The organism is Nitrospirota bacterium (assembly GCA_016180645.1).
Lineage (GTDB): Bacteria > JACPQY01 > JACPQY01 > JACPQY01 > JACPQY01 > JACPAV01.
Window position 1 is genome coordinate 1 of the sequence record JACPAV010000018.1, and the last position, 115,343, is coordinate 115,343.

General features: G+C 59.5%; 101 protein-coding genes, 1 tRNA gene and 1 pseudogene (1 of these 103 running past the window's edge). 60 read left to right on the forward strand and 43 right to left on the reverse strand.

What is annotated here, in order from left to right; genetic code table 11:
* Positions 1–887: 887 nt before the first annotated feature.
* A complete protein-coding gene (locus tag HYT87_11320) occupies positions 888–1,079 on the reverse strand; it encodes a hypothetical protein (GenBank protein ID MBI2060350.1) in 192 nt (63 codons plus the stop codon).
* 359 nt (positions 1,080–1,438) lie between these two features.
* On the opposite strand from HYT87_11320, the gene HYT87_11325 reads away from it, so the two are divergent.
* Positions 1,439–1,636 carry a hypothetical protein gene (locus HYT87_11325; GenBank protein MBI2060351.1) on the forward strand — a complete coding sequence of 66 codons (198 nt, stop codon included), beginning with the start codon at positions 1,439–1,441 and terminating at the stop codon, positions 1,634–1,636.
* Positions 1,617–1,961 (forward strand): type II toxin-antitoxin system PemK/MazF family toxin, encoded by a 345-nt coding sequence (locus HYT87_11330; GenBank protein ID MBI2060352.1) that lies wholly within the window; start codon positions 1,617–1,619, stop codon positions 1,959–1,961. The genes HYT87_11325 and HYT87_11330 overlap by 20 nt, the downstream gene beginning before the upstream one ends.
* A 563-nt stretch (positions 1,962–2,524) precedes the next feature.
* Here HYT87_11330 and HYT87_11335 read toward each other — a convergent pair.
* Together HYT87_11335 and HYT87_11340 are read right to left on the reverse strand one after the other, a co-directional pair.
* A tRNA-Gly gene (locus tag HYT87_11335) sits at positions 2,525–2,596 on the reverse strand.
* 1 nt (position 2,597) lies between these two features.
* Positions 2,598–3,974: a tyrosine-type recombinase/integrase gene (locus tag HYT87_11340; GenBank protein MBI2060353.1), complete on the reverse strand. Its 1,377-nt coding sequence runs from the start codon at positions 3,972–3,974 to the stop codon at positions 2,598–2,600.
* Positions 3,975–4,120: 146 nt separating this feature from the next.
* On the opposite strand from HYT87_11340, the gene HYT87_11345 reads away from it, so the two are divergent.
* From HYT87_11345 to HYT87_11395, 11 genes and pseudogenes are all read left to right on the forward strand, one after another.
* On the forward strand, positions 4,121–4,522 hold the full coding sequence (locus tag HYT87_11345; GenBank protein ID MBI2060354.1) for a helix-turn-helix transcriptional regulator: 402 nt from the start codon (positions 4,121–4,123) through the stop codon (positions 4,520–4,522).
* Positions 4,523–4,682: 160 nt separating this feature from the next.
* Entirely contained in the window at positions 4,683–5,159 is a 477-nt protein-coding gene (locus HYT87_11350; GenBank protein ID MBI2060355.1) for a hypothetical protein, read from the forward strand.
* Positions 5,156–5,515 carry a hypothetical protein gene (locus HYT87_11355; protein ID MBI2060356.1) on the forward strand — a complete coding sequence of 120 codons (360 nt, stop codon included), beginning with the start codon at positions 5,156–5,158 and terminating at the stop codon, positions 5,513–5,515. Before HYT87_11350 ends, HYT87_11355 begins: the two co-directional genes overlap by 4 nt.
* Positions 5,512–5,790 (forward strand): annotated as a pseudogene (locus tag HYT87_11360) (hypothetical protein). Before HYT87_11355 ends, HYT87_11360 begins: the two are co-directional and overlap by 4 nt.
* Before the next feature lie 617 nt (positions 5,791–6,407).
* Positions 6,408–7,340 (forward strand): hypothetical protein, encoded by a 933-nt coding sequence (locus HYT87_11365; GenBank protein ID MBI2060357.1) that lies wholly within the window; start codon positions 6,408–6,410, stop codon positions 7,338–7,340.
* Positions 7,341–7,408: 68 nt separating this feature from the next.
* Positions 7,409–7,852, forward strand: coding sequence for an EscU/YscU/HrcU family type III secretion system export apparatus switch protein (locus tag HYT87_11370; protein ID MBI2060358.1), 444 nt, complete (start codon positions 7,409–7,411; stop codon positions 7,850–7,852).
* Positions 7,845–8,087, forward strand: coding sequence for a type II toxin-antitoxin system HicB family antitoxin (locus HYT87_11375; GenBank protein ID MBI2060359.1), 243 nt, complete (start codon positions 7,845–7,847; stop codon positions 8,085–8,087). Before HYT87_11370 ends, HYT87_11375 begins: the two co-directional genes overlap by 8 nt.
* The gene (locus HYT87_11380; protein MBI2060360.1) at positions 8,084–8,296 is read left to right on the forward strand and encodes a type II toxin-antitoxin system HicA family toxin; all 213 of its coding nucleotides are present in this window, start codon (positions 8,084–8,086) and stop codon (positions 8,294–8,296) included. The genes HYT87_11375 and HYT87_11380 overlap by 4 nt, the downstream gene beginning before the upstream one ends.
* 138 nt (positions 8,297–8,434) lie before the next feature.
* Complete coding sequence (locus tag HYT87_11385) at positions 8,435–8,677, forward strand: hypothetical protein (protein ID MBI2060361.1); 243 nt, start codon at positions 8,435–8,437, stop codon at positions 8,675–8,677.
* Positions 8,674–9,414, forward strand: coding sequence for a metallophosphoesterase family protein (locus HYT87_11390; protein ID MBI2060362.1), 741 nt, complete (start codon positions 8,674–8,676; stop codon positions 9,412–9,414). Before HYT87_11385 ends, HYT87_11390 begins: the two co-directional genes overlap by 4 nt.
* Before the next feature lie 34 nt (positions 9,415–9,448).
* On the forward strand, positions 9,449–9,730 hold the full coding sequence (locus HYT87_11395) for a type II toxin-antitoxin system HicA family toxin (protein ID MBI2060363.1): 282 nt from the start codon (positions 9,449–9,451) through the stop codon (positions 9,728–9,730).
* On the opposite strand, the gene HYT87_11400 is transcribed toward HYT87_11395, so the two are convergent.
* Positions 9,687–10,049: a helix-turn-helix transcriptional regulator gene (locus tag HYT87_11400; protein ID MBI2060364.1), complete on the reverse strand. Its 363-nt coding sequence runs from the start codon at positions 10,047–10,049 to the stop codon at positions 9,687–9,689. The two genes, HYT87_11395 and HYT87_11400, sit on opposite strands and share 44 nt — an antisense overlap.
* A 297-nt stretch (positions 10,050–10,346) precedes the next feature.
* Here HYT87_11400 and HYT87_11405 point away from each other — a divergent pair, with 297 nt between their 5' ends.
* The 4 genes from HYT87_11405 to HYT87_11420 all read left to right on the forward strand — a co-directional run bounded on the left by HYT87_11405 (position 10,347) and on the right by HYT87_11420 (position 13,583).
* Entirely contained in the window at positions 10,347–11,510 is a 1,164-nt protein-coding gene (locus tag HYT87_11405; protein ID MBI2060365.1) for a hypothetical protein, read from the forward strand.
* A gap of 100 nt (positions 11,511–11,610) precedes the next feature.
* Positions 11,611–12,375, forward strand: coding sequence for a hypothetical protein (locus HYT87_11410; protein ID MBI2060366.1), 765 nt, complete (start codon positions 11,611–11,613; stop codon positions 12,373–12,375).
* 53 nt (positions 12,376–12,428) lie between these two features.
* Positions 12,429–12,839 carry a hypothetical protein gene (locus HYT87_11415; protein MBI2060367.1) on the forward strand — a complete coding sequence of 137 codons (411 nt, stop codon included), beginning with the start codon at positions 12,429–12,431 and terminating at the stop codon, positions 12,837–12,839.
* Between the two features lie 372 nt (positions 12,840–13,211).
* Entirely contained in the window at positions 13,212–13,583 is a 372-nt protein-coding gene (locus tag HYT87_11420; GenBank protein MBI2060368.1) for a hypothetical protein, read from the forward strand.
* A 402-nt stretch (positions 13,584–13,985) separates the two neighbouring features.
* Here HYT87_11420 and HYT87_11425 read toward each other — a convergent pair whose 3' ends face one another.
* Positions 13,986–14,207, reverse strand: a complete 222-nt coding sequence (locus tag HYT87_11425; protein MBI2060369.1) for a DUF2188 domain-containing protein — start codon at positions 14,205–14,207, stop codon at positions 13,986–13,988.
* A gap of 273 nt (positions 14,208–14,480) precedes the next feature.
* On the opposite strand from HYT87_11425, the gene HYT87_11430 reads away from it, so the two are divergent.
* From HYT87_11430 to HYT87_11470, 9 genes are all read left to right on the forward strand, one after another.
* Complete coding sequence (locus tag HYT87_11430) at positions 14,481–17,855, forward strand: DUF3883 domain-containing protein (protein ID MBI2060370.1); 3,375 nt, start codon at positions 14,481–14,483, stop codon at positions 17,853–17,855.
* Positions 17,852–19,351: a putative DNA binding domain-containing protein gene (locus HYT87_11435; protein ID MBI2060371.1), complete on the forward strand. Its 1,500-nt coding sequence runs from the start codon at positions 17,852–17,854 to the stop codon at positions 19,349–19,351. The genes HYT87_11430 and HYT87_11435 overlap by 4 nt, the downstream gene beginning before the upstream one ends.
* Positions 19,348–20,832 carry a DNA recombination protein RmuC gene (gene rmuC, locus HYT87_11440; GenBank protein MBI2060372.1) on the forward strand — a complete coding sequence of 495 codons (1,485 nt, stop codon included), beginning with the start codon at positions 19,348–19,350 and terminating at the stop codon, positions 20,830–20,832. The genes HYT87_11435 and rmuC overlap by 4 nt, the downstream gene beginning before the upstream one ends.
* 77 nt (positions 20,833–20,909) lie before the next feature.
* Positions 20,910–23,792 carry an AAA family ATPase gene (locus tag HYT87_11445; protein MBI2060373.1) on the forward strand — a complete coding sequence of 961 codons (2,883 nt, stop codon included), beginning with the start codon at positions 20,910–20,912 and terminating at the stop codon, positions 23,790–23,792.
* On the forward strand, positions 23,789–26,806 hold the full coding sequence (locus tag HYT87_11450) for a DUF1156 domain-containing protein (GenBank protein ID MBI2060374.1): 3,018 nt from the start codon (positions 23,789–23,791) through the stop codon (positions 26,804–26,806). Before HYT87_11445 ends, HYT87_11450 begins: the two co-directional genes overlap by 4 nt.
* 11 nt (positions 26,807–26,817) lie before the next feature.
* Positions 26,818–27,246 carry a hypothetical protein gene (locus tag HYT87_11455; GenBank protein MBI2060375.1) on the forward strand — a complete coding sequence of 143 codons (429 nt, stop codon included), beginning with the start codon at positions 26,818–26,820 and terminating at the stop codon, positions 27,244–27,246.
* Positions 27,246–28,013, forward strand: a complete 768-nt coding sequence (locus HYT87_11460; protein ID MBI2060376.1) for a DUF1828 domain-containing protein — start codon at positions 27,246–27,248, stop codon at positions 28,011–28,013. The genes HYT87_11455 and HYT87_11460 overlap by 1 nt, the downstream gene beginning before the upstream one ends.
* A gap of 9 nt (positions 28,014–28,022) precedes the next feature.
* Positions 28,023–28,682, forward strand: coding sequence for a hypothetical protein (locus tag HYT87_11465; GenBank protein MBI2060377.1), 660 nt, complete (start codon positions 28,023–28,025; stop codon positions 28,680–28,682).
* A complete protein-coding gene (locus HYT87_11470) occupies positions 28,661–31,417 on the forward strand; it encodes an ATP-binding protein (protein ID MBI2060378.1) in 2,757 nt (918 codons plus the stop codon). Before HYT87_11465 ends, HYT87_11470 begins: the two co-directional genes overlap by 22 nt.
* Positions 31,418–31,502: 85 nt before the next feature.
* Here HYT87_11470 and HYT87_11475 read toward each other — a convergent pair whose 3' ends face one another.
* The 6 genes from HYT87_11475 to HYT87_11500 all read right to left on the reverse strand — a co-directional run bounded on the left by HYT87_11475 (position 31,503) and on the right by HYT87_11500 (position 35,516).
* Complete coding sequence (locus HYT87_11475) at positions 31,503–32,393, reverse strand: helix-turn-helix domain-containing protein (protein MBI2060379.1); 891 nt, start codon at positions 32,391–32,393, stop codon at positions 31,503–31,505.
* Between the two features lie 448 nt (positions 32,394–32,841).
* Positions 32,842–33,162, reverse strand: coding sequence for a hypothetical protein (locus tag HYT87_11480; protein MBI2060380.1), 321 nt, complete (start codon positions 33,160–33,162; stop codon positions 32,842–32,844).
* An 82-nt stretch (positions 33,163–33,244) separates the two neighbouring features.
* Entirely contained in the window at positions 33,245–33,520 is a 276-nt protein-coding gene (locus HYT87_11485) for a hypothetical protein (protein ID MBI2060381.1), read from the reverse strand.
* A gap of 163 nt (positions 33,521–33,683) precedes the next feature.
* Positions 33,684–34,922 (reverse strand): DUF3987 domain-containing protein, encoded by a 1,239-nt coding sequence (locus HYT87_11490; protein ID MBI2060382.1) that lies wholly within the window; start codon positions 34,920–34,922, stop codon positions 33,684–33,686.
* 77 nt (positions 34,923–34,999) lie between these two features.
* A complete protein-coding gene (locus tag HYT87_11495) occupies positions 35,000–35,248 on the reverse strand; it encodes a hypothetical protein (protein ID MBI2060383.1) in 249 nt (82 codons plus the stop codon).
* Between the two features lie 13 nt (positions 35,249–35,261).
* Positions 35,262–35,516 (reverse strand): helix-turn-helix domain-containing protein, encoded by a 255-nt coding sequence (locus HYT87_11500; protein MBI2060384.1) that lies wholly within the window; start codon positions 35,514–35,516, stop codon positions 35,262–35,264.
* Between HYT87_11500 and HYT87_11505 the strand changes: the two genes are divergently transcribed.
* Positions 35,515–36,459 carry a hypothetical protein gene (locus HYT87_11505; protein MBI2060385.1) on the forward strand — a complete coding sequence of 315 codons (945 nt, stop codon included), beginning with the start codon at positions 35,515–35,517 and terminating at the stop codon, positions 36,457–36,459. The two genes, HYT87_11500 and HYT87_11505, sit on opposite strands and share 2 nt — an antisense overlap.
* A 1,139-nt stretch (positions 36,460–37,598) precedes the next feature.
* Here the strand turns inward: HYT87_11505 and HYT87_11510 are convergent.
* Entirely contained in the window at positions 37,599–38,027 is a 429-nt protein-coding gene (locus tag HYT87_11510) for a hypothetical protein (protein MBI2060386.1), read from the reverse strand.
* Between the two features lie 248 nt (positions 38,028–38,275).
* Positions 38,276–39,526, reverse strand: coding sequence for a site-specific integrase (locus HYT87_11515; protein MBI2060387.1), 1,251 nt, complete (start codon positions 39,524–39,526; stop codon positions 38,276–38,278).
* A 1,154-nt stretch (positions 39,527–40,680) separates the two neighbouring features.
* Between HYT87_11515 and HYT87_11520 the strand changes: the two genes are divergently transcribed.
* Together HYT87_11520 and HYT87_11525 are read left to right on the forward strand one after the other, a co-directional pair.
* Positions 40,681–40,857, forward strand: a complete 177-nt coding sequence (locus tag HYT87_11520) for a hypothetical protein (GenBank protein MBI2060388.1) — start codon at positions 40,681–40,683, stop codon at positions 40,855–40,857.
* A gap of 18 nt (positions 40,858–40,875) precedes the next feature.
* Complete coding sequence (locus HYT87_11525; protein ID MBI2060389.1) at positions 40,876–41,157, forward strand: hypothetical protein; 282 nt, start codon at positions 40,876–40,878, stop codon at positions 41,155–41,157.
* A 107-nt stretch (positions 41,158–41,264) separates the two neighbouring features.
* On the opposite strand, the gene HYT87_11530 is transcribed toward HYT87_11525, so the two are convergent.
* The 4 genes from HYT87_11530 to HYT87_11545 all read right to left on the reverse strand — a co-directional run bounded on the left by HYT87_11530 (position 41,265) and on the right by HYT87_11545 (position 43,839).
* A complete protein-coding gene (locus HYT87_11530) occupies positions 41,265–42,710 on the reverse strand; it encodes a hypothetical protein (GenBank protein MBI2060390.1) in 1,446 nt (481 codons plus the stop codon).
* Positions 42,707–42,955, reverse strand: a complete 249-nt coding sequence (locus tag HYT87_11535; GenBank protein ID MBI2060391.1) for a hypothetical protein — start codon at positions 42,953–42,955, stop codon at positions 42,707–42,709. The genes HYT87_11530 and HYT87_11535 overlap by 4 nt, the downstream gene beginning before the upstream one ends.
* Positions 42,927–43,181 carry a hypothetical protein gene (locus tag HYT87_11540; GenBank protein MBI2060392.1) on the reverse strand — a complete coding sequence of 85 codons (255 nt, stop codon included), beginning with the start codon at positions 43,179–43,181 and terminating at the stop codon, positions 42,927–42,929. Before HYT87_11540 ends, HYT87_11535 begins: the two co-directional genes overlap by 29 nt.
* Positions 43,182–43,329: 148 nt before the next feature.
* Positions 43,330–43,839 (reverse strand): hypothetical protein, encoded by a 510-nt coding sequence (locus HYT87_11545; protein ID MBI2060393.1) that lies wholly within the window; start codon positions 43,837–43,839, stop codon positions 43,330–43,332.
* Between the two features lie 1,128 nt (positions 43,840–44,967).
* On the opposite strand from HYT87_11545, the gene HYT87_11550 reads away from it, so the two are divergent.
* Positions 44,968–45,129, forward strand: coding sequence for a helix-turn-helix transcriptional regulator (locus HYT87_11550; GenBank protein ID MBI2060394.1), 162 nt, complete (start codon positions 44,968–44,970; stop codon positions 45,127–45,129).
* Between the two features lie 179 nt (positions 45,130–45,308).
* Here HYT87_11550 and HYT87_11555 read toward each other — a convergent pair whose 3' ends face one another.
* From HYT87_11555 to HYT87_11580, 6 genes are all read right to left on the reverse strand, one after another.
* Positions 45,309–45,854, reverse strand: a complete 546-nt coding sequence (locus HYT87_11555; protein ID MBI2060395.1) for a hypothetical protein — start codon at positions 45,852–45,854, stop codon at positions 45,309–45,311.
* A gap of 220 nt (positions 45,855–46,074) precedes the next feature.
* Positions 46,075–46,335 carry a type II toxin-antitoxin system RelE/ParE family toxin gene (locus HYT87_11560; protein ID MBI2060396.1) on the reverse strand — a complete coding sequence of 87 codons (261 nt, stop codon included), beginning with the start codon at positions 46,333–46,335 and terminating at the stop codon, positions 46,075–46,077.
* Positions 46,328–46,519: a hypothetical protein gene (locus tag HYT87_11565; protein MBI2060397.1), complete on the reverse strand. Its 192-nt coding sequence runs from the start codon at positions 46,517–46,519 to the stop codon at positions 46,328–46,330. Before HYT87_11565 ends, HYT87_11560 begins: the two co-directional genes overlap by 8 nt.
* Before the next feature lie 642 nt (positions 46,520–47,161).
* Positions 47,162–48,043, reverse strand: coding sequence for an MBL fold metallo-hydrolase (locus HYT87_11570; GenBank protein ID MBI2060398.1), 882 nt, complete (start codon positions 48,041–48,043; stop codon positions 47,162–47,164).
* A gap of 215 nt (positions 48,044–48,258) precedes the next feature.
* Entirely contained in the window at positions 48,259–50,025 is a 1,767-nt protein-coding gene (locus HYT87_11575; protein MBI2060399.1) for an ABC transporter ATP-binding protein, read from the reverse strand.
* 3 nt (positions 50,026–50,028) lie between these two features.
* A complete protein-coding gene (locus tag HYT87_11580) occupies positions 50,029–51,792 on the reverse strand; it encodes an ABC transporter ATP-binding protein (protein MBI2060400.1) in 1,764 nt (587 codons plus the stop codon).
* A 45-nt stretch (positions 51,793–51,837) separates the two neighbouring features.
* Between HYT87_11580 and HYT87_11585 the strand changes: the two genes are divergently transcribed.
* The 14 genes from HYT87_11585 (at position 51,838) to HYT87_11650 (ending at position 69,579) form a co-directional block, all read left to right on the forward strand.
* Complete coding sequence (locus tag HYT87_11585; GenBank protein MBI2060401.1) at positions 51,838–52,197, forward strand: DUF2203 domain-containing protein; 360 nt, start codon at positions 51,838–51,840, stop codon at positions 52,195–52,197.
* 516 nt (positions 52,198–52,713) lie between these two features.
* The gene (locus tag HYT87_11590; GenBank protein MBI2060402.1) at positions 52,714–54,282 is read left to right on the forward strand and encodes a sigma 54-interacting transcriptional regulator; all 1,569 of its coding nucleotides are present in this window, start codon (positions 52,714–52,716) and stop codon (positions 54,280–54,282) included.
* A gap of 260 nt (positions 54,283–54,542) precedes the next feature.
* Entirely contained in the window at positions 54,543–55,778 is a 1,236-nt protein-coding gene (locus tag HYT87_11595) for a NarK/NasA family nitrate transporter (GenBank protein MBI2060403.1), read from the forward strand.
* A gap of 80 nt (positions 55,779–55,858) precedes the next feature.
* On the forward strand, positions 55,859–59,152 hold the full coding sequence (locus HYT87_11600) for an FAD-dependent oxidoreductase (protein ID MBI2060404.1): 3,294 nt from the start codon (positions 55,859–55,861) through the stop codon (positions 59,150–59,152).
* Positions 59,089–60,684 (forward strand): dimethyl sulfoxide reductase anchor subunit, encoded by a 1,596-nt coding sequence (locus HYT87_11605; protein MBI2060405.1) that lies wholly within the window; start codon positions 59,089–59,091, stop codon positions 60,682–60,684. Before HYT87_11600 ends, HYT87_11605 begins: the two co-directional genes overlap by 64 nt.
* Positions 60,685–60,752: 68 nt before the next feature.
* The gene (locus tag HYT87_11610) at positions 60,753–62,873 is read left to right on the forward strand and encodes a molybdopterin-dependent oxidoreductase (GenBank protein ID MBI2060406.1); all 2,121 of its coding nucleotides are present in this window, start codon (positions 60,753–60,755) and stop codon (positions 62,871–62,873) included.
* Positions 62,874–63,018: 145 nt separating this feature from the next.
* Entirely contained in the window at positions 63,019–64,005 is a 987-nt protein-coding gene (gene moaA, locus HYT87_11615) for a GTP 3',8-cyclase MoaA (protein ID MBI2060407.1), read from the forward strand.
* Between the two features lie 189 nt (positions 64,006–64,194).
* The gene (locus HYT87_11620; protein ID MBI2060408.1) at positions 64,195–64,854 is read left to right on the forward strand and encodes a molybdenum cofactor guanylyltransferase; all 660 of its coding nucleotides are present in this window, start codon (positions 64,195–64,197) and stop codon (positions 64,852–64,854) included.
* On the forward strand, positions 64,844–65,134 hold the full coding sequence (locus HYT87_11625) for a MoaD/ThiS family protein (protein ID MBI2060409.1): 291 nt from the start codon (positions 64,844–64,846) through the stop codon (positions 65,132–65,134). The genes HYT87_11620 and HYT87_11625 overlap by 11 nt, the downstream gene beginning before the upstream one ends.
* Positions 65,135–65,139: 5 nt before the next feature.
* Entirely contained in the window at positions 65,140–65,601 is a 462-nt protein-coding gene (locus tag HYT87_11630) for a molybdenum cofactor biosynthesis protein MoaE (protein MBI2060410.1), read from the forward strand.
* On the forward strand, positions 65,598–66,644 hold the full coding sequence (locus HYT87_11635) for a bifunctional molybdenum cofactor biosynthesis protein MoaC/MoaB (protein ID MBI2060411.1): 1,047 nt from the start codon (positions 65,598–65,600) through the stop codon (positions 66,642–66,644). The genes HYT87_11630 and HYT87_11635 overlap by 4 nt, the downstream gene beginning before the upstream one ends.
* On the forward strand, positions 66,641–67,405 hold the full coding sequence (locus tag HYT87_11640; protein MBI2060412.1) for a sulfite exporter TauE/SafE family protein: 765 nt from the start codon (positions 66,641–66,643) through the stop codon (positions 67,403–67,405). Before HYT87_11635 ends, HYT87_11640 begins: the two co-directional genes overlap by 4 nt.
* A gap of 9 nt (positions 67,406–67,414) precedes the next feature.
* The gene (locus HYT87_11645) at positions 67,415–68,737 is read left to right on the forward strand and encodes a molybdopterin molybdotransferase MoeA (protein MBI2060413.1); all 1,323 of its coding nucleotides are present in this window, start codon (positions 67,415–67,417) and stop codon (positions 68,735–68,737) included.
* Complete coding sequence (locus HYT87_11650; GenBank protein ID MBI2060414.1) at positions 68,734–69,579, forward strand: sigma 54-interacting transcriptional regulator; 846 nt, start codon at positions 68,734–68,736, stop codon at positions 69,577–69,579. Before HYT87_11645 ends, HYT87_11650 begins: the two co-directional genes overlap by 4 nt.
* Before the next feature lie 67 nt (positions 69,580–69,646).
* Here the strand turns inward: HYT87_11650 and HYT87_11655 are convergent, their stop codons facing one another.
* Both HYT87_11655 and HYT87_11660 read right to left on the reverse strand, forming a co-directional pair.
* Positions 69,647–70,204 (reverse strand): Uma2 family endonuclease, encoded by a 558-nt coding sequence (locus tag HYT87_11655; protein MBI2060415.1) that lies wholly within the window; start codon positions 70,202–70,204, stop codon positions 69,647–69,649.
* A gap of 196 nt (positions 70,205–70,400) precedes the next feature.
* Positions 70,401–72,161: a tetratricopeptide repeat protein gene (locus HYT87_11660; GenBank protein MBI2060416.1), complete on the reverse strand. Its 1,761-nt coding sequence runs from the start codon at positions 72,159–72,161 to the stop codon at positions 70,401–70,403.
* Between the two features lie 90 nt (positions 72,162–72,251).
* Between HYT87_11660 and HYT87_11665 the strand changes: the two genes are divergently transcribed.
* Entirely contained in the window at positions 72,252–72,836 is a 585-nt protein-coding gene (locus HYT87_11665; GenBank protein MBI2060417.1) for a hypothetical protein, read from the forward strand.
* Between the two features lie 158 nt (positions 72,837–72,994).
* On the opposite strand, the gene HYT87_11670 is transcribed toward HYT87_11665, so the two are convergent.
* The 3 genes from HYT87_11670 to HYT87_11680 form a co-directional block, all read right to left on the reverse strand.
* On the reverse strand, positions 72,995–75,541 hold the full coding sequence (locus HYT87_11670) for an ATP-binding protein (GenBank protein MBI2060418.1): 2,547 nt from the start codon (positions 75,539–75,541) through the stop codon (positions 72,995–72,997).
* A 2-nt stretch (positions 75,542–75,543) separates the two neighbouring features.
* Complete coding sequence (locus HYT87_11675; protein MBI2060419.1) at positions 75,544–76,797, reverse strand: ATP-binding protein; 1,254 nt, start codon at positions 76,795–76,797, stop codon at positions 75,544–75,546.
* A 317-nt stretch (positions 76,798–77,114) separates the two neighbouring features.
* Complete coding sequence (locus tag HYT87_11680; GenBank protein MBI2060420.1) at positions 77,115–77,933, reverse strand: SDR family oxidoreductase; 819 nt, start codon at positions 77,931–77,933, stop codon at positions 77,115–77,117.
* 89 nt (positions 77,934–78,022) lie between these two features.
* Here HYT87_11680 and HYT87_11685 point away from each other — a divergent pair, with 89 nt between their 5' ends.
* Positions 78,023–78,454, forward strand: coding sequence for a YaaR family protein (locus HYT87_11685; protein MBI2060421.1), 432 nt, complete (start codon positions 78,023–78,025; stop codon positions 78,452–78,454).
* Position 78,455: 1 nt separating this feature from the next.
* Positions 78,456–79,487, forward strand: coding sequence for a hypothetical protein (locus tag HYT87_11690; GenBank protein MBI2060422.1), 1,032 nt, complete (start codon positions 78,456–78,458; stop codon positions 79,485–79,487).
* 37 nt (positions 79,488–79,524) lie between these two features.
* On the opposite strand, the gene HYT87_11695 is transcribed toward HYT87_11690, so the two are convergent.
* Both HYT87_11695 and HYT87_11700 read right to left on the reverse strand, forming a co-directional pair.
* On the reverse strand, positions 79,525–80,820 hold the full coding sequence (locus tag HYT87_11695; GenBank protein MBI2060423.1) for a sodium:proton antiporter: 1,296 nt from the start codon (positions 80,818–80,820) through the stop codon (positions 79,525–79,527).
* Positions 80,821–80,869: 49 nt separating this feature from the next.
* Positions 80,870–81,535, reverse strand: a complete 666-nt coding sequence (locus HYT87_11700; GenBank protein ID MBI2060424.1) for a urate hydroxylase PuuD — start codon at positions 81,533–81,535, stop codon at positions 80,870–80,872.
* Positions 81,536–82,077: 542 nt separating this feature from the next.
* Here HYT87_11700 and HYT87_11705 point away from each other — a divergent pair.
* Positions 82,078–83,604, forward strand: a complete 1,527-nt coding sequence (locus HYT87_11705; GenBank protein MBI2060425.1) for a cobalamin B12-binding domain-containing protein — start codon at positions 82,078–82,080, stop codon at positions 83,602–83,604.
* A 6-nt stretch (positions 83,605–83,610) separates the two neighbouring features.
* The gene (locus HYT87_11710; protein ID MBI2060426.1) at positions 83,611–85,026 is read left to right on the forward strand and encodes a cobalamin B12-binding domain-containing protein; all 1,416 of its coding nucleotides are present in this window, start codon (positions 83,611–83,613) and stop codon (positions 85,024–85,026) included.
* A gap of 132 nt (positions 85,027–85,158) precedes the next feature.
* Here HYT87_11710 and HYT87_11715 read toward each other — a convergent pair whose 3' ends face one another.
* Genes HYT87_11715 through HYT87_11730 form a run of 4 tightly spaced genes read right to left on the reverse strand, consistent with a single transcriptional unit; the run spans position 85,159 to position 89,285 of the window.
* On the reverse strand, positions 85,159–85,950 hold the full coding sequence (locus HYT87_11715; protein ID MBI2060427.1) for a class I SAM-dependent methyltransferase: 792 nt from the start codon (positions 85,948–85,950) through the stop codon (positions 85,159–85,161).
* Positions 85,913–86,695 (reverse strand): hypothetical protein, encoded by a 783-nt coding sequence (locus tag HYT87_11720; GenBank protein MBI2060428.1) that lies wholly within the window; start codon positions 86,693–86,695, stop codon positions 85,913–85,915. The genes HYT87_11715 and HYT87_11720 overlap by 38 nt, the downstream gene beginning before the upstream one ends.
* A complete protein-coding gene (locus HYT87_11725) occupies positions 86,685–87,776 on the reverse strand; it encodes a U32 family peptidase (protein MBI2060429.1) in 1,092 nt (363 codons plus the stop codon). Before HYT87_11725 ends, HYT87_11720 begins: the two co-directional genes overlap by 11 nt.
* Positions 87,777–87,827: 51 nt before the next feature.
* Entirely contained in the window at positions 87,828–89,285 is a 1,458-nt protein-coding gene (locus HYT87_11730) for a cobalamin B12-binding domain-containing protein (protein ID MBI2060430.1), read from the reverse strand.
* A 372-nt stretch (positions 89,286–89,657) separates the two neighbouring features.
* On the opposite strand from HYT87_11730, the gene HYT87_11735 reads away from it, so the two are divergent.
* Genes HYT87_11735 through HYT87_11750 form a run of 4 tightly spaced genes read left to right on the forward strand, consistent with a single transcriptional unit; the run spans position 89,658 to position 95,405 of the window.
* On the forward strand, positions 89,658–91,199 hold the full coding sequence (locus HYT87_11735; GenBank protein ID MBI2060431.1) for a radical SAM protein: 1,542 nt from the start codon (positions 89,658–89,660) through the stop codon (positions 91,197–91,199).
* A 26-nt stretch (positions 91,200–91,225) separates the two neighbouring features.
* Complete coding sequence (locus HYT87_11740) at positions 91,226–92,764, forward strand: glycosyltransferase family 39 protein (GenBank protein ID MBI2060432.1); 1,539 nt, start codon at positions 91,226–91,228, stop codon at positions 92,762–92,764.
* Positions 92,765–92,790: 26 nt separating this feature from the next.
* A complete protein-coding gene (locus tag HYT87_11745; GenBank protein ID MBI2060433.1) occupies positions 92,791–93,600 on the forward strand; it encodes a polysaccharide deacetylase family protein in 810 nt (269 codons plus the stop codon).
* Positions 93,597–95,405 (forward strand): hypothetical protein, encoded by a 1,809-nt coding sequence (locus HYT87_11750; GenBank protein MBI2060434.1) that lies wholly within the window; start codon positions 93,597–93,599, stop codon positions 95,403–95,405. The genes HYT87_11745 and HYT87_11750 overlap by 4 nt, the downstream gene beginning before the upstream one ends.
* Here the strand turns inward: HYT87_11750 and HYT87_11755 are convergent.
* The gene (locus HYT87_11755; protein MBI2060435.1) at positions 95,394–96,791 is read right to left on the reverse strand and encodes a B12-binding domain-containing radical SAM protein; all 1,398 of its coding nucleotides are present in this window, start codon (positions 96,789–96,791) and stop codon (positions 95,394–95,396) included. The genes HYT87_11750 and HYT87_11755 overlap by 12 nt on opposite strands.
* A 76-nt stretch (positions 96,792–96,867) precedes the next feature.
* On the opposite strand from HYT87_11755, the gene HYT87_11760 reads away from it, so the two are divergent.
* Complete coding sequence (locus tag HYT87_11760) at positions 96,868–99,102, forward strand: hypothetical protein (GenBank protein ID MBI2060436.1); 2,235 nt, start codon at positions 96,868–96,870, stop codon at positions 99,100–99,102.
* A 3-nt stretch (positions 99,103–99,105) separates the two neighbouring features.
* On the opposite strand, the gene HYT87_11765 is transcribed toward HYT87_11760, so the two are convergent.
* On the reverse strand, positions 99,106–100,017 hold the full coding sequence (locus HYT87_11765; GenBank protein ID MBI2060437.1) for a class I SAM-dependent methyltransferase: 912 nt from the start codon (positions 100,015–100,017) through the stop codon (positions 99,106–99,108).
* Here HYT87_11765 and HYT87_11770 point away from each other — a divergent pair.
* Positions 100,016–100,882, forward strand: a complete 867-nt coding sequence (locus tag HYT87_11770) for a cobalamin B12-binding domain-containing protein (protein ID MBI2060438.1) — start codon at positions 100,016–100,018, stop codon at positions 100,880–100,882. The genes HYT87_11765 and HYT87_11770 overlap by 2 nt on opposite strands.
* A gap of 236 nt (positions 100,883–101,118) precedes the next feature.
* Here the strand turns inward: HYT87_11770 and HYT87_11775 are convergent, their stop codons facing one another.
* The 5 genes from HYT87_11775 to HYT87_11795 form a co-directional block, all read right to left on the reverse strand.
* Positions 101,119–101,313, reverse strand: a complete 195-nt coding sequence (locus HYT87_11775; protein MBI2060439.1) for a hypothetical protein — start codon at positions 101,311–101,313, stop codon at positions 101,119–101,121.
* Between the two features lie 88 nt (positions 101,314–101,401).
* Complete coding sequence (locus HYT87_11780; GenBank protein MBI2060440.1) at positions 101,402–102,709, reverse strand: radical SAM protein; 1,308 nt, start codon at positions 102,707–102,709, stop codon at positions 101,402–101,404.
* Positions 102,710–102,713: 4 nt separating this feature from the next.
* A complete protein-coding gene (locus tag HYT87_11785; GenBank protein ID MBI2060441.1) occupies positions 102,714–104,129 on the reverse strand; it encodes a radical SAM protein in 1,416 nt (471 codons plus the stop codon).
* Positions 104,126–104,845, reverse strand: a complete 720-nt coding sequence (locus HYT87_11790; protein MBI2060442.1) for an iron-containing redox enzyme family protein — start codon at positions 104,843–104,845, stop codon at positions 104,126–104,128. Before HYT87_11790 ends, HYT87_11785 begins: the two co-directional genes overlap by 4 nt.
* Positions 104,846–104,973: 128 nt before the next feature.
* A complete protein-coding gene (locus HYT87_11795; GenBank protein MBI2060443.1) occupies positions 104,974–106,353 on the reverse strand; it encodes a cobalamin B12-binding domain-containing protein in 1,380 nt (459 codons plus the stop codon).
* Between the two features lie 265 nt (positions 106,354–106,618).
* On the opposite strand from HYT87_11795, the gene HYT87_11800 reads away from it, so the two are divergent.
* Both HYT87_11800 and HYT87_11805 read left to right on the forward strand, forming a co-directional pair.
* On the forward strand, positions 106,619–107,827 hold the full coding sequence (locus HYT87_11800; protein ID MBI2060444.1) for a hypothetical protein: 1,209 nt from the start codon (positions 106,619–106,621) through the stop codon (positions 107,825–107,827).
* 146 nt (positions 107,828–107,973) lie between these two features.
* A complete protein-coding gene (locus HYT87_11805) occupies positions 107,974–108,705 on the forward strand; it encodes a glycosyltransferase family 2 protein (protein MBI2060445.1) in 732 nt (243 codons plus the stop codon).
* Here HYT87_11805 and HYT87_11810 read toward each other — a convergent pair.
* Positions 108,678–110,042 carry a hypothetical protein gene (locus HYT87_11810; GenBank protein ID MBI2060446.1) on the reverse strand — a complete coding sequence of 455 codons (1,365 nt, stop codon included), beginning with the start codon at positions 110,040–110,042 and terminating at the stop codon, positions 108,678–108,680. The genes HYT87_11805 and HYT87_11810 overlap by 28 nt on opposite strands.
* A 124-nt stretch (positions 110,043–110,166) precedes the next feature.
* Positions 110,167–111,612, reverse strand: a complete 1,446-nt coding sequence (locus HYT87_11815) for a hypothetical protein (GenBank protein ID MBI2060447.1) — start codon at positions 111,610–111,612, stop codon at positions 110,167–110,169.
* Between the two features lie 81 nt (positions 111,613–111,693).
* On the opposite strand from HYT87_11815, the gene HYT87_11820 reads away from it, so the two are divergent.
* The 3 genes from HYT87_11820 to HYT87_11830 form a co-directional block, all read left to right on the forward strand.
* Complete coding sequence (locus HYT87_11820) at positions 111,694–113,178, forward strand: hypothetical protein (protein MBI2060448.1); 1,485 nt, start codon at positions 111,694–111,696, stop codon at positions 113,176–113,178.
* Positions 113,175–115,070, forward strand: a complete 1,896-nt coding sequence (locus tag HYT87_11825) for a glycosyltransferase family 39 protein (GenBank protein MBI2060449.1) — start codon at positions 113,175–113,177, stop codon at positions 115,068–115,070. The genes HYT87_11820 and HYT87_11825 overlap by 4 nt, the downstream gene beginning before the upstream one ends.
* A gap of 156 nt (positions 115,071–115,226) precedes the next feature.
* Positions 115,227–115,343 carry the 5' portion of a hypothetical protein gene (locus HYT87_11830; protein ID MBI2060450.1) on the forward strand. The gene runs 657 nt beyond the window's last position, so 117 of the gene's 774 nt are visible here — the first part of the coding sequence; it begins with the start codon at positions 115,227–115,229; its stop codon lies off the right edge, out of view.

A 115,343-nucleotide genomic window follows, 5' to 3' on the forward strand; every position in this document is an offset into this window, starting at 1 on the left:
CTTCCCCAAGGAACACCTTGCGCCTCTGGTTCCCTCGGGCAATCACGTGATACAGGAGTCCCGGCGCAAGCGGACGGAGTTGGCGAGCCACGGCAGCCAACCTGCATGTTCATCCCCACATTGTCAAGATACAAATGTCTGACCCTATGGCCTACAAGCCGCCTTGAAAAAGCTGGGGCGCCCCACCGAAGTCGTAGACGCAATGATCGCCGCAACCGTCATGAGCCAGAGTGGTTTCCTAGTCACCCACAATGTTCGCGACTTTGAGCACATCGCGGGACTCGCACTCGAGGACTGGCTCGGATGATAAGAGGTGCGGATTCAGCACGCGCAAGTTAGGCGGGTCGATCCGGGCATGATGGCGGAACTTGGATGACGAAGGCACTCTGGTTCAAGATCAAAGATCTCACCCCCAGATTCATGAGAAGAGAACGATCACGGAAAGCCGTTCAAGGAGTCCGTGATAAGGTACCCGACCTCCGCGGCAGGATCCTTGTATTGGACCTCCGGAATACTCAAAATCTATCAGGCTCCTTTCTTGATGAGCTACTCCTACGCCGGTGGGACATGCTGAACGAGGGGATTGCCGATCTCCAGTTCGCCGCTTCATCGGAGGTGGCTACCCGGCTCAAGGCAGCAGCTCAGCTACGGCAGGTGGTAGTAACGATCCACGAAAACGGCCAAGTCCGACGGTTCGTACCGCAGCGGTCCACTCCTGCACAGCCGACACAGTCACTCCCAGTAGGCTCACTCACCAATCTTCCGCCCGAAGCTTTGGGCGGGGATTGAACTGCGTCCGAGCGACGCATCCTCCTCCTGCGAGCGATCCTACGGCTGCGAGACGAGCGGAACGGGATGGGGAAGACCCACAGGAAATGGGTCGAAAGCTAAGGCTTGATTCCGATCTCGCGTAGGAGGCGGAGGACCAAATCGACGTCTTTCGGCGCAGCCTTCTTCAAGAGCGATTGGGCCGTCTTCACCTTGTCCGCGTCGGTAAGACTTGCCTCCTGGATTGCAAAGAATTCCCAGATCGGAACGCCGAGCGACGCAGCGGCGGAGATGAAGGCGACTTTCTTCAAGTGCGGCCTCACGGTCACGCATTGGGCCGTGGGGACGATCCTGTGAATTTCCCTCCAGATTCTCTCCGAAAGGCCCGTTCGGCGGTTGCAGACATGAATCTGTTTTCGGTCATCCCGGTAGTCGCAAGGTCGAGCTGAGCTGGTTCAGAATCAGTGCAAGGACATACGCTCCGTGATGCTTCGAGGAGCCAAGGACTGAGAAATGGCCGCGAACGTGGCCCACAGGCCGGGAGAGCCGCGAATTCCGACTTCCTTCTGATTTCGCCCCTATTCTGCTGGCTCTGGCGGGGGGGTCTCCGCAGGCTACAATAGAATCCATCGCCTTGACCACGCAGGTCTGTGGATAGATAATCGGAAATGTGAGCACCGATGTTGCCGATCTCGTGAAGAGAATCCGCACGTTGCCGATCGAAAAGCGGAGGGAATTCCTCCAGGTACTCCCAACCGCGCTGGGTCTCACATCCGAAGACCTCGGGTGGCTGAAGGCGACGGAGACGGCGTTCGGATTCTGGGAGAACCCGGAAGACGAGGTCTACGATCATCTACAAGTCCGGTGACGTCGTCCTCGTCCCATTTCCTTTCACCGACCTGACGACGACCAAACAACGGCCGGGAGTTGTCATGGGTACCCAGGAACAAGACCTCCTCGTGGCCGCCATCACTTCCCGTATCCCCTCAGATCTACTGCCGACCGACCTACAGGTGTCTGCTGAGGAACAGCGCGGTGCAGGCTTACCCAAAAGATCAATTGTCAAGGTCACGAAGATTTTCACTCTCCACGAGCGGCTCGTTCGCGGACGGTTGGGTGCGTTCCCGGCGCCGTTCGTGAAACAAATCGTCGCGGCTCTGTCGTCATTTCTACAGCGGCAACATCCAGGATAGGCTTCTTATGGGCCGGTGAACGAATGCAAGACCTGGCCCCACAATTGCGCGGCGCAAGCGGACGGAGTTGTCGAGCCACGGCAGCCACCCTGTATGTTCATCCCCACATTGTCAAGATACAAATGTCTGACCCTATGGCCCAGCATACCCATTACCTTCGATCGTTCGGCAAGGTGGCACCCCGCCTTCAGGGGCCTCCCATCGCCCCTTGCGCTTCGCTCCAGGGACGATGAGCGGCAGGGCTATGGGGTCTCTGCATCGTGGTCGGCACGGAGGGCGGGGTACCGTCCCCTCCGCTTCGCTGCACGGACGGCGATCAGAATCTCATGGGAACCGGACGCCGCACTATCCATGGCTGGTGTTGAGAACTGCCATATGCGTCAGAATGGCTTCGCAAGACAGGCAGCGATGGGCGGGCTGAGAAGGCAGATCTTCGGTGGGAGACTTGCATGAGCGGGCGATGGGAATTCACGATCGTCGTCGTGACGCTCCGTGCTTTCCTGTGGAAGTCGGGCTCCTGCCCTCCACCCAGATTACCCTCTACCGCTGCGAAGACTTGCGTCAGCGGGCGATGGGAATTGAACCCACGACCCTCTGCTTGGGAAGCAGATGCTCTGCCCCTGAGCTACACCCGCGTTACTGAGTCAGTTCGGGATGATACGTTGAATCGCCGGCGGAGTCAATTTTTGGTGGGACACTTTTTGGGTCACTTTTGCCCGCCACACTCCCGCCAGACCGCGGGTGATCGGGTCTTGTCCCGCTCGGTAGCAGCGCAAAATCGCTTGGGGTGAGCCCGGCGGCTCCCAGCCCTGCGGAAATTGCTTCTGCCTTGGCCGCTACTGCCGCAGCGACGGGCTTCGGATATCGCATGGCCATCTCAGGCGACTTCCAACCGATGAAATCTTGGAGATCCTTCGTCGTCGTTCCCGCCTCGTTTAGCCAAGACGATACGGCGTGCCGGAGATCATGTAAGCGAAGATCCTCGGTGCGGACAAGCCCCTTCTTGTAGAGGCTCCGGACCGCCCTCATGAATGCGTGGCTCACGTATCCCGCCGAGACCGGGAAAACTCTCGGCTCACCCGCGATGACCGGTTGGACTCTAAGGCAATCCACCGCCATGCCAACGAGTGGATACCACCCCGGTCGGCCGCGCTTCTCGGGACGGCAGAAGTACTCCTTCTTTTCGAGTCGCACGTGGACCCTTTCCAGGCGAACCGCCTCCCCTACCCTCCTGCCTGTGCAGGCCATGAAGACAAGAACCGGACGCACGATAGCGGGACACTCCCGGAGAATGAGTACAAACATGCCAAACGTCATGCTGACCATGGAGCGATCTTCCGTTCCTTGTCGGGCAATACCATAGTGGAACGGGTTTTCTTGGACCTCAATCCTCAATCGCTTTTTTTCCACGTAGTTGAATGCCGCCGCCAGGGTCGTGCGTCGATGGTTCACCGTCCATGGCGACAACCCCGCCTTCCTCCACCCATCGAGAACCTCGGTAATCCTTCCGATCAGTCGCGCAATCCCCTTCTTGTCCAGCCCCGTGACCCTCTCGCTTCCAAGCTTCTCATTCCAGTGCTTCGCGTCGTTCTTGATGTCCGCAATCGATTCCCGCGATTGCCTTGAGTCCACGTAGAGTTTGAGGATGTCCCCGACCGACAGGATCTCATCCCCTCCTACGATCGAGCTCGCAAGCGAGCGAAGATCGTTCGGGAGCGGCGCCCCGACCCTTCGCCACTTCCTGAGTGCCTTGAAGAGTCGTTCGCCGGTCTCACCATCCGGTACCGGGAATTTGCGCATCTTTCCGCCAAAGCGGATTCGAGTGTACAACCGACCGTTCTGGGAAATCACTCCACGCACCTTTTTCCGAGAATGCCGCACCCCTCTACGGGCCACCGGATCTTGCACGGGTACCGGGGCAGGATTGCCTCCGGGAGGCACGCCATGTTCTGCCTGAAGCGCCTCCATTGTCGGCGGCTGCTCCTGAAGTGAAAATGCTTCGACGCCGGCCATTCCTACCTCTCCTATCGACCTAGACAGCCCTCGCCACTTGGTTTCCACTCTGTTAGGATCTGAACTTGTGTCCACAGACAGCATGATACGCGCCTATACTTTTACGTCAAGTGAATCGCGGTACAGGTCTAGTACGGTGGACTCACATGGCTGACACCGACGAACCCGACATCAAGGCAGAAATCGGACGCAACCTGCGCGAACTCCGAGAGGAGCGCGGCCTGACCCAACAGGCGCTTGCGAAGGAGGCCGACTTGGCCGATGAGACGGTCTCCCGCATCGAGCGGGGGCATTTGAACCCCTCCGCAGAGGTGCTGGGGAGGTTGGCGAACGCCCTCAAGGTGGCCGCGCAGAGACTCCTCCTGATGCCTTCTGCAGAGGAAAAGGCCCAAAAGGAACTTCTCATCCAGGACATTGCCGCCCGCCTCAAGAAGGCCTCCGTGGACGACATCCAGTTCTACCGCGAGCTTCTATACCGGCTCACCCGCCACCGGGGAATCCTCAAGGAATCGATCCCGGTCGAGCGGAAATCCAAGGACCGGACCTAGCGGCCCTCGATCTCCTAGAAGCCCTCTTTCCACCTTCAGTTTGGGAGCCCTATCTGTAGGATGGGGCGTTCATCCTACTTGTTGTACGAGTCATACTAGTTGACTTATATATCATTACCTGCCAGACTGTCCGCGGTTGAATGGTCATGGGGGTATTCGCATGAAAGTCGCCTTCACGGGTAGAAGAGATGCCGGCCCGGGGGTGCGGGAGGTCATCGGAAAAATCGTTGCCGAGGAAATCTCCCTCCACGCTCCCGTGGAACTCCTGTTCGGCGGTGCGTCCGGCGCCGATACCATTGCCCTCGATGAAGCGGCGAAGGTGATCGCCGAGCTCCCTTCGGAAAAGCGCACGCGCCTTGTGGTCATCCTGCCCGGTCGTCTGCCGGACCAGCCCCATGATGCCAGGGCGGTCATCGAGCAGCATGCCGATGAGATCCATCAACTGAAGCTCCGGCCCTGTTTTCCATCGAGCTATCGCAAGCGAAATCAAGTTCTGGTGGACCGATCAGATCGCGTGGTGGCTTTCTGGGACGGGCGAGAGAAGGGAGGCACCCACATGACGATGGCCCTAGCCAGGAAGATGGGACGGGACCTGCGCGTGGTGAGGATCGACCGAGTCGAGGAGTCGGACCGATGATCGCTGGAGTGTTCCGATTCGTCTTGGAGGACCTCGTGGTCTCGGTCTACCTCTCCGACGCCGAAACGAATGTGTCTCGATCCGTGGCCGCAGCGGTTCACGCCCGAGGCGAGGTGGAGGGAATCAAGCTGGAGTACGACTACCTGGTGCCTATGGGTTTGGCCGGGCAGGGAACCGGCCTCGTGCACCTCTGGAATCCCTTCGAGGTCCCGGGGTTCGTGTCCATCGCCGGCCGATACGAAATCGAAGTGGCTCCACATCATCGCGTGCTGATCGCAGCCCGCGCCGAAAGCAAGGTCAGACTCCGGAGTGAGCGCCAAACTGCCGCAACCGCAAGTGAGGAGGAACACTCATGAAGGTTTTCCTGGACGATCAACGACCCGCACCGGAGGGCTGGACTCTGGTCAAGACGGCCAAGGAGGCCATCGCGCTCCTCGAAGCCGGACAGGTTGAGGAGATCAGCCTCGATCATGACCTGGGGGACGTGGAGGAAGACACGGGGTACGACGTGCTCGTCTGGATCGAGGAAGGCGTCGAGTGGCGCGACTTCGTCCCACCGTCGATGAAGGTCCACTCCGCCAACCCTCCCGCGGCCGAGCGTATGGAACAAGCCATCCGCGCCATCGAACGGCGTGCCGCCCACACTCGCGAATTCCCCACACGCGAGGACTGGAAACGGTTCCTGAAGGAGTCCGAAAAGAAGTCCCAGGAAGACTGGCAGAAAGAGATCGCCGAAATTCCGGAGGAGAAGAGGTTCGAGCATGCGCTGGGGAGCGGCGACAAGGAGGTTCATCGACCGGCGGTCCAGTACCTCCTACGTCGTCTGAAAGACGCCCTCCCCGATCTGGAACATGTACTGGAAAGCGTGGACGACCACTGGGCCTCCGAAGACGGCGTCTATCGCTTCTACCATCAGTCGTACAAGGTCTTCTATCTGAACAACTCGACAAGCAAGATCATGAATGCCCTGCGGGCGATCCTCCCTCACCAGCCCCTGAACAAATGGCTCCAGACCATCGTGGCGGACGCGATGTCGAGGGATTGGGATCGTGAGCGGAGCGGCTACATCAACGACAGCTGGCTCAACTACACAAGGCCGGTCGTCGAGGCGTTCTTTCACGCCCGTTACTTCCTCGGGATGTGCGTCAAGTACGCGAAGGAACTGCCCCACGCCCCTCGCACCATGCCGAGCGGGTGGGCCGCCGTGCTCTACCTCTACGATCTGCGGTGACGAGGGGATGATCGCGGATGTTTTCCAGAAAGAATCGGAAGCGCGCCGCATCCCTGGACCAGTTCGTCCGAATGCTTTATCGCAGTCCCAAGCCGAACCTGACTCTGGAGGAGGCGCTGACGCAGATCGGACCGGGATGGCATCCCATCCTCAACGACCTGTGGCCGAGACTGGAAGGCGCCCAGATCGTGCAGGTGAAGGAGAAATTCGGCGGGCTGAGGGTCTATTGCCTCAAAGACGGCAAACGGGAGGGACACCACGAGGAACTCCTGAACAGTCTTCGGGAGGCGGAGGGAAGAAGCTACAGGACCTGCGAGGTCTGCGGTGAACCGGGGAGCCTTATTGCCAAACCCCGGCAGTGGAACCGGACGCGTTGCGCGGCACACCGGGATGTCCCCGCGCCTGACTCGATGAGAGATCCGCAATACCAGCGAGCCTGGATCAGCGTTCTCATACAATCCCGACAGCACCTCCTGATCGGGACTTCGGCCGTCAAACGGTACCTCACAACCGTGCAAGGCGAGACCGAACTCGACTTCCTCGTGAGAGAGCTCTTCACGCTGGAGATTCCCGCTTTCTTGAGCCACTGGAGCGCCGAACACCGTCGGAACGGAGACGCGATCATCGTCCCCGCATGGGGGATGGACTTCATCAACGCGGAAGCGAGTCCCACGCTTCTGCGCATCTTCGACAAGGAGGCCACCTTCGGCCGCTACGCGACGGCGTCCTTGGAGGCGCTTGCCGCCACCAAGTTTCCGGCGGCGATCAGTCCCAGCCGGTCCATGGAGAAGAGAAGGAGGGACGTGGAGGAACTCGCCGGGCTGGTACGATTGGCGGGTTTCAGCAGAAGAAGAGCCCTTGCCGTTCTCAAGGACGAACACCGGGACATTCGGAAGCGGGCGCGTGATATCTTCGATGCGCTCAAGAAAGGACGCGGGGTGGAGTTGTGAAGGTAATTCTGGGCGCTTGGACGAGGAGAGACTTCTTTCGCAGGATGATTGGAGGTCTTGCCGCTGGGGTGGGTGTGAGCCTAATCGACAGGCTTGGCGCAGGCATTTGTCCTGCGGGGGACCCGAGTGGAGAGCGGATGCTCCCTTCCGATCGACCGGGGCGGCCCGATGTCATCGTCGCCACCGATTTCGACACGGATCCCGCTATCGCCGTGGGTCTGGTGTACGTCCCGCATGAAATGGAGGCGCCGGTGATCACCGGCGCTTACAGGGGTCCTTTTGCCGAAACGTGTATTTACCGGGCCGTCATGAATGACGTGCCGCTGTACCTGGATTTTGACCATTGTCTTCCTGAAGCACTGGCCAAGGCAGCACGGTCATCGAGTGTGGTTCCCCGCGAGTTGTACTGGGCCGTCTCCTCCGCCTACGTGTACGCTCTCAAGAAGAACCCAACGAGAAACGAGCGGCTGGTGAGGTTCCGGGTTGAGGTGCTGGAAGTTGCGAATGCGTAACAAGGAGCCCAAGGGCAGGAAGACCCGCGCTTTCCCCGTGATCATCGAGCGGGATGCGAACGGCTACTACGTCGGGATCATCCCGGATCTCAACGGTTGTCACACGCAGGCGCCATCGTTCATGGCCCTGGAATCCCGGCTGAAGGACGTCATTGCCCTCTGCCTGAGGATGGAGGGGCGCAAGTCCCCGCGCAGCCGGTTCGTCGGCGTCCACATGATCGAGGTGAAGGCGTGAGGAGGCTGCCCGACCTTGCTCGCGACCTTCCGGAATCCGTGAGCCGTTCCATCGGATTCGCGACGATTCGTCGGGAGGCAGGCCACAAGTATTTCCGGCATCCCGATGGCCGGGCCTCGGTCGTCGCACCGCCGAAAAATGGGGAACATATGGCGAGGGGGTTGCTTCGTGCAATCCTGAAAAGTCCGGAGCAAGAAAGACGAAAATAAATGGGAGGGAAGCCTGGGCCTCGACTGCCGGGTGGCCGGAACAACAGACCTGCAACCATAGAAGCCCGATCACGGGAGCCATTTTCGGTTCGGCCTGCGGATCGTCCGCATCCTTTGCGTAGGCATATCTCAGCACCGATGGAGACACCTCCACGCCAATCTGCGGCTTCAGGGGGTCCTCGACGCCAGGCTGTTCAGGCGCAGGCATCGCACTCCGTCGACTTCGATAGACTTTACGACATTCTCGACCACATGGCGGATTGGCTGATGCGGGAGGATCTCAGGGCCCACCGGCGGAATCAACTGGAGGATGAGGTCCTAGACGGACTGGACATGCTCCAATCGCTCCGCCGTCCGCAACCGGGAAGGAAAAGAGCGTGACTCAGAGGGTCCGTTTCGTGGCCTTCACGGATCATCACGCCGACGTGGGGTGCATCGAATCGGTGATCACACTCGTACACGACAGCCGATCGGCCTTCATCGTCTGCGCGGGTGATTTCACGATCATGACGGAAGGTATCCATCCCTCCATGATGATTCTGGGCCGATGCGAGTTACCGGTGTATTTCATCGGTGGCAACCACGAGCACGACGGGATTTGCCGATTCCTGGAGAGTGCGTATCCGACCCTCCACTACGTCGATCTGAAGGTTGAGATCGAGCCGCTCCCCGGGGGCCTCCGAGTCCAGATCGCCGGCCTGGACGGCACCGAGGATCTGAACCCCCACTACGGAGAGAAGGGAGAGTTCTACGCGTCCTACCTCGAGATCCTGAAAGCGCAGGCCGACCCACTCCTTCCGCTGGTTCTTCTCTCGCACTTCCCGCCGGCGGGAACGGCCACTTGCGGGAAGGAGCCTGTTTTCAAGGGCGACCTGTGCGTGGGTTTCAAGGAGGGACCCGCTCTCGGCAGTCGAAATGTAAGAAGGATGGTCGAGAGTCTCAAGCCCGCCGTCGTCGTTACGGGCCACTTCCATGATCGATTCGGTGAATCCGATCGAAACGGCGGGTCTTGGATCGTGAACCCTGGCCCGGACGGGATGCTGATCGAGATGGCATTCCCTTCGGAGGGAGGAGAGGCTACGGTCACGCTGCGGAAAACGTCAAGAGCCGCGGCATGAGGATCTGGTTTGTCCGCAGGAAGGAGGTGAAGGTGTGAGGGAGCTGCCGGTTTTCTCGCCTGCCCACTTGAGCGAGATCCTCACATCCCTGGGGTTCAAGCTCGCCGGAAAGTCCGTCATGAGGGAAGGCAAGCATCTCTATTTCCGCCATCCCGATGGGCGGGCAACTGTGGTCCCCACTCACGACGGCGACGACATCTGCCCCCGTCTCCTCTCCGCGGTTCTGAAGGACATCGAGCCGAAGCCGGAGACCGGCCCGACCGCGGCCCAGTCTACCCTTTCTTCTTCCCGCCGAGGTCGGAGAATCGGCCGATGAAGGTCCGTACAAGGGTCAGGTCTTTACGGTCGAGTCGTCTAAGCGCCGAGATGATCTGGTGAACGACTCGATTCTTCTCGATCTCCTCGTGCTTCGCTTTGGGCAGGAACAGTTCGTGGTGCTCCATGCCGAGTGCCTGTGCGATGCACCCCAGACTCCGCATGGTCGGGTTCGGCTCCACGCCACGCTCGATCCGACTGACCGTCTCGGTCGGAAGGTCCGCCTTCTCCGCCAGGTGGGCCTGCGTCCAGCCACGGTTTGTGCGAACATCGCGGATCCGCTGCCCGACCTCATTCTGTAGGTTCTCCATCCATCCCATGACGACCTCCTTTGCATCACGGATGAATGGACGGAAGAAGGGTATATGTCTTCTGCCATATTGACATTTATACCCTCCTCCACTAACCTTCACTCAGCACGGATACCCGATCAAATGGCAGCACCGCCGATCCGAAAACTTCCACTGGCACATTGTCCCCGCGTATCCAAGTGGCTGTTGTCGACGCTTTGCGTCCTGACAGCAGGATGCGGCAGTGCAAAGGAGGAATTATCAGTCCCAACCACCGCTGGGCCCAGCTCCCAATCAAAGAAATCAGTCTCCGTACATGGAACACTGGTGGGCCAAACGTGCAAGAAGCCGCTCGCCGGCGTTACGGTCTATCTGAAAACAAAGAGTTCGACCGGGGGAAACGAGGCCAAGGTGACCGACTTTGTGCCCACGGGACAGGAGGGAGGTTTCGCATTCGATGGGGTCCAAGAAGGGACCTACACACTGGTGGTAGCCGGCTGCTACCAGGAATCACAATCATCACTGGCCGGAATCGAGGAGACGTCGTATTTCCTGCCCGAGGGGCAGGAGAAACCCGTCACAATTTCCTCTGAGACAGCTGCTCGGTCGATTGATATCACATTGGATGTGGAGCGGACAGATCCGTTCAACAAGACATGTGGGGTCGACCGGGATTGCGATGGAGTCGTGGACAAGGCGGCCGGAGGCACCGATTGCAAGGATGACGACGCGAACATCAAGCCCAAGGCTGCGAACGAGCAGGAGTGTAATGGGCTCGCAAAGATGTTCTCCACCCGATCCCTCATCGCGAATTCGATGGCTTGGACCGGCAGTAGTTATCTCCTGTCCGATGCAGCAAAGAGCGCCATTGTCACCATCGACTCAACAGGCACAGTGAAATCGACCATTCCAGCCGGCTCAGACGGGGGCATTGCGGACGGGATCGCCTGGATCGGAGATAGCCTCTCCGCCAAGCAAATCTTTGCTGCGGTAGGCGGCAAGATTCTTGCTCTCTCGAGTTCCGGGGCCACGGTTTCCTCGTTCGCGGCGCCATCGTCGAGTATTTGCAGCCTCGCCCGGGATGGTTCCACTTTATGGGCCTCCGACGACAAGAGCGTCTACAAGCTGTCATCCTCCGGCACGACCGAGAGTTCATTCTTCCACTTCGCACAGGCTCCCAGCCGCGAACTGGTCATATCGCAGATCATCTTCGCAGCACCTAGCCGAGCCACATCCGCATCTTTGGTTTGTCCTGAGATCACCTGGGACGGGAAACAACTTCTCGTGCTTACAAAAGCAACAATCTCGGCGGGCGGGGCGTACGAATCAACCGTCTCAAAGTTCAGCACGGCCGGAATCAAGCAGACCAGCGACATCCTTGTTCCAGCAAGAATCTCCGGCATGGCATGGGTGAACGACCGCCTGCACATGGCCGCGAGCAACGCCCCGACACCGGTCGGAGAGACCATTGTTTATGAGGTACTCCCATGACCCCGGCGCATGATTGTGACTCCCCGCGATTGTCCCGGCGAAATGCAAATGCTGTCCCTATCGGCGGACGAATCCTATTGTTCCCATGAAGCGAGGCAACATGACGCGACCGCGGCTCGACCCCAGGATGATCATTCATCCGCTCCATCTTATTGGCGTTCTATTCTGGCTGTCGTGCGGGGAAGAACGTCCACAACCCGAGCAACCTCCCGTGAAGAGCACGTCGGATACTCCTTCCGACCCGGTGATTGTTTCCTGTTCCCTCGGCTATGACGATTGGGGCTGGACCAATCGGGAAGAACAAGTAATTGCCAAAATCCGCGTCTCCGACAGAAGCCAGCCTCCAGCCCTCTTTCGGTATTCGACAGGTCCGGGCGCAAGCAAGACGGAAGTGGCCCTCACCTATGCCCTTTCCCCCGCAACGGGAGAGCTGGAGTATGCTGCGAAGCTCACATTCAAGTCGCCCGGAAAAGTTCTCGGCGAGTGCTCCACGAAGGATGCAAGCGGCACGGAAATCGCCCCCGAGAAGAGGAAAACGACATCTCAGCTTATGTATCTTGGCGAGGGTGACGCAAGGAGCGCCATTGAGGGCGCACTCAAAGACGTGAATGCTGCCTACACGAAGGATTCGGAGATTGCGACAACGGGTGCCAGTATTCGAGTGGACTTCCTCGTCACGTCGGTACTCGGCCTCCCGGCTAAGGGTGCTATCGACTATCGAGGGGAAACGGATCTTTCAGTCTCAACTATCGGCCTCATCGACACGGGGTACCAGTCCCTTTTCATCTCGGAGATTGGAAATGAAACTCCCTTGAACGCGATGGATCTTCGGAGCAAGACCCTGGCATTCATGAAGAAGCTGTAACGACGTGGAACCACACTTGGCCCCGAACCATCCACCGAGGAGTTGATTCCGGAATGAGGCTCTTGCTTTCGTTCCTGCTCATTGCGTTCCTCCAAGGGAGTTGTGGCGATGTCTGCGAGGATGTTGGCCTCTGCGACAAGGATGATGACACCACCGCAGTAGCAACGACCACGGGTACCACAACGACAACGACATCCACGAAAACCAGCGGCGGGTCCACTTCAACGACGACCACCACGAAGGTCATGACCGGGGTCGAGTGGCGTTGCAGTTGCACAGCGGATTGCGCGTTGGCTGTCGACCAGTCAACGAGCATCACCGAATGTGAGAAACAGACCGCGGCGTCGGGCACCGTCGCCATCGTGGCCCAATCCACCTGTACCAGCCCGTCCAAGAACGTCTGCGGATCTGCGACCACCAGGGGTTGCGTGTGCTCCTGCGCGGCAACCTCGACCCCATGCTGAAACAGACACAGTGCCACCGGTGGGACAAGTCTTCACCGTGACATTTGTCCCGAGATAACCGCTACGTCGAAAGTCCTACCTCCTCTCCCAATTCTGCTGACGGCTTTGCTGTTCCCAGGAGGACTTGCCGCAATCCCTGCAGAGCCGGATGGCGTTACAACTTTGAGTCAGGCTGACCCGCTGGGGGCCAACGCATGGGGTTTTGCCGAAGAGCAAGGAAAACTGTATCTCTCCGGGAAGTCCAAGAGGGCCACCGGCAAGAAATTCAGACGCAGGGGATTCCTAATGGGCGCAGAAGGAGGCTTCGGAGCACTCGTCTTTCGGCCCGACCCGCAAGGATTTGAGGAGGATCCGAGAGATATCGGAGCTGCTGTGCCACTTCTGGCACTCGATCTGGGAATTGCCACACCCGGCGGCACGGGCGCCGGACTGAGGCCCTTCGCCGGCGTCGCGAAGGTGAAGGGAGCCACCGCGGGCTACTACGTTCTGGAGTTCTACACCAGACGGTTTTTCGCTCAACACTTCTATGCCGGACCCGGAATCGCCATCGGAAAAGTTTTCGCCGACTACGTTCCTCAGTTTTCCGACTCGGGCTTCACGTACCGGATCGACTTGGGTCGGGAGTTCCCGATGGCAAGACATTTCGCACTCGGAATCGAGGGAGTACATCTCGGAATGCTGGGCAAGAACGGGAGATACTTCATATTCGGGATCCAGTTATCCCCTCGGATCTACCTCAACTGAACGCCGCACCCTACACCTTACCTCTTGGACTGGATGGCTGAGAGCCGTCTCGCCCGCAGGCTTACGAGGTTTGGCGAATTTGCCGAGAAGAAAAACGCGCGGGCCCCCTGCGAGGATACGGGGGAGCGAGGGGACCCGCGCTATGTGGGCTTGAATCCTGGTGAAGTCGCCTCCTTCGAGGCGGATTCAACACAGGGAAATCCAACGATCCGACCGACCCAAGATTTCCGATTGCGCTTCCGTAGAACCCCCGTGACGGTTTCCATAGTGACTCCGCAAATTGTATCCCCTGCTCCATCCATGTCAACTGACTTCACGATTACGGAGGGAAGCGCACTGAGACCGACGGCAACCGATTCGGCCGCAGCAGTGGAGATTCTTGCCTTCGTCTATGCCGAATCCCTAGCCGGCAGGAGGGTAAGGATCCCTACCATGCGAGTCCTTTTGCCGAATGGTTCCGTCCCGGGCCTGAATGATGAGTTCCGAACGATGCCTCTCCGAGATCTCACGGCCAAGACCGATGGCATCCGACTGTTTCTCGAATGCCTTGGTTACCCGTGAGTTCCCCTCGCCTCGCACGGCCCACCCCTTGCCGTATCGCACGATCCACTGATTCTTGGACATGCTGTCCTCCTTAACCTGATGTTCAGCTTCCCCGCCTCCAGTATTCCTCGAAGGGGACGCGGTGATTCCCTTCAATCCATTCATGCTCTTCCTGAGCACCTTCCAATTCTGGGTCCCCGCGCTCCCAATTGTCAAGAGGAATGCCGTGGCAACTTGTGCCCGAATTGGGCCTGATATATTGTTCCCCCCGTGACAGCCGAGTTGCCATCAGGGGGAGAACCCGATCCTCTTCGCGAAGGCCAAGTCCTGGCCGGCCCCCTGTTCAACGAGCCTATGCGGGTCGAAACGGTCCGGCCCAACGGCCCCGCCTCGTGGATAGCCGGGCTGGTCGGCGTTCAGTCCGAAAGGTTCCGAAGCGTCACGCTCACCGCCACCGACCTCAAGACTCTCACCATCCTGGACTCCCGCGCCACCTACGATGGAAACGGCCAACTCCTCCGTCTCGGCCTCCAAGCCTACACCCTCGGGATCGCCTACGAATTCGATCCCTATTTCGGCCTCTCCATCTCACGGGTAGACCCCCTCCCCCATCAGCTTGAAGCGGTCTACGACTACCTCCTCAAACTCGCCCGCGTCCGCTTCCTCCTGGCCGACGACGCCGGCGCGGGCAAGACCATCATGGCCGGCCTCCTCATTCGGGAACTCAAGCTCCGCGGACTCGCCGAGCGTATCCTGGTCGTCTGCCCCGCCAACCTCGCCTTCCAATGGCAACGTGAACTCAAGGAGAAGTTCGACGAGAAATTCCTCGTCATGAAGGGAAGCGACATCCGCGACCAGTTCGGCGTCAATCAGTGGATGGAGCAGAAGCAGACGATCACGTCGCTCGACCTCGCGAAGCGGGAGGATATCCTGCCGGGACTCCGGCAGGTACACTGGGACGTCATCATCGTGGACGAAGCCCATAGAATGTCCGCCGCCGATGAAACCCACAAAAGCCAGCGGTACCGATTGGGCGAACTCCTGCGAGATATCTCGGACCACCTGCTTCTCCTTACGGCCACGCCGCACAAGGGAGACCCCATCAATTTCACCTTGTTCCTCCAGCTCCTGGATCCCGATACCTACGCCGATGTCCGATCGATCCGTGAGGCCATGACCCGCCAGCGCGCGCCGTTCTACCTGCGACGAACCAAGGAGGCGATGGTCTACTTCCCGGAGCGACAACCGGATGGCACATGGACAGCCACGAAGATCTTCAAGAAGCGGATTCCGAAGACGGTGGACTTCAACATCGACGGTCCCGAATTCGACCTCTACCGCCAGGTCACCCGATACGTGAAGGCCCAAAGCGTCAGGGCCGCCGCGGCGGGAGACGATCCCCGATCCCGCGCAGTCGGATTTCTTATGTCCCTCTACCAACGCCGCCTGGCCTCAAGCATGTACGCCCTCCGCCACTCTCTGGAGAACCGAGCCACGCGCCTCGAAATGGCCCTGAAACGCGCCCAGGATCTCGCCCAAATCGCTCCACCTGAAATCCCCAGCCCGGAGGAATTGGAGGAAATGGAGGAAAGTGAACGCGAGCGCCTTGAAGAAATCCTTGAAGCCATCACCATCGCGGGCAACGCCGACCAGGTGCGAGAAGAAATCCGTGAGCTGTCCGACCTGGCCGGGAAGGCCAAGGCCGTTGAAGATGCCGGTTCTGAAGCCAAGCTCTCCAAGCTCAAGGCCACGCTTCAGGCGGAGGGGTTTTTCGACCACCCCGATAGGCGGCTTCTCCTCTTTACGGAGTTCAAGGATACTTTGGACTACCTGGTCGGGAAGCTCAAGGACTGGGGCTTCCGCGTGGGATACATCCACGGCAGCATGAAGGCCGGATCCAGAGATGATGAAGGAACACGCCTCCACTCGGAGCAACAGTTCAAGGAAGGGAAGATCCAAGTACTCGTGGCCACCGAAGCAGCAGGCGAAGGGATCAACCTCCAAGTTTGTAATATCCTTTTCAACTACGATATCCCGTGGAACCCGAACCGTCTCGAGCAGCGCATGGGCCGCATCCACCGCTACGGCCAGAAGAAGGACTGCCTCATCTTCAATTTCGTGGCCTCGAACACCATCGAAGGGCGCGTCCTACAGCGCCTCCTCGAAAAGCTTCAGGAGATCCGAAACGCCCTCGATGACGACGCGGTCTTCAATGTCGTCGGCGAAGTCTTGCCGTCCGCTCACATTGAGCGGGTTCTTCGGGACTACTACTCAGGGAAGTTGGGAGATGCCGATCTCGAAGATCGGCTCCTCCGGGACGTGGATGAAAGCCGATTCCGCGCCATCTGCCGGAACGCTCTTGAAGGGCTGGCGTCGAAGAAATTGAACCTCGCCATGCTCATCGAGCGGCGCGCCCGGGCGCAGGAACGACGGGTTGTACCGGAGACCATCGCTCGGTTCGTCGCGGAGTCCGCCCCAATGGCGTCCTTGACCATCAAAGAAATTGCCTCTCTGCCCCATACCTTCGAGCCGGGCCGAACACCCCCCGCGCTCCGGCGGTTCGAGTCTCAATCGGATTGGAAACTGCCCGCCCTCGCAGGCAAGTATCCCCGCCTCTCAACCGAACGCGAGACCGCCGAGAAGCACAATCTCGAATGGGTCACCCCGGGGCATCCTCTCTTCGAGGCCCTGCGTCGTCATGCCTTGGATCAGGCGCTGCCGGAATTTTCCAGGGGAGCCTGTTTCCATTCCCTCCAGCACGACAAGCCCGCCCGGCTCGACTTCTATCGCGCGAAGGTAGTGGACGGTTTGGGGCATGCCATTCATGAGCGATTATTCGTCGTGGAGTATCCTGATGGCGGGGGGCCGCGATTGCTCAACGCAGCGGCCATTGGCGACTACACCCCGGCGCCGCCTCCAGACAAGCTGCCGTCTGTCGCTCTCGCGCCCGCTAACGCAGCCTGGCTGAACGAGACGGCCCTCAAGCCCTTTCTGGACGAAGTGAAATCCGAGCGGCTGGCCGAGGTGGACCGAATCGCCAACCATGTCGAATTCTCTCTCACGGAACTCCTTCACAAGGTGGATGAAGAAATCGGGAGGGCCGACGCCGATGTGGAGAGGAAAGCGCCCGGCGCGGAGGGTCGCCTCGCCCAAGCCGAGGCGCGCCACGCCGACCTCATGGCTCGGCGCGAGAAGCGACGACAAGAACTCAATCGCGAACGGGCACTGTCCCTCCAAGGCGTCGAACGGATTGCCAGCGCGCTGGTTCTGCCCCACCCCGAGCGCGATGCCGCCGACATCCGGCGACTGCGGCCTGATCCCCTAACGGAGGCCACGGCCATGCGTGTCGTCATCGAGCACGAGCAGTCCCAAGGACGGCAGGTGGAGGATGTGCATGAAAAGAACCTGGGATACGACATCACCAGCATTGACACGAAATCGGGCCACCTCCGCCTTATCGAAGTCAAGGGCCTCGGCGGGTCCACGGGCACCGTCCTCCTTACTCCCAACGAGAAGCGCGTGGCCGAAGACCGCCGCGATTGCTACTGGCTGTACGTGGTTACAAACTGCAAAGCCACGCCGAAACTTGAAGATCCGATTCGCGATCCCGCTCGCCTGCCCTGGCATGAGGTGAAGAAGGTCGAGCATTATTGGCTCCAGGTGGATGCAATGACCCAATCGATACAGCTGCGCGAGGATTCGCCTCCGTATGGAGGTGATCGCCCATGAAGGCCGTCGCGATTCCCAAGAGCACAAAACAGCTTGCCGCGCTCGTCAAGCAGGGCGAAGGCACTACACTGGAATTCAAGCGTTCGACAGGCGAACTGAAGGAGGGCATGCAGACGCTGTGCGCCTTCCTGAACGTATCCGGCGGCACGGTGCTCTTCGGGGTTCGGCCCGAAGGCACGATTGAGGGACAGGATGTTTCCGACAAGACGCTCCGCGACATCGCACAGGCCGCAGCTCGTTTCGAGCCTCCCGCTCATGTTGCCATTGAGCGCATCAAGATCAAAGTGGGCCGCATGGTTGTGATCGTCACGGCCGAGAGCGGTCGGGATGTCCGTCCCTTCACCTATGAAGGCCATCCCTACGAGCGCCTGGGCAGCACGACGCGCCGGATGCCGCAGGCGAAGTACGAGCGTCTGCTCGTCGATCGCGGCCACGCGAAGCGTCGCTGGGAGAACCTCCCCGCCGAAGGCCTGGCGCTGAAGGACTTGGACCGCAAAGAGATCCTGCGCACGCGCGAGCTGGCCATTCAGCAGAACCGGATTTCGCCGGACACCCGCCGGGACGTCGGCGAAATCCTCGACCGGTTGGGATTGCGGATTGACAGTGTTCTCACGCAGGCCGCACTGATACTTTACGGCAAGAGATTCCTGCCGGATTACCCTCAATGCCTCTTGAAAATGGGCCGGTTCCGGGGAACGGAGATTACCGGCGAGATCGTGGACAACCGGCAGGAATACATGAACGCCTTTGCCATGGTACGCGAGGGAATGGAATTCCTGAAGCGAACCATGCCCCTGGGTGCGCGCTTCCCCGAGGGACAGATTTTTCGTGAAGATCGTTTCCCCATCCCCTTGGACGCTCTCCGGGAAATCCTCCTCAACGCCGTCATGCACCGCGACTACTCCCACTACTCCGGCCACGTCGCCATTGTGGTCTTTGACGACCGGGTCGAGATCAGAAGCTACGGTCGCCTGCCCAATGGCGTGACGCTGAAGCAGCTTTCGGGGAAACATATATCAAAGCCGACCAATCCCCTGATCGCCGGGGCCTTTCACCGCACGGGCGCGGTGGAGGTTTGGGGCCAGGGAACCAACCGCGTGATCGCGGCCTGCAAACGTCACGGAGCCGCCCCTCCGAAATTCGAGGAATTGCAGGGGTTCCTGATCGTAACGTTCAGAGCACAGATGGTCGCCGGGGGCAAGACGGAGGTTGCCGGGGCCCAGTCAGGAGCCCAGTGGAGGGCCCAGTCAGGGGCCCAGTCGGTTCGGGTTCTGAACGTCTTGTCACGGAGTGCCTTGTCCGCTCGTGCGCTGGCAGAAGCCCTTGGGCTGCGAAGCAAGACCGGCGCATTGAAGCGGACTCTCAACGAATTGCTCGCTGAAGGATTGATCGAGTACACGTTGCCTGAAAAGCCCAGCAGCCGCCTGCAAAAGTACCGTCTTACTCGGGCTGGGGAGAAGGCGCAGAAAACGCACAGCGGAAAGGATGGGAAATGATCTACGCCCTCTGCGTATTGGGTGGTTTGCTAATCGGCGGCCTTGTGGCTTGGCTGCTCGCGTCCGCACGCGTTGCAAAATCCCTGACCGCCAAAATTGAGGAGCTTGCGAGGCAGGCGAACACGGCCGAGGGTCGGGCCTCTGGACTGGAAGGGACCATCGCAGAACTGCGTGCGCAGAATCAGAAGGCTTCCGACGACTTCACGAAGCTCCGAGAGCAGTTGGCCGGCGAGAACAGCGCAAGGGTGAAGGCGGAAACCCAACTGGCGGAAACCGTCCAACGGCTTGAAGAAGAGAAGAAACTTCTTGAGGATGCGAAGGTCAAGCTCACGGACACCTTCAAGGTGCTCGCCGGGGACACGCTCAACAACAACACGACGGCGTTCCTGAAACTGGCGAAGGAGACACTCGATAAGGTTCTCACGGACGCAAAGGGAGACCTCGGCAAGCGCCAGGAGGCCATTCAAGGAATGGTCAAGCCCTTGTCGGAATCCATCACGAAATTCGAGGAGCATGTCCGCACGATTGAGAAGAACAGGCAGGAGGCGTATTCGGGGCTGACTGAGCACCTGAAGGGCCTCTCTGCAAGCCAGCAGCAACTTCAGAAGGAAACCGCGAACTTGGTCACGGCCCTGCGAAAGCCGCAGGTGCGAGGCCGTTGGGGAGAGATGACGCTGCGCCGGGTGGTGGAATTGGCGGGAATGTCCGAGCACTGCGACTTCGCCGAACAGGTCACCGCCAATACCGACCTGCCTGCCGCGGCGCGGACCTCCGCGGCGCAGGCAGGGGAAGGCAGGCAGCGCCCCGATCTCATCGTTCGCCTGCCCGCCCAGCGCGAAATCGTCGTGGACGCGAAGGTATCTCTGGAAGCCTATTTGGACGCAGTCGCTGCGGACTCGGAAGAAACGCGGAAAGTTGCCATGGCGCGGCACGCGGCGCAGGTCCGCAGTCACATGAACGCTCTTGCCAACAAGCAATACTGGGCGCAGTTCACCCAAGCCCCTGAATTCGTCGTGATGTTCATTCCCGGCGAGTCGTTTTTCGGTGCTGCGGTGGACGCGGATCACAGCCTTATCGAAGATGGCCTGGAACAACGCGTGGTGTTGGCGACCCCCACGACCCTGATAGCCCTCCTTCGTGCCGTGGCTTATGGCTGGCGGCAGGAACAGGTCGCCAAGAACGCTCAGGAGATCAGCGAACTCGGAAAGCAGCTCTACGAACGCATGAGAATCTTTGCCGAGCACATCGGCGAAGTCGGCAAAGGGCTTGAGAAGGCCAATGCCTCTTACAACAGCGCCGTAGGGTCGATGGAGGCGCGGGTCCTTCCGGCCGCGCGGCGATTCAAGGATCTTGGGGCCGCGCCCGGTGCCGAAGTTCCTCTGGTTCAACCCATCGAAACGACGCCGCGCGTACTCACGGCACCTGAACTTTCGGAAGACCAGTCTGAACAGCAGGACATTGCTGGGGAGGATGGGAAATGACACAGCAAATATCCCCTTATCAAGATCTCTTGGAGACATTGGACCAGCTTCGGATACGGACCGCTCGGTTTCGCCGAGTGGCGCTTCACCTGCACTCTCCGGACAGTTACGACTGGAACCGTACGGGGGACAAGACGCTCAATGACCGCGAAAGGCTAATCGCTGACGACGGTGATAGCGAGTTCATCGGCGCGTTGAAAAAGCATCTCGACCTAGTCGTCATAACCGACCACATGAGATGCACCTACGCCAGCCGGGTATCCCAGCTCAGTCGAGGTGAAAAGAACTTCCTGGTCTTGCCTGGAATGGAAGTGAACTTCCAGCCAGAGGCGGCCATCAGTTGCTTTCGCGTGCATCTTCTCATCGTCCTTCCCGAGGGAGCAACCGTGGAGAAGTTCAGTCGAATTTTCGCAGGGGTGAAAGACATTCCAGACGATGAGAAAAGAGAAGGTCAGGAGGAGGTCCAAAACCTGCGCCTGTCGGACTTTATTAAGCATGTTCACGACGAAGGCGGCTTGTGCGTCGCGGCACATGTCAATTCCCAGCAAGGCATCCGTCACCTTTTCCGACAAACCGGCGCGGAAATCATCAAACAATTCACCTCCGATCCAGCCGCCCAGGAAGAGCAGGAAAAAGATCTCTCTACGGAACTCAAGAAATACCTGTTTTCCGTCGAGTTCGATGCTCTTGAGATCGCGAAAGCGGCGGACAAAAGGCACTACCGCTGGTCCATGCCCGAGAAGGGGTATGAGGTTGCAATCCCCGTGACGATGCGATTTGACGCACACTGCATAGAAGACTTTTCACGGACTGACTTGGTTACTTGGATCAAGATGACCACTCTTGGCCTTAAGGGGCTCCGCGACGCATTGAAAATTCCAGAGACGCGAATCCGATTCGCAACTGACCTGCCCATGCCACCCAGTCCCCGACTCCTTGGAATTGAAATCTTGGGTGACAGCAGCTCCCTATTTGAGAAAGAACGCATCGCCTTTGCCGAAAACCTCAATTGCCTCATCGGACCAAGAGGATCGGGAAAATCCACTATCGTCGAGGCGCTGCGCTACGTGTTCGGCTATAATCGCACACTTTCAGAACTCGACTCGACGAACAAGCTCTCCGAACGCATCCGTGAGATGCAAGAAGCAAATCTATCCGGATGTCTGATCCGTGTCGTCTATCAAACCCGGTCCGGCGAGAAGCGGGTTCTTGAAGCAACATTCGACCCACAGGAGGATTACGTCACCAAGGTATTCGATGCCGATGGCGAGCCACTTTCCGTTGCTGATGTTGAATCGAGCGGCGATTATCCCGTGCGACTCTTCGGATGGAGCGAAATCGAGACGCTCGGCCGGGACACCGCACGGCAGCGGGATTTATTGGACCGTCTTATCGTGGAATTGCCCCCGGTCAAGCAGGAACGTGACGAACTGACCCAGCAGTTCCAGGCTAACCGAAAAGAAATTGAGAAGACTATAGCCGATCTCAAGGCCATCTATCATCGCAACAATGGTGTGATTCGTCGCTTTTCCGAATATAAGGCTGCCTTCGAGAAGATCAACACGGAGGACGTTAAGAAGCATTTCGGCGATCTCGACCTCGCCCAGATGAAAGGGCAAGCGTTGGAGCTCATCAAGAAGAACGTCGATTCTTTTAGCTCCAAGGTAAGCGCACTTGACGCTACTTCCCTACGTGAGGGATTGTCTGAACTTCTCGAATCCGCACCACAGGAACTCCGTGACTGGTGGATGAACAATGCCACGCCGATACTGCACATTGTAGAATCCGAGGCAGATGTGCAGAAAACACTTTCGTCCGCGACCCATGCGTTGACGGGACTGGCCGGACTGATCGTTCAGAATATCGCGGTTGCCAAAGCTGAAATCGAGGCGATCCAGTTGAGAATAAGGGGGTCATTGGCAGACGACTCATCCATGCAAAAGATCGCGGATCTTCGCTCGAACGCCGAGCGTCGATTACGCGAGGCATCCGCGGTCCGCGACGAGTACCTGAAAACATGGAAACGCTTGCAAACCTCGTTGACATTGCGGGAAAACTCCGCGGGCAAGATTGTAGAAATCCACGAACGGATTGCAGAAATCCGAGCTGCCAGTAATCTGAAGATAGAGACGACGCTCAATCAATACCTTGCCGGCCACATGAAGGTGTCGCTTAGTTTCCGTGCTGGGTGTGATACACAGGCGTTTGCTGATTCGGTCGTCAAGAAAAAGGTCGCCGCATCGTTCGCCACGCAGTACAAGAACCGACGAATTCCAGACATTCTCGCCGCCCATTTCAATCCCTTCACCCTAGTGCGTGCGCTTCTTGGCGGCGATCCCCACGCCTTTGAGGGAAAGCAGTTGCCAGACGATCCGTCAGCCCAGATCACCGCCACTGAAGCTCAGAAGGCGGTGGATGCATGGAAACCGTGGGGGAAGGATGAAGCCGCTCAAGTCGAAGCCCTGAATGAGGACGGCGAACGTCTCACGAATCTGTTGAAGCTGCAGGAGGTCGAATGGGACGACGAGGAGAGCATTCTCCTCAATGACAGACCTGTTGGAGAGTTATCGCCCGGGCAGCGGTCCAGTGCCATGTTACCGCTCATTGCATTGGCGGAGTCGACTCCGCTCGTCATCGACCAACCCGAAGACAATCTCGACAACCGCCTTATTGGCCAGATTTTGGCGGACATCCTCGCGGCGCTGAAGGAAAGGCGGCAAATCATCGTCTGCACACATAATCCGAATATCGTTGTTTCCGGTGATGCTGAGCAAGTGATCGTTCTGAATGCGATTAGCGACCGCAAGGCGACTGTGGAGAAACACGGTTCAATTGACAACGACGACATCGTGCAGTCGGTCATTGACATCATGGAAGGTGGGCGCGATGCCTTCCGTGTTCGACAGCATCGCTATGGTATGGATCTCCCACCCGCCCTTGCAGTGGTGGGTGGCGCATGATCCCCAAGGAATGTAAACGCCTGGCGGAGGTGGATTTTCCGATTGCGGTGGTGTCAAAGCACGCCGCGCGGGAGAAATCGATCCGGCATGGACACCCGAGCACACTGCACCTCTGGTGGGCGCGGCGACCACTCGCCTCGTGCCGGGCGATGCTGCTTGGGCTTCTGCTCCCTGATCCGTGCGACGAGCACTGCCCCAAGGAATTCAAGGATCGGGCACGGGCACTCCTGCCCCACACGGTCGGGCCTACGGATGAAGACCTGCGCAAAGGGCTTCTGAAATTCATCGGGGATTTCTCAAACTGGGATCTGGCCAATAATCCTGCGTATGTTGAGGCAGGGCGCGGCCTCGTGAAGGCCGCACACGGGGAGGAAGCGCCTCTCGTCGTAGATCCATTCGCCGGCGGCGGATCGATCCCCCTTGAGGCCCTGCGGCTGGGCTGCGAGGCGTTTGCCTCGGACCTCAACCCCGTGGCCTGCCTCATCCTCAAGGTCATGCTGGAGGACATTCCACGCCACGGCCCGAAGCTTGCCGAGGAACTCCGGCGCGTGGGCGGTGAGATCAAGAAAGCGGCAGCAGAAGAACTGGCTGAGTTCTATCCTCACGATCCCGATGGTGCCACGCCCATCGCCTACCTCTGGGCGCGAACGGTGCGCTGCGAAGCTCCGAACTGCGGCGCGGAGATTCCGCTCATGCGCTCATTCTGGCTCTGCAAGAAAGCGAACCGGCGACGCGCGCTTCGGCCAAAAGTTGTAAAGCGCCGCGGCGAACAACGGAGAATCGATTTCGAGATCTTTGAGCCGAAAAAGGAGAGCGATGTGGGAGCCGGGACGGTCACCCGAGCGAAGGCGACGTGTCTATGCTGCAATGCTGTTCTTCCACCGGAACGGGTGCGGGCGCAACTCGCGGCCCAGCGCGGCGGCGCGGATGTTATTTTCGATGGCAAAGGGAACCGCAGCGGCGGTGCGGTCATGGCGGCGGTAGTGACGCTGCATCCGGGCAAGCCAGGGCGCAACTACCGCCTGTCCACAGTGCGCGAGTATCAGGCCGTCTGGAGGGCACAGAAGCGGCTCAAGTCGATCCTCGGCGAGTGGGAACGTGGCGGCAAGAAGGGGCTTTGCCCGGTGCCGGATGAAGTGATCTCGCTCAACGAGATTCGCAGGATTAGTGTTCCGATCTACGGAATGAGCAGTTGGGGCGACCTGCTCACTTCGCGGCAAAAGATCGCGTTGGTGACTCTCGCTCGGTTTGCTCGCGAGCGACTAATTGAGGGTGAGGCTGCACTATCGACTGCTCTTGCGCTGGGGGTGGATCGAGCAGCGGATCAGCTGTCTAGCTTGGTGCGGTGGTTAGAAACCATCGAGGCCATCGCGAGCACTTTCGGGCGTCAGGCCATCGGAATGGTGTGGGACTTCTGTGAGACAATTCCCATCGGCGATCACTCGTCCAACTTCGGAGCCGCGCTCGAATGGATAGCGAAGGTCATTCAACACTGGCCAGCGTCGAGTACCGGTCAGGTTCAGGTTGCAGACGCGGCCAATCACCCACTTCCCGACCAGACAACTTCGATTTGGTTCACCGATCCACCCTACTATGACGCCGTACCCTACGCGCACTTGTCAGACTACTTCTACGTGTGGCTGCGGCGAATCTTTCCGATCACCGGCGGGACGCACTTTGGTTCGGAGGTGTCGCCGAAGGATGCCGAGATCGTTGTAGACAGACCGCACACTCGGAGTACTTCCAAGAAGAATGCGACTTCCTACGAAGCTGGGATGGCCACCGCCTTCAGAGAAGGGCGACGTATCCTTTCTCAAGAAGGTGTCGGCTCGGTAGTGTTTGCTCATAAGACAACCGAAGGTTGGGAAGCCTTGCTGTCCGGGATGATTCGTGGTGGATGGACGATCACGGGCTCGTGGCCCATTGCGACAGAAAGGACTGCGCGGGTCAATGCACAGGAGACAGCTTCCCTCGCCACCAGCGTCCACCTCGTCTGCCGCCCGCGGCCAAGAGATGCCGGCGTGGGCGACTGGGGCGAAGTCCTACGGGAACTGCCCAAGCGCGTCGGAGATTGGATGGAGCGCCTACAGGGCGAGGGCATTCGCGGTGCGGACTTGGTCTTTGCCTGTATCGGCCCGGCATTGGAAATTTACAGCCGATACTCGAAGGTTGTGGATGCGGAGGAACGCGAGATTCCGCTTGGGGGCAATCCTGAGGCAAAAGAACCTCACCTACGCGGCTACCTTGCCTACGTATGGGAAATCGTCGGTCGGATAGCTCTTGAGCACGTGCTCGGCACCGCGGAAGCGAAGGCCAGAAACGGCGCGGCCGGAGCTTTGGAAGAGGACGCGAGGCTGACGGCGCTGTTTCTGTGGACGTTGCAGAGTACCCAACAGGAAGGCAAAAGTGAAAAGGGAAAAGGCAAAATTGAGGAGATGGAAGATGAGGCGCCAGAAGAGATAGATGAAGATGAAGACATTCCGCGAGGGAAGACGTCGGGATACAGCCTCGTTTTTGATGTGGTCCGGCGGTTTGCGCAGCCCTTGGGGATCAAGCTCCCGGAATGGGAAGACCGCGTCATCGAAACGAAAAAAGGCGTGGTGCGACTCTTCGCGGTGTCCGAGCGAGCAAAACAACTCTTCGGCTCGGATGGCGCCCGCGCCGTGGCCGATCAAATCGAGAAAGACCCGGCCTCGGCGAGCCAATTGGTCCTCTTCGGCGAACGGCAGGAGGAACTTCCGCTTAGGAAGAAGGGACGCACCAGGAAGTCGGGTGGTCAGGTATCCGATGAGGCCATGAAGCCCCAGCGTGAAGCGACCACGCTCGACCGCGTCCACGCGGCTATGCTTCTTCAGGCCGGCGGCCGAACCAACGCCCTCCGCGCCCTCCTCAAGGCCGAGCAAGACCGTGGCCCAGACTTCGAGCGCCTCGCCAATTCCCTCTCCGCCCTCTATCCCCGGTACAGCGAAGAAAAACGCCTCCTGGACGCAATGCTCCTCGCCGTGCCAAGATAGCGCCATCACTCATGCTGACCCAGGCGGAGGCCGATCTTCTGATTGCGATGAAGAAAACTTTCGCAGATCCCAAACCCCTGCGGCTCACACCGGGACGTAAGCGAGTGTATGAACTGCTCGGCGATGACAAGAAGGAACAATTCCTACTCGACATATGGCGGGCAAGCCTGAAGTTATCGAAAGTGTCCTTCAACACCCGGGGCAGGAAGGTGGTCGTGCTGGTACGAGTTGATCTGGACGGGGCACCGCACACGAACCCAGATGAAACCAAGATTGGGGGAAGCCACATACACTTGTACCGTGAGGGCTACGATGACAAGTGGGCATACCCTCTCGACCAATCTGAATTCAGGAAACCGTCAAGCGTTGTCCAAACCCTCCTCGATTTTCTCGCCTATTGCAGAATTGGCGGATATCCTCCCGTCCAGGACGAGAACTGATGAACCGTCTGGAATGTGAACAATTGGTGGAGTCATACGTCGAGTGGATCAAGAAAGGACTCTCGGTCGCCCAACTTCAAGACGCCTGCGAATTGACCACACCGTTCCTGGACAGACACAATGACCACCTGCAAATCTACGCCCAGAAGAAGGATGGCAAGATTCTGATCACCGACGACGGATATATCCTTGCGGACTTGGAAACGAGCGGGATGGACCTGCTTACTCCGAAGCGACGAGCCGTCCTCGAGACGATGTTGAAGGGATACGGCGTCAGGATGGAGGAGGATCGTTTGATCGTGGATGCCACACCCCGCAATCTTGGGCAACGCATTCATTCGCTGGTTCAAGCGATGCTTTCAATCAATGACATGTTTGTGATGGCCCAGCCTCGGGTCTCCGGTTTTTTCTGGGAGGACGTAAGAGGCTTTCTGGATGAGAACAGGATCCGATATAGCCCTCGCGTAAAAATATCTGGCAGAAGCGGATTCGATCAGGCAATCGATTTTCTAATCCCAAAATCCCAGAGCCGGCCTGAACGACTGATACAAGCGATCAACACGCCAAGCAAGAACACTATCGGTTTCTATCTCTTTTCCCTCTCGGACACTCGTGAGGCAAGGGTGGACGCTTCCGAAGCGTATGCATTTCTGAATGATCAAGATCGCAAGGTGGGTGGCGAGATCATGGATGCACTGCAAGTCTATGAGGTGAAACCCGTGATTTGGAGTGGACGCCAGCAGGCTGTTCATGCATTGGCCGAATAGGGCGAGAGCGTGGAATACTGGTACAAGGTCGTAGCGCCGGAGAAGGAGGTTCGCGAGGGGCAGTCGTTTGACCCGGAGCAAGACATGACAAAGGTTTTCATCGCCGGTTCCAGGCATGTGACGAGACTCGACACAGAGGTGATGGCCAGAATTGACCGAATGATGGAGCAGAACTTCTCAATCTTGATCGGCGATGCCAACGGCGCCGACAAGGCGGCACAAAAGCACCTCCATGCAAAGGGCCACAGGAACGTCCAGGTGTTCTGCGTCGAAGGTGAGTGCAGGAACAATCTCGGCGGCTGGCCGGTCAGATCCGTGCGTTCCTCCTCCGTCAGGAAGGACTTCGCCCACTTCGCCAGCAAGGACGCCGTCATGGCCAATGAGGCTACGGTGGGGTTCATGTTGTGGGATGGCAAGAGCACAGGGACTTTGGCGAACGTTTCGCGGCTCATCGGCCAAGGCAAATCCGTCCTGGTGTACCTTGCTCCAACCCGCTCGTTTCTCGAATTGAAGAATGAAGCGGACTGGCAGAAGCTCCTTTCTGATTGCCCTGCACCGGTGAGAAATCGTTTCTTGACGAAGGTGAGCGGTAGCAAGAAGCGCCCGCCGCGCCCCCACCCTCTCAGCCTCTTTCCGCAAGCCCCTCGATGGAACCCTGGTACAAGGTAGCCACGCCTCGTAGGGAGGTACGGGAGGGACGGTCGTTCAACCCGGACGAATTCGCCATCGCGCTGGAGCAGGTGGTGGCGGGAAATGCGCCAGAGGACTACCAAGACCCGACAAAGTTCTTCGCCCGAACGTGTTTCACGCGCGCCCTGCGGGAATACTCCGGGTTGGTCTTGCGACGGCTCCAAGGCAAGACGGAAAGCACGGCGCCTGTCCTCACGTTGGTCACGCAGTTCGGCGGCGGGAAAACTCACACGTTGACAACCCTTTACCACATCGCCAAGAACGGCAAGGCACTCCACAAGAACAAGGATACTTCCGACCTTCTATCCCATGCCGAGCTACCCATCGTCGAGAACGTCCGGGTCGCCGTCTTCGTCGGCAACGCCTGGGACCCGCGCGAAGGCCGAGAAAATCCATGGATCGACATTGCGCGCCAGCTTGCGGGCGAGAAGGGAGTTGCCGAACTGGGCCAGGCGGCCAAGACCACCCCGCCGGGCACGGAGGCTCTGCATCGCGTCTTTCAGGCCGCAAACGGTCCTATTCTGATCCTGATGGACGAGGTGTTGAATTTCTTCAATCGTCATCGGCCGCTGGTGGAGCCAACTTACGCGTTTTTCGACAATCTGAACCGGGCCATGACCGGTACGACCCACGGCGCCATGGTGATCAGCCTGCCCCGCAGCCAGGTGGAAATGACGGACTGGGATACGCAGTGGCAGGAGCGGATCACCAAGGTCGTGAGGCGAGTGGCCAAGGAGCTCATCGCGAACGACGAGACGGAAATCAGCGAAGTCGTCCGCAGGAGGCTTTTCGAGGACCTCGGCAGCGAGAAGGCCCGAAAGAACGTGGCCAAGACGTTTGCCGACTGGTGTTTTGAGAGGCGAGCCCAACTTCCACCCGAATGGACGGCAGTGGATACGAGCGCGACGGACGCCAAATCGCGCGAGTTTCTTCAGAAGAGGTTCGAGGACTGCTACCCCTTCCATCCCGCCACCCTCTCGGTTTTCCAGCGCAAATGGCAAGCCCTTCAGCAGTATCAGCAAACCCGAGGCACCCTGGCCATGTTCGCCCAATGGATCTCCATCGCTGCCCAAGAGAGCTTCAAGAAGGCCCGGACGGAACCGCTCATCACGCTAGGCTCCGCGCCCCTTGAGGTTCCTGAGTTCCGGAGCGTGGTGCTGGGGCAGATCGGAGAGGCCCGGCTCGCCACGGCCATCGATTCCGACCTGGCTGGAGCTCATTCGCATGCCAAGGCCCTCGATGCGGATACAAAGGGCCCTCTCCGGGACATACACAGGCGAGTCGGCGCAGCGATCCTGTTCGAGTCTTCCGGTGGGCATGCGCAGAAGGTGGCCCACCTTCCCGAGCTCCGCTTTGCGCTAGGGGAACCCAGTATCGATACAACCTCCGTCGATAGCGCCGCCTTCGCCATGGAAGCCAGTGGCTACTACGTCCGGAAGGTCGGAACCGACGGCTTCCAGATCCACCACCAAGCAACCCTCAAGAAAGTGGTGAGCGATCGGCGAGCGTCGCTGGACCAGGAATCAGAGGTCAAACCCACGATGAGGGATCTCGTGCGCGGGGAATTCAGGAGGGGCGCCGGCATCCCCGTTATCGATTTCCCCAACGATGGGGCGGAGATTCAGGATTCGCCGAAGCTCACAATCATTACAATGGATCCTGAACTGGAATGGATTGGGAAGGGGTCCTTACGGGTGCAGGTGGCCGAGTGGACAAAGCAGCGGGGGAAGTCGCCTCGGCTTTATCCCGGGTCGCTCGTGTGGTGTTTCAAGAAACCCGGCCGGGAGCTGAGAGACGATGTAGAGAATTGGCTTGCGTGGAAGCGAGTTGCACAGGAGCTGGCGAACGGAACCCTTGGGAGCGACTTTGATAAGTCTGATCGCTCGGAGGTGCAAGCGAGAGTGAAGATTGCCGAGGATACCGCCCGGGAGGAGGTCTGGGGCGGGTATCGGTACGTGGTGCTCTCCGATCCCGCCGAGAAGGACGGCCTCAAGGTGATCGATTTGGGAGCCGGGCACGCCAGCGCGTCGGAAACGCTTTGCGGGCGGGTTATCGCGGCACTCAAGTCACAGGCACTCCTCAATGAATCGGTGGGCGCGGGCTACCTTGATCGGCACTGGCCTCCGGCGCTGAAGAAAACCGGAGGGTGGCCGCTCGCGAGCCTTCGGCAAAGCTTTCTGAACGGTGCCCTCACCCGCCTAGTGGACCCGGATCTGGTGCTAAGGGCCAAAGTTGTGGAATTCGTCGGCCGGGCAGAGTTCGGCTTGGCTTCCGGGCAGAAGAAGGACGGTTCGTTCGAGCGGATCTGGTTCGAGGAAATGCTGCCCGTGGATGAGGTCAATTTCGACGAAGGCGTTTTTCTCCTGACGAGAGCCAAGGCCAAGGAACTCAAGGGAGGCGGCATTGTAGTTACGTCAACGCCCACGGGTCCGACCGCCCTGACGACGCCACCACCAACGGTGGGCCCAACGCCTCATCCCCCGGTGGAGCCAGTAGCGGGCACCCGGACCATCCGGCTGGTCGGCGACATCCCTCCCGAACTCTGGAACCGACTGGGCACGAAGATTCTCCCGAAACTCCGCTCAGGCGACAACCTCAAGGTGGGCGTCGAATTCACCGTGACCGTCAAGTCCGGCGTTGCCCCTTCCCTGGAATCGGACCTCCGCCAAATCCTTGCCGACCTCGGCCTCACCAACCGCATTCGCATCGAGTAGTTGGTGCGGGCTTCCCCCGGGGAGCAGCCCAACACCTGCACTGTTCAGTTGGCCCCTACCTGAAGGCGTTCGGGGGCGACAGCCCCTACTTTTCCCTTCTGAGCTGCTCGATTTCTTTTTCGAGAGATTCTTTGAGCCAAGCCGCATCTTGAATCTGCTTCGCGAGTTCCATGACTTCATCCACCTTCCGTTTCTCGTCAGCCAGCATCTGCCGGTACACATCTCGCTGGTTCTGGAGGATCCTAATTTCTTGCTTGATCGATTCGATCTTCGCATGGAAGTCAACAATGGCATTGATCATCTCATCGAGTTCTCCAGAGCGTAAGGCTTTCTGGATTTCGAGATGCGCCAACTGAGCCTGCAACTTTTTCCGGTCCTCCTTGTACCAGAACGGGAACGCCAGAACGTTCGCGGTGCTTTCGCTGAGGGCATTCGCCACTTCCCGGGCCCCGAGAAGTAGATCGGCCACCTCGGAGGGCGCCAATCCCTCCTGTCGGAGAATCTCCAAGGCATTCAGTGCGTCGGAAACTCCGGTCATTCTACACCAGTCCAGCACCACCTTCTCCGCCTCGGCCGGGGTCATTCCAATCTCCTTCACCAAGGCTTTCGGGTTGTATTCCTTATCGAGCGAAATGAAAGCGCGAGACATTCGATCCCTCTCCGACTGGTTCGGGGTCGCGGGAACAGGAGAGGTCGGCTTTGCCAGCGTGGTTGCCGACGGCGGGTGGACGGCAGCAGGCTTCGTGGAGCCGTTGGTTGGAATGGGAGCGGTAGGCTGTTTGGACTGGATGCCTGGCGGATTGTTGAGGGTGGACCCATTGGAGCCCTCCGCGACAGGTTCTGCTTCCCGTCGCAGCAGACGCGCAACGCTATTGCGGTGGAGATCAACAGCCGCCGCGATAGCCTTGTAGCTCCAGCCTTGTTCGGCCATCTCCAACACCTTGGCGCGTGTGGGGGGATCAATCGTCTTCGACATGCTACAACGCGGCCTTCAGTGCGAGGTCACCGTATCTAATCCTGCACCCGTCATGCAACCCACGCGAATCCGTGGAAGCACCACAGGCTCAATCGGGCAGCGGAATTGCACCATCCGCGTGCTGAACATGCCACTTTCCGCGCACGGATACGTCGGCAAAATGCCCTGGATCGGTCGCATTAGTTCTGCCCATCTCACGAATGCGATCTTCCAGGGTACCCCGCGGGCACCCCAATGGTCGCATGTGCACCTTTCCACTGTCCGAATGAGTGCCGGAATTGTGCCCACGGACTACCACGGACAGGAACGAGTCTGCACAGAGTTACCCCATACCGAAGATGGGATGGAACGGGGAGCCGGGCCCGCCAGTGGCATCCGCACGATGCCCGGGCGCTGAAGCCCGACTCCCCGAGGGTTATTTCGCGGGAGGAATAGAAGGAGGGCAGACTCAGCGGCGTGCCCCCTCTGCTTCCTCTTCTTCCGGGGCATTCTCGACCAACAGGAGAAAGCGTGACGCTCGATCACCTACCTGTTCGAGTTCGGCGACCAACGGCGCGCCCAGATCGGCCTCCACTTCATCGGCATACTTGAGAACCGCCTCAACGGCTGCCCGCGCTCTCGAGGCGGACTGTCGCGCCGACGCATACCTGTGGGTGTGCAAGTGCCCAAGAGCTTCAGCCAGATGTTTCTCCGCCTCGGTAACGCTGGCGGCTCCGAACTCGTTGACCGCCGTCCGCAGGTCCGAGAGATTTGCTTTTCTCGTGGCCATCAAGGCCTCCTTTCTTTCTAGATGATGAAGACGCGGGAGTGTCCCGAGCCGTTCGCCCGTAAATCCCGCTTTGTTTCCCATTTCAATGAATCTCCGGCGAAAGAAACGCCTTCTTGAAGGCCGTTACCTTCGCAGGGTCTTGCCTGACGAATTCCACATCGTCCGTGTCCAAGTAGTACACCGCCTCTCCATCTTCCCGGATGATCCCAGCTTGCAGGGCCTCGCCTCGATTCCGGGCAATCCAAACGTGCTCATCGAAAATCCCAGACCATATGCGGTGGGCCAGTGGCCGAGCCTGAGCATCCAATTTCCGTTCACAGACGGGGGACCTGGCCGCGTTATGGTGAAGCTGGCACATCCTTGGATCGCTTTTTTCGCTTGTTTCGCATCTCTCGATGGGACCAGTCGGGTGGGCAGGTAGTAGGCCAATCCCTCTCACCTTCCGAGCGATGTCCAAGTACCCCATTTCCGGATCTACCGCCCCTGCGAAAAATGCGAAATATGCGAAAGAAGGCTCCCCGTCACCGTGCGAACCACCTTTCAGCCGTCCTGCCTGCCGTTACGGAGCTTGTCCGCGAGACCAAGCTATGCGAGAGCAGCAGTGCCAGTGCTGCGTCGATTTGGCCTTCAGAGCGGTGTCGCCCGAACAGGGCGTGGATTTCCGTTCGGGTCATCCCTTCCTGAATGGTCCGGAGAGAGCGATAGATGGTGTCTGCGTCCGGATCACCCAGCGAATCTCCGAAAATGAATCGGGCGGAAGCCTCGGCGTAGTCCCAGACAGCCAACGCCGCCTCCAAGTGGGGGCGGCGAATGATCCCTGATCCGTCCAGAACCGCGTACAGACATGGCAGCCGCAGCACATGCGCCTCGGCCCGGGCGCAGATTGCGCCGAATAGGCCCGGCCGGTCGGCGGAAAGAGTGGGATATACCTCCGCCCAAATTCGTCGTGATTCCTCATCCCTCCGGATCTCGTCGAACGTACGCGCAAGCTCCAGGGCCGACCCGAATCGGGTCGCGAGCGGCCGAAGGGTCTCCTCGTCGAGTGTTCCCCCATCCGGCAGCAGCTTGGAGCGCCGCACACAAAGCCACATGAACCGATTTGCGAACCCATTTGCAATTTCAGTCCGCGTCAACTCACGTCGAACTTCCTCGGTCGTGACGTGCCCGATAATCGAGACGTGTGCTCCCGTCGCCCTCAGCGGGCTGTTTTTGGTCAGCGTCCGCAAGACGTCGCCATCCCACGCCCTGCGCACTATGGGCGATAGGGTATTGCCCTCCCTCGCGATGACGCGGAGCAACGAGGCGAATTCAGGTTCAACGATGAGAATCCTCTTGTCGTTGACCCCTGGATCATCGACGACCAATTCGCCCTTCACGCATTTCTCCGTCGCGTCGCGTACGTGAAAGATCAGCCCCTCACCGCTCGACAGTCCACTCGCGATTCGGCCTGCCTCCCAACCTTCGTCAGCGTACTTCATCACCTGGCGCACTCGACCTAGAGACGTGCCCTTCCGTGCTTTTGAGGTCCTCCCCACTAGCACGGCAAATTCATTCAGTCCGTGGCGGGTACCCTCGACTACGAAGTGTGGTTTCGGCCCGAGCGCGTTGCCAAACCCCAAGAGAATCTGGAGGAGGAGAGCCACCGAATCGGCTTCGGTGTGTGGTTCGACGCTACGAACAAAGTCACCGGCAAGTCCGTGGAGTGCCGCGCTGTCGAGCGTCGGCCACGGATGATCTCTTTTCGCCGCAGGGGTCTTGATCCCGATCGGATCATCGAGGAGTTCTCCGATCCGAGCAGTCGCGCCGGATTTCGCGAGCAGATCGTCGGTGCGGCTGGTCACAGCACTCCTCGTTTCAGCCGATCTGCGAATTCGCGCACGCGAAGCTCCAACGGCAAGCGCTCGAAGGTGTCCAGTGCCACCCGCGCCCTTTCGTCGGCCTCTCGTGCGAGGGATAGGAGTTCTGCGTCGTGCGGGAATTTCCCCTCCGCGACCTCGCGGACTCCGCGATAGACCCGGTAGTCATCTCGGAGCTCCATCAGCCGGTGCGCCGCCCATGCACGAAACAGCGCTGCGTCGCGAGTCATGTCGATGCGCTCGTCATCCCACCGATTTGCGTCTGTGGCGATCGACGAACTTATCCAATTCGGCCGGCTCGATGTAGATTCGGGTCCCGATCATCACTGGCGTGATTTCGCCTGAGCGGACAAGGCGGTACATCGATGCGTACGAAATACCCATCACCTGCGCGGAATCCCGAAGGCGGAGCAGTCGAGGGGGCACGTCCATGTCCGTGGCCCCGTTTCCGGCTCCAGGGACTGGGTTCTCGTTGCGCGATTCGTCACGTGGTGACATGCTCTCGATCATCCCGCAATCCCGGATGGCGGGCGTAAACGTAGCGAAATGGAGACAACGAGGCGACATGACAAGAGAACGTGAGCAGTATCTGTTCCTCGGAGAAACGGGGCCGAGCTCCGCGATAACTATTTTCGATGTCCGGTGGAATCCTGGTCTACTCTCGAAGGCTCTGTGGATTTCCTCAGTATGGGGCGAACACGAACTTGTGCGGCCTTTCCTCCCTCTGCACCTTCCTCCCAAACGCGGCAGAACGGAAGAGTTCGAGAAACACTTCTGCATAGCGTCCGCGATCAGGCGGGAGGTCCGCCAGCTCAAGGACTTCCCGCTGGGTGTGCCAATCGCCGAATTCGAGCGATTCCAACAACGACTCTACAAAGCCGGTGATCTGAAATTGCGGCTGCTCCATTCGACCGAAGAGGTACTGGACAAGATGTCAGCAGGACAACTGTACGGCCAGAAATATGAAAAGGAGTCGCTGCGACAGATTTACATGGAGTACGAGCCGTATGCTAGGCCACGACGATACCTGCTCCTTGGGAACGACGGGAAGAATTGTCTGGTCGATCCTTGGGGGACCGTCATGCCTCTCGATTACGGTTTGCCCGATCAATCTGCACTCAGAGATAGACACGACATTATTGGCGTGATTCCACTCAAGAGGAGGTCTGATGGGCTGATCATCTCCACTCCCGATCCAGATCCAACCGAGTCTGTGGTGCTCAGCGCGCTGAAAAAGGTAAAAGACATTGCTCCAAGGCTTCTAAATCTTCCTCCCGAAGACATTCCGCCTGAGAAACTACCGGAGGCTGCCCGCGTAATGATCGAGGAATCCGACAAAATATCGAAATCAGAAAGGTCAGGATGGAAGGGTGATCGCAATGCTGCTTACATCATCATCTGGATCCCGCCAATCAGAGAAGATAGCCCACAGTCCGCCTGAAGAACCCGGGACACTTTTTGGGACACTTTTGCATGGAATGATGGCGAAATGGCCCCGAAAGGGGTGAAACGTTCCGGAACGTTCAGTTCAAGATTTCATCGAAGCTGCGCAGCGTTACGCAACATTCGTGAACGTACTGAAAAGGGTTACTGCGTGTTGGGAAGCAGATGCTCTGCCCCTGAGCTACACCCGCCTTACTGTGATTTCAAGGAGTTAGCCTACCGCCGTTTTCGGGGCTTCGTCAACTCCAAATTTACTCCAAATTTCGGACCCTAATAAGTTAGATTGAAGCGTGAGCATCACTCAACCGACTGGCTGAGATAGGACCTTATCTGCGGGATGAGTTGGTATGGTAACGTTCAACTTCGCTCCAATAGGTACCAGCTCATTTGCGTAGAGCCCTCTGGGCTCCTCCGACCCAACCCTCTTGTTCGTGTACCTCGCGTCCCACGCCTTGTCTTCCAAAGCGCGATAGTTGTCATATATCTCTCTGGCCACGGGATGAGCACAAATCTTCATTTGGCGATCTTGGTGGCTACTCGAATGCTGCCTGGGAGCAAAGAATCCCTCCACAGAATGCACCGCTGCATAGAAAATGCTTACTACTGCTTGATCGGGATAGGTGCGCCAGAGCCCAGACTCCACCCCGGAAAGATAGAAGGCTAGCAATCTGTCCTTCTTTGCGTAATGTGCCTTTCTTTCCAACCGAGGAGGCAGGCGTCTAAAGGGTTGAATACACGAAATTGTCAGGTAGATATTCCAGAATCCCAGACCCGTCCGACAGAACCTTGAAGTCAAATCTCAATTGGGGAAATCTCTCGAATAGGTTCCGTTCTTGCTGATATATTTTCGAGGCAACGGTTCGGTCATCACATTCAACAACCGACCAGAGAACAATCGAAGATTCAGTAGGCCCAATTCCCCAGATTAAGCCTCTAGCACCTTGAATCTCTCTCAGCTTGCTCTGGAATTCTTGAAGCGCCAGCATCGTCTCATGGGCTTTCGCTAAGCTGGACAGAAAGTCCCGTCCTAACTTGAGCACCTTCGAGTTGGCCAATGAGGGAGCCGACAAGTCGGGTGGGTCGTGATCAGGTACCACCACAAAATCATGTGGAGGATGGTCCATAACTTCTACTACCTTAGACATGTTTTCTTTCCTCGACCATCAGGAATTGCCGAGCCATCGCGGACATTTCCCCCAGCAATACGGGGAAATTCTTCGAGTCCAGATCCTCCTTCGGAACTGTTCGAACCCTTGCAGTTCCCCATTCCTTTCCATATTCGCAATAGATCTTGAAGACATCCTTCCCCTTCTGGGAGAATCTCATGTCCATCGACACGGTTCTGATATCAGTTGACAAGTCCTTCCGCGGCGTACTCCTTAGTATTGTATGTCTTGGTTCAAATCTTGTCCAAGGAAATCGAAATCCGGCTCCAATTACGTGAACGCGGCTCTTGGTCAATCCTGAGAGGATACGCCCGAAAGCCATTCCGTCATGTTCAGAACTCGGAGGATGTTTTCGCCGAATCGCCCTGCCGGTGAATGGAAATTCGATGTCGATATCCAAGTGTGAATTGTAGCCACCGTGGTCATCTGGAAAATACGTCAATCGCAAGCGAGCGCCTTTACTTCGAATTCGGATACTCAGCAACTTGTCTGGCGCATGAAGCTTCTTGACTCTGGCATGGAAACAGACGTGCACCTCAGAACAATCTCGGTCGAATCCGCTTAGGATTGAAAGATACGGGAATGCCTCTCCTACCAGTTGACCAGTCAACACTTGATCTTGAAGACTCATGCCCATGGACTAAGATCCTATCCAATCATCAAACTGCGTTCATGTCGAACCTGGGCAGACTGGGCACGACTGGACCGCATTAGGGGCGCCTGGGCTACCATGGTCCCGACCTTCGGCACGCAAATTCTGTCTCCTGAGTAAACGTCCAAGCGCTTAACCGCCTCGGCCTTGTGTTCGTCCCCGATGTGCGCGTAAACTTCCACCATCTCCAAGCTACTCCATCCGCCAAGCTCCATCAAGGTCTTGATCGGCACCCCGGCCATGACAAGGCGACTCGCCCACGTATGCCTGAGGGAATGCCACACCACGCCGTCAAGGGTCACTTTCTCAAGGTCGATCCTTTCGGCCCCCTCCCCTTCCCCGATCCTGTAGAACTTCGCGCCCTTGTTCCGGGCCTCCGCAACCTTCGCGGCCAGGTCCCGGACCGCAAGCGTAAACCTGTGTGACATGAAGCTACCGCAATGCCGGAATATCCGGTCATCATCCAGGAAGTGAACCTTCAAGGCATCGCTCAATAGCGCGTGTACCGTGTCGTTCATGGGAACCGCGCGGGGCTTGCCGCTCTTGGTGTGTTCGACGTAGATGATCCGCTTTTCAAGGTCCACGTCCTGCCGCGTGAGTCGCGCCGTCTCCCCCAGCCTCAATCCGGTGTGAAGGCTGAACGTGATGACGGGCCGGAGCCAGCCCTCGGCATGGTGGAGGATCAAGGCTTCCTCTTCCGGCGAGAGGAATTTCAAGCGGCCTTTCTTCTCCAGCTTCAAGAGTTTCACCGCCGGGAACGGGGTTGAATCCAGCCTGCCGTGAGACTTGGCCTTGTTCAGCACCCGCCGCAGCATGGCGAGCCAGTGATTCACGCTCGGCCTTCCGTACCCTTCATCAACTTTGATCTGCTTGAATGCCTCCACGTCCGCCGGTGCTATCTCGCGGATGTCCTTCTCCCCGAAATGCTTTCGGAGTTCCTTCAAGCAGAACACGTCCCGCGTGTATGCCTTCAAGTGAATGCGCGAGTAGTTGAGCCACTCATCGGCCAGCATGTTGAACGTGGTCACAGGCTCCGGGACAATCGCGGCCAGCCTCTCCCACGGCCTTTCACCCGCCTGGACCTTCCCTTTCAGGTCGTCCAGAATCCCGATCGCCGTCTCAATCGTTCCGGCCTCATGCCGCTCAAGAATCCTCTCATGGTACTTCCTTCCAAGGTCCGGGTAGCGAACGAGAAACCGGCCGTCCGGTAACTGCCTCACGCCCTTGTACCGTTTGATCTTCGGCATCTTACCTGCCCCCTTTCTTCTTCGGGATTGCCTGTCCGCACGTCGGGCACCTGTCGGGCACGGCCTCTTTGCGGATCAGCCGGTTGACCATTTCGTTGAAATTCTCACCCCGTGCTTTCAGGAGCGCGTCTATACGTCCTTCAAGTTCCGAATGCAAGCGCACGGAACGAAGGAACGATTTGTCATGTTGTCTCTTGCTCATTGTGTTACATAGTCACACATTCTAGAGTTCTTGTCAAGCCCTTCTCCGGGAACGTCGATTCCGGTTCCGTATTTCGGCCCGAAGTGCTTTCACCGCCGCACCGAATGCGTCCACCGCCCTGCCATACCGGGACATCTTCCGCTGCCATCGGGCCACGTACAGAGGATTGGTCATCCGCCTCAATCGGCTCGTCATCCAACGTTCCCAAGTCCATCCAGCGGGGGGGCACCGTCCATGTGGGGAAGGGTGATCGTCGCGCCCGTGAACACTTTTCCTTGCCGCTCGGAACTCGGCCCCCACCTGCCGGTGCATCCGCCTGCTATCGTAGGTAAGCCGTCCGCACAGACGGCACCGCCAGCGCCCGGTGAAAAAGAGGGTCTGACAACGCCGACTACACTCCGGGCATCGGAACCAAGGGCGCACACCCCCGAAATGGCAGGTCGTCCGTTCAAGGGGAATCGCGGTACCGTTCAACTCAAACTTGCTTTCCGATGCGGCGTAACTCAACGTCGCCAAGGGTTGCCCGTCCAGCGTCCATGAGAGCGTACCCGTGACAAAACCGACCCCCCCGGCCCCGGCGGGCGCAAGAAACCTTTTGCGATGAAGCCAGAGAACGTCTACCGCCTGAGCAGCTTCAACCGTCCCCGCGTGGCGAGCCGGGGGACCGCTCCCGCTACCGCCCAAAGGCCGCCTCTCTCGTGTGCATATCCCCTTTTTTCCCCAGGCCGTGGAAGGTTGGCGACGTTCGCAGCTTTCCGTAATCGTAAGGGGTTGCACCTGGATGTTTCAATCCCTCCGCAACACCGATAGCGGTCCCGCCACCGACGCACCCCCCCTCTAGCCCTGGTAGGCACGGGAATGAGTGGAGCGATAACCGTTTTCCCGGCGAAGGGATGCGATCCGTCTGCCCGTTGACGCGCGAGTGAGTGGGGACTAGAATGAGTGAGTCGCCATGAAGAACGGGAAGGGTAAAACGCGGAGAAAGAGAATTCCCCGGTACGGTAAGACCTACGCTGAATCCCTCGCCATCAAGCGGATGCTGGACAAGCTGCCGGAGGTTCACTACCGCTCTTGGAAAGAAGCGTTCACGCCGGAGGAATACAAGCTCTGGCGCAAGACCGCCCGGTAGGTTCCCCCCTCTCATCACGTGCCCACCGCCCGATTTGAAGTCGTCATCCCGTCTGCAATTCTTGAAGTGGTGGACGCCTGGGAGAAGAACGCGAAAGCCCGGTTCATCAAGGCGTGTCGGCTTGCCTCCGTCGATCTGTCCCATCCCTCTCTACACGCCAAGAAGGTCACTCTCCACAGTGGTGAACCGGCCGTCCGATGCAGGATAGATGATCTGCACCGAATCCATTTCAACCCACCCACCGGAGGGCAATTGAGAATCAGAGAAGTCGGTGGCCACCGCTTGGAGGGGATCGGGTAGCTCATTTCAGTGTATCGACCACCCCGAAGTGTATCGAGTGGTGTATCGAAACCCCTTCCCCCCTCTTTCCGATACACTCGATACACCAAAGCATGAAATCGACGTAGTTAGAAGCACTTAGGTGGTGTATCGGTTGGTGTATCGGACCCCGCCAGTGTATCGAGTGTATCGGTTTTGGGGGGTAGAGGGTACCGGGCGAGAACGTCCGCAAGTTGATCCATTGTCACCCGGAAACGCTTTCCTTGTTTCGTTCGTCCCTTGCCCTTGAATCCCAGCCGCGTCAGCTCAGCCCCGAACGCACCCGATTCCGCCCTGAAGTTCCGTTCCCCCGGCTTAGTACCAAAGTAGGCCGCCAGTTGGCCGGGATAGATCACGCTTTCGGCATCGGTCGCAAGATCACGGAGAGCAACAAGGGTGTTTTCAGTTCGCTCGCTCATGCAGTTCCCCTCCCCGTGCGTCTCCCTCGCCTTTTCTTCAAGAGTCTCCCGGGTTTTGAACTCCGGCGCGTCCGCTTGGACGCAATCCGCTATTGCAAAGAGGGGCCGCCAGAGTTCACGGGCACGGCCCACAAGGAAGGCCGGGGCGGTGTCCGCGTCATTGGCTTTCGTCACGTCCCGGAACCGGCTCAGGGCCAGGATGTAAAGCAGGTCCCGCGCCTCGGCCAAGTCGCCGATGATGTCCCGAACACCTCGGTTCAGCCGGTCCCGATCCTTCCCCCGCTGCATGAGGATTTCGACCGTGCGAGAACTGGTAACATCCCCGATTCCACGGATTCCCGCGAACGCCTTGGGCGAGTATGCGTTGAACCACGCCACATGGTCCTTCCCTTCGCCGACCATCCGCAATGCCCACGCTTCCTGCCGGTATCCGCTATTGACCAGAGGCATGATTTCGGACTTTTCATCCTTGCCCCAATTTTCCAGGTCATCGAAAAGAATCGTTGCCCCCGTCGCATGGACCAGGCGGTACAGGACCGCCGCGCTCACGCTCTCGCTCTTGATCGCGTTGAAGGCGACTGCCGCAAGGAATTCTTCCAGCTTGCTCTTGCCCGTCGCCATTCCGCCCAGGATGTTGAGGTACGGGAACCCCGGAAACAGGCGGTAGAAGTACGTCCCGATGACCCACGCTGCGATCAGGACGTGCATGGATTCGGGGGCGTCGAAGAGATACCGGGACATCGTGACGATCCGGCCCGTGATTTTCTTGAAGTCGCCCTTCACCCCGCTCTTGAAGGCGTGGATAGACTCCGTGCGCCAGCGGTTGAGAAAACCGTGTCCCTCGATCTTGGGAAGGACGCTCGCGGTGTAGCTGTGGGCGGCCAGGTCCGCGTGGGGGATCACTTCACCGTGTGAGGTGACCAGGTGCCACACGGGGGGCTTCCCGGCGGGGCCGGGTAGCGCGACCGAAAGACACGCGAAGTCGTTTTCAAAGTGCAGGGCGGGATGGATGATCTTCGCCCGGATCATCTCCGCGGCCCCGTTCGGGCGCATGAGGCGTTCAACCTTCTCCGTCGCCCCGCTCTCGCGGAGGAGGGTTTCAAGATGTTCGCTCACAATGACCCTCGCTCCAGGGCGGTGTTGAACGCCGCTACCTTCGCCCGGAGCGGCAGCTCGCGCCAGGCGCGGAGATCATTATCCGCTTTCTCGGAGAAGTTCTGTGCAAGCGAGAGTGACAGCGTATCATCTCTCATGCGCGTCTCGGCGTGTTTGAGGGCTTCGCGCATTGCGTTGCGTTCATCGAGAAGATCCCGCTCGCGGTCGCGGCACCACTCAGCGAACAGCGGAGCGACTTCCGGCATCGCCCGCTCCCTCGCTTGTTTTCTGATTGCGCTTCACCGGGGGGCCGATTTTCAATTCGCCGGACACGATGCGGGCGAGGTCGCTTTCTCGAAATCTGACGGCGCGGCTCCCGATTCGGACCGGCTCAATTGGAAACCGCCCGGCGGAAACAAGATTTCGCACGGTGCCGCCGGATAGTCCGATCATCTCGCCGGACTGGGGGTAAGTGCGTAGTCGATCCGTCACTCGAACACCTCCTGTGTTTCTGGTAATTTCACCGAAAGGATTGTCATTCATGCGCCCATTTTCGCGCACACCCCCATTTCTGAAAAGCAGCGTGGAAAAATGTGGGAGGAGATAAGGTCAAATCCCCCCTGATTCCAACCGTCCGCGGCTATCGGATTTTGGCGGTGTCTGGATTCAGGAGACGTTGGACAATAGCCCGGCGATGAATTCTATTCGGCGAAAGCGAGGTCAGTTCCACCGGGCTAACGACGCGGCCTTTGTGAACAACTCCCGACTTTCGCCACTCCCGGAGGACCTGCAACCGGAAGCTTCTCATCTGCGGATTTCGCTTTCCGTATGAAGCTTTGACTACATCGCGCACCCGGTCCGCCTTGATTCCCAACTCTTGTGAGGTCTCGATCACCGCGAATTCGGACGGCGTGCGAGCTAGTGACAGGTAGTTGGCTATCACCACCGGATCAATGGGCGGGAGATCGTTCAGCTTGAGGTTCTGATTGTGGTTTAGAAGCCACTCCTTGAGCCATTCACGTCGATCGGTTCGTCTCACGTCGCGCAGGCTCCCGTTAAAAAGATGCCAGATCCCACAGTAGGAGGAGACGTACTTGAGGATGATACTTTCCGGCGAAGCAGTTTTCCGCTCCGCCTCAAATTGCCTCAAGACATCAGGATGCTTCGTGGCCAGGAACCGGCGCAGGTCCCTACAGTAGTTGCGAGGTTTTCTCAGCCCCCCGCGAGGGGCGCTGCGCACTCGTTTGGCTGGGCGATTCATGCGGAATAACAGAAAGTCCTTCGATGTTCCCCGAGCCTACCAATGAATCTCGTCCCATTCAATTCTCCCCATCTCCCACCGCTACCGGGTCGCGGTGAAGGTATAGCTGAACGTGCAATACCTCACGATGGCTCCAGATTGGGAGTATGAAGCGATCACCGATTGGGTGCCGACAAGCCCAGTACCGTCGAACTTCCCAGAGTAGGAAAAATCTACTGTGACCGTATCTTGGGAACATGAGGAGACGGAACGTTTGGAGAGGGAGAATATACCTGTGGAGGAAATCACGCCCGATAGTTCTGTGTCTGAGAGTTTTTGGCAGCCAGGGAGTATCCCGGACAATCCACGATCCGCAATGGCTTGGCCGTTTCGTTCCAAGATGATTACCTCCGAATTCGTTTTGCCCTTCTCCTCCGGAGAACATGAATTGCCCGTCATCAGATTCGCAAAAAGCCAAGTTCCCTCAATGGCCATCAAATCGACCTGAGCGGGAGTCGGCGGCGGTTGGGGTGTCGGGGGAGTTGGAGGCTGCGTCGTCGGAGGCGGCTCGACCGTCTGCGTTACGGTCGGTGGTGGTTCCGCTGGCGGTGGCTGTGATTCGGTTGAAGTTGGGGGAGGCTGCGGTGTAACCGTTGTCGTCGTCGGCGGAGTCTGCGTCTGTGGAGCGACGGTCGCGGCCTGCTCTGGTTTCGCACAGAGGCCCGCCTTGAACTCAGTCCCAACCGGGCAGCAACTCAGGCCATCGTTGACGGGGTACTCTCCCTCCTTGCAGGTCGGATCTCCCTCCTTGCCGCAACCCGCGAGCAGGAGGAGCAGGGCGGCCCCGATGAACTTCACAGATCGTTTCATGATTCCCCCTTTCGATTCGCCCCCACCTTCACATGGCGATTGTAATACAACAATGCCGCTATTAATAGCGTGTTCCTTCGGCGGAAGCAAGGCTACACATACGAGGTGCTTCAGTCGTCAGCCAAGGAACGTCAAGCGGGCAAGAGACTCGGAGGAAAAGTCCGCTCTTTGAGGAGAAGAAGAGGGATCACCCAGGAGAAGCTTGCCGAATTGGTCCAGATCGATGCCCGGCACATCCAGAGGATCGAGGCAGGCGACGGCAACCCAAGTCTTTTTCTGATCGTGCGTCTGGCCGGCGCTCTGGCGGTGCCACCCTCCAGCCTGCTTTGAGGCCATGGCATCCGGGCAACCCTTCAAATCCGCTCCCGACCAGAATTCTCCCTCCCTTCGGAACGTCTGATCGGAATTCAGGCAAAGTTCTCGCGCGACCCCCTGGACGGAATCAAGCCGGGGGGCGTGTCGGTTTTCCGACTCGGATGCTTCCACCGATGCCCCGCCGCGCGCGGCTGTCACCGCCCAACGCCGCAGATGCCAGGGTACATCATCCGACAATCCTCCAGCGTCGCGTGCCGGACGGGGGCGAGCCACAAGCCCAGCCCAAACGCCAGCAGGACGGCCACCCAAATACCCCACTTGCGTACCCGCCCCGACAAAGGCAATTTGCCCACACCCGAAAGCGCACGGAGATCATCGTGCAGGTAGGCAGATTGGACGAAGTCTAGAGTAACAAGCTGGAAGAGGTTGAAGGCTATCGATTCTTCGAACCGGCTCCCTGTTTCAGAAATCCCCGCTCGAAATTGTTTGACCACCCCATCGAGGACGGAGGCAGTGTCAAGCCGCCAGAAGCGCCAGTCATAGGCATGGCCCCGGGTGCTGGCCAGGACACGGGACGCGACCTCGGCCTCTTCGCGATTAAATGCCGCGACGTGACCGTAGATGGCGGCCCGGATCTGGGGAAGCTTCTGTTTTGCCATGTGAGCAGTTACCAACTCACGATATTCCGTGCCCGCGAATTGGGCGGAAAGTTGTCCAACCGATACGTCGCGGATTGCCATCCTGGACCGGATGTGATCTTCAGGGGAGACGGACTCACGGGAGGGTATGTGCTCTGCCCAAGGAGTTGAATCGATCATCGCGACACAATGCGGCCGCTCTGGGCGGCCCGACGAGGGCCTTCTATTGCGTTGAAGCCGTCATGAATCATCGGTCCCATGCTGTTCCCCCTTTCAGCCCGGCGGGTTGGGAGACTCTCGCCGGGATTTTCCCATCATGACATTACCGGTAGGCGTCCTTGCGGTGGCGGATGTGGGTTACGTCTACGACTTTCGATCCGTCGTCAATCCCGTAGATGACCCGGTAGGTCCCGACGCGAATGCGCCACAGGTTGAGGCGCCCTTTCAGTTTTACCACTCCAAGCGGGCGGGGGTTGACTGATAACTTGTCGATGGCCGCCTCTGCTCGATTCTGTGCTGACAGCGGAAGTTTCAAAAGCTCGCGCTCGGCGGACGACGCAAGGGTGACGCGGTACTCAGCCACGCCGGGGTCGGCGCGAGGAAAGACGTTTCTTCACGTCCTCCCATTTCACCCGCGGTTCGTTCCGGCGGCTCCGCGCCACCAGCGAGTCGTAAACGTCCTCCCAAATCCTACCATGGCGGGCAAGATCCAATACGACGGCCTTCTTTCTGCCGTCCGAGTCGGAAATGAACTGAACGCCTTTGATGCTCACAAGATCAAGAATATCACGCCATCCTGTTCGGTTCAACGCGGGAAAAATGGCTGAAGTTTCCGTGCAACCCCCTGGACGGAATCAAGCCGGGAGGCGTGTCGGTTTTCCGACTCGGATGCTTCCACCGATGCCCCGCCGTTCGCACCGGTCGGCACGTGGGTGCATCCCACCGCCTCGGTCGATTCGCACTTCATCCGCGCGGAAGAAATCGCGCCACGGGCTTGCAATCGCATTTTCCGTATGGCGCGAAAATCCCGGCCGGAAATTCCGACTCCAAATTTACTCCAAAGTTTGTACCGTAATCCCACGTAACGGCTTGTCATCGGACTTCACACCGATTGGGAAAACGTCGATTCTTCAAGGGGGAATGACAACCTGTGAGCAGTGATTATGTGTTAGGTTGAAATTGGGAAGCAGATGCTCTGCCCCTGAGCTACACCCGCCTTACTCGGTCAAGCTTCCGCGATGCGGTGCCACTCGTCAAGGGCGTAGGGTGTCGCCCACCTGGCTCAGGGACAACGGAATGAACTCCATTCGGTCCTGGCGCTGCCCCTGAGCAACACCCGCGCAAGATCGCTTTCAGCACTCGGCGTTCAGCCGCCAGCTCTCGGAATGTATGCTTTCGCGAATCGATCGTCAAGGCGGGCGCTGGCCGGGCAGAAGCAGGTTCTCGCCGTCGGAACGGATGACGACGTCTCCATCCGAGGCTGTCACGTAGAGCGGCAGATCGGTCCTCAATGAAGTCCAGAGGTTCCGACGCGAATCGAAAACACGGAAGTCGGATGCTGGTCGGAGCAGAGCGTGCGGCATTGCCGACATGAGGGCGGCCACAGTCGCCAAGCGGGGATGCCGGTAATTTCGATTGGTAAATTGACCCGGCGGACCGGCGCTTACGACAACTACCTTGGGGGAGACCGCAGCGAGAAATCCCCGCGAACTCGATGTTTCAGATCCGTGATGCGCCACTTTCAGAACATCCGCGTCGAGGAGCCCCCTGGCAGCCGGGTCGCCCAAGTATCGCTCTTCCGCCTCGCGCTCAGAGTCCCCTGTGAAGAGGTAGGAGGTCTTGCCGTAATCCATACGAACGACCACCGAGCAGTTGTTCGGATCGTCGGCGCAGTCGCCCCATCTCCGTCGTGGACCAAGGATCTTTAGGGAGACGCGACTGCCCGGACAGGGTTCAAGCGGCTCGATGGCGGAGTCAGGATTCAGCCGTCTCGTTCCGTCCGCCGCTACTTCCGAGTTTACTGCCACTTCCAAACTTCGAAACGTGCGCGATGCCTTCCGTGGGGGCTGCCCATTGTCGAGATAGGCGCGAATTTCGAACTGACCGAAAAGCCACGCGAGATTGCCGATGTGATCGGAATGCGGGTGGGTCGCGATGACGAGTGGAATGGTTTTGGATGCGTGGAAATAGTTTCCGATTCCTGCTTGAAACCGTTGGCGGGCATCCGGAACCCGGCCGGGCACGTCCCCAGAATCTATGACAATCCCCGGCGAGCCGTTAGGACAATTCACCAGGATCGCATCGCCCTGCCCCACGTCAAGAAAGACGACCTGGACTGTGCCCTCAATTGCAGATGACGGGTCGACACGCGCCGGCTCTGATCCACCCACGGATCTGCACAAAAGGGTGAAGGAGACTAGGATACCGACGATTCGGGAGCCCACGCCATTCACCTCGCACACGATAGGCTACCCGTTTCCGATCGATTAGGCTCCGTACACGGCGTTCACGCGGGCGGAAGCGTCCTGCGGAACTCCTCGCCCGTCATCTGCTGGACCAGCTCACCACGGCTGAGCACCCAGACCTGGTCGCACTCGGCGATGGTGGACAGCCGGTGGGCAATGACCAGTAGCGTGCGGTCGCGGAAGGCGTCGGCGAGGATCTGCCGGATCTTGTGCTCCGCCTCGGGATCCACGTAGGAGGTCGCTTCATCGAAAATGACCAGTTTCGCGTTGTAGGCCAACGCCCTCACCAGGGAGAAGACTTGGCGTTCGCCCATGGAGAGATTGACGCCACCGCCGCGAATATTCCGTTGCAACTTGTCCAGAAGGGATTCGAGGCCGTAGCGCTCGAGCCAGCGGGCGACATCTCCTGCCCCGTTCCGATGTTCGTTCAAGAACCGCTCCATCGATCCGGAGAACAGAAAAGGCTCTTGCGAAACGAGGCCGATCCTCCGCCGCACGTCTTCGCGCGACATCCGGCGGAGGTCCACCCCATCCAGGAGAATCCGACCTTCCGACGGCTCATAGAACCGTACCATCAGGTGCGCGACGGTGGTTTTGCCGGATCCGGTCACGCCCACGAGGGCATTCCGCTTTCCCGGTACCAGCGAAAGGTTGATGTCCTTGAGAACGGGTGAGCCCGGGATGTAGTGAAAGCTGACGTGGTCGAAATCCACTCGGGCCGGCCCCCTTGGGGTCAAGTCTTGAATTGATACAGGTTCGAATTCCGCAACCTGTGTCAATTCAAGACTTGACCCCACCTCGGGGGGTTCATTGAACACGGTCCACACGCGCTCCCCGGAGCTCATCGCGGCCTGGAAGATGTTGAACTTGTCGATCATGTCCCGAATGGGCGTGTGGAGGTTCTGGCTGTACGAGAGGAACGCCACCAGCACGCCCATGGTAATTTCCTGGTTCTCCAGATACATGTGCCCGCCTTGAAAGAGGATCAGGCCGACCCCGATGGAAGTCAGCACGGTGATGATGGGATGGAACATGCCGTAGGTCCGCGTCGAGTGCATCAGCTCTTGGAAGTAGTCTTCCACGATCGCGGCGAACCGGGATGAGGTTTTCTCCTCCGCGTTGTACAGCTTGATGGTCGACATGGCCGTGGGGTTCAGCCGCTCTCCCAGGAATCCATTGATCAGCGCGAGCTTGCGACGGATTTCACGGTAGATCCCTTTCATTCTGCGGGCGAAGTACATCGAAGCCCAGACCATGGGGGGAAACGTGAGGAGAAACAGGAGCGTGAGTTTCAGGTTCATGGCCGCCATAAACCCGACCGAACCGGCGATGACGCACACATCCCCGACGATGACGACCAGCCCGGATGAAAAGAGGTCGCCGAGGGCGCTCACATCGTTCGTGAGTCGAGTCACGACGCGGCCGGTGGGGTGCCGGTCGAAATAGGAGACGGGGAGTTTCTGGACGTGCCGGAAGAGATCCGTGCGCAAGTCGAGCATCACATTTTGTCCCATCGCCTGGAGGAGGTACCGGTAGGCCGATTGCGTGGCCACCCGCACGGCCTCAAAGCCGAGGACCAGGCCGCCCATGAGGTAGAGAACACGGCGATCGTTCCGGAGGATGCCCTCGTCGATGGCCCGGGCCACGAAGTACGGCACCGCGCTGCCCAGCAGCATCGAGAGGACGACAAAGAACGAGCCGCCCCAGAAGAGGAGCGGATATTTCCGGATGAACGGCAGGAGCCGGCGCGCGAGGGTTCCATAGTCCGTGGGCCCCTTGACCGCATCTTCCGCCGCGTAGGTGTCCATGCCTCAGTCTTCCTCCAGCATCATCGAGGCCAAGGCCTGCTGCCGACGGAAGAGGCGCGCATAGAGTCCGTCTCTCCGCATCAGATCATCGTGGGTGCCGTCTTCCACCACACGGCCGCCCTCCATGACCCAGATGCGGTCCATCCACGTAATCGAGCTGAGGCGATGGGTGATCAGGATCAAGAGGCCGTAGCGGTCAAGAGAACGGATCGACGCGGCAATCTTCGCCTCGGTCTCGTGATCGACCGCGGAGAACGGATCATCCAGAATCAGGACGGGCGACCGCTTTGCCAGTGCCCGGGCGATGGCCACGCGCTTCTTCTGCCCCCCGGAAAGGTTGATGCCTTTTTCCCCGAGGACGGCGTCGTAGCGTCCTCGGAAGCCTTCTATTTCTTCGCGGATGGAAGCCAGGTGCGCCAACTCTTCGATTCCCTGGTCCCGGCCGTTCCCACTCTCTGCTTCGAGCAGCACGTTTTCTCGTACGGTATCCGAGAAGAGATACGGTTCCTGCGGGACCACGGCGAACCGCTTTCGCAGGCCGGCCGGCGTGAGATCCAACACATCCCGGCCATCCACAAACACGGTGCCGCGGGGCGGATCATAGAGTCGGGTGACAAGCTGCACGAGTGTGCTCTTTCCGACGCCGATGGGACCGACGATCGCGAGGCGACAGGGCGCCTCAATTCGCATGTTCAATTCCGACAGCACAGGCTGGGATTCGCCCGGATAGGTGAACCGGACCGAGCGGAAATCGATGGATCGAACCGCGTCGCCGTTCGGGGCGGCGGCAGCCGCGCTCACGGAGCCGTCCCCATTGCCCTCCGGAACCGATGCGAGCACCTCCTGCACTCTCCGCTGAGAGGCGCCGCCTTCCTTGAACATCGAAAAGCTCCAGCCGAACGCGCTCATCGGCCAGACCATCTTCCCGATGTAGCTCTTGAGGGCGACGAAGGTCCCGATGGTGATGGCCCCGGTCATGACGTCCGGACCTCCCACAAAAAGAAGCACGGCCACGCCGATGGCCGTGGAGAATTCAAGGATGGGCGCGAAATAGGATTCCGTCTTCGCCAGACTCAGGCCGTGCTTCCGATACCACCCGCAGGCCTCGCCGAACCGCTTCTGTTCGTCCTCCTGGAGATTGTACGACTTCACGACTCGGATGCCGGCCACGCTTTCCTGAACGCGTTCGGTCATCATTTCGAAAGCCTCTTGAACTTTCGTAAATCGGCGGTCGATCACGCCCCCGACGATGAAGACGAAGAAAGGCACTCCGGGGAGCGCAATGAAGCTGAGGAGAGCGAGTTTTGGCGAGAGATGAAGCATGAGCGGCGGGATCGTCAGGCAGTAGAACACCGCGTCGAAGAAGATGAGCAGCCCCAGCCCCATGGCATCCTTTACGGCCTGCACGTCGTTCGTCGCCCGCGCCATCAGATTTCCCGTCGATTTTTCGTGAAACGTGTTGATCGGAAGGCGCACGAGTCGCGACAGCAACCGTATCTTGAGGGATCGGTCGATCCGGTGCGCGTTGCCCATGAACCGGATGCGCCAGTGGAAACGGAAGAGTCCCTGGCCCGCCACGATGGCCACATAGAGGAACGCCAAAAGCAGGAGCCGATGTTCCGGAAGATGGGCCGTAAGCGCGTCCACTCCCCACATGATCACCAGCGGCGGGAGAAGGTCCAGGAGATCGACGGCCGCAAGAGCCGCAATCCCCCAGAGGTAGGTTCGGCGGTGCTCTTTGAAGTAGCCGACGAAATCTTTCAGCATCCGCCTATTTTACACAGACTCCGCCCATGCTAGAATCGTTCCCTGTTGAGTCAACAACCGGAAATCATTGTGAAGAGGACCTTCTCGTTCGAGCAGGCCAGGAAGCTTCTGCCCGACATCCGGCGGATTACCCGCGAGGCGGCAACCAAGGCGGACCTCATGCTCGCCGATCTCCGGACCACCCCGAAAACAGATCCGCAATCCCCGGCCCTCCACCAAGACTACGAAAATCTTCTGAACGAGTGGGCCGACCGAATCGTCGATTTGGGTTGCGAGGTCAAAGGCGTTTGGCTCGTCGACTTCGACAGCGGTCACGGATACTACTGTTGGAAGCATCCTGAAGAAGACTTGGGCTATTTCCACTCGTACGAAGACGGTTTCCGCGGTCGGCAGCGGATTCAGTAGCTCAGGAGCAGGCTCAAGCCGCCTGCGGTCGAGACTCAGAATCCCAATCCATCGTGACCCCACCCCCTTCCGGGAGACCACGCAGGGCTTCTGAAATGTCTGTAGCCCGTTGCAATGGCTCAGTCGTGAGTTGGGCTTCATCTTCGGCCATGACCCGACTCTAGCACGCCCCCCGCCCAAGCCACAACCCTGGGATGCACATTTGTGGTGCATGCCGCACCATCTGATTGCATAGAACTACGAATAGGAACTGTTGTACCAAGAGTGGTTTGGAATTTGTGTTATCTCAATTCGATGCATTGAGGCCAAGAACAGAATTGTATTTCATGGCACGGAATCTGCTCACTTTGTCTAGAGACACCATGTTGCTCGGGTATTACCTCAAACAAAAGGGCTTATTACCTGCGGCAACATGGTGCGTACGCCCCGCCTCTAGTATTGAATCCTTGTGGAAGCGGGGCGACCGTACGGCGCGTCGATCGGGATCCACCCAATGAATTGGTAGGCGCCGTACTCGTGGCAGAGCAGAGGTCGCACGATCTGCGCCGTTGGCAGGGTCAGAGCTACTTGGCGCAGCTTGAGATCCTTTACGAAATCAGCAAGACGTTCCGCCAAAACCTCAAGCCGCAGGAGCAGATCCGTCGGGGACTCCACGTGCTCTCCGAAATGCTTCATCTGAAGCGGGCAATTTTCGTGGTGGAGGATGGCCGGAGCGGCCTTCTACGGATCACTGAGGGCTACGGCCTCTCGCCGGAGGAACGCCAGCGGGCAAGTTTCAAATCCGGTGAAGGACTGATCGGACAAGCGTTCAAGAACGGCTCGCCGATCGTTGCCTCGCTCGCGGATTCGAGCCGCGAGCCGCTGCCATGGGATCATGCACAATCCTGGTCGGGGGAACGGAAATGGGGCTTCCTCGCCGTTCCGATCAGAACCACCGAGCGCGTGTGTGGCGTGTTGGCGCTTGAGTACGAGGCATCGGAGGGGCTTCCGACCCAGGAGTTGACGCGTCTCATCTACTCCGTCTGCAATTTTTGGTCGAAACTTCTGACGCCGACTCCTCCCGAATCCATGCCGGCGAAATCCTCGATCGCCCCGAAGGGAAAGAGGCACGCCATGGAGCGGCTGGTCGGCGAGAGCCGAGCCATGCACAAGATCGTCGAATTGATCGCCACGGTGAGCCATGCCAAGACGCCGATTCTCCTCCGGGGCGAAAGCGGCACGGGGAAGGGGCTTGCGGCCGAGACCATTCACCAATCGAGCCGATACTCCAGAGGGCCGTTTGTGAAAGTCGTGTGCGCATCGATCCCGGAGGCGCTCTTCGAGAGTGAGCTTTTCGGCTATCACAAAGGGGCATTCACCGGGGCGCTGAGGGATAAACCCGGTCTGGTGGAGACCGCCTCCGGTGGATCGCTGTTTCTGGACGAGATCGGCGACATTCCCCTGCCTGTGCAGGTGAAACTTCTCCGGTTCTTACAGGAGAAGACCTTCGAACGGCTGGGTGGAACCCGGCCGCTGCGCGTCGACACACGGGTCATCGCCGCCACGAATCAATCTCTGGAAGATCTGGTTCGGAGAGGACTACTCAGAGAAGATCTCTACTACCGACTGAATGTTCTGCCGATCACGCTGCCGCCTTTGCGGGAACGGGTGGAAGACATCCCGATCCTCGCGGCGTTCTTCCTCGATGCGGCCAATCGCGAGCACGCGAAGGACGTGAGCCTGACAGCGGAGGCCATCCAAATGCTACGGGAATACTCGTGGCCGGGGAACATCCGAGAGCTCGAAAATTTCGTCGAAAGACTCGTCGTTTTGTCACCGGGCGGCGCGGTTCGACCGGAAAATATCGTGCTGCACGGGCTCGACCCGCATCAAACACCACGCCCCGCCACCGCCCTTTCCACGGAACCCTCTCCACCGTCTCTCGGAACGCTCCGTGACCTGGAACGCGAGAAGATCGTTGAAGCACTACGGCAGGCCGATGGAGTTCAAGAGAAAGCCGCGCGACTTCTCGGGATCACCCGGCGCCAGATCGGACACCGGATCAAGAAGTTCGGTATCCGGCGCGATCCGACACCGTTTCAGTAGCCGCAGAGCAACCGCTCGTCCCTAGCCCCAGACCATCGCTCACCTATAGAGGCTTAGCCTCGATAGCGGCTATCGAAGCTAAGCCTCAATAGGAACACCACCGTACGCTTCTGTACCTCCGTACAAAAGCGTGCCACGTGCACGTGAAGGAATGAGTTCTGTTTATCGGAGTGGACGGGCGCATCTTTTCTCCTGTTCTTTCAACTCATTTGGCACGACGCGACTGGACCTCGGCACGAATGTTGCCCTTGGAGGTCTACATGAGTGCAAACCTGAAGGAAGCTCTTCGGAGCGGCCACTTCCCCTCGCTGGTTGCGGCCTTCCTGTTTTTCGACATGAGTTTCATGATCTGGGTTCTCCTGGGTCCGCTCGGAAATCACATTTCAGCGGAACTCGGGCTATCGCCATCGCAGAAGGGACTCCTGGTTGCGATTCCGATCCTCGGCGGCGCATTTTTCCGAATCTTCATGGGCATCCTGACCGATTGGATCGGCCCGAAGAAATCCGCCCTGTTGGCGATGACGCTGACTCCCCTTCCGCTACTCTGGGGCTGGCTCGGCGCGGAGCGATTCGGCGAGATCCTAGGTGTAGGCCTTCTACTGGGAATTCCCGGCGCCAGTTTCGCCGCGGCACTCCCGCTCGCTTCGAGGAACTATCCGGCGAAGCATCAGGGACTCGCCATGGGGCTTGCCGGCGCGGGAAACAGCGGAACGGTCCTGACCGCCCTCTTCGCGCCGCGACTGGCCGACGCCTTCGGATGGAATGCCGTGATGGGGCTGGCCCTGATTCCACTCGTCCTCGTGTTTGTGGCCTTCTTGCTCCTCGCGCGGGAGCCCGTCCTGCCTCCCAGAAAAAAGCTCTCGGGCTATTTTTCGATTCTTGCCGAAGGGGATCTCTGGTTCTTCAACCTGTTCTACAGTTTGACGTTTGGCGGGTTCGTCGGTCTCGGCTCTTTCCTGCCCATTTTCTTCCACGATCAATACGGCGTTTCGAAAGTCATGGCCGGAACGCTGACGGCCTTCTGCGTCATGTCAGGATCTTTTCTCAGACCGGTGGGCGGAGCCTTGGCCGATCAAACCGGTGGACTCCGGGCCCTGTCGCTCTTCTTCTCGGTCGTTGCCGTGCTCATCCTGGGACTCGCCTGCCTTCCGACCTTGGGTGTGGCGGTGGCGCTGGCATTCCTTACGCTCGGGGTTCTCGGCCTGGGCAACGGGGCAGTCTTCCAACTTGTGCCGCAACGATTTCGGGACGAGATCGGCGTGGCCACCGGCTGGATCGGGGCGGCCGGAGGCGTCGGCGGGTTTTGTCTACCTCCGCTGCTGGGTGTGCTGAAGGAGACGCTAGGGACGTATGCCGCCGGTTTCGGGGCGTTCGCCGTGGGGATTGTTTTCTGCGCGGGGGTCCTGCGCTTCGTCCGGAAGGACTGGGAGAGATGGTCGGGTTCGTCCCGTGAAGTCCGCTCGGAAACGGTCCTGGTGTCAGTCGGAGGGCGATGACGTGAACCCCGCACCTATCCTTGGGACACCGCGAGGTCCGTCTCGGTGCTTGAAGATACGACGGCTAGGATAGGTACGGGGTGAACAAGGTCGAAGTTTTGAAGGCCGAGAAGGACGGACTGGATTCCCTGTGGGACATCTATCGATTCGCGGAGCGGGGCGGCGGCAGCATGACGGAATCCGATGCGCAGAGGATGAAATGGTACGGCGTATTCCAACGAAACCCGACGCCCGGATTCTTCATGATCCGCGTCCGCATGACGAACGGCCTCTCGAACGCAGAGCAATTTCGAGTGCTGGCCGATCTCGCCGACGAGACTGGGCGGGGATTCGTCCACCTCACCACCCGCCAGCAGGTCCAGCTCCGGTGGGTGGCCATCGAGCGGGTGCCGGAAATCTTCGCGCGGCTCAAGAGCGTCGGTCTCCACGCGATGCAGACGGGAATGGACAACGTTCGCAACATCTGCGGCTGTCCGGCGGCGGGTCTCACTCCACAGGAACTTTTCGATGCGGCGCCCGTGGCACAGGCACTCGCGAACACCTACCTCGGCAATCCGCTGTACTCGAATCTACCCCGCAAGTTCAACGTCTCCATCACGGGTTGCTTGGAAAATTGCACGCACGCCGAGACGCAGGACCTCGCACTGGTCCCTGCCCTTTCGCCGGACAGTTCGCGTACCCCGGGATTCAACGTGCTCGTGGGGGGGAAAAACGGCTCGGGCGGATACCGGCCTGCATCGCCACTGAACGTATTCGTCACACCCGACGAAGCCGTGGGTGTGTGTCTCGCCATACTCGCCCTGTACCGGGATTTCGGTCACCGCGAACAGCGCAATCGGGCCCGTCTTTCGTTCCTGCTGGATGAGTGGGGCACGGAACGATTCAGGTTGAAAGTTGAAGAGCGCGTCGGACGGAAGCTGGCGGGCGAGGGTGAAGACCGGCGTTCGACCCGGCGGCATGTCGATCACGTCGGCGTCCTCCGGCAGAAACATGCGGGACTCAACTACGTCGGTCTCACCGTTCCCGTCGGCAAAATGACCACCGCTCAACTCCGCGAAGCCGCCCACCTGAGCGAGGCTTATGGCGACGGCGAGATCCGCCTCACGAGCAACCAAAATCTGATCCTCCCTCACGTGCCCGACGCCAAACTCGGCTCGCTGTTGGAGGAGCCCTTTGTGAAGGAGTTTCCGTATGCGCCCACCGAGATCATGCGGGGGTTGGTCGCCTGCACGGGCACCGATTTCTGCAATCTGGCCGTCATAGAAGTGAAGGACATCGCGATCCAGACCGCGCGCGCACTGGAAGCGCGACTCCCGTCCACTCAACCTCTTACGATGCACTGGTCCGGCTGCCCGGCGGGATGCGGGAACCATCAGCAGGCGGACATTGGTTTTCTCGGAAAGAAGATCAAGATCAATGGGACGGTTCAGGATGGCGTGGACATCTTCGTCGGCGGACGTTCGGGGCCCGGAGCCACACGTCCCCTCCGGGTGATCGAAGACATCCCCGTGGGGGAGGTCGAGGATTTTTTGGTTTCAATGGTGAAGTATCACCCGCGCGAGAAACTGGTCGAGGCGCTGCGGAAGAGAGGGCGGGAGGTTTCCTTGGATGGAAATCCCACGAACCGTTCGAGCGGTTCAGTCAACCCCCCATCGGCCGCGTCAATCGCCACCCTTCGCCAGGACGACATTCCCTCATCGGGTGCGGCGGTCACATCGTTGGGCGGCAAACCCGTTGCGGTGCTCAGGAATGCCGGTCGCCTGTGCGCCTTTTCGAATGTGTGTCCCCACGAGAATGCCCCGCTTGATGAGGGCGTCGTGGATGGCGATGAAATCATTTGTCCCTTGCATGCCTACCGATTCAGCTTGACCACCGGGGCGTGCAGTACCGTGCCCGGGCTCAGCCTCGAAATCTATGATGCCGCCGAGAGCGCATCGGGAGAAATTACGGTTCGGGAGCGTTCAGCCGAACCTTCAGGGACTCCGGCCCCTCCGGCACTCACCACTTGGAGTTGCCGGTCGTGCCGTTTCGAACAGAAAGGGGAAAGGCCGCCGACGATTTGCCCCGTGTGCGCTTCGGGAACGGACCAATTCTACGCTGGCACGGAGCCTGCAAAAGCGGCGACGCGGGATCGGAGCGGCAAACGGGTCGTCATTGTGGGTGGGAGCATCGCGGCCCACGTCGCCGCGCAAACGTGCCGGCAGGTCGACCCTGAGGCGCATGTGCAGATCATCACCGATGAAGCGGTGTCTTTTTACAATCGATTGGGCCTCACACGGTGGATGTCCGACGAAATCCAGGAGACCCACCTCTTCGACTATTCACCCGATTGGTACGTGACGCAGGGGATCGAGGTGGTGACGCGGAGCCGCGCCGTTGCCCTCGACCCGGTCCTACGTCGCCTCATGCTTTCTACCGGTCAGGAGATCGGTTTCGATGTCCTCATTCTGGCGCACGGGAGTGGGGCGTTGACCCCGCCGTTCTATCGTGGGGCGACTCCCGGAGCTTACCTGCTGCGCACGCTGGAAGATGTTCGCGGTATTCTTGCCGCTGCTTCGGAGGCCACCCGCGCGGCGGTGATCGGGGGGGGGGTGCTGGGGCTCGAAGCAGCCCACGGGCTGCTGAAGCGAGGTGCCCGCGTATCGGTGTTTGAGTATGCCGCTCACCTCATGCCCCGCCAGCTCGATGCGGAGGCCGCGGGATTGCTCGCAGCCTACATATCCTCGAAGGGCACTCACGTCCATGTCGGGGCGGGGGTTGCCGCGCTGGAATCCAGCGGGACGTCGTACCTGATTCGGACGACGGACGGTCGCGAGTTCGAGGCCGATCTCGTGGTCGTTTCCACGGGCATCAAGCCCAATATCGACTGGGTCTCCGCATCCGGCATCCGTTGCGAGCGCGGCATTCAGGTCGACGATCGGATGAAGACCTCCAGCGATTCGGTCTATGCCGCGGGAGATGTCACCGAGTGGAGGGGCCAGGTGGTGGGGTTGTGGGCGAACGCGATCGAGCAGGCGCGCGTGGCGGCGGCCAACGCCATGGGCCAAGAGAAGCGATTTTCGGGTTTCATCCCGGCCACCATCCTGAAATGTTGGGACTACCCGGTGTTTTCCATTGGGGAAATCGCTCCCATTCCCGCACCCTCCGCTGCCGTTCCTGGCGCTTCGGGGAGCAACGGTACAGAGTCAAAAACCTTCTTGGACCCGGTGAAAAAGGTATATCGGCGGATCGACTATCGGCATGGCCTCCCCATCGGGGCCATCCTCGTCGGTACCCGGGAGGGGACGGCCGAGCTGAAGAAACTGGTGGAATGGCGACTCCAAATCCAATCGATCGAGACCAAGCTGTTCGGGGATCACGCGGCCGAAGCGTAAGCCCGCTCGGCCTGGTTCAATCGCTGGGGCCGGAGGAGCAGCTCCGGTTCCACGTGGATGTGGGCAAATGCATTGGTTGCAACGCTTGCATGGTCGCCTGCAACGAACAACACGGAAATCCGTCCAACCTCTTCTGGAGGCGCGTGGGTGAATGCGAGATCGGCTCCTACCCCGAAGCGAGACGGCTCTTCACCTCCATGGCGTGCAATCACTGCCTCGATCCCGCCTGCCTCAAGGGCTGTCCGACGGAGGCGTACGTCAAAAACCCGCGAACGGGCATCGTCCGCCACATCGATGAGGAATGTATCGGCTGCGAGTATTGCGTCTGGAATTGCCCCTACACCGTGCCTCAGTACGATAAGGCCCGTCACATCGTCACCAAGTGCGACATGGGTTTTGAGGAGCTGATGAACGACCAGTGGCCGGCGTGCGTGAGCACGTGCCCCACCGATGCCCTGGCCATCGAGACCGTTGACACACGGGAATGGCGTGAACGACCGGACTCGGGTGACGCCCCGGGTCTCCCTTCGGTACGGATGACGTACAGCACGACCCGGTTCTCGTTTCCAGACGGACGTTCCTCCGCCGGGACCGATTTGCTCCATGGGGACCATGCGGTGGCCGCCCGATTTCGGCTCCATCCCGAAAAGCCGCATCTCCCGCTGGTGCTCTTCACCGTGTTGACGCAAATGGCCGTCGGCACCCTCTTCATGTTCTGGGTGGCCCGGCTGCGTTCGGCGCCCGACCCCGTTTCGGCGAACACGATCTTGCTGCCCCTCTCGATCGTGATGCTGTCACTCCTCGCCGCCACGCTCCATTTGGGAAGGCCCTTGCGCGCGTACCGGGCGCTGAGGAACTGGCGACACTCCTGGCTGAGCCGCGAGATCGGATCGTTTGGCGCGTTTGCAGCGCTGACGACCGCCGCGGTGCTGATTCCCAAAGTGTGGTCTACCCTGCCCTCCGCAACCCTCCGCGTTCTGGAGGGATGCGCCGTCCTTCTGGGTCTGGCCTCCCTCTACTGCACGGCCCGGATCTACCGCGTGCCCGCCCGGCCTTCGTGGGATTCCCCCCGCACCACGGCTTCGTTCCTGCTCAGTTCACTGATTCTCGGCCCGGCCCTCGCGGGTGTGTTGGTCGCGTGCGTTCCCTCCTGGACGCCGGCCCGATCACTGGATTTCGCCGAACTCTGCCGATGGGTGACGTTGGGCGCCGCCGCGACCTTGCTGGCCATGGAGCTGGTCTGGCTGATATTGACTCGCCGCGACTCGCGACGCGAAATCCAAGGGACCCGGTCTCTGCTTTTCACGGATTTTCTGAACCATGCGGCCGTCCGCATTCTCATGCTGATCGTCGGCGGCATCCTCCTTCCTCTCGGGGTCTCCGGTCGGCTGAATCCCCTGCTTGTTGCCATCGGCCTCGGCTTGCTCCTCGCCGGCGAGCTGATGGGCCGATATCTGTTTTTCGTCACCGTGGTTCCCATGAGTATTCCCGGAACGATCCCCGGAACACCCTTCAGCCGGCGCCTGCCATGACAGTAGGTCCACTCTGGCGAAAACTCCGGTCGTGGATCGGAGAGTCCGAGCTGCTGAGTCGCGAACGGATGGGGAAGGATTCCCGCTTCGGAGTCATGGCCGCCGACACGATCCCGGATCGGTGGGTACAAACGGTGTGTGGCTATTGCTCCGTCGGCTGCGGGATGTATGTGGGTGTCAAGAAGGGTGAGGCCGTGGCCGTCAAAGGCGATCCGAAATATCCCGTGAACGAGGGGAAATTGTGCCCGAAGGGACTCTCCGAACACCACACCCTCCGAGCACCCTCTCGCGCACGCGCGCCCATTCTCCGGGGAGCGGATGGAAAACCGCACCCGATTGGATGGGACGACGCCTTGGATCTATTTCTCGGTCGCGTTCGCAGCCTCCAATCTCGATATGGATCAGCGGCGTTTGCCGTGCTCAGTACCGGACAACTGGTCACGGAGGAATTCTACGCGCTGGGAAAGCTGGTCCGACTCGGAATGCGCGTGCCGGATTTCGACGGAAACACCACGCTCTGCATGGCGAGCGCCGTGGCCGGATACAAGCGTTCGTTCGGGAGCGACGGTCCACCCGGGAGTTACCTCGATTTCGAAACGTCCGATGTCATCCTTCTCGTCGGAGCCAACATCTACGATAATCATCCGATTCTGACGCACCGCCTGGCGAAAAACCCGAAGAAGACGGTCATCGTGGTCGATCCCCGCGCTTCGAAGACGGCACTCCTCGCGGATCTCCACCTCCCCATCCGACCGCGTTCGGATCTTGCCCTGTTCAACGGCCTCGCCTATATCCTTCTCCGCGAAGGTTGGATCGATCGTCGGTACGTGTCCGAGCACGTGGACGGATTCGACGCCCTCCGGGAGCATCTGGCCGCGTATCCTCCTGAACGCGTGTCGGAAATCACGGGTCTCACACCGGAACTGATCATGCGGGTGGCGCGACTCTACGCTGAGGCGAAGCGACCCTTGATCGCCTGGACGATGGGCGTGAACCACAGCGACCAAGGCACGGAGACGGTCAACGCGATCAACAACCTCGCCCTCCTCACGGGGAATGTGGGGAAGGAAGGGGCCTCGCCTTTTTCCATCACCGGACAATGTAACGCCATGGGGACGCGCGAGGCAGGATTCACGTCCAGCCTCCCCGGATACCGAGCGTATGACGACCCCGTTTCGCGCAACGAACTGGCCCGGCTGTGGGGAATCGGGCCGGAAGAACTGCCGGCTGCGCGTGGTCGCGCCTACCCGGACATCATCAACGCCGTCATCGACGGCCGAGTCAAGGGATTGTGGATCATTGGAACGAATCCCATTGCCTCGTTCCCGAATCTGGCCAACACAGAGGATGCCCTCTCACGACTGGAGTTTCTCGTCGTTCAGGATGGCTTCTACCCCACTCCCACGGCGGAGCGCGCTCACCTCTTCCTGCCCGCCGCGATCTGGGGTGAAAAGGAAGGCACGTTCACCAACTCGGAGCGCCGCGTGGGGCGTGTGCGTGCGGCCGTTCCCCCCGTGGCCGGATGCCGCACCGATTTCGACATTATTCTCGATCTGGCGCGGCGCGCGGGTTGGGCCGATCGGCTCTTTCCCGGCTGGACCACCCCGGAGGATGCCTTCAATGAATGGGCACGGGTCAGCCGGGGCAGGCTGTGCGACTATTCGGGCATGAATTACGGTCGGCTCGACCGGGAGGGAAGCATCCAATGGCCCTGCCCGGACCACGACCGCCCCGGAGATGAGCGATTGTATTCCAGCGGCGAGTTTCCGACCGCCACGGGCCGGGCGAAACTGTGGTGTGTCGACTGGGCCGAACTCCCGGAGGAACCGCGCCCCGAGTTCCCCTTCATCCTCAATACCGGACGAACCGTGGAACACTGGCACACACGCACCAAGACGCGCGAGGTCGAAATCCTCGAAACGCTCTCACCGGAAGCGTGGGTGGAAGTGAACCCCAGGGATGCCGCGCGACTCCGGATCCGGGACCGCCAGCGGATCACCCTCCGATCCCAGCGGGGAAGCGTGTCCGGAATCCCGGCTCGAATCACTGAAACGGTCGCGCCGGGTCAGGTCTTCGTCCCCTTTCACTTTTTCGAAACGAACGCCAATGCGCTCACCCTCAACACATTCGATCCCCTTTCCCGTGAACCCAACTACAAACAGTGCGCCGTTCGGATTGAACCCGTCTGACCTGCGGGCGGCATCGAGCGTGGGCGATGCCGGGAACGAGGTTGCCACGGGATCGACGCCCCAGGCGCCGATCTCCCTCGCAACGACATCACAGGAAGTCATTGCGAGCAGGTTGCTGCACGGGCAACTGCGAAGCAATCCCCGGATGGATTTGGTGGACCGATTCGGCCGTGTACCGCGCGACTTGCGAATTTCCGTCACCGAGCGTTGCAATTTCCGCTGCACCTATTGCCTCCCGGAAGAGGAGCATCTTCACGGTGGCCGCCCCCCCCTTCTGAGTTTTGAAGAAATCGACCGGCTTGCGCGACTTTTCGCGGAACGCGGAATCCGGAAGTTCCGGCTGACGGGAGGCGAACCGCTGCTCCGAAAGAACCTTCCGGATCTCGTCGCGAAACTTTCGAGTATGGCCGGCATTGAAGACTTGGCGCTCACAACGAATGGATTTTTTCTGGCCGAGGTGGCCAGAGACCTGGCCGGAGCCGGTCTCAAGCGAGTCAGTGTCAGCCTCGATTCACTTCAGCCCGACGTATTCGCCCGGCTCACCGGGCGCCGGGCCCTGAATCGGGTGCTTCAAGGCCTCGATGCGGCGCGCGCCGCGGGCTTTTCTCCCATCAAGCTCAACACCGTGCTCATTCGCGGAGAAAACGACGGAGAAATCCTCAACCTCGTGGATTTCGCGCGCGAGACCGGCTGTCCGATCCGATTCATCGAATTCATGCCGCTTGACTCCGGCCGGGAGTGGACGCGCGATCGGGTCGTCCCCACGGACTTCATTCTCGAAGCCATCTCCGCACGATTCCCTCTCGTGCCGGTGATCCCTCGAACCGCCTCGGAAACCGCCCGGTGTTTCGCGTTCGAGGACGGCAAGGGTGAAGTCGGGTTCATCGCCTCGGTGACCCGGCCCTTCTGCGCCCATTGCAACCGGCTTCGGCTGACGGCGGACGGCCGGCTCCGAACGTGCCTCTTCGCGCACACGGAAATCGACCTGTGCACGCCGCTTCGACGATCTGCGCCCGATGAGGAAATCCATGCCCTCATCGTGAACGGCGTCTACGGGAAGGAGTGGGGACACCGGATTGCCGAACCCGACTTTTTGCCTCCGCAGCGTGGGATGGTCAGAATCGGCGGATAGCACTTCCGAAACTCCGATCAACCATCCATCTTCGGTTCCGATCGTTTCCACAATTGAGAAGTCCCCTGGCAGAGACTTCCCATTTGGTGTATCAGACTGTGGAAAACCGAGTAACCATTGGAATGCACTGGTAGTTCAGATCGCTCGGTTGGCCATCGCTTTGCACTGACCGAGCTGGAGTAATTGCCGATGTCTTCGATAGCATTTGCCATCCTCGCGGGCGGCCAATCGAGCCGATTCCGATCGGACAAGCGAATCGCCAGGTTCAGAGGCAGGCCCCTGCTCGGAATCATGATGGACAAGGCGAAATCCCTCGGCTGGCCCCTTATTCTTTCGGTGCGAGATCAAAGCCAGATGGCGACGCTGGAATCCATGGACGGGATTTCTTGGCCGGGGGTGAGAACGGTGCTGGATCGGCCGGAAGTGGAAGGGCCCATCGCCGGCCTGATGGCTTCCCTCGCCACCGTCGGACATGATTACGTTTTCGTCACGTCCTCCGACTTGCCTTTGCTGGAAACCGGAACAATCCAAAGGCTGTTCAGAATGGCCTCCGATCCTTTGGCCGCCCTGTGTGTGCCGCGGACCCCCAGGGGCATCGAGCCGCTCGCCTCCGTCTACTCCTGTGAGTGCGCGAGCGAACTTGAATTGTTCGTCCGGAACGGCGGCCGTTCTCCGGAAAAGTTCATCCACTCACTCCCCCCGCACAGGGTCCGATTCTGCGATTTCACGTTGGAGGACTCCCGGCAGTTCGCCAATATCAACACACCGGCTGATTTGGAAGCACTGACGATCTCCCCGCCCACCACCCCTTCAAGCACCGTTCACGCGAGAACCGCCCATGCAGGTTAGCGTCCGTTTCTACGCAAAGGCCCAGGAGCTGGCCGGACTCTCGGCGGCACTCATGGAGGTTTCACCCCCCGTCACGGTCGCCGACTTCCGCCGATTGCTTTCGGAGCGGTTTCCTCGGTTGTCCGGAATGGAACGAAGCCTGGCGCTGGCCGTGGTGGAGCGGTTGCCCGGGGAGACGGCGGACCCGCTCGACGCCCGACCGGCCATGGTGGTCACGGATGCCTACCAATTCAACGGCAGCGAGGAAGTGCTCGTCCTCCCGCCGGTGAGCGGAGGCTGATCGCCATGGAGGACCGGCCTCGGCACCTGACCCGCCGCGAACTCCGGCAGGAGGAACTCCTTCCGCGGAGTGGGGATCCTGAGTGCGGAGCCACGGTGATTTTTTCCGGAACCGTCCGCCGTGCGAATCAGGGCCGGACCGTTTCCAGCATCGACTATGAGGCGGAAGAGCGATTGGCGGATGCCGCCCTATCGCAGATCTTCGAGGAAATGGAGAGGACCGCGGGCGGCCCAGGCGTCCTCATCCATCGGTTGGGACGCGTCCCCGTGGGGGAAGCGTCAATTTTCATTTCGGCTTCGTCCGCGCATCGCGACCAGGCCTTCCGCGCCGTGCGCGATGCCATCGAGGCGGTGAAGGTCCGCGTTCCCATCTGGAAAAAGGAACACTACGAGGACGGTTCCTCCGAGTGGCTCGACGGCAAGCCGCTCCAATCTGCGCCCCAATCTGAGAAGGAGATCCAAACGTGAAAGACGTCAGCGAGAAATTTGAGACGTTGCGCACCGCGAAGGCCCAGGCCCAGATCCGCGTGGGGGCCGGGACGCCCGCACTCATGGCCGCGGGGAAATTGCCCAAGGGGGACCCGCTCCCTGTCGCTCGGGTCGCGGCAGTGATGGCCGCGAAGCGCACCTCGGAAATCATCCCCTACTGTCACCCGATCCCCATCGATCACGTCGACGTGCAAATGACGAGCCTCGATCATTGGCTGATCGTCACCGCCGAGGTGAAGGCCATTGCGAAGACGGGCGTCGAGATGGAGGCGCTGACCGCGGCCGGCGTGGCCGCTCTCACGGTGTACGACATGCTGAAACCGGTCGACAACGAACTCGTTATCGAGTCCATTCGACTCGTCGAGAAAACCGGAGGAAAGTCCGATTTCGCGGAGGCGGTGGCGTCGCCCCTCAGGGTGGCGGTCCTGGTCCTCTCCGATTCCGTCCACTCCGGCGCCAAAGAGGACAAGGCCGGAAAAGCCATCGTGGAAGCCCTCCAATCGCAACCGGTCAAAGTCGAGAAATACGAGATCCTGCCGGATGAGACGGCCCAAATCCGCGAGGCCCTGGTGCGCTACTCGGATGAATACAAGATGGACATGGTCATCACAACAGGCGGAACGGGCCTCAGCCCGCGGGACGTGACGGTCGATGCCGCGCGGGCGGTGATCCGGCGCGAGATCCCCGGCGTCATGGAGGCGGCGCGGAGCTACGGTCAGCGACGCACTCCGTACGCCATGCTTTCGCGCGGTATTGCAGGCTTCCGGAACGGGACGCTCATCGTCACCCTCCCCGGCAGCTCGCGTGGGGCCAAAGAATCCATGCAGGCGCTCTTTCCTGCGCTCCTCCACGTGTTCCGCATTGCGCGCCACAATCCGCAGCACGACGCCGGGACCCCACCTGCAATCCACTCGTCGTCCCGGTGCCGATCCTCATACCCTTCCGATCACCGTCCCCGGAGGGGGCCGAAGCGAACCGAAGGGGGCGACGCCGGAAGAAAAAAGAAGAAACCCTTGGAATGACAGACTTCCCCCTCTGGCTCATCCCCGGATTTTTCGCCGCGGGGGCGCTCTACGGCTCGGTAGGACACGGGGGCGCCACGGCCTACCTCGCCCTGATGTCTCTCGCGGGAATCCTGACGCCCGGACTGATCCCGTTCGTGCTTGTCGTGAATGTCGCGGTCGCCATCGGATCTTTCATCCGATATGCAAAGCAGGGACTTCTCCCATGGAAGATCCTCGCCGCGTTCGCGGCAACGTCCGTACCGGCGGCCTTCCTGGGTGGCGCCGTTCCGCTGCGTGGTACGACCACCTCCATCCTTCTCTCACTGAGTCTGCTCGCCGCAGGGCTAAGATTCCTGCTGCTGGCGAGTCCCCATTCGGCCACACCCGCATCCCTCAGGCCCAGGCCCTCGCTTGCGGTCACTCTCCCCGCAGGGGCCTTTCTTGGATTTCTATCCGGTGCGGTGGGCATCGGAGGCGGCGTGTTCCTCAGTCCCCTTCTCATCCTGGCTCGATGGGCCGACCCGAAAGCGACCGCGGCCATCTCCAGCGGTTTCATCGTTCTCAATTCACTCTCCGGGCTGGTGGCGCGTCACGCGGACTTCGCCGCCGCATCCTCCTGGCCCTGGCCGCTCCTGGTGGCCGGGTTCCTCGGCGGATCGTTCGGAGGCTGGGCCGGGGCGCAGAAACTTTCACGTGCCGCCTTGGTGAGGGTATTGGGAGCCGTTCTCGTCGTGGCTGCCCTGAAGCACGGGTTGGACACCCTCGCCCGAGTCTCCTGAAGCACCCCCATGGGAAAACAGGGTTTTCTGATCTCCGTGGATGAAGCCCGAAGAAAAGTTCTTGACCGCGCCCTCCCCCTGCCCCCTACGGCCATGGCGCTTGAAGACGCGCTCGGACATGTTCTTGCGGAAGAGATCTCGGCTACCACGGACATGCCGCCGTTCGACGCGTCGGCGATGGATGGTTTCGCCCTCCGCTCGGAGGACACCAAGCGGGCCGGAGCCGAAACGCCGGTTTCGCTCAGCGTGCAGGGTGTTATCCGGGCGGGAGACGCCTCGGCGCTGGCGTTGGCACGCTCGGCCGCCATCCGAATCATGACGGGGGCCGTGGTCCCCCCCCTTGCGGACGCCGTGGTTGAAAAGGAAGCGGTGGAGGAACATGACGGACGCATTCTCCTGCGCGCACCGGTCCCTCCGGCAAACCACATTCGTCGGCGCGGATCCGATGTCCCGTGCGGGAGGAGACTTCTGGCGCCGGGCCACGTGCTGGACGCGCCCTCGTTGTTCCTCGCCGCGGCGTCGGGGAGAAGCCGCTTGACCGTAGGTCGTCGGCCTCGCGTGAGCATGATCGTGACCGGTGACGAGCTGGTGCCGTTCTCCGAGACACCGGGAGCGGCCCAGATCCGCGACGTCAATTCACCGCTCATCGGCGCCTTCCTCCGGGAGATGGGAATCGATCCGGAGCCGGGCTCGGTGGTGAGAGATTCGGCCGATGATCTGGCGGTGGTCCTGGGTCGCTCCATCCGGCAGAGCGAGGTCGTCATCCTCTCCGGAGGAGTATCGGCGGGTGACTACGATGTCGTTCGCGAAGTCCTGAAGCGCGTCGGCGCGCAGGAGCTTTTCGCCGGCGTGTCTCAAAAGCCGGGAAAACCGATGACCTTTGCCGTAGCCGATTCCAAATTGATTTTCGGCCTTCCCGGAAACCCGATCGCGGTCCTGGTCTGCCTCTACGAATACGTGCGGCCCGCGGTTCAACGCATGATGGGATTTCCAGAGGGAAACTGGTTCCTGCAAGAGTCACCCGCGAGAATCACCGAGAGCATCACGAAAAAGGCCGGACGAACGCACTTCCTTCGAGCGTGTGTCGAACAATCAGAGAACGGTCTTGTCGCCGAGATTCTTGAAGGACAGGAATCCTACCAAGTCTCCAATCTGGCCCGGGCCAACGCATGGGTCGTGTTGGATGCGGATCTTCGCGCGGTCACGAAGGGTTCGCTCGTTCGGGCACACCTTCTGCCTGGGGCGCGGCTCCGGTCCATCGCCGTGGAGGCGGGAAAACTCCGGGGACGGGACATGGGCCGGCTTCATCCCGCGGGAGGGGAGATCGCATGAATCCCGCCAGACGATCGCGCGGTAGATTGGAAGCGGTCGCGATCACCTCTCCAACTCCTCCTCCCGCCGGCGGACCCCTTCGGCACGCCGCGAATCCTACACCGCACGGTTCCTCCTTCGCCCGGTCGCCCGTCATGGCCGCCATCTGCCGGGAGGCGAGGCGAATTGCCGTGCACCCGGAGCCCGTGCTCATCTTGGGCGAAACGGGAGTGGGCAAAAGTACGCTGGCTCGATACATTCATTCAGAGTCCGGGCGAATGGCGGACCGCTTCCTCAGTTTCGATTGCGTCGGCTTGGAGGACGAGATCGTCAGGCGGGAACTCTTCGGGGAATGGAATGGCGATCGATGGGAAAAACAGGGACTCGCCTCTCAGGCCGGAAAGGGCAGCCTTTTCCTTAGCAACGTGGATGAACTTCCTCACAAGACACAAGGGGAGATCCTGCGGCTCATCGAAAAGGGAGAATTCTTTCCAATCCATTCGACCGAACCTCACCGGGCTGACCTAAGACTCATCAGCTCAGCGGGTCTCAGACTTACCGACAAAATCGAAGGAGATGGGTTTCGCGCCGATCTCTACTACTCGATGAGCACCTATACTTTGCGGATACCCCCATTGAGAGAGCGGCGCGAGGAAATTCCGATCCTCGCCGGCTCCTTCGCACAGGAGGCCACCGGCAAGGACGTGCCGTTGGATGCAGAAGTCCTGGAATCGCTGATGCGATATCCCTGGCCTGGAAACATTCTCGAGCTCAGGAATACGATTTTTCAGGCCTCCGAACGGGCCGGCCACAACGCCCTCCGGGTTACTCACCTCCCCTCCTGGATCCTCCAGTCCGGGTAGAATACAGAATAAACGGCGACCGTATACTCTATTTGAGAGTGGTTCGCACTGTCCCCGTTTGTTCGCGCTACTTGAAGAGTTCCCCCACGCTGACGGAAAAGCCGGGGACGAGGACCGCCCGAAGGGTGTCTCTGCGGGTGAAGCGCTTCGGAGGGGAATAGCCTGACTTGCCGAGCCGGAAAACATCCACGGCGCGCTTGGCGGGATCGACGATCCAATATTCCTTCACGCCGGCGCGAGCGTAGAGATCTTTCTTGAGCGATTGGTCCCTCTTGGCGGACCCCGGGGACAAGACCTCGACGATCAGGTCCGGCACTCCTCTGATGTTGGCCTTCGTGATGATCCGCGCGTTTTCCTTCGAAACATAGATGAGATCCGGTTGAACAACGTTTGTGTCCGACAAAACAACGTCCGTCGGAGCCACCAGAATCTCCCCTTGACCCGACCTCTCAAGATGGTTCCCCATCAAACGTGCAAGCTTGACAATAATTCTTTGATGTTGCGTTTCCGGCGCTGGACTCATGTAGTGCTCCCCCTCAATGATTTCGTGACGATTCCCATCCTCTGGGAACAGAAGGTAGTGATCGTAGGTCAGCTTTATTCTTCGAGCAGGCAGAATGCCCATATCCCTAGTACCGCGTTGAGGAATGCAGGAAACAGATCCGGGCTTGGTCGCGGTGCGGTAGCCCCGCTCTCCTGTCGCAGATCCGAATAAAGGCGGGGCGTATGTACCATGTTGCCGGGAGCCACCCTGCCCCCAATCTGTTCCAAACATTGCGCAACATGGTGCTATCCGGATGCTACACCGGGCGGTTGCTCTGTCAAGGAGCGCGCGGTCCCGGCTCTGGACGATGAATCATTTCCCAGTTCGCCTGCCCGGGGGCGTAGGTGGGATCGAGTTCAATCGCCCAGCGGATTCGGTTTTCCGCCTCCTTCGTCCGACCCTGGTGAAAATAGAGGAGCCCCAGATTGTTGTGGGCCTGCACGTAGGCAGGGTTGATTTCAAGGACCCGCAGGTATTCCCTCTCGGCAGCCTCCACGTCGCCTTCCAGGTGGAGGAGTCGCCCGAAATTGTAGTGGCCGTCGGCGAACGCAGGTTCGATTTGAATCGCGATCTCGTAGTGGCTACGCGACTTCGCCCGGTCGAAATGAGCCGAAGACGGATTCTCATGGATCCGCGCGAGATTCATGTGGGCGATGTAGTCGTTTGGATTGAAGGCAATCAGCCTCTCGTAGAGATCGAAGGCGTCGTCCACCTTCCCCCTGACCTGAAGGAGAACGGCGAAATTGTTGAGAGCGCGGGGACTGTCCGGGTAGGTTTTGAGGACATCCTTCCACACTTCGGCGGGATCGTTGATCATTCGGTTGCGCTGGACCGTCACCATCGAGAAAGCCGCGAGAGGCAGAATCATAGCCACGCGAAAAACATGCCTTGTGGGTCCGGAATTCCGTAATACCTTTGATATCAAAAGGGCGCTGAGAGAAAAGACCGCCATGCCCGCCGGATACAGGCGCCGTTCGACCAGGGCATCGACTGTCGGGAAGAAGGAACTCGTCGGCGCCAAAAGCGCGAAGAACAGGATACCGAAAAAGAGGGCGCATCGACCAACCGGGGTTCCGGTTCGGTCCCACCGCCACAAGGCCGCTCCGATCCCCGCGAGCGTGAGCACCCCAAGAATCTTGTCATCTACGGTCAGGGTGGACGGCTGAATGAAGTGATCGATCGCCAGGCCTGTGGGTACGAAAAGCATGCGAATGTACTGAACGATGGCGAAGGGCTGGACCGACGTGTAGGCCCATCGCGACCAGGCGTTCTTGCCGCCGACCAAGTCGCCGATCCCGCCGAAGTATGCCCACCTTCCCAAGACATATAGGGCGGCAATGGCGAAATACGGCAGCCACCTCCTCAATCTGCTTCTTTCCCGTCCACTCTCATGGTCCACACCGACCAAGATATCCTGAGCCAACAACACAAACGGAATGACCACGGCTGATTCCTTGGTCAACAGGACGAGAACGAAACAGAACGGAGCGAGGCGACTCCCGAATGAACCCGGAGAGTGCGCACGAGCATAGAGGACCAGCGTGAGCACGATGAGAAATGCGGAAAGCGTGTCCGATCGGCCGTAGGCATACATCACCGTCCCAAACATCACGGGATGGCAGAGGAAATACGCCGCTGGAAAGGCGGCGAGTATTCGCCCGCCGTCCAATCCCATCCGCGAAAAAATGACCTGCAGATAGAGAAAGACGAGAAACGCCGTGCCCACGTGCGCCAGAACGTCGAACAGGTGATACCCAAGCGGGTCGAGCTTTCCGATGCGGTAGTTGAGCGCGTAGGTGAGGGAGACGAGTGGCCGTGATGGATCGTTCCTCGTGTAGACCGGATAAGGGCCATAAGGGTAGATCAGTTTCTTCGGAAGATCTTTCAGGCTCCGGATATCCAGGTTCTCAACGATTCGGATTTGATCGTCGAGGATGAAGGGAGCGCGAAGACCCGGAAAGGCCAGCCCCAACCCGAGGGCAAGGAAACAGGTTAGAACCATTCCATTCGCCCATCGGGAACGCCAGACCGTACTCATGCGAGGAGCCGGGATCTTACCACGTCGGACACACCACTGGTCGAAATCGAACCTCTATGGTAAACCATCCCTTGAGAAACGAGGTGCAAGATGGCGATTCAAGACTTCCTGGGGAAAGAAAAGATCGACATGAAGGGATTGGCGGCCTACCTGGACGGGTTGGACCACCCCACGAGGCTGCGCGAGGTGAGAACCCTGACGGCGAAGCAACAGGCCGCCCTTTTTGAGGCGGCGAAAGGGTTTCGTCCGCTGAGCTTGGACGATTTCGTGCCCAAGAACATTCCCCCCCTCAAACCGGTCATCCATCACGGGAAAAATTCGCTCCCCTTCTTCACCCATTTCCAGAAGCCCATGTGCCGGCCCGACTCCACAACCACCCCACCCTCATTGTGGGGTTACAACGAGCAACTGCTCAAGCCCGTCACCGGTCCGGGTTACTTCATGACGAAGCCGGCCGAGGCGGGCGAGGTCGTCATTGACTATCTGTCCGTTCCTTCCGGAAAGCCTTCCGGTTGGCCGGAAATCCTGCCGAATTCAGCCGGCCTGAGCCGTTTTGTCTACTATCAAACGAGGGACTTCATGCGGGGAGTGAGCAAGCACGTTTCCATCGGGCGAGCCACGCGGAACGGCAAACCGATGAACAACTGGTTTGTCCTCTGCCGCGAAGACGCCTAGGGGTTTTAGGAGCCTCTAACAGAATGCCGATTCGTAGGGGAGCATCTTCAGTTGCTCCCTCTTGTCGGGAGGGTCTGAAGACCCTCCCCTACGCATTCTATTGGAGGTTCTAGGAAACCAATTCGCATCCGGAACGTCGGGCGCCCGGCGGTCGAAGTCTAGGGGACGTCCCCTGCCCCCTTTTCCGTTTCCTTCCCCACCTTACCTACACCCATCGATGCTTTGATTCGTCCGACCACGTCGGTCGCGATCTCGCGCACCTCCACGGGCACCGTGATTTCTTGTCCAATGTACATCCGGAGTCCGGCCATCAGCGGTTCGAATCGCCCCGCATGCGCGGAGGCCTCAATCCGTCCAAGGACCTCGCCTGCCAGTCCCCGGGCCGCAAGTTGGATTGCCAAGTCAATCACGTCTTCCACGAATCCCTCCCAATTCGGACTCTGAGCAAGAAGCGCTTCACATGTGGAGAGCGCATCGGGCAGTCGATTCATGCGCAGATACACTCCGGCCTTTCCGGATGTACAGACTACACGCATCTGTTCGAATGACGATTCTTCACGAGTGCTACAGAGCACGATTGCATCGTCGTAACGAGCAAGGCTCTCCTCATCGCGACCGATAAACTCCAGCAAAAGCGCCTTCAGCATGAGCGCTTTGATTCTTCCCTCCACGCTCGCGGCTTCCTCACGCCCCACGAGTTTTTCCACAGCGGCGTCACACATCGCGATGGCCCTCTCGTGCTGTGAATCTCTGCCCAGCGCGAAGCCTTTCTCGATCAGCACATCGGCGACCCGTTCGGGCGTCGCGAGATCCGGGCTGCGGTCGAAGCGTGAAAGTACATCGTCAAAAATCCCAATCGACTCCTTGTAACGACCTTGTTCCCGGAGATCCTGACCCTTGCGGAGGAGGGCAATAACAACCGGCTCGGCAAGAGCCAACTCATTGTTCTGGCCGGAGAGTGACACGATATCATCATAAACCGCAGCGGCTTCCCGCGGCCGCCCAAGATCACGCAAAGCGTCGCCTTTTCTTACCAGTCCGCTGGCGACTAGATTCATGACCGCCGTTTCCTGCCGGCCGTCAAGCCGTCGCGCCATTTCATCGATCGCGGCAATTCCTTCTTCCTTGCGACCCAGTCGCACCAGCCCATCACTTCTCATGGCATATGCAACGCCCACCAAACGGGCAAACCTCGGGTCGGTCATGTTTCGATAGCGTGAGATGAAGTTGTCCAAATCCGCTACGGCTGTTTCGAAGTTGCCCTTGACCATGTCCACGACAATTGATGAAAGGGCCGACCGCAGTTCCCGGAGTTCTCTGTCCTGAGATTCCCCGTCACGGAGCAGATCCCCACCTTCGATGGCTTCGATCAGCGCTCTCGTCTCCGGCCATTCTCGAAATGTGCTATCCGTCGCTGACAAGACTTCCATCCCAACCACGGGTTCCGTGGCAAAACGTTTGCGGAGATAGTGCCAAGCTTCAAGGTAAATCGGTCTATCCTCCGTTCTTGCGGCAACCGCTTCCTTCGAAAGAGCCGCCGCGAACTTGACGGGGCCGTAAAAAGGAACCATGAATTCGACGACCCCGCGCGCGCGTTGGGCCTGCGTGCCGCTCTGCCGCATGAGGAGATAAAGGTTGAACAAGCGTTCGGCCACTTGGTAAAGCTTCTTCCGACCTTTTTGCCCCATCTCAACCTCCATGACCGCCCCTCTCTGGACCAGACGTCCCATGATCTGGCTGCACTTGTTCACGTTTTCGCGGGCCAACCGTGCCGCTTCCCGGGCGCCGGCCGGCTTCCAGAGTTCCGCAAGAGTCACAAAAACCCGGCGTTCCAAGGGGGACAGACCTTCGATACATGCCTTGAAGTACGTCGTGTGGTCGTCGATCAACTCGTCCAATTCGCCGAGAATCTCCCGAAACGGACGCCCGACTGAAAATGAAGCCAAAATTGCCACAAGCCTGGGGTTTCCACCGGTCAATATTTGGACGGCTCTCGCTCGCTCGCCCTCCAACTCCGATTTCACAACGTTCTCCCACATCGATTTGCATTCAGCCTGGGTCAAACGTTCAAGCTTGATCTCACGGAAAAGTTCGTACATGGACTTCTTCGCTTTCTCCACCTCATCAAAACGTTGCGTGGCGGTGGCCACCATCATGATTCGGGAATCCCCCAGCATCGTCTTCCGAATGTCCCATCCCGCGTCGTCGCTCGCCTGCTCGTCGAACAGCAGGTTGAAGTTTTCCACCGCGATCAGGAGGCGTTTCCCCTCCTCGTCAGCCAATTCAAAAAGCCGGGCCAATACCTGTTCACGGAGACGCTCGGGGTCCTGCTCTATCCGCAGCTTCTCGTGGGCGGCTCTCCACCGTTCAGGATTTCTCACGCCGCAGTCCGGCACGATCCGCAGGGCCTCGAGCCACAACTCCCCGGCCGTGGAGATGCTGTATGCCTCCTCGGGTAGGACGATCGGAAGCCACCGATTGCCGAGTCCCACCGTCTCTCGAATCGCCAGGGCCAATCGCCTCACGAGCATGCTTTTCCCGTAACCCCTCGGGCCTATCACAAGGACGTGCTGATTGGCCTGACCGGTGTTTTCCCTCACGATCCGGATGAGACTCTCCAATTCAGCCAATCGCACCGTGAAGGAGGCGCGCAGTTCCTCCGGTGTGAGAAATGCCGGATTATGCTTGATGATCCGGGCGGGCATGGCTATCGATCCGATCCAGAGGGTGGGACGTGTCCTTGTTTGAAACGCCTCTCCCACCAATCCCGCAGCAGTAGCGATTGAAAGACGTGGCCGTTTTTCTTCTCGTCAAACCGGAGATAGCCGTCGTGTTCGAGCACTCGGAGGACGTTGCCCAATTCTTCGCCGGGGTTTGCGCCTTTGGGGAGCGCGCGGCGGGCCAGCGCCTGCGCCATCGCGCCGTCAACCACCCCGTTGACCGCCGCTTCAGTCAGCAGGTCGGGCGCAAGTGGGACGTGTGCGGACCCGAGCACCCGCAAGAGTCGTTCTTCGTAGTCGGCCAACTCGGCGTGGCCCCTCGTTCCGAGCATCTGCTCCGTGTAGACCCGCTCAACATCCCGCACGGTGGCCGTTTTCGATCCCCTCCGTTCACAATCGTCGTGGACATGCCCGAAGTACATCTGTACATGGTGGGGCACGAGCCAACCCAGCCGATTAAGCATTGCCTCCCTCACCCCTTGAGGGATGGCAAGACCATACGAGCGGGCCAGCGCCTCCAGACAGCCATCCGCAACCTCGCGCGACCAAACAGGAAGGTCGAATGACCTCAGATGCCCAATCGTGTGGCTCAGTTTCACTCGATGGAGGACCGGCTCAAGACCAATCGATCCGCACAGGACAACGCGGACGTGCCCCTTGTGCTCCTGACACATCTTCCTCAGCCAAGACAAGAATACGCCCGCCTTTTGTATCCCGTCGGTCGTCGCATCTTGTGCCCCACCCCGCAGGAGGCGGTCCACCATGATGGGCAGTTCATCAAAACATGCTACGACCGGTTTCTCCGCCTCCGCGAGCGCGGCGAACAGACGCTCCCCCTTGACCTGCCAGGCTTCAGCGGTGCCTTCCCGGATTTTCAACTTCACAACATCGATCGACACTTCATCGACCTTGTCGCGGATGCCCTCGACTACGGTCTTGAAAACATCCAGCGTCAGCTTCCAGAGGTTCTTGTAAGGCTGGGTGGCCATCGAGAGGGCGACGATGACATCTTCCGGCGAGGAACAATCCTCGACGTCCACGAACAGCAGAATATCCCTGTCTCTCGTTCTCAACCGGCGTATCATCTCTCGGAGCAGACTGGTTTTTCCCACTCGCCGAGGAGCAACGACCAGGATATTCTCCCCTCCGTCTATCAGTTCAGTGAGCCGCTCGATTTCATGGTCCCGATCCCAGAAGTCATCGCCGTCCACCCAAACTCCGACCTTGTTTCTGAGTTCCATCGATGTTGCCTCCATACATATATCACAACACTACCGTTGCCAACAGTATTGTTGTAATAAGTATTTACATTCTTGTCAAGTAATTTCAGGTAATTAGTTGGCTACGACGAACTCTATTTAGAGCGTCTAACAGAATGCGTAGGGGAGGGTCTTCAGACCCTCCCGACAGGAGGGAGCATCTGAAGATGCTCCCCTACGAATCGGCATTCTGTTAGACGCATGGGGAGACTGTCAGGATCCAGTTCTCCGACGCCGTTTTCCCTACTCGACGGGGGCCGGGAGGACCCTGACGATGGTCCCAGAATCGGTCGGAGGGTCTACTTCGAGACCAGAAACTTCGAGAACGGAGGGGGATTCGTGCCGGGAACGACGGCGTACTTCGAGTAGTCCGTGATGCCGATTTCCTTGAGGACGTCCTCATCCATGACCGCGCGGCCGGTGTATTCCGACGGCTTCCGGGTGACGATGGCCAAGGTGGCATCGCACATGATCTCCGGTGTTCGCCACGTTTCTTCCTGGCCCGGCCAGAAATGCTTGGTCGCCTGCGACTCGATCGCCGTAACGGGCCAGAGCGCATTGACCGCAATGTTGTGCTCCCGCATTTCCTCCGAGAGGGACTGCGCGATGAAGGTCATGCCAAGCTTCGAGAACATGTAGGCCGTTTTTCCGGGCGCGCGGTCCACCACCATCGGAGGCGACATCATGATGATGTGGCCATACTTGCGCTCGATCATCCGTGGAAGCACGGCTCGGCTGCACAGATACGCCGCGCGGGCATTCACGCCCAGAACCAGGTCGAATTTCTTCGCGGGCGTGCTTAGAACATCCGTCAGCGAAATGGCGCCGGCGTTATTGATGAGAATGTCGATCCGGCCGAACTTCTCATAGGTACGGCGGACCATGTCGTCGATCTGTTCCTCGTGGCGTACATCGAGCTTGACGGCCAAGGCACGCCTCCCGAGGAACTGGATCTCCTTGGCCGTTTCATGAATGGTACCCGGTAGCCGGCCATCGGGCTGATCGGTTTTCCCGGTCACCACCACATCGGCCCCTTCCTTCGCAAAGGCCAGCGCCAGCGCCTTTCCGATGCCCCGGCTCGCGCCGGTGATGATCGCCACTTGGTCCTTGAGTCGCATGGTCCCGGATGCTATGCATCCCGTGTGCCCGCGTCAAGAACAAAATCCGACTCGTTCCCTTCCCGGCCAATCGCGGTATACTCCCAACGATGAAAGTCGGCGAGGTCCGAAGGGTGCAGGCGACGACCGCCACGCCGAGCGTGAAGGCGCGGGTGGAAGAAGCGGGTAGTGGCTCCTCCTTTTCCAATGTTTTCGATCAGGCCCAGGACCAGCAACTTCGCGAGGAGCTCCAGAAGAAGATGAAGGAGATCGATTCGGCGGCGGACGGCCTCCGCAAGGACATCAATGCCGATTCGCTGTGGGACTACCGAAGCCGCGTGAAAGAATTCGTCGAGATCATTTCCACCCGCCTCTACCACGTCCGCGGCAGGGGCGTGCTCCAAACGATGAAAGTCATCGATACGGTCAATGCCGAACTGGAGGAACTCACCCGGATCGCGATGGAAGGGCAGAAGAACATCCTGCGTGTCGTGCAAAAAATAGAGGAAATTCGCGGCCTCCTTCTTGATCTCTACTCGTGACATGAGCTTCGCCGACATTCACGGCCAGGATCGGGCGATCGGCCGGCTGCGTGGTTTCCTTCAAACCGACGTCGTTCCACAAGCCCTGCTTTTCGTCGGGCCCGAAGGGACCGGGAAAGCCAAAGCGGCCCTCACGTTCGCCAGAGCCCTGAATTGTGGGCGGACCGACCGACAAAATGAACGAATGCAAGACTTGACACCATTTCAGAGGCGAATCGAGCCCTGTGGGTCCGGTGAGGAGGCGTGCACCTCCTGCCGATTGATCGCCGCCTCCACGCACCCGGACGTCCTGGCGGTTGGTCCGGATGAGAGCCGATTGAAAGTCGATCAGGTCCGGGAGGCCCTCGAAATGATCCGCCTCCGGCGTCTCTCCGCCCGAAGGCGAGTGGTCATCTTTCTCGACGCGCACACACTCATGCTCCAGGCCGCCAACGCGCTGCTGAAAACCCTCGAAGAACCGCCGGAGGCCACTTCGCTCATCCTGGTTGCCCAAGGAACGCGGGGGATTCCTCTCACCGTCCTCTCCCGTTGCTGGCCCGTGCGGTTCTCCCCATTGCGAGAAGGTACTTTGAAATCCACCGTCGATTTCTCCGGACTTTCCCCCGAGCATGCCGAACGAGTCGCGGCCTACGGCCACGGCATTCCCGGCAAGGCGGCCCGGTACGTCGCGTGGTTCAAGTCCGGCGAGGCGATGAAGTTCCTCAGCGCATATTGGTCAGGGGTTCGCGAGGGCGGCGGCTCGGCCCTCTCCTTTTCGGAAAAGTACGGGCGGGACAAGGAGGATTTCGCCTCTCGCTTGGATCTGCTGGCGGACGCGCTCAATGCGGGTCTCGTGAGAAGCCTGTCCCCCGCCGAGAAGTCGCCCTATCCTCCGAAGGTCTGGCTGGGTCTTGTCGAGAGCGTGCTCCACGCGAAACGATTTCTGGATGTCAACGCCAATCGGAGACTGATGCTCGAAGGGCTGATCTACGAAGCGCGCAATGTCGCAGGCGTAAAGCCTGCGCCTACAACTTCCAGCCCGGGGCCCCGGTAGCCGCGGTCTTCAGCCCGCGCATCCAACAGGCACGACCTCAGACCGTCCTGAAGAAAATCCACCAGTCGAGAACGAAGATCGGGATCAGAAGCGGGATCGAGTACTTGAACATGTACCCGATGAAACTCGCCGTCGGCACGCCGGACTGCTCTGAAATCGTCTTGACCATGAAGTTCGGCGCGTTGCCGATGTAGGTGTTCGCTCCGAAAAAAACCGCGCCCATCGATATCGCGCGGATGTAGTCCGCGTGATTCACCAGGAGATAGTGCACGGCTTCATGCTCGGGCGCTCCCGGCGCCTTGAGGCCCATCGCGGCACTCAGGAAGTTCAGATAGGTAGGCGCGTTGTCCAGAAAGCTCGATAGGATCCCCGTGGCGAAAAAGAAATGGCCTGGCGAGGATACCCCCAGCGTCGAGGCGTTCTGTTCCAACCAATCCAGCGCCGGCATCATCGTGGCGAAGATGCCGGCGAAGAGAATCGCCACCTCACGAATCGGCTCGAAATTGAACTCGTTGAACTTCAACGCCTCCTTGTTCGAGAACTTGTAAGCCAGCACGGAAACCGCAATCATGATGATCTCCCGAACCGGCGTATCGAGAAAGACGGAGCCGAGGATGACGGCCAGGAATCCGACATTCTGAATGCCCTTGAAGGTGAGTTTGTGGGGCACCTCGGGGAGCGTCGAATTGACCTTCCTGTAGTGGTAGGTATCGATGGCGAAAAACAAGGCGAGAATCAGTCCGTTCGTAAACGCCCAGATCGGCCAGACATTCTTGAAAACCCAAAAGAACGGGATTCCTTTTAAGTACCCGAGGAAGAGCGGCGGATCGCCGATGGGCGTCAACGCGCCGCCGCAGTTGCTCACCACGAAGATAAAGAAGATCACGTGGTAGCCCTTGATCCGGGTCTTGTTCAGCCGGAGGTACGACCGGATGAGGAGCATCGATGCGCCCGTGGTGCCCAACAGATTCGAGACGACGGCGCCGAACAGGAGGAGCAGCGTGTTCGCCAGCGGCGTCGATTTCCGTTCGATGTCGATCAGGATGCCGCTCGACACCACGAACAGGGAGCCGATGAGGCAGATGAAACTGAAGTATTCCACCAGGGTGTGCCAGGGTCGTTCGTAATACCGGAGATAACCCAGGTAGTACGCGACGCTCACGACACCCAGAACAAGACTGACGTGGGGATAGTGCTTTTCCCACCAGTGCTTCTTGAATAGAGGAACAAACGCGATGGCGAGCAGGAGCAGGGCGAACGGCGTGGACATCGCCAGCGGGATGTCCGGACGGATCGCGTGGCCCGCGGCTTCGGAGGCGAAGGCCGGCGTCATTTCACACCGACCGGCGATGGGATGGAAACTCTCTGCCCGATGCGCTTGTTCACATCGTCAGCCCGGAGAACAGCATCGGGCTGTGGTTCGCGGTCATGAAGAACAGCATCGGAAGCGAGAGCCAGGCATTGGTACGGGATGCCAGAAAAGCGCGACGCGCGCACAGGGGCTTCTCCTCCGGAGTCGCCTGCACCAGTCCCAACACTTTCTTCTGGTTCGGCCAGATGATGAGCCAGACATTCAGGAACATGATCGTCCCGAAACCGCCGCCGATGGCGATGAAAAGCGTATTGGGAGAGGCGATACTGGGATCGATCCACGCCACGCCCGCCACCGCGAGAATCAGCGCCACCGCGCCGATGATCACGGCGAGAAGTTTCCCATTGTTGAGGGCGCCCTTCGCCGGCTGAAGGAGCGAGTAGATGATCGCATACGCCACGCCAACCACCACGGCCCACTTCAGCAGGGCTGCTTTCGGCGCCGCCAGATGGATAAAGTAGATCAAGCCGGAGACGAACGTCACCATGGCCGAGTGCCTGAACCAATAGAGGGCCCGCGGTTGAAGCTTGGGATTCACTTTCGGCTTCACCTCCGCTTCCAATTCTTTCTGGAAGGGCACGTTCACCAGGTTGAAAAAATATAGGAGGCCGATCCATAGAACACCGGCCACGACGTGAATCCATCTTAGAACCAGCAACAGAGTCGCTTTGTCCATACTACCTCCTCATCCCTGTCATGAAGTTCGAACCTTGCAATACGATTGATCTTCCAAGAGCCTCTAACAGAATGCGTTGGGGAGGGTCTTCAGACCCTCCCGACAACAGGGAGCATCTGAAGATGCTCCCCTACGAATCGGCATTCTGTTAGAGGCTCTAAGTATCGGTGCGTGAAACCTACCGGGAGCCGATCCTATTGTCAAACACTTCCGGACACGTTTGGCTTGACACCTTTCAATGGACTCTGGTAGTCTCCTTCCAAAGGAGAAAACCATGACAGACACTCGCTCTTGGTGGCCTGCTCCTCGCCGCAAACCGCGCGGCCCAGCGAAGCCGATCCAAACACCCAGCAAGTAGCCGGCGGTTCAGCTTGGGACAGACTCCTTTGCTTGGAAGTCTGTTTCCCCTCCCCAACTGAGCCGAAGCAACCCCTGCGATAGGTCCCGGGTGCGCCGGAGTTGCACGCCAATATTGACATCCATCAATAGTTCGGGTAGTTTTCCAAGCTGGGAATGCGCGGGATATCGCGCACCCAAGTTCGATGAAGGTTCTTCTCGTCCAATCGCCTCGTTACTACTGGCCTTACGTCGGTGAGGGCGACAATCACCTGATGCCGCAATGGATGCCCTGTCTCGCGGCGTCGATCCGGCAGGCGGGTCACAGCGTACGCGCGGTCGATTGCATGGCCTCCCACATCGGATGGAGAAGCCTCGCCGACATCATCCGAGAAGAAAAGCCCCACGTCATCGGCGTCGGCGAGAATCACTGCCTCTACGCGCAGGAAGCGATCAAGGTCTTCCAACTCGCGAAGTCGATCGATCCCGGCATAAAGACGATTGCCGGCGGAGTCCATTTCACCAATTTGGTGGAGCCGAATCTCATGGCCTATCCCATCGACTACATCGCGATCGGTGAAGGGGAGAAGACTTTCGTCGAACTATTGGACGAACTGGAGCGTCAAAATCCGCGGCCCGACAAGGTGACGGGACTCGCTTATCGCACCAACGGCCATGTCAGCCGGACCGCGCCGCGCGTCCTCGAGCACGATCTCGACACTTACCCCCTGCCCGCGTACGACCTCATGCCGATGGAGCAGTACGGGAAATCGAAATACCTCTTCGCGCCCGGCGGGACGACCGCCCAGCACAGCCGGGGGTGCGTCAGCCGCTGCAATTTCTGCGTCTGGTGGGTGCAGAACGCGGATCGAAAGATCATCAACGGTGAGGAAAAACTGTTCCCCCGCTGGCGCACGAAAAGCGTGGGGAGGACCGTCGAGGAAATCGAGATTCTCAGCCGGCGGTACGGGAAGAATTTTCTCGTGTTCGTCGACGACGCCTGGAACATCGACTGCCACTGGACCGACAAATTCGCAAACGAGATGGCCCGCCGCCATCTCCCCACCCAGTGGTTCGCTTTCATGCGCGCCGATTGCATGATGCGGGATGAACGGCTGGGCCTCAACGAAAAACTCGTCCATGCGGGAATGACCCACATCAGCATCGGGGTTGAGCGCCATCAGGACACCGATCTCGCCGAAATGCGGAAGGGATTTTACAAGGACGACTTGACCCGCGAGTGTTTCGGCATGCTCAAGCGGAATCATCCGACGGTGTTCCGACAAGGAACCTTCATCGTCGGTATCCGCGACGAAACGCGTGAAAGCATGTACCAGCAACTCCAGTACGCGAAGGAATTGGGACTGGATTATCCCGGCTTCCATCCTCTCACGCCGGTCCCCGGCACGGAGGTATGGGAGGACGCAAAAGCCCGAGGGTGGATCGAGGTGGACGATTTCTCCTATTACGACTGGATGACGCCGATCATGTCGAGCACCCATCTCTCGCGCCGGGAGATCGAGGAAATCCTCATCGACATCAGCCGCAAATTCGTCGGCCTGCGATGGCTCATGCGGGGCCTCGCGGATCGGCACGCCTACCGCCGGAACATGTACGTCTGGTGGCTCCTGGTCAGCCTGCGCATCGCGGCGGACGCGCTGCGACAAAAACTCAATCCGTTCCGAAAGAGCGTGTATACCGCGCTCGTCAAGCCGACCTGGTATGATCACTGAAACCTTGTGCGCGTAGCTCTGATCAATCCGAACATGGACAGCCTGAAGGCCGTCGGGGCCTTCAGCAAAGTGTACTGCGTCATGCCCCCGATCAACCTGGGTTACCTCGCCGCCGTGCTCGAAAAGGAGGGACACGAGGTGACCGTCATCGACGAAGCCGCGGAAGGGCTGAGCCTCGCGGAAATCATCGACCGCCTCCGACGGGCCTCCCCGGGCATGATCGGCATGGGCTGCCTCACACAGTCCGCGCCGCATGTCATGGAAATCAGCCGGGCCATCGCCGGGGCCTTTCCCGGCCTCCCCCGCGTGATGGGCAACACCCACGCGGACTATTTCGCGGAGCCGATTCTCCGCGAGGGTGATGCGGACGTCGTGGTCCACAACGAAGGGGAATACACCTTCGCCCACCTGGCACGAACCTTCGAACACAAGGGCGACTTGCAAGAGGTCGAAGGGATTTCCTATCGGGACGGCGACCGGATCGTCCGCACGCCCCCGCGAACGATGCAACCGGATCTCAATCGGATCCCCTACCCCGCGTGGCACCTCTTCCCGCGCTCCCGCTACCGGCTTTTCACCTTCGCCGAAATCGAGCGGCCGGGCACGCTCATTCTCGGGTCTCGCGGCTGCCCGTTCAAGTGCAACTATTGCAGCCTGCTCATCATGGGACACGACCGCCGGCGGCGCACGCTCGAAGACATGGCCGACGAAATGGAGTTCATGCACGAAACGTACGGCTACAGGCAGATCTCGTTCATCGATCCGATTTTTCCCTTCAGCCGGAAGGAAGGATTGGAGTTCGCTCAACTCCTCGTGAAACGGGGTCTGAACCGGAAGATCGTGTGGACCACGGAAACCCGCGTCGATCTCGTGACGCCGGAGCTCCTCGAGGCGCTGAGGGAGGCCGGCTGCCGCAGGGTCATGTACGGATTCGAGGTCGGCTCCGAGGAAAGTCTCGATGCCATCGACAAGGGAACGACGATTGACAAGGCCCGCCGCGCGGCCAAATGGACGAAGGAAGCGGGCATGGAAATCATCGGCTTCTTCATGGTCGGTTGCCCCGGCGAGACGCTGGAATCGATCGACCGTACCGTGCGGTTCTCACATGAACTGGACGTGGATTTCGCGAAGTTCAATGTGTTCGTCCCGTACCCCGGCACGGAGATCTTCGAGGAGTTCAGCAAGAAGAACGGCGGTCTCCCCACGGATTGGGTGCGATACACGAGCTACCCGACGGGCGGAAACCCTCCCGTCTACATTCCGCCCGGACTGTCCGTGGAACAGCTCATCGTGGCCCAGCGACGAGCCCACCGGATGTTCTACCTCCGTCCCAAGATGATCGCGAGACACATGTTCAAAATCCGCACGATTCCTTTCTCTCATATGGTGTACGGCGCCCTCGGTCTTCTCGGGGAGAACTGAATCCCTGCTCACAACGCGTCAGATGGGCGAGACCAGTACGCCGCGGGTACCCGCCCGGCCCCGCCAGATGTACAGACCCGGTCCACACAAAGCCAATGCGGGCGTGATCTTTGCAGCTTGCCGAAGAAAATTCTACAAGGTGGAGGCGGACGGTTTGGCCAGCAGGAAAGCGAATTGGGTACGATCGTGCTTGAACTCAATGCCCCCGACGTTGGGCAGCCTCCTCAGAAGGGTCTGCACTTCGGACGCCTCCCGGGACCTTCGGATCGATTCGAGCGTGGCCTTGCGGAGGCCACGGAGCAGATGCACCCGCTCAAGGAGTTCCAAGTAGACTCGGAAAAGACGCACTTTCCAGTGACTGCGACTGAAATCCCATAAGACCAACCATCCTCCCGGTTTCACTACCGCCCACATCTCCCGAGCCATTTGTTCCGGATTCTCGAAGTGATGGATCGATCCCTCCGAAAAGACCAGATCGAAAAACAGCGGGCGAAATGGAAGCGATTTCGCGTCGTTACGCACGAGCAAGACCGGATTTTCGGCGGTCGAGTATTTCCTACACAGGCTTAGAATCTCCCGGTCCACATCGGATCCGACCCAGATGGACGGAGACGACGGCATTCTCCTCCGCATGATCTCCGTCATCACGCCGCTCCCAATTCCCACGTCGAGCACGGACCGGATATTCCCGTTCCAGAGATGCTGCCATTTCTGGACACGCCGGTCCGCATAGGCAACCCGCCTGTCCCAGCTCTGGCGCACGAACTGTTCCTTGGTGATTCCCTCGAAATCGCTTCCCGGCGGAGTGTGCCCGTCGGGGGCGTCGCCTTCCCGGCAGACCGAGGGAGAGGGAGAGACCCGCGATGGAATGGACCGCGGTCCCGCGCTAAATGGGTCGATCAAATTCGACGATTCGCCCAACATGGGGGAGTGCATCCTTCTCCAGATACTTTGAAAGAATGAAGAGCGTATTGCCCGCGAGAATCCGTTCGCCCAGAGGTCCCTCCCGAATCACAAAGGTTGAGTTCTGACACTCCAGGTCGCATGCCTTGATCACCGGCGTGGCATCCGACGCTTCCCGAACACGGAGCCGGGCCACCGCACATAGGCGCGTCGTGGTCAGGTACCGGAACGGCACGTATAGGGCAATATCCAGCCGTGGGCCTATCATCTCGAACAACGCCGTGTCCCAAACGTCGGTCTCCAGGCCCCGAAATCCCAGTTCGCAGAGCAAACCGATCAGCGGCTCGGACACACGGGTGGCGAGCGGAGTTGCCCTGCCGTCGTCTCGAGGAACAAGTCTTGGGTCACGCGTTTGACGAAGGAGAAGGCGCCCAAGACGCAGGAGCAACCCGTTTTCGCGAGCGAGCCGGTACACCCCCCAGTCGTTAACAACCACCTCGTAGGGGTCGCCGACGGCCTTCGACAGGAGAGAGAATAGCTGCCCAATCCTGCGCAACCCCGATTCGCCAACGGGAGGGGTCAGAAGACTGAGGCGCTTGCCTTTGCCGCAAACGTCTTTCACCATCCGGTCGGCCCACACGGAGGAGGGGATCAAATGCTCGCAAAACTCCGAGCCAATGTAGAAGTGGTCGCACCGATCCAGCCAGGGAGAGAGATCCTCACGGGAAGGTGAGATGAACCTAGCCCTGACCACTCTACCAGGCATGCCGGGGGGAGTCCGGGGGGTAATAGCAGGTTCTCGGGCCGCAGTTCCTACCGAAAACGCGGCGGTACTCAAGACAGCTCTCTCTAGCATGGTCTGAGTCTCGCTTGAAACCTTCGTCCCCTTGCCGCGTCAGGGCTGACCGGATGAGGCGTATCGTCTGGGTCTTGCGTGTAGTCGTGCTTCCCCTGTTCACAATCTTGAGATACCTGATTCCTATTCGAACGAGGAGTGGAATGTCGCATAGAGCACATGCGGCGTAGACATCATGTTCTGCCAACACTTCTCGGACCTTTTCCTCGAGGGGACGTCCTCTCTCATCCATACCCTTGCCCTGCTTCCGCTCAATGCTCCTCGCATGAAGGCAAGCCAGAGCCGGCCGACCGGCGGCATGTCTCAGGCGATCCGGTACCAGGCGCATGGCGGCTTTGGCCGCATGGGTGGCCAGGAGCCTGGTCTGCAAAGAGCCCGGTATCTCGTGCGCGAGATTGCAGAAGCCGTCCTCGAAGGGGCAGCGATCGTGAAACACAAAGGCTTCGAACTCCAGCTCGGGGTAAGCGACACAGAGCCGAGCCATTTCGCGGAGGGTAACATGGCGGGGCAGGACGATCCTACGTATCGGGAACCGCAGGTAGAACTTGATCGCTTCCGTGTTGTACACCACGCCAAGACAGCTCAGAGTGAGAGGAAGGGGAAACCGACTGGTTTCCAAGCTCCGCAGAAGCCCCAAGTCCGCGACGATCACCCCGTCGACGCCCGCGTCCTGAGCCCGCAACGCCTGCTGCATCGCCACCCCCAGGCTCTGTTCGTCGTAGAAAGTATTGAGTGCAAACTGGACGCGCAGGTTGGAACCGTGGGCCATCTTGACCAATTCCCTCAGTTGTTTCTCGCCATCCAGATTGCAAAGGGGATTGTCGCGCCGGTTGGTGGACGATCGTGTGGCACCTGCCCCCCGAAGACCGCAGTACACTTCGGAAGCCCCAGCCTCTGCCAACGCGGGGGCCTCGGTTGGAAAATCCATTCCCGTTACAACCCGGATTTGTCCTCGGACGGTTGTGGGAGGGCCGGTCATCACATCGAACACGCACAGACTTCTATCGACAACATGCCGGCGAAACCACCCCGCAAAAGGCCATCAAGATTGGGGCCGAAAACTCTCCAACGCCCCGGCACGGGATCGTGTCGCAAATTCCCAAAGAGCCGAGAGTCCGCCCGACAGCACCTCGCGCACAGGTGTTTTCTTCAGCTGAAACAGGTGGCGGTAAATCATTCGGGGACGAATGTAGAACTTGAAATGCGCGATCTTCTGCATCTCGATCAGGCTGGCCGAACTCAACCGGTCATGCCGATACGGCAACTCCTTCGAGGGGTAAGCCCCGTATTCCGACCAATCGTGCGACCGGATGGCCCCGGCCTCCTCATATCGCCCGTAGAGCAGAGTCCCCGGGTACGGGACGACAAGGGGAAAGTTCGCCAGGTCCAAGTCCAAACTCTTCGCCAAATCCATGGTGCGGCGGAAGCTTTCCCAGTTCTCGCCGGGCAGACCGAGCATGAAGAATCCCACAACCTCGAAGCCGACGGCCCTCGCCGTCGCGACGGCCTCTCGCGCTTGGGCCACACTGGTGGACTTGCCCACCCCGCGCAAGAGGTCCTCGGAACCGCACTCAAGACCAAACATGACTCTCGTGCACCCGGCTTCGCGCATGGACTCACCGAGGGAGCGTGTAAACAGGTCCGGCCGCGTCTCCGAGACCCATGTGATTTTCTTGTGAAGTCTCCGGCGTATGATCTCCCCACACACCTCGTCACACTGGGCCGCGTTCACGGGGAAAATCGCGTCGACAAACACAACGGCTTCGATGCCAAAGTGTTCGATGAGGTATTCGATCTCATCTGCAACGTTCTTGCCCGACCGCCGGCGAAAGCCCGGCCGGACGATTTTCCAATGCGCGCAGAATTGACAGCGATACGGGCAGTCTCGCCCTGCGGCAACCAACATGACTTTTCTTGCAATTTCCGCCAGCGGTATGGCTCGGTACTTCGCCAACGGTGCGAGGTGCCAGGCTGGGAAGGGCAGCGCATCCAGGTCCACGATCGGCTCCCGGTCGCCCGTATCGTGGATGGCCCCTCCCTCGATATAAGAGAGTCCGAGGACATCTCCAGGGTTTCGACCCTGCTCCAGCCTTGCCGCCAACTCGGACATTGCCTCCTCCCCTTCACCCCGCACAACAAAATCTGCGTACCCTCGGAGGAGAAACTCCTCGCGAAATGTAACCGCATGCAAGTTGCCCATCACGACAGGCGCCAAGCGGGCCTCACGGACGCCTTGGCCGATCGCAACAGCCTCCGTGGCACTTGGAGTGACGCAGGTAATTCCCACGAGGCCGGGCCCAGCCTCCCCGATCCTTCGCACGACCTCCTCCGCGCAGAGTTTCTCCGCAAATGCATCAATCAAGACGACAGAATGCCCGCGCTGTTCGAGGACGGCGGCAATGTATAACAGGCCCATGGGCGGCAGGGCATGATTGTATCGCGCAAACAGTCGCATCGTTTTTCTCTGATCGCATGAAGGATTAACGAGAACGATTTTCATTGTGGTTCACTCCTCTCGCCTTGGTTCCATATCCCGTCCTGCCAGCAATTCCAGGTCCATTCGCGCAGGTCCAACCACCGGCAACCTCCCGCGTCGGCATGGAAATTGAGACGAAAGGCCGCCGGGATCGACATTTTTTCTCAATTGAGAAATGGTGTGGGGAAACCTTTTCCGAAAGTGGAATCCTTTGGAGTTCCGATGGACTGATCGGCTCGAGCCGTGCGATCTTCGATATCGGCCGCAGCCCGGCAGGGATGGAGTTGATGCCGGTGGCAACGGCGAGGAGCATCGACTTTCGCCTGTCGGGCTCACGCCGGTGATCCGTGACACCCACCCGGTTGCCGCCTGGACCGAATGCGGTATCATGAACCCGTGTCCAGAGTATTGCTGTTAAATCCCCCCGGCCGTCGCCGCTATATTCGCGACAACTATTGCAGCCACGTTTCCAAGGGAAGGTACCTCTATCATCCCATCGATCTACTCGTCCAAAGTGGAATCCTGAGAGCGCGGGGAGAACAGAGCACCGTTATCGGGGTGCTGGACGCAATCGCCGAAGGTCTCAAACCGGAGGAGGGCCTCCGCCGCGTACAGGATTTCCGCCCTGACTTTGTGCTGAGTCTTGCCGGAATTGTCTCCTGGCCCGAAGACGCCGTTTTCCTCTCCGCCGTCAAGCATGCCACTCGCGCCGAAATGGCATTGACGGGAGACAAGCCTCTGTTCGAATGGCCAGAAATGATGGACCGGCTGCCTTGGATGGACGCCGTCCTATTGGACTACACCACCGACGCATTCGCCCGACACGTTTTCGATGGTCATGCCGCACGGGGTCTGGCGCTCCGGGGCGCCCGGAGACCGGCACGCGCAGGCCCGGAAATGGGCCCCCCGAACCGAGTCGTGAATGTCCCCCCCCCTTTCTGGGATGCTTTTCCCCTGTCTCGTTACCGCCTGATGCAGGCGAGGCACCATCCCTTCATGACCGTGTTCGCAAGCCTGGGGTGTCCTTGGCGTTGTACCTTCTGTCCGATGGAACGCATCCCGTTCGTTCGGCGAGACCTCTCCAACCTGCTGGAGGAGCTGGATCAACTCCGCCGACTCGGCTACCGGGAGATCAAGTTTCGGGACCAAACGTTCGGGGCGGATCGCGACTACTATGAGCAACTTTGCAGGGGAATGATTGCCTATCGATTGGGATTCGGTTGGAGCTGCGAAACTCGAACCGATGTTGTGGACTATCCATTCCTTTCATTGATGAAGGAAGCCGGGTGCCATACGGTGATGATGGGAGTAGAAACTTCCACTCAGAATGTTCTTCGGCACACACGCAAGGGCCAGCGCCCCGGATCAGTGCCGAGTGCTTTCCAAGCTTGCCGAGAACTGGGAATGAAAAGCCTTGCTCATTTTATTATTGGCCTTCCCGGCGAGACCCCGGAAACCACGGAACGGCTGGTCGAATACGCTTTACAACTCCGGCCGACCTATGCGGCCTTCAATGTGGCCGGACCGGCGCCGGGAACGACCCTGCTGGATCGGGCCCTTGCGCAGGGCTGGTTACGCTCCAGCCGCGAGGCGATCGATAATTCCGATTCCTACCCACCCATGGAGCTGCCTGGATTTTCTTCCCGTGAAGTTTGGACATGGCACCGCAGAGCCGTCCGAAAGTTCTACCTGAGTCCATCCACGTGGCTCCGCATGGCCTCCAGCGTCAGGACGTTCCGCGAATGGCTTTGCCTGTTCTCGGAAGCCGTTTCCCTGCTTCAACGAATTCTGGTCCGGGCCCTTCGATGGAGTCCACACCCCCCAATCGCGCCATCCCCTTTCCATCCTACTGCCGGTCCTGACCATGGGACCGCCGTTCCGCACGCTGCGAGAGATGTTCTTCTCTCACGGCTTTTCTCAAGTTCGCCGACCTCTTGAGGATATCAACACCACGCGCTCCCGCCTTGCTGGCCGGGATCATCCTCACTTTCCTCGTCACCCGTCTCGCCACGCTCGGCTATTTTCTGGGAACGTTTGCCTCTTCGGTTGACGAGTTCATGTCCCAAGAACCCGCGCTGCGAATCCTGACGGAAGGCAGAACAATACCGAGCGACTATCTCCATACTCCTTTCGAGAGCCGCTTGTACGCCGCCTACCTCGCGATCCTCCATCGGATAGGCCTCCTCCCCGATCCCTTATCTTTCGAACCCCACTATTACCTGGCCAGCCGATGTATTTCTGCCGCGGCCGGAGTCGCGGCTATCTTTCTTTGCTACAGATTGGGCGCCCTGGTTGGAGGTGCATCCGCGGGACTCCTCGCGGCATTCTTTGTAGCCACCGCCCCCTTGCATTTCCTGCTCTCGGGCACTGCGGTTCCCCATACGGTTCTCTTGTGTCTCGTGACAAGCAGCTTCCTACTGGCCCACCGAGTCTCAAAGGCGCCTACGGTGCGACGGGACTTGCTGGCGGGAGTCCTCACGGGTCTGGCCTCTGCGCTCCGATACGATCCCCTGACCCTTGTGCCCATCGCTTCCGCCTACCTTTTTCCTCGAAAACATCTGCCCTTGTGGAGAATATTGGGCGGGATCGGCCTGATCCTTTGCCTCGCGTTGCTCCTATTTGTAGCTTTGAATCCATCCGTGCTGACGCAACGATCCGGCTTCTGGGAACCGGACCGCAACTATATCGTTCTCCGCTGGCAGCATCTTTTCAACAACGGGATTTCCACCGATCATCTTTGGCCCACCCTCCAGGCCCATTTCGCATTCGGAATACCCCATTCACTGGGCCTCACGACGGTCCTGCTCCCGGTGATCGGACTTTTGAAATTGGCGAGAATACGGAGTCCATGGTTTTGGATCTTCACCCTCTATGCCGTTACCTATGGGGTTTTCCTGATCTTGTTCGCCTGGCATCCATACCTCAGCCCGTATCTCCATTTCCTGCCGGTCCTATCGGTAGGGGCCGCCATGGCATTTCAGACCACCACCCCGCGGAATCCCGGTCACACCCTCGCGCGCGCGCGATTCGTTGCGATACTCCTATGCTTGATCTACGGTGTGATGAACGTAGGGAGCATGCATTCGCAATTCACCCGTTACGAACAGGCCGCCTCCTGGGCGAAGGCACACAGTTCGGAGGATCGACCCTGGGTGATCTACCTGCCCTTTCCGGTGAGAAAAGACATGGTCGGAATCCGGTCGCCCCGGCCGGACGACGTGGAAGCCTTGTTCACCCTGCCCCCCGATCGATATGTCATCTCCCCACAGCTCGCCGCACTCATGACCCAGCGCATGTACCCGGAGCGTACGCCGCACATCGTCGAGGCGACCCGCAGGATCCTTTCGAATCAAGATCCTTGCTATCACGTTGTTGAGCGATGGACGCCTCACTCCCCACTTGAGCCGCTCATGCGCCGGATGGCCGGTCCCTACGCGGACCCCTCCGCCTACGCCGTCGAAAAAACGCCCGGTTGCACCGGCTCTTTCACCTTTCGCCCTTGATGCACCCGGATACGCCTCGCTATGTTATGACGTTCGATCTGGAAGACTGGGCTGACGCGTTCTTGGTCCAGGCTCCAAAGCGGATACGAGAGCATCGCATTCGTGAGGGGCTGGACTGGGTGCTCCAGCTCTTGTCCGACGGCCATGCCGGCGCCACTTGTTTTGTGGTCGGCCGCCTGGCAAGGGAACATCCCGAATGGGTGCGTGAAATCGCGGGCCTCGGGCACGAGATTGCATGCCACGGACAAGACCATCAGAGAGTGGATAGACTCACCGCGGCGCAATTCCGGGAGCAGGCGCGAACTTCAAAAAGATTGATCGAGGATTTGACCGGACAACGGGCCGTGGGCTATCGTGCCCCGGGCTTTTCCATTACCTTCCGCGCTCCCTGGGCGTTCGACATCCTGAGCGAGGAGGAATTTCAGTTCGATTCGAGTTGCTACCTTGAGCACTGGCCATGGAGACTCCCCCCCTCGGGGATCCACGAAATCCCTCTGGCCACGGCCAGAGCAGGACCGTTCTGCCTGCCTTTCTCGGGGGGGACAACAATGAAATGGCTCCCTTACCGCCTGTTCGCCTGGGGTCTGCGGCGGGCCCGTTCTTCGTTTCCCGCCGTTGCCGTCTATCTTCACCCGTGGGACTTTTTCCCGCCCCCTAAGGGGATGGGAGGGGCTGCCAGTCATTACCTGTTTCATCGCCATCAAGGCAGGCATCTCTTTTACAAATGGCAAAGACTCTTGTCTGAGATGACGTGGGTTCGGGCATGCGACACGCTGCCCGAACACCTTCAGGCAGCCTCTGCCAGGCACGGGGTCCGCCCGAATCTTTCGAAGTGAAAGCGGACATCGCCCTCTTCGGCATCGGGGCCGGTCTCGGGCTTCTTTTCTGGGACCTCCCATTTGTCAAGCCGGGATACTCCCTCTTCATCAACCTCTCTTACTCCATGGACCTGGATCCATGGGACTTTTTTTTTCAACCGCAAGGACGAACCTACCGTCCCCTTCAGACGTTGTTGAATCTTGGACTGTACCATCTATGGGGGACCCGCCCTGGACCGTATCACCTTGTCCCGATGCTGTGCTTGGCCGGCACCGCGGTGGCGGTCCGCCATTTTCTCCTTGAAACGGGTGTTGGGAGAAGAAAGTCCTTCGCCATCTCCTGCCTTTCGTTCGCCACGCTTCCTTTCATCTATGAGACGATGGCAGGAACGGAGCCCGGCCTTATCTCCATGGCGTCGACCTGCGCGGCTCTGCTCTGTCTCCTCCGCTCGCGCAAGGGAAAAGTCCGATGGGGGTGGATGGCGGGATTCCTCGCTTTTTCCCTCATCACCCTGTTGTCGAAGGAGATCGCGCGTGCCTTCTTCATCCCCATCTTGCTGCTGACGGGATTCTTCTTCGGCAAACAGCGCCACATCCTGTACGGCATCATGGCGGTCCTCTCGCTGACGCTCCTGACCACCCTTCCGCTCATGCGCGCGGTGGACACATGGACGTCCGGCCGGATCGACATCGATGCGGGGATGGGATGGCCCTTCCTGGAAACCGCTCTGACGGTGAATGCCATGGCCATGATGTCCGCGTTGGGTCCTCAGGTGGGAATCCTCTGGCTTCTGGGTGCGGCGTGCCGGGCGCCCACTCGGGCCGCAAAACTTGTTCTGCTGGCCTGCTCTCTTGGCCCCGCCTGCGCTCTCCTCCTCTCTCCGCCCATCGGTTATGCCTTCTTCGCTGGAACGTTCTACTTTTCGGGCGAATCCGCCCGGCTTTTCGAAATCCTGGGCGGCTCGGCGGTCGCCGGTCTTGCGGCCTGGCTCGTGTGGGGCGATGACCGCGAACGATTTTTCTCTTCCGCCATCCTGACCACCTGCGCCGTCTATGCGGTCGTCCCCCTGATCTACAAGGAAACGCGCGTGGAACCGACGGCTCGGCATTTTATCTATTTGGTCCCCTGGTCGGTCGCGCTCACGGTCACGGCGCTCTCGCGCGCGTGGACCGTCACCTCACCACGATTCCCGGCCTGCGTACTGCGAGCGTGGACGCTCGCCATCGCGCTCAGTTGGTTCTATTCGCTCCTGGCGTTCAGCACCAATGCCGCATCCCAAGTGGGAGCGATTGCGCGAGCCGAGTGGAAGGGTCATGAGTATGTCCGAGATCAACCCAACGCGACCTTTCGCCTCCTCTCGCCCGGCGATGCCTGGGACCTTGCGAGCTACACCCTGGAGTTTCTGGCTCCAGATCGACTCCCAAGCTTCCTCCAGACACCGCGGATCTTTTCGCTCTCGAAAATCGCACGCACCCACGCCGCGCTGGGTTCTGGAGGCGAGTTTTGGGGATACTATTCGAGATCCGAAATCTCAGATCCGGCGGACCGGATGTTTCAGCAGTCCCTGAACTTTGACGAGTACTACGGCCGCATGGCGCGCTGGGAACACGTCTACGTCATGGAAGGCCTTAAACCTTCACCCTTGCTGTCGGATTTCAAGAGATTCGGCAAGGTGTTGTTCCGGCAGGAGGAGCGTTACACACGTCTGCCCTTGTGGTTCTCGCACGCGATACAGAGACGTCGTTTCAGACTCCCCCTGATCGAACATCGGATCTACCCGGTAGAAATATTCGAGCTTCTTCTGCCCTCGCTAGGACACTAGCGAGGGAAAATTGGCTGTCCGTCGGTCAAAGTTGCCTGCGGCCCGCATGTAACTGAGCGCCTCCCACCAAGCAATCCCCAAGATGTCCTTGTCCAAACCGGCGGACAGCAGCCGAAACCATGGCTGAAGCCGCAATCTTCTGCGTCCCGCCAAGAAACGGACCGTACCTTTCAGCGCCGGCCAACGAACGGCAAGGCGAAAGAGGTAGTACAAGTTGGCGATCCGCTCGTCCGAGGTGCTCCGCCGTTCGGGAAGCCATCCCTGAGTCAAGTCCGGGAGGTCGGTCGGAACGCTTTCCCCCAGGGGCGTTCCCGGCAAAGGAATGTACAGGGCCACCCGCGCGTCCGGGATGCCCACCGAAACGTTCCACTCCAAAGTCTGCCAAGCCTCCTCAAATGACTCCTGAGGCCACCCGATAACGTTCAGCCCCACGCATCGGATTCCAGAGCTTGTCAGCCTTCGGCAGGCCTCCTTGTATTCCCGATCCTTGCCCATCCCCTTCAGGGCTTCGCGAAGGCTTTCCCGCCCCGTTTCCACGCCCATGCCCACGGCACGGCACCCCGCCCTCGCCAGCAGCGGCACGGAGCGTTCGTTGATCATCGATGCCGTCATGTTGCAATAAAAAGGCAACGCCACTCTCGCGTGGTAGGCCTGCGCGAATTCTTCCAGCCAGCTCACATGGGATCCGAAGAGGTCATCCGAAAACACAACGAACTTGAGGGGATGCCGCGCGCGCACTCGCTCAATCTCGTCGATCACGCGGGCCACCGATTTGCGTCGCACGGAATGCTGATGTCCAGGCGCCAACCGTCTGATCCCCGATATGTAACAGAATGAGCAATCGTGAAGGCAGCCCCGGCTGGACAGGAACTTCTTCACGCTGAAGCGAGCCGCGGGGTGATATCGAAAGTATAGATCGCGATCGGGGAAAGGCATCTCGTCAAGCGAATCCACTCTCGCGAGTCCGACATCGGGTCCCGCATCTTTGGTCCCGAGCCCCGGGATCGACCCCACCTGCCCCCCTCGCTCCAGCGCGCGGCAAAGGTGTGAGACGGGGATTTCCGCCTCTCCCCGGCAAACATAGTCGACAGAAGCGTCTCGGAGAACGTCTCCCTGAAAGGTGGGCAAACTGCCCAGCAGGATGACGGGCCGGTCTAGATGGGCCTTGGCCTCACGAGCGATCCGGAGCGCCCAGCCTGCGGCCAGAATCGAACTGGGAATGGCTACAAGGTCGGGGCGCCACGCCGCCGCCTTCTCCCAAAGAGGTCTTTCGAGACGTTCGATCAACAGGTGGGTTTCGTTGCCTGAAGCCTTCAGGAATGCCGAGAGATCGGCGAGAACCGGTGATTCGTCGATCAGAGCATGTTGGACAAACAGAACCCTCACCGGTTCATACTACCCCCGCTTGGGAGCCTTGACAAAACTCCTGAGAGGAGGCGTATTTCATCCCAAGGATCGGCACATGACGTTGAAACCGCACCGCCAGGCCATGTCAAACCTCAGAAGGGGTTGGGGATGCGCTCTCGCCGCGGCGATGATCGCGGCGGGTTGGCTGCACCTCAAGTCTGTGGGCTCCGGCGTCCTCCCGGAGGAGCTCATGGCCTATGATGTGGCGCGAGGGATCGCAGCGGGTGAGCCTCCCCCGCTGCTTCTCAATTCGTACATGCTTCCGTTCTATGAGTATGCGCTGGCCCCCCTCACGGAGCTGGGCCCGATCTCGGCCAGGCTGCTGGCGAAAGCGGGCGCCGTCGGCTCCATCGGTCTGACGTTTGTGCTCACCCGCCTTTGGCTCGGCACTACACCCGCCCTATGGGCTTCAGCTCTTTTCGGCGGCTCCACCTTCCTTTTTTACCTGTCCAGTCACGGAGCCTACTTTCAAACCCCCCTATGGTCGCTTCTCACTCTCACGCTTTTCTCGGCCGGCTGGAAAAGGGCGTCCGGCATCCTGATCGCCGCGTCCGGTCTCTCCTTCGGCCTGGAGATGGGATTCCTTCTTTTCTTTTCCATCACTCCCCTCGTGATCGGGCTCTTCTGTCTTCTGGCCGGGACTTGGCGGAGAACCCTTCGCGTTGGCCTCTGGTTTGTTCTCGGCTCATCCGTGGTTCTCCTTCCCCTCGGTTGGTCGCTCCTCCGGAATCACCCGAGCGACCTGTTCCTCTTCTGGGACGCCTTGGCCGGGGGCGGTCCGCACATGCACATCGAGGTCAAGCGACCCTTGACGTCCCACCTCGTGCCCAAGTTCTTGGAGTTCCTCCAAGGTCTTTGGTACTGCCTGATCGGCCGTCTGCCGTTGTGGCCGCGGGTCGATCTTCTCGCCATCCCGCTTCTCTTTCTGTGCGCCCTCGTCGGCCTGCACCGTCATGCGAACAAGACGGCCCGAGAGGCCAACCTTTTCTTGCTGGCATGGTTCTACTCGGCCCTCGTCGTCCTTTCATGGATCGTCACCTGGCTGCATCCCCACGAATCCGCCGGGGGGGAGATCATGCTGCGCCCTCTGTGGTACTACTTGGTCCTTTTCCCGATGCCCTTCATGGCCATTGCACGTTTTGCGGGCGCGACGGATAGGGGAGAGCCACGCTCCAGGCGCGGAATAGTTCTGGCCATTGCCGCCTGTACCCCATTCCTGCAACTGTGGACCGTCGCCTCTGAAGTGATCCCCGTCCAAAACGCCAACCAACGCGCCGCTCTTGATTTCATTCGTTCCCGACTGAACCATGTTGATCTCGTGTTCAGCAACGTCAACATATTCAACTATGGCGACCTCAAGGAATTCCGGCCGGCCATCCGTCCGAGCCAAGACTTTTACGAATCACAGGGCCGATGGCTACCGGCGGATTCCGGTGCGTTCCTATCTCGCTTTCCTTACTTCATCTATGCCCGACAGATCACGGATACGTACAACGCAACGCTTCGGGGAGAGGCGGAGAGTCCTGTGCCCGCTCTCATCTCCTTCTCCGACCTGCCGATCCAGCCGCCGCACAGTCCATCCCCATCCAAGCCCATGGCGTTCAGGGAATTGAACATTGCCTACCTCCTCCGTGTAACGCCTGTAGGTCGGGAATCGCCCAGGATCGGGCCAACAACCTCAACGTCCGGAGTTGACCGTACGGAGCCGGCCCTACGCAAATCCTTCGCGGGGATCTCGCCCATTCAAACGTGGAACTTCGCCGGCCGGAGAAATTATGTCCTGTATGTCGTGCCGATATCGGTTCCCACAGCGGCTCCCGCGAAGTTCCTTTTCGAACCCCGCGCGGACGAATCCCTACCGGGATCATACGCGGGTACCCGAGGGCAGTTGTTTCTCGACGCCATCGGGTTTGGATGGGACCACAATCTATGGCTGGAGGAGGTGTCGGCCGTAGACGCAGCCGGCGAACCCAGGCGTGGCTTGTCCTCCGCTCTGTCGAACGCCTTCCGATGGAAGGTGGGACCGGGCCGGTATGTCGTTACATTGACCTGGTTTCACTCCTGCGTCGGTGATCCCAACCTGATGGTGGAGAACGTCCCCTTGCGACTCCTTCCGGCCGGAGACTGCGGGACCGGGGGCCGGCCGACGACTCTCGAGTCGTCTTCACCCGTCGAGGTGAGCGACGGCCGTCTGGACCTCGTCATTCAACCCACGCCTGGAGGTTGGAAAACATGGGGATTGGTTTCTCTCGAGATTAGGCCCATCGAGGCGTCCCTCGGGGCGCGCTAGTCTTCAGCCGCCGCGCGCTTCTTCGCGCGAACTCGGCCCTCTTTGCGGAGATTTCTCGGCCACCAGCAGGGATTTCCACGCCCATCTCGGGAAACGCGGCAACAGAAATCGATCCGCCAGCGCATCCACCTTGACGGTGAGGTGCAGCATGAGAAGGAGACCCTTGGCGGCCCGAGAGGACCCAAGCGCCAGCACCTCCGCGCAGTAGAGGATGAAATCGGAAAGGAGCGTGTGGTCACAACGACGGCGCACTTGGAATCCATTCTCCTCCAGCAATTGAACAATCCTATCCGGATCCATCGCGCTTTCATCGGGGCTCATGAGGCGGGTGCGTCTGCCGACCCAATTGACGATGGGACGGGAAATGTGTCCTCCATTCGGATCGACGAGAAAGAGCTTGCCGCCGTCTCTAAGAACCCTCCTGGCCTCCTGAAGAGCATCTACGGGAGACGAAAGATGATGAAACACCTGGGAGAGCCACGCGGCGTCGAAACTCGAGGATCGAAACGGAAGGACTTCGATCGCCGCCTGGACCGTCCTTCCTCCCGCGACCTCGATGTCTTCCCCGCAGACGGTCCGCGGCGATTTCGCCACACCCCTTCGAAGGTGCCCCAGCGAAACGTCCACCCCGATGGCCAAGCATTCAGCCTTCTCCTGAAAGTAGGAAGCATGTCGCCCGTCTCCACAGCCAAGGTCGAGAAGACGGAGCCCCCTGATCTCATCGAGGTCAACCAAGGCCACGGCCCGATCGAAAGTGCGCGCAGCCAGACCTTTCAGCCGGCCCTCCAGGCCGGAGGCGCCGAGTTCCTGAAACCAGAGTGTTCGGGAATCGTAGAAGGCCCTTTCATGGTCCCATCGAACCCCGCGGCTTCGAGCGTTGGCCGGGCCTGAATCGCGTGTTATTCTATCGGCCATGTCCTGCGTCATCCTGATTCACTTGGCGTTCGACCCTCCCTCCGGCCATGTCGACAAGAAGATCCGCTACCAGCGCATCCAAAGACGGCCCCAACTGGGCCTGCAATACATCGCGGCCGTCTTGGAAAACCTCGGACACGCCACCGAAATCTGGGACCAGGCGGTTGAGCGTTTCACCATGGAAAGCCTCCTGGCCCGGATGAGCCGCACAAAACCACTCTTCTTCGGCTACTACTCTCATTCCTTTGTCCGGGACAAGCTATGCCGTCACCTCCGCCAAATCAAGCCCATCGTTTCCTCAAAACTGATTGTGGGTGGGCCTGGTGCGTTGCACGCCAAAGACTTCCTGGAGGCAGGGGCGGACGGCGTGGTGCGAGGCGAAGCTGAAGCCGTCTTGCCTGCGTTGGTCCGCTTCTGCGGCGGCGAGATACCCGGAGGGTCGGTCCCGAGCTTCGCATTTTTCGAGCCGGGCGGGATCCACTCCACACCCACCGCGACCCCTATCGCGGATTTGGATACGTTGCCTTATCCGAAACGCGAACCTTTCCAACCCGATGCCTACCACGACTATTTCATACCCACGATGAGGTCCCCCTACGCAACCTTGATCACCTCTAGAGGTTGCCCCTACACGTGCACCTTTTGCGGCTCACCGACTCAATGGGGCCATAAGGTCCGACAACGGTCGGTCGAGAACGTCCTCAGCGAAGAACAGAAGGGACGCGTCCCCGCCTGGTGTCCTCTGTGTCCCACCCTTCAACCCGCCCCGGCCCACCGGGCCACCCACCGCGCGACGCGCGGATGTGCATTTTGCACCCCTACAGCTTCCGCGGCCCGCGAAAAGCGGAATTCTTCAGACTCTTGAGGCAAGCGGGATGCAACTTCATATCCTTCGGACTCCAGTCGGCGGATCCCGGGATTCTGGAAAATATCCAGCGCCATGCCGACGAACCGGACCACCTCGAAGAAAGCCTGCGATTCGCCCGGCAGAACGGCATCATGACCGTTGTGGATTTCATACTCGGCCTGCCCGGCGAAACCCGTGAGACGGCGGAACGCACGGCACGGTTCATCCAAACGACCCAGGCGGATTTGGTCAATCTACATCGGCTGACCCTGTTGGACGGAACCGAGATCGGCGAGCGATTCGACCCCCTTCATCCGCCGTGCAACATCTCGCAGGACGAATTGACGGAAATGTGTGAGAGACTGAACCGCATGTTTTACGGCAATCCGAGACGAATCGCCCGACTGGGCCTCGGGGTCCTTCGCGCGAACCCGGGGTGGTTTCTCCATGCGCATCGTTTCCTCGGCGCCTATCTGAATGTGTCGGGATTCTCCAGGCCGAGACCTCGGGCGGCCGCTTCAGCCGAACCCCGCTCGTCTACGTTCTTAGGACGCCCGCCGCTGTCTGAAACCACGCCGGGACTTGCGCCGGATCCTGCAAGACCCGCCACACCACCGCGAGCAGCTTCCTCGGCCTACCGTAAAATCTCAAATTCGCGCGCAGCGTTTCGGCCCTGAGCTCCGGCGAATAGTGGAAGAATGGCTCATGGATATCCACCAACATGTTGAAATGGGCGAAATCGAGAGGGAGGGAGAGGGCCAGAGCCAGGGTCTCCCGGACCGTCCGGGGTGTTTCCCCTGCCAACCCCAGAACAAAAAGCCCCGTAGCTTCCAATCCCACACTCTTGACCAGATGGACGGCCATTCGAGCCTGCTCAACGGTGGCCGACTTGAGGTGCCGGTCGAGGAGGGCCTGGCTGCCGGTTTCCAGGCCAAAGGAGATCTGGTGGCATCCGGCGCGCCGCATGAGGATCAGCAACTCTGAGTCCACCTCGTCCACCCGCGCCAGACATCTCCAACTGAACCGAACATTCCGCCGCAGGATCGCCTCGCAGATTTCGAGCGCCCAGTCCCGCCGATGCGTGAAAACGAGATCTTTGAAATTAATTTGCGGAATACCGTTGCGATCGAGGATCGCCGCGATTTCCTCCACCACATGGGCCGGACTGCGATAACGAACTTTGGCCCCGAACCACAAGGAATCCGGGCAGAAGGCACAGGCATAGGGGCAACCCCGCGACGCCTGGATCGTCGTATAGGGCGCCCGCCGGTCGAGAATGGAACGGTATCTTCTCACGTCCATCAGGCCGCGATCCGGGATGGGAAGGTCGTCCAGACGGGCGACCCAGGCGCGCTGCCCCAGCACCACCGCGCCGTCGCTCCGGTGGGCCAGGGAACGTTCAGGTTGGCCGCGCAGGAAATCCAAGAGCGGCATTTCGGGCTCTCCCTGGATCACGTAATCGACGCCGCCCGCCAACGCCGGTCGCGGGTCAACCGTAACGTTCGCGCCCGCGAAGAGGACCCGCAGATCCGGAAGGGCGGCCTTGACCGCCTGAATGAGCGCCAAATCATCCTCGAGGGAGTACCACGTTGAAATCAGGAGAAGGGCCGGTGCCGGTTGCTCTCGAAGGTATCCCGCGATTTCGCCGGCTCCCCATCCCCGCGAGTCCGCGTCCAGGAAGTCCGCTTTGAATCCGGAGGCCCGCGCCCACGTGGCCAGTCCGGCCAAGTCGACCGGCGGGTACGGGATGGCCGCCGGCAGGAGCCCTCCCGACCAGTCCCGGATCACGGCGACAGGCCGGCCCTTCCACTTGCCGGAAGGATGGAGGAACAAGATATCGTTCATGGATTCAGCCCGCAAATCCCAGGAAATAGCGGAGCCCGTGCCAGTAAGGCTTGGCGTCCTCCCATGATCGGATCCTTCTCAGGTGTTTCCAGAAGAAACCCGGTCTGAGATAGAAGCGTCGGTAGGCCCGCAGGAACATTCTCGAAACCTCACGCTCATCCTTGTACCCCGTGGGAACGAAGGACGGTTCCTTGAAGTGATAATCGTAGTTCTCCTTGATGCGTCCCATTTTTCGACACAACTCCAGAAATGCGTGGACTCCTCCCTCCGGGTAGCACAGGTTGAAGATCGCGTGGTCCAAGTCCAGTTCAATCGCGAATCGGATGGTCCGTTCCCCTTTTTCCGGAGTTTCGCCCGGCAGCGCCAGGATGAAAAAGGCCGCCGGCGAAATCCCGACTTCATGGGTCCACCGGACCACTTCCCGGGTCTGCTCGATCGTAATTCCCTTCTCCACCAAGTCCAACAAGTCTTGGCTCCCCGATTCGATTCCGTACGTGATCATCCAACAGCCGGCGTCCGCCATGGCCCGAAGGATCCCCCGGTCCACGGAATCGATTTTCGTCTCGCAGCTCCAGCTCACCCCCATTCCGCTTCGGGCCATGCGTTCGCAGAACTCAAACATCCACTTCCGACGATTGACGAAGTTATCGTCCTCGAAGTATATATCGCGGATACCGTACTCCTGTTGGACCTTCCGAATATCCTCAACCACGCGCTCGGGAGAATGGCGGCGGTACTTTACCTTGAATTGCTCCGTGAGGGCGCAAAACGTGCACTGGGCATAGTCGCATCCCCGGGCGGTGACCATGGGGAGCGTCGGGAGTCTTCTCCATTTGTGGGGAAGCGGTCGATACCTCTTGAGATCGTACAGACGCCAAGCCGGGGAAGGCAGCGAATCAAGATCCGAGACCAAAGATCGAGGGAGATTCTTTCTTATGCCCCCCTCGGGCAAGCGGTAGATGATTCCTTGAACGCCATGCCAATCCTCGCCCGCTTCGGCACGCGCGCAGATCTCGCTCAGGGTCTCTTCGGCTTCACCATAGACGAGGGCGTCGATCTCCGGGCATTCAAGGAGCGACTCTTCGTTCGTAGCCGTAACATGCGGGCCTCCCAGCAGAACCGGAACGGGAAAAGATCGCTTCAGTGTCCGAATGAGCGCGAACGCCTGCTGAGACCAGAGGGTCAGGGCGTTCACCCCGATGAGATCGGGACCGAATTCTCCGAGACGTCTCGTGATGACCCCCTCCGGAATTCCTTCCGCAAGGGCATCGATCAGGAGGGTCTGATGACCGGCTTTCTCCAGCATTGCTCCGATGTATCCGAGTCCCACCTGGGGCTGGATGGACAGATTCTCATTCAATTTGATGCCGTAGAGCTGCCTGTAGATGTTGTAGGGCGGAGTGACCAGCGCAAACTTCATGCGGCCTTCGAGTCGGAGGGGAACACACGCAGGAGAAGATCGTCCCAGAAACACCGACGGGCATCCAGCGAGGCATGGGCCCCAACCTGGATGTCTTCCCACGCCCTTCCTCCCGTCGCGTACTTCCCGATGAGTTCGGAGAAGATCCTGCCGTGTTCCTTGTCTTGCTCAATGTGGAGGTGGAAATACTCCATGTCATCCCTGGACACCTGTCCCCATGCCTCGAGGCCTTGCCGGAGGTAGCCGAACATGGTCGGCAGCGACCATTCATGGCCGGGACCCATCGCACCCATCCCCACCCAAAGCGAGGAGCGCCGGGTGAGCTTCCAATGCGTTGCGACAAACCTATCGGTTCCCGGCGCCCAATTCACGAAGTCCCACGTCTTTCTGGGCACGCCCACGGACAGCAGAAACTTCTCATACAGGCGCGGATGACTCTCGGAGGGGTTCACTCCCCCATACTCGTCCGCCAAGACCTCTCGAAGCTTGTCTGAAATCTCACCCGGACCGGACGTCTTCATGAGCGACGTAATGTACTTGGGGAAAACCTTCACCAACTGATAGTGCTGGAGGGCAAAGGCCCGAACTTGATCCATCGTGAGATCGCCCCGCGACATCCTTTGCAGAAAAGGGTGGTGAAGAGCCGGATGTGCGAAGACGGTTCTTTCAAGCGCCGAAACGATGCTGCGGCCCGAGCCTCCCTCTCGACTGGACATGGTCGAATTGTATCGTTTTGACTCTACCTTGCAAATCTCCACGCCTTCACGGGATGCGCCGCTCGATGAAAGACCTCCCCTCGGCTCCACGGATTCATGGTGTTTGCTGCTGGATCGGCCTCCTCCCGCTACCTGGAGCGGTCCGGGGTTGACCCGGCTGCGGAGGCCGCCGGAAGGAGATCTTCCCGCTTCAATCTGAGCCGATCCGCGCGTCGCAGGTCGAACAGGGCCCGGGCGGTGGCATAGTGATACATGGCTTTCGTTCCCCGCGGCGAGCGCCAACACCGCGGGGCGAGAAATCGCCGCCCCCAGTGGAACCCGCCGACCTCCGAACTGAGGCGGCGGAACTTCTCAAAGTCCGCCCGTTGCTCATCCAGGTCGGATCGGGGCAACGGCTGATCGATCGCCCAGAAACTATTGTTCAGGAGCACCATGCGATGCCGTCTCCACAATTTCAGAACGGCCTCAACGTACCCCACCGCGCGATGCGCAAGACCGTCATCCACGAACAAGTAGACCCGGCAGTTGCGACCACGCAAATACTCCATGAGATGGCTCAGGTATTCGAAGTTCGTTCGTCCCGACTTATCGGCATGGTTCCGCTCCGAACTGAACCAGAAGTGGCACGAGTTGAAAACGTTCAACATCCGATCGAGAACCCTCTCCTCCGGCAGGTTGTAGAATTCAAAATACAAATCCAGATCGTATTTTTCTGAAAAGACCGGCTCGACGTACCTCCATCCATAGGCATCTACAAAGTCGCTGATCATGTGGACCGTCCGCACCCGAGGGTCCGCGCTCCAATGGCGAAGATCGTCCCGGATGCTCTCCGGGGTCCGACGCGCGACGCCTCGCCCCATGATCGCGCGCTGCAGCTTGGGATTGCCATAGCAGAATTCACAATCATAGAGACACCCCTTCATGGCCGGGACCCAAGGGTAGATCAGGGTCGGAAAAGGGTTCTCCTGGTATCGGTACATCACTTTCTCGAAGGAAGGAAACCAGTCGAGCGCTCGATAGTCGGATCGGCTGTACTCCTCCGCACCAACCCGATAGGCAAAGGGGGATGAAAACTCCTTGGCGATAAGGTTCGGAACGTGCGCGGGGTCTCCACCCTCCATCAACGCATGAACCAGTTGGGGAAAGGGACCCTCCGCGTCCCCTCGAATGACAAAATCCACCTGGGACCCCGACACCAGTGCTCTTCCCAGAACGGAGGCCGTATAGCCGCCGACAACAATTTGGATCGAAGGGTTGATCCGCTTGTAGGCTTCAGCCAGTCGGACCAACCGGTCCAAAGTGTAGTACCAGTGCAGATCCATGGCCACGACTTTCGCCCGGCGGAGGTGAGCTTCCGTAACCTCCCTCTCGAAAAGACCGAGCTTCGGATACGGAATACTGTTCATGAGCGGGACAACGCCCATGGGAATGATATGGTTTTGCCCCTCCCGACCCGGACGAGGGTGAACATACAGCACCCTCGCCGTGTCGCTTCCTTCACGACGCATGAGGTCAAAATATCACGACGTATGAGGAGCGACAAGGGATGCAAGATCCGACGGGATCACCGCGGCCGGTTCAGCACGGAGAATACCAGTCGCCGAGGACCGTTCCATGATGTATCCTTGCCTCGATGGTGGGGGTCGAGACCCTATTGCGGAGCCCACGAGGCCCCATGCACGGCCCAATAGCCCAGCCCCAAACTCAGGGCCGGTCCCATTGGAGCCAACCGTACACCCGCGGAAGAATCCCCCTCATCGCAAGGAGCTCGGCATGACACGAAGAAGGGCGATGGGGGTCGGGATCCTGATTTCATTCGTTGCCGCGGCTGTCTTCTTGTTGATGCGAAGCGGCAGAGGGTCAAGAGAATGGGAGATCTCCCGCAACACCGCGCCGGTTTTTTTCTACGATCGCTTTCCCCGCGCCACCGACCAAGCCTCCGAAACGCTCTTGAAGCGGCTGTTGAGCGATTACCACGACCCCGCGGATGGACTTTTTTTTGATTTCCTCGGAAACGGAAAAGGAGTTTTGTATCAGCTCAATGCTTTCGGCAAACCTTTTGACTTTCATGTAAATGGATCGACAAAGACGGCCGCCTTCAATGCCTGGGTGGGAATCACCGCGGCGACCGCTCTCGCGGCCAAGAGCGGCGTTGTCCATCGATCCCTTCTCGAAGACTTGGCCGGATCCATGCGCCAACGGTTCTGGCAAGACGATGAACAATCCTACGACATTCTTGGGGACGGGAAGCAGTACGATGCCATCAATGACGCCCTCGTCGGGGCGTTCTATCTGTACTTGGCCCAACGGGTCGGACATGCCCCCTACCTGGACTGGGGCAGAGATGGAATCGAGGCCGTCATGAGACGCATTAACGACGGTGGAAGGATCGCTTGTTGCGAAATCGCCGGCCGGCCCTACCCTGAGATGTACTCGCGGCATGGCCTGATTCCGGCCGTTCTGGCGTACGCCTTCCAGCTAACCGGAGAAGAGCGGTATGCCCGCTCCGCCGTAGCCGTCGCCGATCTCTTCCTCAAAGAATTCTGGACGGGGACTTATTTCCGCGATTGGATCTCGATAGGAACCGACTCGGAAATCGGCATGGGCATGTTGGAGGTGTTCGCCATGACCGGCCGCGAAAAGTACCTCCACGCCGTCGAAACATTGGTCGAACACTATCACAATCCGCATGGGGAGATAGCCCACGATCCGGGAGATCACAACGACGTGCGCCACGATCAGCATGTCAACTCCGTTGTCGACCAGGCGGAGTTCATCATCCTCCTGCGCAATCTTGCCCAGATCACAGGGCGCAGGGAGGTACGCCTCTTGGCAGATCAAAGGGCCGCACAATTGAGTGCCTGCTACAATGAGCACCTGCACCTGTATCCCCACATGTGCTTCGCGGGTCCCCGGCGGGAAGGCGACTATTTCTCCGCCATCAATGCCCTCGCGTATCTCTCCTTGTCCGGCGGACTCTGACCGCAAACGCCGGGGGCGGCCGTAGGCAGCGCCCCCGCGGTCTGTTTTACGTCAAAAGTCGCGCCTCACCGGATCGGGAGTGGAAAAACACCGCTCTTGTGCCGTGGGCATGCTGATGTATCCTTCCCTGGCGAAGGACATGAAAGATGATTGAGGGGAAACGCGTCTCGCTCATTCTGCCTTGCCTGGATGAGGAAAACGGCCTGCGCATGCTGTTGAAGAATATTCCGAGTGCCGTAGATGAGACGATCGTCGTGGATAACGGCTCGACCGACAAGACCGCCGCGATCGGCCGGGAAGCCGGAGCCCGGGTCGTTCATGAACCGCGCCGCGGCTACGGGCGAGCGTGTCTCCGCGGGCTCACGGAAGCGCGGGGAGAAATCCTGGTCGTCATGGATGGGGACGGGACCTATCCCGTGAACCGCGTGGAGACCGTCGTGAGCAAGATGGTGCGAGAGAAGTATGACTTCCTGGTTACGAGGCGGCTTCCCCTCGGAACTCCTTCGATTCGAAGCCGCCTCCGGAGGCTCGGGTGCTACGTGCTTGATCAGACCGCCCGGCTCCTCTTCGGCATTCCACGGATGGATACTCAATCCGGATTCTGGGCTCTACGACGAAGCGCTCTGCCCCTTCTTGGGCCCGGAAGTCCGGGAATGTCCTTCTCAGAAGAAATCAAGATTGAAGCTTTCACGCGAAAAGACATGCGGGCCGGCCAATGGATCGTTGAATACCGGGGAGAACCCAGGCCGGGAACCAGCAAGCTCCGGCCCTTCCGGGACGGGCTCTCCACTTTCCTATTCCTCTGGATACAGAGAGGTCGCCATTTTCTGCGGATTCACGGTGAAGAACATCATAAAAACCACGGACCCACCCAGTAGTAGCCCTCGCAGGGAACAATGAATCGAAAACGGGAGGACCGAGACATCGCCACGCGGTCCCGAGAAGGATCCGCCTTCAGCTCGCGCGCGGTTACGACGGTAAAATCGGAATCGGCAACCTCCAATGTAGAACCGGCGGGAGCCGACACGCGAACGAGCTTCCCGGCCAACCAAAATGAACGGACGTGCGCCGATACGTCTTTGCACGGCCCCGGAGGCGGTGTCGGCAGTCGCCAGGTCTGGTTTCCGTACCCCGCCCGCTTCATCGCCAAGTAGGGTTCGAGCGTGTGACACGCCGTTTGGGCGAATTCGGACCCAAAAACGCTTGACCTCCCCGCCTTGAATGAATGGGTGGCCGGATCATATCTGTCCCGAACCATCTTCCATCCGACCCGAAACGGGCGGGATGTCTCCGGGAGGTACCCTTGGAGACCCAGCAGCGCGATGGACGCGGGATACACGTGGGATTCATCCAACGCCGTCAGAAGGTATTCCATCAGCTCCTGGTTGACTTTCCGGAACGCTTCGTAGCTGCTCACGCCTACGCCTTTCCACATGAGAAGCGTCAGCCCGTCTCCCACGATATAGTCCGGAAAATACTCCCCCTTGTAGGCTGAACTGAGGATCGATGCGTCGTTTGCGGCTCGCGCGCCTTGAATGATCTTGTCCCCAACAGGCAATCCCACTTTCAGCAAACCCATGATCGCCGCCGGGTTCGCCTCGTTGGACGAAACGGAATACCCTTCGCCTGTCCTTCGTACGGCTCTCGAGTAGTCGAGGTTCACCCAGCCGCCGTCCTGGACACGCAGGCCGATCAAAAGTTTCATGTGATCCGAGAGGGATCCCGGGGAGCGCAACACGTCGCGGGATCCCGCCAGTTCCAACACCTTTGGACCGGCGCAGCCCATGTCAAATCCGGGGACAATCCCGCCATGCGAATCCGTCGATTGGCGGATGAATTCAAGGATCTGATTCGTGAGGGTTTCTGATCCGGGAATGAGGGCTGACGCCGCCGCAAAATACAGAATGCAATGAAGATCGTACCGGAGGCCTAGATCGGATTCACGCTGACTGCCCGTCGCGCGATCGATATGCCGGGGCAAACGGTCCAACTCGTCCGGTGTGTGCTTCTTGACCTCCTCAAAATGCTCCGCTGTTCTCCGAATCAGCCACTTGGCCGCCTGATCAATCTCAACTTGTGGAAAATCCATTTCGTCGGAAACCATTTCGACCGTGCGCGGCGATCTCTCCGCGAACACGCAGGCGGGCAGCCCGACACAGCCGACTGAAATGAGCAGGGCCCATCGTCCACCAAGCGCCCCAAATCTTCGCGCCATGATGGCGAGCGATTTTCCTTCCATGAACATAAATCGACCGGTTATCATGTCCCTTCCCGCTGGAGAAATCAATATCATTGTTCCATCTCCACGGATGTCGTCGCGCCCCTCGCAGCATCATGATTCAGTATGGAGAGCAACGGTACACGCGGAGCCCGCCGTCTCGGCTGGAGAAAAGGTACTCCAGCCGCGCGGCGCCCACGAGGGAATCGCCCGCCGAGGGCGTGACCAGAATTCCATATCCCTGGGGCGGGCGACGGCTCGGCGCCAAGCTATCGCCGAAGAAAAATGGCGGCGGCCCACCCACCCGCTCTCCCACGTAGGCCCAAGACCATCGGGGAGCAAACCAGATGCAAGGGGAGCGGCTCTGAAAAACGAAATCGGGTTCCGTAATGTCCATCGCGACGAAATCCGGCCGCTCCCGGGCGAGGTGGGCCTGAAACCGTCGTTCGAGCTCCTCATAGTCCGAGCCATACCTCACTTTTGGGTTTGGAAAAAGCGACGCCGGGAAACCCCTGCGCAGGATCGGCCACGATTGGACGCCAAGGGCCAGGAGAAGAATGACGACACCGTATTTCCGGAAATGCGACGATACCCGATTCTCGGCAAGCCGGTCGAACACCTGCCAACTCCACAGGATCAGCCAGGGGAGAAGAAACAACAGGAAACGGATTTCAAATCCCTCTCCAAAGACAGTCATCAGGACCACCGTCCCGATCACCGTCGCGATCAGGACAAAGTAGGTGCCGAAGTACCATCTGCTCTTGACCCACCAACCGAGCAGACCGCCGACAATCCATAACGGTCCGATCACGCGGAAGATGTCTGCCACAACGGCAAGATCGAAGCGTCTCGCGGCCCGCGCGGGAAACAGAGCGTGACGCTTGGCGTAGTAGGCCACCGCGTGAAAAGGATTGCCGAATACGATCGCGTCCACCGCCAAAGACAAGAACACCGGAAGGACAATCCACATCATGCTCCTCCACTCTTTGCGGTGAACCATGATCAGGAACCAAGCCCCGGCGGCGAAAGCCCCCTCAAACTTGACAAGGGGGAGACACCCGAACAAGGCGGCGGCGGCCTTGCCGTGCCCGAGAAGCCCCGACCAGAGCGCGCCAAACAGAACCAGGGCGAAGAAAGGTTCCGGGAGAGCCGTCCAATGCGCCACGCTGAACCAAGGATGCAGCGCCAGCAACAGGACCGGCGCCGGATGCGGCCGCCCCCCCGCCTCCTTGGAAAAAAACACGATCATGATCAAAACCGCGGCCCCGCAGAGAACGCTGAACATTCGGCCGGAGGTGACCGGATCCAAGCCCAGGGCGCTTCCGGCGTGAGTGGCCAGCCACACCAGAGGCATCCAAGGACGACGCTGAGGATTCGTCAACAAACGAGGATTTTGATCGGCACAGTAAGCCATGATGGCGTTGATCTCCTCCACGCAGCCGATGTCGGACCCGAGCCCAATCCGACGCGCCGTGGGGAAGTCCCGGACGCGCAGAAGGGAAATCACGGAGCCAACCACCCAGGCAAGAACCACAAGAAAACACGTGAGATGCGCCCTTCGGTTCACGGATGGGGAAGATCATGGCATGATCCCGGTCACCAAACAATGCCGGGAGAAAGAAGTCATCCACGCCGCCCGCGAAGACCTTTGCGGTGGATCCTTGCCGCAACTCTCCTGTGGCTTTCGCTGCTGGTGGCAGCCGGCTACCATCTCAATGATCTTTCCTCGGCTGCAAAGATTGACCGGAGGATCCTCCATACCATCGATGACCACTGGAGAGGAACGGTTCCCGTATGCGCTCTGGAGAAGCCGAGTCTCCTCTTCTATTCAAACCCCCGGTTCGGTTTCGGCCTGATCGTCATGGCGTTTCAGGGCCTCTGGAGCCGCTGGGCCGGACTGGACCCCTTTCTGGGGTTCCGTTGGCTGAACGCCGCCATCAGCGCGGTCGGCGCGGCCGTCTTCCTTCTCCTCGCTCGAAACTCGATCCCACCCCTGCTTCGATGGGGCGTGATTCTCGCCGCCTTGGGGCAACCCTTGTCCCTCCTCCTATCGATTTCAGGATTTCAAGAAGTTCTGTGCGCTTGCCTGCTTCTGCTGCTCGCTCATTCCTGGGGAAGGAACAAGATGGTCTGTGCCGTGCTTGCAGGCTACCTCCCCCTCGTGAGGGCGGAGACGATCTTCATCACGCTGGGGGTGTCCATCTCTCTCATGAGGTCCCGGCGCATTCTGCCTGGGATCGCCGCTCTCGCGCCTCTTTCGGCCTTCCAACTGGCCGGGAGATGGCTGTTGGGCGACTGGCCGGATGCCATCTCCTACGCCGCTCTCGGGCCGTTTCAGATCTCAGGAAGATCCTACTGGACTGAGCTCAAGCCCCATCTCTTGGAAACGTTGACCTCCTACGGCTGGATCACCAGCCTGGGCCTTCTGGCGGCCGTTGGAACAGGCTTGTGGATCCCCAAAGCGCGAACAAACGCCCTCCTCGCCGCTTCCTACCTTCTGGGTTCGGCGGCCGCCTTCACCGTTTCTCCCGCGCAATTCCCGTGCGGCCGGTACGTATTCCCCGCCTTCGTCCTCTCGCTCCTCTGCCTCCCGCAAGTCGTGGCAAACGCCGTGAATAGGTTCCCAAGCTTGAAGCGATCTCTCCCGCCTGTTTTCGCGGTATGGGCGATGATGTCCTTCGTCGAAGGTTTGTCCATCTGGCGCCGCGGACTCCCCCCGCAGTCGAGCGCGTACCAGTTCGGCGCTCTCGCGAAGGCGGAAAACGACCCCTTTCGCGGTTCTCGGGAGTGGCTCCTCGACTATCTCAAGCGTGACCCTGTCGATTGGGTCTTCTTCTCGTGGGAGTTCTACGATGTCCGGTCCTTCACCGCCGAAAACTGTTTCATCTTCCGCCGACATCAACTGCTTTTCGGCCCGCCCCGTCCCCCCGACGACTACGTCATCGCCCAATGGAAAGGAGGCGTACCCGTGCTCGATCTCGGAGCCATGAAAGTGCGCAAGTCATTGCCGGAAAACCAACCCGGTCTGATGATCACGAGATCCAGGAGATACGCCCCCTCCTCCGGCAACTGGGAGAAGATCGCGGTCTTTCCAAACGACGTCCAAGTCTTCCGGCACACACCCGTCAGATGACTGAAGACCCTCTCCGAATCGTCGGAAAGCCGCCCGACTCACCCGCGTGGAACTGGGTGATCCGCGTCTCCCTTCTGGCGCTCGGCATGAGCACCTCTCTGGCTCTCGGAAACACGCCGTTCTTCACGAACGAATACGACGACATCGTCGGGTTCGGAAAGGAAGTGACCGGGTTTGAATGGGACGATCTCTGGAGAGTATTCGCCGCAGGATCGCCCCGCATGACCAACTGGCGCTACCGGCCCGTACCGGACCTGTTCGTGATCGTGATGCACATGTCGGTCGGCGCCGTCCCGATCTACTTTCGGATCTTCTACGGCCTCGTCCTGGGCACGTTCCTCAACGCCGTCTACGTTGTGGGCAGAAGGCTTGGGGGATCAAGTCGTGTCGCCCTGGCGACCGCGGTCGTATCGGGGTTCCTCGGTCCGGTCCTTTGGGAAACCTGGTTCTACAGCGGATCGGAGTTGGTGGCCGCAACGTTTCTCTACATCGCGCTCGGAACCTTGGCCCGAACCGAAACGCGATCTCGCCGCTGGCCCCAATGGATCTTGTTCTCGTTGGCGTTTGGCTTGGCTGTGTTCAGCAAAGAAACCGTCCGCGCCTATGGCCTGCCCGTCGTTGCCGCCTTCCTCTGGGCTCACCGCATGCGTCTCCGAAGCATCGGGGGCGTTTTGGCGCCTTCCCTTCTCCTGACCGGCCTGTCGGTCTGGCTCTCCAACCGGAATACGCCGCCACATTGGAGTTGGATCGCGAAGTTCATGCCCGGAGAAGAGGGGTTCTGGACTTCCGCTCAATCCCAACTCCTTAGCTTGGCCGCTCAATGGACGACTCCTCTCGGCGTGGATTTCTTCCTTCTTCTCGCGGTCGGGACATCGGTGCTGAGTCTGAGTTCGGCCCGAAGCACCACTGCACGGCGATGGGTTCTCCTCGTAGGGATCATGCTTTTCATCGCTCACCTTGGAGCGCCGGTGCTCGAACCGGTCGTCTACTTCCAAGCGTACTACTACTCCAAACCGTGCTACACGTTCCTGCTCCTCGGACCCGCGTACTTCCTCCTCGGCTCAACAGCCGCTTTCTTCCGCCCGGCTCCGGGGACTCGGCTTGCGGCAGCCACCGCATGGATCGTTCTCGCCATTCTGGCGGGTTCGGTCATTCTCTTCCCCTTCGGGAAAACCGACCCGTCCACCAGAGCGCTCCTACCGGTCCTCCCTCTCATCGCCCTCCTGGGAATTCGCGGGGGGGCCGCGCTTCTCTCCACACAGACAGATGCAGTGAGCAAATACGCGGGCCTACTGCTCTCCGTGCTGGTCTGCCTCTCGACAGGCTATCACTTGGTTGCCGGAACCATCAACCTGGCGAGCGAGACGATAGCCCGGGGAGAAGTGGACCATGGAATGCGCAAACATCTTGCGGGCATGGACCTGGAGGGCACGTCGGTCATCGATCCCGACCCGCTCTTCCCCTTGACGGCGAGATTCTTCGCCGTCTTTTCCGAGCAGCCGCCCCGGCGGGTTTTTGACTCGCCCTCTTGGCAGGAGGTCCTGGTGGCGGTGAGAGAGGGGCGGCTGGGCAACCGGAAAGTTCTGCTCTCCCACTGGGAGACCAAACCCGATCCCGGCGGAAAAAACCCCTCGGCGTTTTGCCTCGACTTGTCCTGGATGGACGAACACCACGACCTGATTGGAAAGTGGAAGGTGGAGAGACTGGCCTCGGCCTCCTGCCCGAAAGATTCGGATTTCGTCCTCTTGGATCGGTTCGGCTCCCTCGTCAGACAGGAAAAGTCCTCGTTCATCCACCTCCCTCTGTTCGCCAACGATATTCCCCGTCGAACCCAGCAGGGAGTTTCGCTGCTTCTTCGCTTCACGTTGGACCGCAGAACCTACTCTTTTTGATTCCTGTTCAAGATAATCATGGCTTCCACTGTCAAAATCAAAATGCACTAACGTGGCGTCACATTACCGCCCCTTTGTGATATGAATCACATTCCCATTTTGTTCGACAGGTAGTATCCCTTGACATTTCACGAACAATTCGGGCAAAATGCAGTAATGGGAACCATCGGAGTCCTCGACCTCCGACATGGTGGCAGGGTATTTTCCAGTTGGCTCATGGTTGTGCCCGCCGCCGTCATCGCCATAGGAGCAGCCGCCTGCTCCGAAAATACC

What these genes read in the sequence shown, in the direction of transcription:
- HYT87_11340 (MBI2060353.1), bottom strand. Translation starts at nt 3,974, where the DNA reads ATGGCCGGCGTCGAAGCATTTTCACTTCAGGAGCAGCCGCCGACAATG.
- HYT87_11345 (MBI2060354.1), top strand. Translation starts at nt 4,121, where the DNA reads ATGGCTGACACCGACGAACCCGACATCAAGGCAGAAATCGGACGCAAC.
- HYT87_11350 (MBI2060355.1), top strand. Translation starts at nt 4,683, where the DNA reads ATGAAAGTCGCCTTCACGGGTAGAAGAGATGCCGGCCCGGGGGTGCGG.
- HYT87_11355 (MBI2060356.1), top strand. Translation starts at nt 5,156, where the DNA reads ATGATCGCTGGAGTGTTCCGATTCGTCTTGGAGGACCTCGTGGTCTCG.
- HYT87_11365 (MBI2060357.1), top strand. Translation starts at nt 6,408, where the DNA reads ATGTTTTCCAGAAAGAATCGGAAGCGCGCCGCATCCCTGGACCAGTTC.
- HYT87_11375 (MBI2060359.1), top strand. Translation starts at nt 7,845, where the DNA reads ATGCGTAACAAGGAGCCCAAGGGCAGGAAGACCCGCGCTTTCCCCGTG.
- HYT87_11385 (MBI2060361.1), top strand. Translation starts at nt 8,435, where the DNA reads ATGGAGACACCTCCACGCCAATCTGCGGCTTCAGGGGGTCCTCGACGC.
- HYT87_11400 (MBI2060364.1), bottom strand. Translation starts at nt 10,049, where the DNA reads ATGGGATGGATGGAGAACCTACAGAATGAGGTCGGGCAGCGGATCCGC.
- HYT87_11410 (MBI2060366.1), top strand. Translation starts at nt 11,611, where the DNA reads ATGACGCGACCGCGGCTCGACCCCAGGATGATCATTCATCCGCTCCAT.
- HYT87_11415 (MBI2060367.1), top strand. Translation starts at nt 12,429, where the DNA reads ATGAGGCTCTTGCTTTCGTTCCTGCTCATTGCGTTCCTCCAAGGGAGT.
- HYT87_11425 (MBI2060369.1), bottom strand. Translation starts at nt 14,207, where the DNA reads ATGTCCAAGAATCAGTGGATCGTGCGATACGGCAAGGGGTGGGCCGTG.
- HYT87_11430 (MBI2060370.1), top strand. Translation starts at nt 14,481, where the DNA reads ATGCGGGTCGAAACGGTCCGGCCCAACGGCCCCGCCTCGTGGATAGCC.
- HYT87_11435 (MBI2060371.1), top strand. Translation starts at nt 17,852, where the DNA reads ATGAAGGCCGTCGCGATTCCCAAGAGCACAAAACAGCTTGCCGCGCTC.
- rmuC (MBI2060372.1), top strand. Translation starts at nt 19,348, where the DNA reads ATGATCTACGCCCTCTGCGTATTGGGTGGTTTGCTAATCGGCGGCCTT.
- HYT87_11450 (MBI2060374.1), top strand. Translation starts at nt 23,789, where the DNA reads ATGATCCCCAAGGAATGTAAACGCCTGGCGGAGGTGGATTTTCCGATT.
- HYT87_11455 (MBI2060375.1), top strand. Translation starts at nt 26,818, where the DNA reads ATGCTGACCCAGGCGGAGGCCGATCTTCTGATTGCGATGAAGAAAACT.
- HYT87_11460 (MBI2060376.1), top strand. Translation starts at nt 27,246, where the DNA reads ATGAACCGTCTGGAATGTGAACAATTGGTGGAGTCATACGTCGAGTGG.
- HYT87_11470 (MBI2060378.1), top strand. Translation starts at nt 28,661, where the DNA reads ATGGAACCCTGGTACAAGGTAGCCACGCCTCGTAGGGAGGTACGGGAG.
- HYT87_11475 (MBI2060379.1), bottom strand. Translation starts at nt 32,393, where the DNA reads ATGTCGAAGACGATTGATCCCCCCACACGCGCCAAGGTGTTGGAGATG.
- HYT87_11480 (MBI2060380.1), bottom strand. Translation starts at nt 33,162, where the DNA reads ATGGCCACGAGAAAAGCAAATCTCTCGGACCTGCGGACGGCGGTCAAC.
- HYT87_11485 (MBI2060381.1), bottom strand. Translation starts at nt 33,520, where the DNA reads ATGTGCCAGCTTCACCATAACGCGGCCAGGTCCCCCGTCTGTGAACGG.
- HYT87_11495 (MBI2060383.1), bottom strand. Translation starts at nt 35,248, where the DNA reads ATGACTCGCGACGCAGCGCTGTTTCGTGCATGGGCGGCGCACCGGCTG.
- HYT87_11505 (MBI2060385.1), top strand. Translation starts at nt 35,515, where the DNA reads ATGCTCTCGATCATCCCGCAATCCCGGATGGCGGGCGTAAACGTAGCG.
- HYT87_11500 (MBI2060384.1), bottom strand. Translation starts at nt 35,516, where the DNA reads ATGTCACCACGTGACGAATCGCGCAACGAGAACCCAGTCCCTGGAGCC.
- HYT87_11515 (MBI2060387.1), bottom strand. Translation starts at nt 39,526, where the DNA reads ATGCCGAAGATCAAACGGTACAAGGGCGTGAGGCAGTTACCGGACGGC.
- HYT87_11520 (MBI2060388.1), top strand. Translation starts at nt 40,681, where the DNA reads ATGAAGAACGGGAAGGGTAAAACGCGGAGAAAGAGAATTCCCCGGTAC.
- HYT87_11535 (MBI2060391.1), bottom strand. Translation starts at nt 42,955, where the DNA reads ATGCCGGAAGTCGCTCCGCTGTTCGCTGAGTGGTGCCGCGACCGCGAG.
- HYT87_11555 (MBI2060395.1), bottom strand. Translation starts at nt 45,854, where the DNA reads ATGGCAATCCGCGACGTATCGGTTGGACAACTTTCCGCCCAATTCGCG.
- HYT87_11575 (MBI2060399.1), bottom strand. Translation starts at nt 50,025, where the DNA reads ATGGACACCTACGCGGCGGAAGATGCGGTCAAGGGGCCCACGGACTAT.
- HYT87_11580 (MBI2060400.1), bottom strand. Translation starts at nt 51,792, where the DNA reads ATGCTGAAAGATTTCGTCGGCTACTTCAAAGAGCACCGCCGAACCTAC.
- HYT87_11595 (MBI2060403.1), top strand. Translation starts at nt 54,543, where the DNA reads ATGAGTGCAAACCTGAAGGAAGCTCTTCGGAGCGGCCACTTCCCCTCG.
- HYT87_11605 (MBI2060405.1), top strand. Translation starts at nt 59,089, where the DNA reads ATGGCGACTCCAAATCCAATCGATCGAGACCAAGCTGTTCGGGGATCA.
- HYT87_11610 (MBI2060406.1), top strand. Translation starts at nt 60,753, where the DNA reads ATGGGGAAGGATTCCCGCTTCGGAGTCATGGCCGCCGACACGATCCCG.
- moaA (MBI2060407.1), top strand. Translation starts at nt 63,019, where the DNA reads ATGGATTTGGTGGACCGATTCGGCCGTGTACCGCGCGACTTGCGAATT.
- HYT87_11620 (MBI2060408.1), top strand. Translation starts at nt 64,195, where the DNA reads ATGTCTTCGATAGCATTTGCCATCCTCGCGGGCGGCCAATCGAGCCGA.
- HYT87_11625 (MBI2060409.1), top strand. Translation starts at nt 64,844, where the DNA reads ATGCAGGTTAGCGTCCGTTTCTACGCAAAGGCCCAGGAGCTGGCCGGA.
- HYT87_11630 (MBI2060410.1), top strand. Translation starts at nt 65,140, where the DNA reads ATGGAGGACCGGCCTCGGCACCTGACCCGCCGCGAACTCCGGCAGGAG.
- HYT87_11640 (MBI2060412.1), top strand. Translation starts at nt 66,641, where the DNA reads ATGACAGACTTCCCCCTCTGGCTCATCCCCGGATTTTTCGCCGCGGGG.
- HYT87_11645 (MBI2060413.1), top strand. Translation starts at nt 67,415, where the DNA reads ATGGGAAAACAGGGTTTTCTGATCTCCGTGGATGAAGCCCGAAGAAAA.
- HYT87_11650 (MBI2060414.1), top strand. Translation starts at nt 68,734, where the DNA reads ATGAATCCCGCCAGACGATCGCGCGGTAGATTGGAAGCGGTCGCGATC.
- HYT87_11655 (MBI2060415.1), bottom strand. Translation starts at nt 70,204, where the DNA reads ATGGGCATTCTGCCTGCTCGAAGAATAAAGCTGACCTACGATCACTAC.
- HYT87_11660 (MBI2060416.1), bottom strand. Translation starts at nt 72,161, where the DNA reads ATGAGTACGGTCTGGCGTTCCCGATGGGCGAATGGAATGGTTCTAACC.
- HYT87_11665 (MBI2060417.1), top strand. Translation starts at nt 72,252, where the DNA reads ATGGCGATTCAAGACTTCCTGGGGAAAGAAAAGATCGACATGAAGGGA.
- HYT87_11670 (MBI2060418.1), bottom strand. Translation starts at nt 75,541, where the DNA reads ATGCCCGCCCGGATCATCAAGCATAATCCGGCATTTCTCACACCGGAG.
- HYT87_11675 (MBI2060419.1), bottom strand. Translation starts at nt 76,797, where the DNA reads ATGGAACTCAGAAACAAGGTCGGAGTTTGGGTGGACGGCGATGACTTC.
- HYT87_11680 (MBI2060420.1), bottom strand. Translation starts at nt 77,933, where the DNA reads ATGCGACTCAAGGACCAAGTGGCGATCATCACCGGCGCGAGCCGGGGC.
- HYT87_11685 (MBI2060421.1), top strand. Translation starts at nt 78,023, where the DNA reads ATGAAAGTCGGCGAGGTCCGAAGGGTGCAGGCGACGACCGCCACGCCG.
- HYT87_11690 (MBI2060422.1), top strand. Translation starts at nt 78,456, where the DNA reads ATGAGCTTCGCCGACATTCACGGCCAGGATCGGGCGATCGGCCGGCTG.
- HYT87_11695 (MBI2060423.1), bottom strand. Translation starts at nt 80,820, where the DNA reads ATGACGCCGGCCTTCGCCTCCGAAGCCGCGGGCCACGCGATCCGTCCG.
- HYT87_11700 (MBI2060424.1), bottom strand. Translation starts at nt 81,535, where the DNA reads ATGGACAAAGCGACTCTGTTGCTGGTTCTAAGATGGATTCACGTCGTG.
- HYT87_11705 (MBI2060425.1), top strand. Translation starts at nt 82,078, where the DNA reads ATGAAGGTTCTTCTCGTCCAATCGCCTCGTTACTACTGGCCTTACGTC.
- HYT87_11715 (MBI2060427.1), bottom strand. Translation starts at nt 85,950, where the DNA reads ATGTTGGGCGAATCGTCGAATTTGATCGACCCATTTAGCGCGGGACCG.
- HYT87_11720 (MBI2060428.1), bottom strand. Translation starts at nt 86,695, where the DNA reads ATGCCTGGTAGAGTGGTCAGGGCTAGGTTCATCTCACCTTCCCGTGAG.
- HYT87_11730 (MBI2060430.1), bottom strand. Translation starts at nt 89,285, where the DNA reads ATGAAAATCGTTCTCGTTAATCCTTCATGCGATCAGAGAAAAACGATG.
- HYT87_11745 (MBI2060433.1), top strand. Translation starts at nt 92,791, where the DNA reads ATGACGTTCGATCTGGAAGACTGGGCTGACGCGTTCTTGGTCCAGGCT.
- HYT87_11760 (MBI2060436.1), top strand. Translation starts at nt 96,868, where the DNA reads ATGACGTTGAAACCGCACCGCCAGGCCATGTCAAACCTCAGAAGGGGT.
- HYT87_11770 (MBI2060438.1), top strand. Translation starts at nt 100,016, where the DNA reads ATGTCCTGCGTCATCCTGATTCACTTGGCGTTCGACCCTCCCTCCGGC.
- HYT87_11765 (MBI2060437.1), bottom strand. Translation starts at nt 100,017, where the DNA reads ATGGCCGATAGAATAACACGCGATTCAGGCCCGGCCAACGCTCGAAGC.
- HYT87_11775 (MBI2060439.1), bottom strand. Translation starts at nt 101,313, where the DNA reads ATGGAGAAACCACCCCGGGTTCGCGCGAAGGACCCCGAGGCCCAGTCG.
- HYT87_11780 (MBI2060440.1), bottom strand. Translation starts at nt 102,709, where the DNA reads ATGAACGATATCTTGTTCCTCCATCCTTCCGGCAAGTGGAAGGGCCGG.
- HYT87_11785 (MBI2060441.1), bottom strand. Translation starts at nt 104,129, where the DNA reads ATGAAGTTTGCGCTGGTCACTCCGCCCTACAACATCTACAGGCAGCTC.
- HYT87_11790 (MBI2060442.1), bottom strand. Translation starts at nt 104,845, where the DNA reads ATGTCCAGTCGAGAGGGAGGCTCGGGCCGCAGCATCGTTTCGGCGCTT.
- HYT87_11795 (MBI2060443.1), bottom strand. Translation starts at nt 106,353, where the DNA reads ATGCGTCGTGAAGGAAGCGACACGGCGAGGGTGCTGTATGTTCACCCT.
- HYT87_11800 (MBI2060444.1), top strand. Translation starts at nt 106,619, where the DNA reads ATGACACGAAGAAGGGCGATGGGGGTCGGGATCCTGATTTCATTCGTT.
- HYT87_11805 (MBI2060445.1), top strand. Translation starts at nt 107,974, where the DNA reads ATGATTGAGGGGAAACGCGTCTCGCTCATTCTGCCTTGCCTGGATGAG.
- HYT87_11810 (MBI2060446.1), bottom strand. Translation starts at nt 110,042, where the DNA reads ATGGCGCGAAGATTTGGGGCGCTTGGTGGACGATGGGCCCTGCTCATT.
- HYT87_11825 (MBI2060449.1), top strand. Translation starts at nt 113,175, where the DNA reads ATGACTGAAGACCCTCTCCGAATCGTCGGAAAGCCGCCCGACTCACCC.